The sequence below is a fragment of the Curtobacterium sp. UNCCL20 genome (assembly GCF_900101675.1).
Classification (GTDB): Bacteria; Actinomycetota; Actinomycetes; order Actinomycetales; family Microbacteriaceae; genus Curtobacterium.
In genome coordinates this window covers 57,289-170,754 of the sequence record NZ_FNKG01000001.1, presented here as the reverse complement: position 1 = coordinate 170,754, position 113,466 = coordinate 57,289, and the positions used below count along the sequence as shown (strand labels likewise).

At 70.9% G+C, this 113,466-nt stretch carries 108 protein-coding genes, 3 tRNA genes and 1 riboswitch (2 of these 112 cut by a window edge); of the genes, 62 read left to right on the top strand and 49 right to left on the bottom strand.

Translation table 11 applies throughout. The features are described 5' to 3' along the window. From BLT36_RS00830 to BLT36_RS00785, 10 genes are all read left to right on the top strand, one after another. Nucleotides 1-496: the end of an ROK family transcriptional regulator gene (locus tag BLT36_RS00830; RefSeq protein ID WP_092091095.1), read on the top strand. 854 nt of this gene lie to the left of the window's left edge; only the last 496 of its 1,350 coding nucleotides appear in the window; its start codon lies off the left edge, out of view; the stop codon is at nt 494-496. Between the two features lie 247 nt (nt 497-743). Further along, entirely contained in the window at nt 744-3,152 is a 2,409-nt protein-coding gene (locus tag BLT36_RS00825; RefSeq protein ID WP_092091093.1) for a lamin tail domain-containing protein, read from the top strand. Nucleotides 3,153-3,398: 246 nt separating this feature from the next. Next, nucleotides 3,399-4,259 (top strand): PhzF family phenazine biosynthesis protein, encoded by an 861-nt coding sequence (locus tag BLT36_RS00820; RefSeq protein ID WP_175529430.1) that lies wholly within the window; start codon nt 3,399-3,401, stop codon nt 4,257-4,259. A gap of 598 nt (nt 4,260-4,857) precedes the next feature. Further along, nucleotides 4,858-6,213 carry an extracellular solute-binding protein gene (locus BLT36_RS00815; RefSeq protein ID WP_092091091.1) on the top strand — a complete coding sequence of 452 codons (1,356 nt, stop codon included), beginning with the start codon at nt 4,858-4,860 and terminating at the stop codon, nt 6,211-6,213. A gap of 227 nt (nt 6,214-6,440) precedes the next feature. After that, nucleotides 6,441-7,304: a carbohydrate ABC transporter permease gene (locus BLT36_RS00810; RefSeq protein ID WP_254787479.1), complete on the top strand. Its 864-nt coding sequence runs from the start codon at nt 6,441-6,443 to the stop codon at nt 7,302-7,304. Then, on the top strand, nt 7,304-8,203 hold the full coding sequence (locus tag BLT36_RS00805; RefSeq protein WP_175529429.1) for a carbohydrate ABC transporter permease: 900 nt from the start codon (nt 7,304-7,306) through the stop codon (nt 8,201-8,203). Before BLT36_RS00810 ends, BLT36_RS00805 begins: the two co-directional genes overlap by 1 nt. Nucleotides 8,204-8,332: 129 nt before the next feature. Continuing rightward, the gene (locus BLT36_RS00800) at nt 8,333-11,440 is read left to right on the top strand and encodes an alpha-mannosidase (RefSeq protein WP_092091087.1); all 3,108 of its coding nucleotides are present in this window, start codon (nt 8,333-8,335) and stop codon (nt 11,438-11,440) included. 304 nt (nt 11,441-11,744) lie between these two features. Continuing rightward, nucleotides 11,745-12,710 carry a hypothetical protein gene (locus BLT36_RS00795; protein ID WP_139166303.1) on the top strand — a complete coding sequence of 322 codons (966 nt, stop codon included), beginning with the start codon at nt 11,745-11,747 and terminating at the stop codon, nt 12,708-12,710. 63 nt (nt 12,711-12,773) lie between these two features. Further along, nucleotides 12,774-13,514, top strand: coding sequence for a histidine phosphatase family protein (locus tag BLT36_RS00790; RefSeq protein ID WP_092091083.1), 741 nt, complete (start codon nt 12,774-12,776; stop codon nt 13,512-13,514). Then, a complete protein-coding gene (locus BLT36_RS00785) occupies nt 13,504-14,367 on the top strand; it encodes an NAD(P)H-hydrate dehydratase (RefSeq protein ID WP_092091081.1) in 864 nt (287 codons plus the stop codon). The genes BLT36_RS00790 and BLT36_RS00785 overlap by 11 nt, the downstream gene beginning before the upstream one ends. A 116-nt stretch (nt 14,368-14,483) precedes the next feature. On the opposite strand, the gene BLT36_RS00780 is transcribed toward BLT36_RS00785, so the two are convergent. Continuing rightward, nucleotides 14,484-14,921: a YdeI/OmpD-associated family protein gene (locus BLT36_RS00780; protein ID WP_092091080.1), complete on the bottom strand. Its 438-nt coding sequence runs from the start codon at nt 14,919-14,921 to the stop codon at nt 14,484-14,486. A gap of 299 nt (nt 14,922-15,220) precedes the next feature. Here BLT36_RS00780 and BLT36_RS00775 point away from each other — a divergent pair, with 299 nt between their 5' ends. Genes BLT36_RS00775 through BLT36_RS00760 form a run of 4 tightly spaced genes read left to right on the top strand, consistent with a single transcriptional unit; the run spans nt 15,221 to nt 19,399 of the window. Then, nucleotides 15,221-16,363 carry an ABC transporter substrate-binding protein gene (locus tag BLT36_RS00775; RefSeq protein WP_092091078.1) on the top strand — a complete coding sequence of 381 codons (1,143 nt, stop codon included), beginning with the start codon at nt 15,221-15,223 and terminating at the stop codon, nt 16,361-16,363. A 5-nt stretch (nt 16,364-16,368) separates the two neighbouring features. Then, nucleotides 16,369-17,397: an ABC transporter permease gene (locus BLT36_RS00770; protein ID WP_139166302.1), complete on the top strand. Its 1,029-nt coding sequence runs from the start codon at nt 16,369-16,371 to the stop codon at nt 17,395-17,397. After that, complete coding sequence (locus BLT36_RS00765) at nt 17,394-18,332, top strand: ABC transporter permease (protein ID WP_092091074.1); 939 nt, start codon at nt 17,394-17,396, stop codon at nt 18,330-18,332. Before BLT36_RS00770 ends, BLT36_RS00765 begins: the two co-directional genes overlap by 4 nt. Continuing rightward, complete coding sequence (locus BLT36_RS00760) at nt 18,329-19,399, top strand: ABC transporter ATP-binding protein (RefSeq protein WP_092091072.1); 1,071 nt, start codon at nt 18,329-18,331, stop codon at nt 19,397-19,399. Before BLT36_RS00765 ends, BLT36_RS00760 begins: the two co-directional genes overlap by 4 nt. A gap of 273 nt (nt 19,400-19,672) precedes the next feature. Here the strand turns inward: BLT36_RS00760 and BLT36_RS00755 are convergent, their stop codons facing one another. Beyond that, nucleotides 19,673-20,152: an NUDIX hydrolase gene (locus tag BLT36_RS00755; protein WP_092091070.1), complete on the bottom strand. Its 480-nt coding sequence runs from the start codon at nt 20,150-20,152 to the stop codon at nt 19,673-19,675. A gap of 60 nt (nt 20,153-20,212) precedes the next feature. On the opposite strand from BLT36_RS00755, the gene nagB reads away from it, so the two are divergent. Continuing rightward, nucleotides 20,213-20,998 (top strand): glucosamine-6-phosphate deaminase, encoded by a 786-nt coding sequence (nagB, locus tag BLT36_RS00750; protein WP_092091068.1) that lies wholly within the window; start codon nt 20,213-20,215, stop codon nt 20,996-20,998. A gap of 18 nt (nt 20,999-21,016) precedes the next feature. Here nagB and BLT36_RS00745 read toward each other — a convergent pair whose 3' ends face one another. Continuing rightward, entirely contained in the window at nt 21,017-22,204 is a 1,188-nt protein-coding gene (locus tag BLT36_RS00745; RefSeq protein WP_092091064.1) for a MalY/PatB family protein, read from the bottom strand. 218 nt (nt 22,205-22,422) lie between these two features. On the opposite strand from BLT36_RS00745, the gene BLT36_RS18880 reads away from it, so the two are divergent. Further along, nucleotides 22,423-23,271, top strand: a complete 849-nt coding sequence (locus BLT36_RS18880) for a DUF3761 domain-containing protein (RefSeq protein ID WP_217638253.1) — start codon at nt 22,423-22,425, stop codon at nt 23,269-23,271. 54 nt (nt 23,272-23,325) lie between these two features. Here BLT36_RS18880 and BLT36_RS00735 read toward each other — a convergent pair whose 3' ends face one another. From BLT36_RS00735 to BLT36_RS00700, 8 genes are all read right to left on the bottom strand, one after another. Next, a complete protein-coding gene (locus tag BLT36_RS00735) occupies nt 23,326-24,546 on the bottom strand; it encodes an MFS transporter (protein WP_092091062.1) in 1,221 nt (406 codons plus the stop codon). 79 nt (nt 24,547-24,625) lie between these two features. Beyond that, a complete protein-coding gene (locus BLT36_RS00730; protein ID WP_092091060.1) occupies nt 24,626-25,207 on the bottom strand; it encodes a hypothetical protein in 582 nt (193 codons plus the stop codon). Nucleotides 25,208-25,542: 335 nt separating this feature from the next. Beyond that, entirely contained in the window at nt 25,543-26,754 is a 1,212-nt protein-coding gene (gene nagA / locus BLT36_RS00725; protein WP_175529428.1) for an N-acetylglucosamine-6-phosphate deacetylase, read from the bottom strand. Further along, on the bottom strand, nt 26,751-27,158 hold the full coding sequence (locus BLT36_RS00720) for a YrdB family protein (protein ID WP_092091058.1): 408 nt from the start codon (nt 27,156-27,158) through the stop codon (nt 26,751-26,753). The genes nagA and BLT36_RS00720 overlap by 4 nt, the downstream gene beginning before the upstream one ends. An 8-nt stretch (nt 27,159-27,166) precedes the next feature. Continuing rightward, on the bottom strand, nt 27,167-28,036 hold the full coding sequence (purU, locus tag BLT36_RS00715; RefSeq protein ID WP_092091056.1) for a formyltetrahydrofolate deformylase: 870 nt from the start codon (nt 28,034-28,036) through the stop codon (nt 27,167-27,169). A 4-nt stretch (nt 28,037-28,040) separates the two neighbouring features. Continuing rightward, entirely contained in the window at nt 28,041-29,372 is a 1,332-nt protein-coding gene (locus BLT36_RS00710) for an MFS transporter (RefSeq protein WP_302847110.1), read from the bottom strand. Nucleotides 29,373-29,540: 168 nt separating this feature from the next. Then, nucleotides 29,541-29,966 carry a MarR family winged helix-turn-helix transcriptional regulator gene (locus BLT36_RS00705; protein ID WP_092091052.1) on the bottom strand — a complete coding sequence of 142 codons (426 nt, stop codon included), beginning with the start codon at nt 29,964-29,966 and terminating at the stop codon, nt 29,541-29,543. Nucleotides 29,967-30,069: 103 nt separating this feature from the next. Then, nucleotides 30,070-30,528, bottom strand: a complete 459-nt coding sequence (locus BLT36_RS00700) for a MarR family winged helix-turn-helix transcriptional regulator (RefSeq protein ID WP_175529427.1) — start codon at nt 30,526-30,528, stop codon at nt 30,070-30,072. A 55-nt stretch (nt 30,529-30,583) separates the two neighbouring features. Here BLT36_RS00700 and BLT36_RS00695 point away from each other — a divergent pair, with 55 nt between their 5' ends. Next, the gene (locus BLT36_RS00695) at nt 30,584-31,513 is read left to right on the top strand and encodes an NmrA family NAD(P)-binding protein (RefSeq protein WP_092091048.1); all 930 of its coding nucleotides are present in this window, start codon (nt 30,584-30,586) and stop codon (nt 31,511-31,513) included. Here the strand turns inward: BLT36_RS00695 and BLT36_RS00690 are convergent. Next, nucleotides 31,497-31,973 carry a DUF2017 family protein gene (locus tag BLT36_RS00690; RefSeq protein ID WP_092091046.1) on the bottom strand — a complete coding sequence of 159 codons (477 nt, stop codon included), beginning with the start codon at nt 31,971-31,973 and terminating at the stop codon, nt 31,497-31,499. The two genes, BLT36_RS00695 and BLT36_RS00690, sit on opposite strands and share 17 nt — an antisense overlap. Continuing rightward, nucleotides 31,970-32,257, bottom strand: coding sequence for an ATP-dependent Clp protease adapter ClpS (gene clpS, locus BLT36_RS00685; protein ID WP_092091044.1), 288 nt, complete (start codon nt 32,255-32,257; stop codon nt 31,970-31,972). The genes BLT36_RS00690 and clpS overlap by 4 nt, the downstream gene beginning before the upstream one ends. A 37-nt stretch (nt 32,258-32,294) precedes the next feature. Continuing rightward, nucleotides 32,295-32,380: riboswitch (ZMP/ZTP riboswitch) on the top strand. Nucleotides 32,381-32,460: 80 nt separating this feature from the next. Here clpS and glyA point away from each other — a divergent pair. Together glyA and BLT36_RS00675 are read left to right on the top strand one after the other, a co-directional pair. Beyond that, entirely contained in the window at nt 32,461-33,744 is a 1,284-nt protein-coding gene (gene glyA, locus BLT36_RS00680) for a serine hydroxymethyltransferase (RefSeq protein ID WP_302847109.1), read from the top strand. A 32-nt stretch (nt 33,745-33,776) separates the two neighbouring features. Further along, the gene (locus BLT36_RS00675) at nt 33,777-34,676 is read left to right on the top strand and encodes a tetrahydrofolate dehydrogenase/cyclohydrolase catalytic domain-containing protein (protein WP_092094181.1); all 900 of its coding nucleotides are present in this window, start codon (nt 33,777-33,779) and stop codon (nt 34,674-34,676) included. Between the two features lie 180 nt (nt 34,677-34,856). Here the strand turns inward: BLT36_RS00675 and galK are convergent, their stop codons facing one another. Next, nucleotides 34,857-35,996, bottom strand: a complete 1,140-nt coding sequence (gene galK / locus BLT36_RS00670) for a galactokinase (RefSeq protein WP_092091042.1) — start codon at nt 35,994-35,996, stop codon at nt 34,857-34,859. Next, nucleotides 35,993-37,090, bottom strand: coding sequence for a galactose-1-phosphate uridylyltransferase (gene galT / locus BLT36_RS00665; RefSeq protein WP_092091040.1), 1,098 nt, complete (start codon nt 37,088-37,090; stop codon nt 35,993-35,995). The genes galK and galT overlap by 4 nt, the downstream gene beginning before the upstream one ends. A gap of 64 nt (nt 37,091-37,154) precedes the next feature. Between galT and BLT36_RS00660 the strand changes: the two genes are divergently transcribed. Further along, nucleotides 37,155-38,009, top strand: coding sequence for a DeoR/GlpR family DNA-binding transcription regulator (locus BLT36_RS00660; protein WP_092091038.1), 855 nt, complete (start codon nt 37,155-37,157; stop codon nt 38,007-38,009). Next, nucleotides 38,006-38,941 carry an aldose 1-epimerase family protein gene (locus BLT36_RS00655; RefSeq protein WP_092091036.1) on the top strand — a complete coding sequence of 312 codons (936 nt, stop codon included), beginning with the start codon at nt 38,006-38,008 and terminating at the stop codon, nt 38,939-38,941. The genes BLT36_RS00660 and BLT36_RS00655 overlap by 4 nt, the downstream gene beginning before the upstream one ends. A 92-nt stretch (nt 38,942-39,033) precedes the next feature. Here the strand turns inward: BLT36_RS00655 and BLT36_RS00650 are convergent, their stop codons facing one another. The 4 genes from BLT36_RS00650 to BLT36_RS18205 form a co-directional block, all read right to left on the bottom strand. After that, nucleotides 39,034-39,354, bottom strand: a complete 321-nt coding sequence (locus BLT36_RS00650) for a hypothetical protein (protein ID WP_092091034.1) — start codon at nt 39,352-39,354, stop codon at nt 39,034-39,036. A 165-nt stretch (nt 39,355-39,519) separates the two neighbouring features. Then, a complete protein-coding gene (locus tag BLT36_RS00645; protein ID WP_139166301.1) occupies nt 39,520-40,335 on the bottom strand; it encodes an SGNH/GDSL hydrolase family protein in 816 nt (271 codons plus the stop codon). A 220-nt stretch (nt 40,336-40,555) separates the two neighbouring features. After that, a tRNA-Lys gene (locus BLT36_RS00640) sits at nt 40,556-40,628 on the bottom strand. Between the two features lie 54 nt (nt 40,629-40,682). Next, entirely contained in the window at nt 40,683-40,844 is a 162-nt protein-coding gene (locus tag BLT36_RS18205; protein WP_139166300.1) for a DUF2207 domain-containing protein, read from the bottom strand. A gap of 127 nt (nt 40,845-40,971) precedes the next feature. Here BLT36_RS18205 and BLT36_RS00635 point away from each other — a divergent pair, with 127 nt between their 5' ends. The 3 genes from BLT36_RS00635 to BLT36_RS00625 all read left to right on the top strand — a co-directional run bounded on the left by BLT36_RS00635 (nt 40,972) and on the right by BLT36_RS00625 (nt 43,618). After that, nucleotides 40,972-41,601 carry a DNA-directed RNA polymerase subunit beta gene (locus BLT36_RS00635; RefSeq protein ID WP_092091030.1) on the top strand — a complete coding sequence of 210 codons (630 nt, stop codon included), beginning with the start codon at nt 40,972-40,974 and terminating at the stop codon, nt 41,599-41,601. Nucleotides 41,602-42,146: 545 nt separating this feature from the next. Further along, nucleotides 42,147-42,746, top strand: a complete 600-nt coding sequence (gene sigK / locus BLT36_RS00630; protein WP_175529426.1) for an ECF RNA polymerase sigma factor SigK — start codon at nt 42,147-42,149, stop codon at nt 42,744-42,746. After that, entirely contained in the window at nt 42,743-43,618 is an 876-nt protein-coding gene (locus BLT36_RS00625; protein ID WP_092091028.1) for an anti-sigma factor, read from the top strand. Before sigK ends, BLT36_RS00625 begins: the two co-directional genes overlap by 4 nt. Nucleotides 43,619-43,843: 225 nt before the next feature. On the opposite strand, the gene pstB is transcribed toward BLT36_RS00625, so the two are convergent. From pstB to BLT36_RS00585, 8 genes are all read right to left on the bottom strand, one after another. Beyond that, nucleotides 43,844-44,623 carry a phosphate ABC transporter ATP-binding protein PstB gene (gene pstB, locus BLT36_RS00620; protein ID WP_092091026.1) on the bottom strand — a complete coding sequence of 260 codons (780 nt, stop codon included), beginning with the start codon at nt 44,621-44,623 and terminating at the stop codon, nt 43,844-43,846. A 34-nt stretch (nt 44,624-44,657) separates the two neighbouring features. After that, entirely contained in the window at nt 44,658-45,743 is a 1,086-nt protein-coding gene (gene pstA, locus BLT36_RS00615; protein WP_092091024.1) for a phosphate ABC transporter permease PstA, read from the bottom strand. Between the two features lie 13 nt (nt 45,744-45,756). Next, the gene (pstC, locus tag BLT36_RS00610) at nt 45,757-46,704 is read right to left on the bottom strand and encodes a phosphate ABC transporter permease subunit PstC (protein WP_092091022.1); all 948 of its coding nucleotides are present in this window, start codon (nt 46,702-46,704) and stop codon (nt 45,757-45,759) included. Between the two features lie 197 nt (nt 46,705-46,901). Then, nucleotides 46,902-48,014: a phosphate ABC transporter substrate-binding protein PstS gene (locus BLT36_RS00605; protein ID WP_092091020.1), complete on the bottom strand. Its 1,113-nt coding sequence runs from the start codon at nt 48,012-48,014 to the stop codon at nt 46,902-46,904. A gap of 336 nt (nt 48,015-48,350) precedes the next feature. After that, on the bottom strand, nt 48,351-49,298 hold the full coding sequence (locus BLT36_RS00600; RefSeq protein ID WP_092091018.1) for an NUDIX hydrolase: 948 nt from the start codon (nt 49,296-49,298) through the stop codon (nt 48,351-48,353). Beyond that, on the bottom strand, nt 49,295-51,460 hold the full coding sequence (locus BLT36_RS00595; protein ID WP_092091016.1) for an RNA degradosome polyphosphate kinase: 2,166 nt from the start codon (nt 51,458-51,460) through the stop codon (nt 49,295-49,297). The genes BLT36_RS00600 and BLT36_RS00595 overlap by 4 nt, the downstream gene beginning before the upstream one ends. 91 nt (nt 51,461-51,551) lie before the next feature. Continuing rightward, entirely contained in the window at nt 51,552-52,394 is an 843-nt protein-coding gene (gene mshD / locus BLT36_RS00590; RefSeq protein WP_092091014.1) for a mycothiol synthase, read from the bottom strand. An 8-nt stretch (nt 52,395-52,402) separates the two neighbouring features. After that, nucleotides 52,403-53,086: a winged helix-turn-helix domain-containing protein gene (locus BLT36_RS00585; protein ID WP_092091012.1), complete on the bottom strand. Its 684-nt coding sequence runs from the start codon at nt 53,084-53,086 to the stop codon at nt 52,403-52,405. 160 nt (nt 53,087-53,246) lie between these two features. On the opposite strand from BLT36_RS00585, the gene BLT36_RS00580 reads away from it, so the two are divergent. From BLT36_RS00580 to BLT36_RS00570, 3 genes are all read left to right on the top strand, one after another. Continuing rightward, complete coding sequence (locus BLT36_RS00580; protein ID WP_139166299.1) at nt 53,247-53,531, top strand: hypothetical protein; 285 nt, start codon at nt 53,247-53,249, stop codon at nt 53,529-53,531. Nucleotides 53,532-53,765: 234 nt separating this feature from the next. Then, the gene (locus tag BLT36_RS00575) at nt 53,766-54,368 is read left to right on the top strand and encodes a heme-binding beta-barrel domain-containing protein (RefSeq protein ID WP_092091008.1); all 603 of its coding nucleotides are present in this window, start codon (nt 53,766-53,768) and stop codon (nt 54,366-54,368) included. Then, the gene (locus BLT36_RS00570; RefSeq protein WP_092091006.1) at nt 54,368-55,453 is read left to right on the top strand and encodes a CAF17-like 4Fe-4S cluster assembly/insertion protein YgfZ; all 1,086 of its coding nucleotides are present in this window, start codon (nt 54,368-54,370) and stop codon (nt 55,451-55,453) included. Before BLT36_RS00575 ends, BLT36_RS00570 begins: the two co-directional genes overlap by 1 nt. Before the next feature lie 189 nt (nt 55,454-55,642). On the opposite strand, the gene BLT36_RS00565 is transcribed toward BLT36_RS00570, so the two are convergent. Next, a complete protein-coding gene (locus tag BLT36_RS00565) occupies nt 55,643-56,431 on the bottom strand; it encodes a class I SAM-dependent methyltransferase (RefSeq protein WP_092091004.1) in 789 nt (262 codons plus the stop codon). A 44-nt stretch (nt 56,432-56,475) separates the two neighbouring features. Here BLT36_RS00565 and BLT36_RS00560 point away from each other — a divergent pair, with 44 nt between their 5' ends. Beyond that, complete coding sequence (locus BLT36_RS00560) at nt 56,476-57,222, top strand: phosphoglyceromutase (RefSeq protein WP_092091002.1); 747 nt, start codon at nt 56,476-56,478, stop codon at nt 57,220-57,222. A gap of 204 nt (nt 57,223-57,426) precedes the next feature. On the opposite strand, the gene BLT36_RS00555 is transcribed toward BLT36_RS00560, so the two are convergent. Next, nucleotides 57,427-57,975, bottom strand: a complete 549-nt coding sequence (locus tag BLT36_RS00555) for a P-loop nucleotide/nucleoside kinase family protein (protein ID WP_092091000.1) — start codon at nt 57,973-57,975, stop codon at nt 57,427-57,429. A gap of 31 nt (nt 57,976-58,006) precedes the next feature. After that, on the bottom strand, nt 58,007-58,675 hold the full coding sequence (phoU, locus tag BLT36_RS00550; RefSeq protein WP_092090998.1) for a phosphate signaling complex protein PhoU: 669 nt from the start codon (nt 58,673-58,675) through the stop codon (nt 58,007-58,009). Between the two features lie 156 nt (nt 58,676-58,831). Here phoU and BLT36_RS00545 point away from each other — a divergent pair, with 156 nt between their 5' ends. Continuing rightward, entirely contained in the window at nt 58,832-59,998 is a 1,167-nt protein-coding gene (locus BLT36_RS00545) for a sensor histidine kinase (RefSeq protein ID WP_092090996.1), read from the top strand. After that, nucleotides 59,995-60,675: a response regulator transcription factor gene (locus BLT36_RS00540; RefSeq protein ID WP_092090994.1), complete on the top strand. Its 681-nt coding sequence runs from the start codon at nt 59,995-59,997 to the stop codon at nt 60,673-60,675. Before BLT36_RS00545 ends, BLT36_RS00540 begins: the two co-directional genes overlap by 4 nt. 121 nt (nt 60,676-60,796) lie before the next feature. Here the strand turns inward: BLT36_RS00540 and BLT36_RS18525 are convergent, their stop codons facing one another. Next, the gene (locus BLT36_RS18525) at nt 60,797-61,438 is read right to left on the bottom strand and encodes a hypothetical protein (protein ID WP_092090992.1); all 642 of its coding nucleotides are present in this window, start codon (nt 61,436-61,438) and stop codon (nt 60,797-60,799) included. A 162-nt stretch (nt 61,439-61,600) separates the two neighbouring features. Here BLT36_RS18525 and BLT36_RS00530 point away from each other — a divergent pair, with 162 nt between their 5' ends. The 4 genes from BLT36_RS00530 to rlmB are packed head-to-tail and all read left to right on the top strand — an operon-like array spanning nt 61,601 to nt 65,813. Then, the gene (locus tag BLT36_RS00530; protein WP_017888066.1) at nt 61,601-62,083 is read left to right on the top strand and encodes a CarD family transcriptional regulator; all 483 of its coding nucleotides are present in this window, start codon (nt 61,601-61,603) and stop codon (nt 62,081-62,083) included. Between the two features lie 44 nt (nt 62,084-62,127). After that, nucleotides 62,128-63,312 carry a 2-C-methyl-D-erythritol 4-phosphate cytidylyltransferase gene (gene ispD / locus BLT36_RS00525; RefSeq protein WP_092090990.1) on the top strand — a complete coding sequence of 395 codons (1,185 nt, stop codon included), beginning with the start codon at nt 62,128-62,130 and terminating at the stop codon, nt 63,310-63,312. A 52-nt stretch (nt 63,313-63,364) separates the two neighbouring features. Next, nucleotides 63,365-64,774 carry a cysteine--tRNA ligase gene (cysS, locus tag BLT36_RS00520; protein WP_092090988.1) on the top strand — a complete coding sequence of 470 codons (1,410 nt, stop codon included), beginning with the start codon at nt 63,365-63,367 and terminating at the stop codon, nt 64,772-64,774. 28 nt (nt 64,775-64,802) lie between these two features. After that, nucleotides 64,803-65,813, top strand: coding sequence for a 23S rRNA (guanosine(2251)-2'-O)-methyltransferase RlmB (gene rlmB / locus BLT36_RS00515; RefSeq protein WP_092090986.1), 1,011 nt, complete (start codon nt 64,803-64,805; stop codon nt 65,811-65,813). Between the two features lie 83 nt (nt 65,814-65,896). On the opposite strand, the gene BLT36_RS00510 is transcribed toward rlmB, so the two are convergent. Together BLT36_RS00510 and BLT36_RS00505 are read right to left on the bottom strand one after the other, a co-directional pair. Then, nucleotides 65,897-67,204, bottom strand: a complete 1,308-nt coding sequence (locus BLT36_RS00510) for a DUF4032 domain-containing protein (protein ID WP_092090984.1) — start codon at nt 67,202-67,204, stop codon at nt 65,897-65,899. 86 nt (nt 67,205-67,290) lie between these two features. Continuing rightward, on the bottom strand, nt 67,291-68,391 hold the full coding sequence (locus BLT36_RS00505; protein ID WP_092090982.1) for an ABC transporter ATP-binding protein: 1,101 nt from the start codon (nt 68,389-68,391) through the stop codon (nt 67,291-67,293). 242 nt (nt 68,392-68,633) lie between these two features. Here BLT36_RS00505 and BLT36_RS00500 point away from each other — a divergent pair, with 242 nt between their 5' ends. Further along, nucleotides 68,634-69,584 (top strand): DsbA family protein, encoded by a 951-nt coding sequence (locus BLT36_RS00500; RefSeq protein WP_092090980.1) that lies wholly within the window; start codon nt 68,634-68,636, stop codon nt 69,582-69,584. 33 nt (nt 69,585-69,617) lie between these two features. Here BLT36_RS00500 and BLT36_RS00495 read toward each other — a convergent pair whose 3' ends face one another. Beyond that, a complete protein-coding gene (locus BLT36_RS00495) occupies nt 69,618-70,511 on the bottom strand; it encodes a KPN_02809 family neutral zinc metallopeptidase (RefSeq protein WP_092090977.1) in 894 nt (297 codons plus the stop codon). A gap of 59 nt (nt 70,512-70,570) precedes the next feature. Here BLT36_RS00495 and BLT36_RS00490 point away from each other — a divergent pair, with 59 nt between their 5' ends. Beyond that, nucleotides 70,571-71,512: a 2-deoxy-5-keto-D-gluconate 6-phosphate aldolase domain-containing protein gene (locus BLT36_RS00490; protein WP_092090975.1), complete on the top strand. Its 942-nt coding sequence runs from the start codon at nt 70,571-70,573 to the stop codon at nt 71,510-71,512. Between the two features lies 1 nt (nt 71,513). On the opposite strand, the gene BLT36_RS00485 is transcribed toward BLT36_RS00490, so the two are convergent. Further along, on the bottom strand, nt 71,514-72,284 hold the full coding sequence (locus BLT36_RS00485; protein ID WP_092094177.1) for an NAD(P)H-hydrate epimerase: 771 nt from the start codon (nt 72,282-72,284) through the stop codon (nt 71,514-71,516). Between the two features lie 34 nt (nt 72,285-72,318). Here BLT36_RS00485 and BLT36_RS00480 point away from each other — a divergent pair, with 34 nt between their 5' ends. Together BLT36_RS00480 and BLT36_RS00475 are read left to right on the top strand one after the other, a co-directional pair. Further along, nucleotides 72,319-73,098 (top strand): alpha/beta fold hydrolase, encoded by a 780-nt coding sequence (locus BLT36_RS00480; RefSeq protein WP_092090973.1) that lies wholly within the window; start codon nt 72,319-72,321, stop codon nt 73,096-73,098. Nucleotides 73,099-73,172: 74 nt separating this feature from the next. Next, on the top strand, nt 73,173-74,204 hold the full coding sequence (locus tag BLT36_RS00475) for an aldo/keto reductase (protein ID WP_092090971.1): 1,032 nt from the start codon (nt 73,173-73,175) through the stop codon (nt 74,202-74,204). 190 nt (nt 74,205-74,394) lie between these two features. Here the strand turns inward: BLT36_RS00475 and BLT36_RS00470 are convergent. After that, nucleotides 74,395-74,470 (bottom strand) — tRNA-Thr (locus BLT36_RS00470). A 34-nt stretch (nt 74,471-74,504) separates the two neighbouring features. Beyond that, nucleotides 74,505-74,924 (bottom strand): peptide-methionine (R)-S-oxide reductase MsrB, encoded by a 420-nt coding sequence (gene msrB / locus BLT36_RS00465; protein ID WP_092090969.1) that lies wholly within the window; start codon nt 74,922-74,924, stop codon nt 74,505-74,507. A 67-nt stretch (nt 74,925-74,991) separates the two neighbouring features. Here msrB and BLT36_RS00460 point away from each other — a divergent pair, with 67 nt between their 5' ends. From BLT36_RS00460 to groL, 6 genes are all read left to right on the top strand, one after another. Then, nucleotides 74,992-75,465, top strand: a complete 474-nt coding sequence (locus BLT36_RS00460; RefSeq protein ID WP_092090967.1) for a GNAT family N-acetyltransferase — start codon at nt 74,992-74,994, stop codon at nt 75,463-75,465. Then, the gene (locus BLT36_RS00455; protein ID WP_092090965.1) at nt 75,465-76,460 is read left to right on the top strand and encodes a DUF2332 family protein; all 996 of its coding nucleotides are present in this window, start codon (nt 75,465-75,467) and stop codon (nt 76,458-76,460) included. Before BLT36_RS00460 ends, BLT36_RS00455 begins: the two co-directional genes overlap by 1 nt. Nucleotides 76,461-76,556: 96 nt before the next feature. After that, a complete protein-coding gene (locus BLT36_RS00450; RefSeq protein ID WP_254787261.1) occupies nt 76,557-76,883 on the top strand; it encodes a DUF3263 domain-containing protein in 327 nt (108 codons plus the stop codon). After that, nucleotides 76,880-77,473: a LytR C-terminal domain-containing protein gene (locus BLT36_RS00445; protein ID WP_092090961.1), complete on the top strand. Its 594-nt coding sequence runs from the start codon at nt 76,880-76,882 to the stop codon at nt 77,471-77,473. Before BLT36_RS00450 ends, BLT36_RS00445 begins: the two co-directional genes overlap by 4 nt. A 181-nt stretch (nt 77,474-77,654) precedes the next feature. Beyond that, entirely contained in the window at nt 77,655-77,858 is a 204-nt protein-coding gene (locus BLT36_RS00440; protein WP_022903461.1) for a cold-shock protein, read from the top strand. 220 nt (nt 77,859-78,078) lie between these two features. Beyond that, entirely contained in the window at nt 78,079-79,698 is a 1,620-nt protein-coding gene (gene groL, locus BLT36_RS00435; protein ID WP_092090960.1) for a chaperonin GroEL, read from the top strand. A 181-nt stretch (nt 79,699-79,879) separates the two neighbouring features. Here groL and BLT36_RS00430 read toward each other — a convergent pair whose 3' ends face one another. Then, the gene (locus BLT36_RS00430; protein ID WP_139166298.1) at nt 79,880-80,419 is read right to left on the bottom strand and encodes a PDDEXK family nuclease; all 540 of its coding nucleotides are present in this window, start codon (nt 80,417-80,419) and stop codon (nt 79,880-79,882) included. A 102-nt stretch (nt 80,420-80,521) separates the two neighbouring features. On the opposite strand from BLT36_RS00430, the gene BLT36_RS00425 reads away from it, so the two are divergent. Next, nucleotides 80,522-80,782, top strand: a complete 261-nt coding sequence (locus BLT36_RS00425; RefSeq protein WP_139166297.1) for a hypothetical protein — start codon at nt 80,522-80,524, stop codon at nt 80,780-80,782. A 272-nt stretch (nt 80,783-81,054) separates the two neighbouring features. Here BLT36_RS00425 and BLT36_RS00420 read toward each other — a convergent pair whose 3' ends face one another. The 5 genes from BLT36_RS00420 to BLT36_RS00400 form a co-directional block, all read right to left on the bottom strand. After that, nucleotides 81,055-82,776 (bottom strand): sensor histidine kinase, encoded by a 1,722-nt coding sequence (locus BLT36_RS00420; protein ID WP_092090954.1) that lies wholly within the window; start codon nt 82,774-82,776, stop codon nt 81,055-81,057. Nucleotides 82,777-82,902: 126 nt separating this feature from the next. Continuing rightward, a complete protein-coding gene (locus BLT36_RS00415) occupies nt 82,903-83,598 on the bottom strand; it encodes a response regulator transcription factor (RefSeq protein WP_017888045.1) in 696 nt (231 codons plus the stop codon). A gap of 51 nt (nt 83,599-83,649) precedes the next feature. Beyond that, complete coding sequence (locus BLT36_RS00410; RefSeq protein ID WP_092090952.1) at nt 83,650-85,347, bottom strand: DNA repair helicase XPB; 1,698 nt, start codon at nt 85,345-85,347, stop codon at nt 83,650-83,652. Between the two features lie 58 nt (nt 85,348-85,405). Then, entirely contained in the window at nt 85,406-87,166 is a 1,761-nt protein-coding gene (locus BLT36_RS00405; protein WP_092090950.1) for a helicase-associated domain-containing protein, read from the bottom strand. A gap of 28 nt (nt 87,167-87,194) precedes the next feature. After that, a complete protein-coding gene (locus BLT36_RS00400) occupies nt 87,195-87,494 on the bottom strand; it encodes a hypothetical protein (RefSeq protein WP_092090947.1) in 300 nt (99 codons plus the stop codon). Between the two features lie 56 nt (nt 87,495-87,550). Here BLT36_RS00400 and BLT36_RS00395 point away from each other — a divergent pair, with 56 nt between their 5' ends. Further along, on the top strand, nt 87,551-87,928 hold the full coding sequence (locus tag BLT36_RS00395; RefSeq protein ID WP_022906598.1) for a cold-shock protein: 378 nt from the start codon (nt 87,551-87,553) through the stop codon (nt 87,926-87,928). Nucleotide 87,929: 1 nt separating this feature from the next. Next, a complete protein-coding gene (locus BLT36_RS00390) occupies nt 87,930-88,703 on the top strand; it encodes a DUF3027 domain-containing protein (protein WP_092090945.1) in 774 nt (257 codons plus the stop codon). 69 nt (nt 88,704-88,772) lie between these two features. On the opposite strand, the gene serC is transcribed toward BLT36_RS00390, so the two are convergent. Beyond that, nucleotides 88,773-89,888 carry a phosphoserine transaminase gene (gene serC / locus BLT36_RS00385; RefSeq protein ID WP_092090944.1) on the bottom strand — a complete coding sequence of 372 codons (1,116 nt, stop codon included), beginning with the start codon at nt 89,886-89,888 and terminating at the stop codon, nt 88,773-88,775. A gap of 208 nt (nt 89,889-90,096) precedes the next feature. Here serC and BLT36_RS00380 point away from each other — a divergent pair, with 208 nt between their 5' ends. The 3 genes from BLT36_RS00380 (at nt 90,097) to BLT36_RS00370 (ending at nt 92,904) form a co-directional block, all read left to right on the top strand. Then, nucleotides 90,097-90,792, top strand: a complete 696-nt coding sequence (locus BLT36_RS00380; RefSeq protein ID WP_092090942.1) for an iron-dependent transcriptional repressor DtxR — start codon at nt 90,097-90,099, stop codon at nt 90,790-90,792. 284 nt (nt 90,793-91,076) lie between these two features. Next, a complete protein-coding gene (locus BLT36_RS19085; protein ID WP_092090941.1) occupies nt 91,077-92,042 on the top strand; it encodes a C40 family peptidase in 966 nt (321 codons plus the stop codon). A gap of 367 nt (nt 92,043-92,409) precedes the next feature. After that, complete coding sequence (locus BLT36_RS00370; protein ID WP_092090939.1) at nt 92,410-92,904, top strand: HNH endonuclease; 495 nt, start codon at nt 92,410-92,412, stop codon at nt 92,902-92,904. A 76-nt stretch (nt 92,905-92,980) separates the two neighbouring features. Here the strand turns inward: BLT36_RS00370 and BLT36_RS00365 are convergent, their stop codons facing one another. After that, a complete protein-coding gene (locus tag BLT36_RS00365) occupies nt 92,981-93,406 on the bottom strand; it encodes an arsenate reductase ArsC (protein ID WP_092090937.1) in 426 nt (141 codons plus the stop codon). Nucleotides 93,407-93,491: 85 nt separating this feature from the next. Here BLT36_RS00365 and BLT36_RS00360 point away from each other — a divergent pair, with 85 nt between their 5' ends. From BLT36_RS00360 to argG, 3 genes are all read left to right on the top strand, one after another. Further along, the gene (locus BLT36_RS00360) at nt 93,492-94,595 is read left to right on the top strand and encodes an epoxide hydrolase family protein (RefSeq protein ID WP_092090935.1); all 1,104 of its coding nucleotides are present in this window, start codon (nt 93,492-93,494) and stop codon (nt 94,593-94,595) included. A 13-nt stretch (nt 94,596-94,608) separates the two neighbouring features. Continuing rightward, a tRNA-Arg gene (locus BLT36_RS00355) sits at nt 94,609-94,680 on the top strand. 171 nt (nt 94,681-94,851) lie between these two features. Continuing rightward, on the top strand, nt 94,852-96,294 hold the full coding sequence (gene argG, locus BLT36_RS00350) for an argininosuccinate synthase (protein ID WP_092090934.1): 1,443 nt from the start codon (nt 94,852-94,854) through the stop codon (nt 96,292-96,294). 323 nt (nt 96,295-96,617) lie between these two features. Here the strand turns inward: argG and BLT36_RS00345 are convergent, their stop codons facing one another. The 3 genes from BLT36_RS00345 to BLT36_RS00335 form a co-directional block, all read right to left on the bottom strand. Further along, nucleotides 96,618-97,769: an AI-2E family transporter gene (locus BLT36_RS00345; protein ID WP_092090932.1), complete on the bottom strand. Its 1,152-nt coding sequence runs from the start codon at nt 97,767-97,769 to the stop codon at nt 96,618-96,620. Nucleotides 97,770-98,358: 589 nt separating this feature from the next. Then, complete coding sequence (locus BLT36_RS00340; protein WP_092090930.1) at nt 98,359-99,798, bottom strand: MATE family efflux transporter; 1,440 nt, start codon at nt 99,796-99,798, stop codon at nt 98,359-98,361. 160 nt (nt 99,799-99,958) lie between these two features. Further along, nucleotides 99,959-100,438, bottom strand: coding sequence for a MarR family winged helix-turn-helix transcriptional regulator (locus BLT36_RS00335; protein WP_254787260.1), 480 nt, complete (start codon nt 100,436-100,438; stop codon nt 99,959-99,961). Between the two features lie 415 nt (nt 100,439-100,853). Between BLT36_RS00335 and BLT36_RS00330 the strand changes: the two genes are divergently transcribed. From BLT36_RS00330 to BLT36_RS00315, 4 genes are all read left to right on the top strand, one after another. Beyond that, complete coding sequence (locus BLT36_RS00330; RefSeq protein WP_092090928.1) at nt 100,854-102,965, top strand: choice-of-anchor G family protein; 2,112 nt, start codon at nt 100,854-100,856, stop codon at nt 102,963-102,965. 207 nt (nt 102,966-103,172) lie between these two features. Continuing rightward, on the top strand, nt 103,173-103,340 hold the full coding sequence (locus BLT36_RS18520; protein ID WP_175529425.1) for a hypothetical protein: 168 nt from the start codon (nt 103,173-103,175) through the stop codon (nt 103,338-103,340). Nucleotides 103,341-103,379: 39 nt separating this feature from the next. After that, entirely contained in the window at nt 103,380-104,207 is an 828-nt protein-coding gene (nadE, locus tag BLT36_RS00320) for an ammonia-dependent NAD(+) synthetase (protein WP_092094173.1), read from the top strand. 160 nt (nt 104,208-104,367) lie between these two features. After that, on the top strand, nt 104,368-105,828 hold the full coding sequence (locus tag BLT36_RS00315; RefSeq protein WP_092090924.1) for a flotillin family protein: 1,461 nt from the start codon (nt 104,368-104,370) through the stop codon (nt 105,826-105,828). 34 nt (nt 105,829-105,862) lie between these two features. Here the strand turns inward: BLT36_RS00315 and BLT36_RS00310 are convergent, their stop codons facing one another. Beyond that, nucleotides 105,863-106,363 (bottom strand): hypothetical protein, encoded by a 501-nt coding sequence (locus tag BLT36_RS00310; RefSeq protein WP_092090922.1) that lies wholly within the window; start codon nt 106,361-106,363, stop codon nt 105,863-105,865. Nucleotides 106,364-106,605: 242 nt separating this feature from the next. Here BLT36_RS00310 and BLT36_RS00305 point away from each other — a divergent pair, with 242 nt between their 5' ends. The 5 genes from BLT36_RS00305 to BLT36_RS00285 all read left to right on the top strand — a co-directional run. Beyond that, on the top strand, nt 106,606-108,666 hold the full coding sequence (locus tag BLT36_RS00305; protein WP_092090920.1) for an MDR family MFS transporter: 2,061 nt from the start codon (nt 106,606-106,608) through the stop codon (nt 108,664-108,666). Nucleotides 108,667-108,768: 102 nt separating this feature from the next. Further along, nucleotides 108,769-109,353, top strand: coding sequence for a TetR/AcrR family transcriptional regulator (locus tag BLT36_RS00300; protein WP_092090918.1), 585 nt, complete (start codon nt 108,769-108,771; stop codon nt 109,351-109,353). Nucleotides 109,354-109,791: 438 nt separating this feature from the next. Further along, nucleotides 109,792-111,123 (top strand): enolase C-terminal domain-like protein, encoded by a 1,332-nt coding sequence (locus BLT36_RS00295; RefSeq protein ID WP_092090916.1) that lies wholly within the window; start codon nt 109,792-109,794, stop codon nt 111,121-111,123. A gap of 54 nt (nt 111,124-111,177) precedes the next feature. Continuing rightward, on the top strand, nt 111,178-112,413 hold the full coding sequence (locus BLT36_RS00290) for an ABC transporter substrate-binding protein (protein WP_254787258.1): 1,236 nt from the start codon (nt 111,178-111,180) through the stop codon (nt 112,411-112,413). A 108-nt stretch (nt 112,414-112,521) separates the two neighbouring features. Next, nucleotides 112,522-113,466, top strand: the 5' portion of a protein-coding gene (locus BLT36_RS00285; protein WP_092090912.1) for a carbohydrate ABC transporter permease. It continues 33 nt past the right edge of the window; 945 of the gene's 978 nt are visible here — the first part of the coding sequence; it begins with the start codon at nt 112,522-112,524; its stop codon lies off the right edge, out of view.

The window sequence follows — 113,466 nt, the reverse complement described above, 5'->3', positions numbered from 1 at the left end:
GGGGCTCGCCCTCGGCGCAGGCGCAGGCGCAGGTGCGGGCGCAAGCGCGGGCGCAGGTGCGGGCGCAAGCGCGGGCGCAGGCGCGGGCGCAGGTGCGGGCGCGGCCGGGGGCGTCGGCGACGTGCAGCCGGACGGCGTCGCAGCGGTGGACCGGGCGTGGGATGCACTCGGCGCGGCGATCGACGCCGGGGACCCGGTGGCGATCGGACTCGCGCAGGACGCCGGCACGGTGATGGGCAACGCGGCCGTCCTCATCGTGAACCTGCTCGACATGGACCGCGTGGTGTTCGGCGGGCCGTTCTGGTCGCGGGTCGCCAGTGCTGCACTCCCCGCGGCGCGGACGGCGATCGTCGACTCGCCGCTGCTCGTGCCGAAGCACCCGGTCGTCGTGACCGAGAGCGACCGGGGGGCCGACGTCGCAGCGGTGGGCGCAGCCTGCCTCGTGCTCGACGCCGCGCTGTCGCCGCGGGCGAGCGCCCTGCTCATCCGGCGCTGACGCGAGCGCGCGCCGCACCGGGCGCCGATCTGCGGCGCTGACGGGAGCGCGCGCCGCACCGGGCGCCAACCCGCGGTGCTGCCGCCTGCCGTGGCGGCGACCGCCATCGGGCAGCTACCCGCGTGACGGACCCGAGCCGTGCCTCCCGGCCGTCGTCCGGCGACACCCGTCGTTCACCCCGCCGCCACCGTCCGGACGCCCGGATGCTGAACAGTCGTGCAGGTCCCCCGAACGAGAGAGACCCTGCATGCACCCCCGTGCCCTGCGCCTCGGCGCCACCATCGCGGCCGGCCTCGTCGTCGCCGCCGGCGTCCTGACGACGACGCCCGCCTCCGCCGCCGTCGGCGATGACGACCCGACCGTCGGCGCGGCCGCCGCGAACGGCCTCGTCGTCAACGAGGTCGAGACGAACGGCGACGACCACGACTGGTTCGAACTCAAGAACACCTCGGGGGCGTCGATCGACCTCAGCGGGTACGCGGTGCTCGACAGCGACAGCACCCACGACCCGTACGTCCTGCCCCAGGGGTCCACGGTCGCCGCAGGCGGGTACTTCGTCGTGAACGAGCTGACCACCACGGCTCCGGGCTTCGACTTCGGGCTCGGCAGTGCCGACACCGTCCGCGTGTACGACCCCTCGGGCGCCCTCGTTCTCCGCTACGCCTGGACTGCCCACGCCGCCGTGACGTGGGGACGCTGCCCGGACGGCACCGGCGCGCTCGTCGACACCACCGCCTCGACGAAGGGCACGGCGAACGACTGCTCCTCGCCGGTCCGCATCAACGAGGTCGAGTCGCAGGACGGCGACCCGGGGGACTGGGTGGAGCTGACGAACACCGGCACGAGGACGGTCGACCTCGGCGGGTACGTGTTCCGCGACAGCGAGGACACCGCCGACCACGCGTACACGATCCCGGCCGGCACCACGCTCGCTGCCGGCGGTTTCACGGTGATCGACGAGGCCTCCTTCGGGTTCGGCCTCGGCAAGGCGGACTCGGCACGGCTCTTCGACGCACACGGGCAGCTCGTCGACTCGTACTCGTGGACGGCGCACGCCGCGACGACGTACGGCCGGAACCCGGACGGCACCGGGGCCTTCGCCGAGACCGCCTCGCCGACGAAGGGTGCCGCGAACCGGTTCGCCGGCGTCGTCACCGCCGAGGCCTGGCCCGGCGGACCGGACGAGACCGTGCTCGACGACGAGGACACGTTCACGGGCGACCTGAGCGGCATCGACTGGACGACGTCGCGGGCCTCGGCGGACGGCCAGCTGTGGGCCGTGCAGAACGGCGACGGGCTGCTCTACCGCATCGTGTCGGACGGGAAGGGCGGCTGGACGCCGTCGAACGCCGCGGGCGTCGACCTCCGCTACGCCGACGGCTCGGGTACGCCCGACGCCGAGGGGGTGACGGTCACCGCCGACGACCCCGGCGCCGTCTACGTCTCCACTGAGCGTGACAACGACGTCTCGAAGTCGAGCCGCCCTGCGGTCCTGCGCTACGCCACCACCGACGGGTCCGAGCGGACGCTGAACGCCACGGACGAGTGGAACCTCGCCGCGGACTTCCCGGGGCTCGGTGCGAACGCCGGCCTCGAGGGCATCACCTGGATCCCGGACTCCTGGCTCACCGCGCACGGCTTCACCGACGCGCACACGGGTGCCGCGTACTCGCCGTCGACCTACGCCGGGCACGGTGACGGCCTGTTCTTCGTCGGGGTCGAGGGGGCCGCGAGCGTGTACGCCTACGCCCTGATGGACGACGGCTCGTTCCAGCGGGTCGCCACCATCGCGACACCGTTCAGCGTCGTCGCGGACGTGCAGTTCGACCCGACGCTCGACGCGCTCTGGGTGGTCTGCGACGACGCGTGCTCCGGCCGCACCGCCCTGTTCGAGGTGACGAAGGGGTCGTTCACCGCTGCGACCGTGTACGAGGCGCCGTCGAAGGCCGACCGCACGCTCGCCAACGAGGGCTTCGCGATCTCCGGAGTCTGCGCGGACGGGGAGCGTGCCACCTTCTACGCCGACGACAACGACACGGACGGGTTCTCGCTCCGCACGGGGACGTACCCGTGCACGGACGACGGTGGGACCACGCCGACCCCGGGTGGCGGTGGGTCCACGCCGACTCCGACGCCGACGCCGGGTGGCGGTGGGACCACGCCGACGCCGGGTGGCGGTGGGACCACGCCGACCCCGACGCCGTCCGCGCCGGCACCGGTCGTCGACACGGCACCCGTCGCACCGTCGGAGTCCGCGCTGACGGACGCGAACCGCGGCAGCGTCTCGGCACCGGCGTCGGCTCGTCCGGGCGAGACGGTCACGATCACGGTGGGCACCGAGCACGCCGGCGAGCGGGTGGACGTGTGGATGTTCTCGACGCCGACCCTGCTGGGAACGGTCACGGTCGCTGCCGACGGCAGCGTGTCCGTGCGGATCCCGACGGACGCCCCGGCCGGTGAGCACCGCCTCGTGGTCACCGCCGCGGACGGCACGATCCTCGGCTGGACGACGATCACGATCGACCCGGTGACGGGAGCGCTCGCGTTCACGGGCGCGGACCTCAGCGCGGGCATCGCCGCGGCGCTGCTGCTGCTTGCGGCGGGCATCGGCGTGCTCGTGGTGCGGCGCCGTCGAGTGGGTCGCGTGGTCGAGTAGCCGGGCGCGGACTCGGGGCGACATCGTCGCTGTCGGACGACATCGACGATGTCGCAACGAGTCGTGTCGGAGCCGGCCACGGGCTCGGCGCCGCCGCCAGGTGACCAGCGGACGGCCTGGAGGCGCGGTGCCAGCCCGTCCCGCGCCTCCAGGCCGTCGGGCGGGCACCTCGCGGAGCCGGCCACGAGCGGGCCACGCGGCCGGGATCGGCCCGCGCGAGCGGGCACGCGGCCGCGTTACGGTCGGATGGTGAGCATCGAGATCCTCCGGTACACCGCCTTCGCCGCCGAGCCCGGGGGCGGGAACCCCGCGGGCATCGTGCTCGACGCAGCCTCGCTGAGCGCCGACGAGATGCTCGCGATCGCCCGGCGGGTCGCGTACCCCGAGACCGCGTTCGTCGTCGGGCGGACCCCCACCGGTCCGCACGTGCGCTACTTCTCGCCCGCGGCCGAGGTGCCCTTCTGCGGCCACGCCACGATCGCGACGGCCGTTGTCCTGGCGGAGCGCGAGGGACTCGGGCGCAGGGTCTTCACGACGGCTGCGGGCGACGTCGCACTCGAAGCGACGGCCGCGCCGGACGGCAGCGTCCAGGTCGCGATGACGAGTGTCGAACCGGACTCCCGGGCGATCGACCCGGGCTTCCGCGACCGGCTGTTCGCACTGCTCGGCATGGTCCCGGACGACATCGCCGAGGGGTTCCCGGTGCGGGAGTCCTTCGCGGGCAACTGGCACCCCGTGCTCGTCCTGCGCGACGAGGAACGCTTCCACCAGTTCCGCTTCGCGCCCGAGACCCTCGCCGAGCTCATGGTCGAGGCGGGGTGGACCGGCACCGTCACCGTGCTGCACCGGACCGGGGAGCTCGAGTACGAGGCACGCAACCTGTTCCCGGTGGGCCGCCTCACCGAGGACCCTGCCACCGGTTCGGCCGCTGCGTCGACCGGGGCGTACCTGCGCGAGGTCGGAGCGGTATCGCCCGGAGACCGCGTCGTCATCCGACAGGGGCGCCACGTCGGGCGGCCGAGCGTGCTGCTCGTCGACGTGCCGGCGTCCGGCGGGATCACGGTCACGGGCGGCGCGACGCCGATCGCGGGCTTGCCCGCCGTCTGAGCACGCACCGCACCGGGCTGCGCGGCGCCGCGGCGCGGCGGCCGCGCACCGTGCCGCGTTCGCCATGCCGTGCCGGGTTGATGGTCCGGTGCGGCGCCAGAAGCGCGCACGGGGTCGACAACCGCGCACGGGCTGACGACGTGCGCACCGTGCCGCGTTCGCCATGCCGGGCTGGGCTGCGCGGCGCAGCGGCCGCGCACGGTGCCGCGTTCGTCAGGCCGTGCCGGGTTGATGGTCCGGTGCGGCGCCAGAAGCGCGCACGGGGTCGACAACCGCGCACGGGCTGACGACCCGCGCACGGTGCTGCGTTGCGCGACGCGCGCACGGTGCGCACTGGAGGCTCGTGGCGGGCTGGCACCGTGCCTCCCGTCCGACGGCTCGTCGCCACCACCGCGCCCGCCACCACGGCCACCACCGCCACGACCACCGCCACCGCCACCGCCACGACCGCCACCACCGCGCCCGACGCGCCTGACCGGTTCACGAACTGTGACCAACCGTCACGAAGATCTTCTTGACAGCATTAAGTCCATACGCTGGACTAAGTGTGCGCGCGGGCGACGAAGCCCGCGGTCCTCACCCGTGCAAAGGAGCACCGATGAAACGCACCCGCATCATCGCCGGACTCGCAGCCGTGGCCGTCGCCGCGGTCGGTCTGGCTGGCTGCTCGAGCTCGGGGTCCGCCTCGAGCGACACGATCAAGATCGCGTACCAGAAGTTCGGTGCCTTCCAGCAACTCGACGCCCAGATGAAGGTCGTCAAGAAGGAGTACGAGAAGGAGAACCCGGGCAAGAAGGTCGAACTCGTGCCGATCCAGGCGCAGGAGAACGACTACTACACGAAGCTCGCGCTGATGAACAAGGCGCCGGCCACCGCCCCGGACGTCATGTACGAGGACACCTTCCTCATCAAGGCCGACGCGCAGGCCGGCTACCTCCTCCCGCTCGACAAGTACACGGCGAAGTGGAAGGACTGGAGCCAGTTCTACGACAACGCCAAGCAGGCCGGTGAAGGCGTCGACGGGAAGACCTACGGCATCCCGATGGGCACCGACACCCGGGCCCTCTGGTACAACAAGGACATCTTCAAGAAGGTCGGCCTGCCGGTCCCGTGGCAGCCGAAGACGTGGGACGACGTGCTCGCCGCCGCGAAGACCATCAAGGAGAAGGACCCGGGCGTCATCCCGTTCAACCTCTACTCGGGCAAGCCCCAGGGTGAGGCCTCCACGATGCAGGGCTTCGAGATGCTCCTGTACGGGGCGGACGGCTCCGGCAACACGCTCTACAAGGACAAGAAGTGGGTCACGGGTTCGAAGCAGTTCCAGGACTCGCTGCAGTTCGTGAAGGACGTCTACCAGGGTGGCCTCGGCCCGACACCGCAGCAGGCGCTCGACACGAACGTCGGCACGACGATCGCGCAGACCTGGCTCCCCAAGGGACAGCTCGCGATCGACCTCGATGGGTCGTGGCAGTCCGGCACGTGGCTGAAGTCCGGTACCGCCCCCTGGGCTGACTGGAACAAGGTCATGGGTCAGGCGCCGATGCCGACGCAGAACGGCCAGGACCCGGGCTACAACTCGATGTCCGGTGGCTGGACGCTCGCGGTCGGCAAGAACTCGAAGAACCCGCAGGCCGCGTTCGACTTCATCTCGACCTTCCTCAACCAGAAGGGGTCGCTGAAGTACGACATCGAGAACAGCCAGATCGCGGTCCGCAAGGACGTCGCCGAGGACCCCACGTACGACGCCTCGAACCCGACGTTCAAGTTCTTCTCCGGGCTGGTGGAACACACCAACTTCCGCCCCGCCACGAGTGACTACTCCCAGGTCTCGAACGCCATCCAGGTCGCGATGGAGTCCGTGATGACCGGGCAGCAGACCCCGAAACAGGCGGCAGCCGCCTACGACTCCTCCGTCACCGGAGTGGTCGGGAAGAAGAACACCGTCTCCGGTTGACGGAACCGGTGCCCTGACGGTCACGAGTGACCTGATGGTCACCACCTGACGGACGGGAGGCGCGGGTCGTCCTCGCCCCGCGCCTCCCGTCCGACTCCACCCACCTTCGGAACCCCCTCCGCACCCGGAAGGCATCCACCGTGTCCAGCACCCCCCTCGCGCCGACGCTGTCGGCGCCCGGTGCGCCCAAGCGCACCGACCCGCCGGTCCCGCGCAAGCGGAGGCCGCTGCGGAACGCGGGACGAGCGGTCCCGCTCCTCCCCGCCGTCGTCCTCCTCGTCATCTTCCTGCTCGGCCCCGTCATCTCGTCGTTCTACGGGTCGTTCACCAACTCCGCCCTCACCGGCGCCGGCGCCGCGAACCAGCAGTTCGTCGGCCTGAAGAACTACGTCGAGCTCTTCCAGGACCCGGACTTCCCGAAGTCCGTCATCCTGACGATCGTCTTCCTCATCGCATCCGCCGTGGTCGGCCAGAACGTCCTCGGACTCGGGCTCGCCCTCCTCATGCGGAGCGCGAACAAGGTGATGCGCAGCATCGTCGGCACGTTCGTCGTCGCCGCCTGGGTGCTGCCGGAGATCGTGGCGTCGTTCGCCGCGTACGCGTTCTTCAACGACAAGGGCACGCTCAACGAGATGCTCGCGTCGATCGGCATCAGCGGGCCGAACTGGCTCTACACGTACCCGATGCTCGCCGTCATCCTGGCGAACATCTGGCGCGGCACCGCCTTCTCGATGCTCGTGTACTCCGCCGCCGTGCAGGAGGTCCCCGAGGAGATCACCGAGTCGGCCGAGGTCGACGGCGCCCAGGGCTGGCAGCGGCTCGTCTACATCACGCTGCCGGTCATCCGCCGCTCGATCTCGACGAACCTCATGCTGACCACGCTGCAGACACTGTCGGTGTTCACGCTCATCTACGTGATGACGGCCGGCGGCCCGGGCACGAACTCGTCGACCCTGCCGATCCTGGCGTACCAGGAGGCGTTCAAGTTCTCGCAGCTCGGCTTCGGGACGGCGATCGCCACGATCCTGCTCATCGTCGGCGCCGTCTTCTCGATCATCTACATCAAGGCACTGAAGCCGGAGGTGGACTGATGGCACTCACTGCTGACCGTCCCGTGTCGAACGCCACCCGTTCGGTGACCGCACCCGGCGCCCTGCACATGACCTCCCCACGCGGGCGGACCATGCGGTGGGTGTCGAACATCGTGCTCGGCATCATCGCGCTGTGCTTCGCGGTGCCGCTGCTGTGGCTCGTGCTCGCCTCGGTCGACTCGGACGCATCGCTGTCCGTGAAGATGCCGAGCCACTTCACGCTCGACAACTTCACCAAGGTGCTCACGCCGGACCTGGCGTTCATCCCGCTCGCGAACAGCCTGCTCATCTCCGGCGGCACGGCGCTCGTCACCGTGGTCTTCGCCCTGCTGGCCGCCTACCCGCTGTCCCGCTACAAGATGCGCGTCAACAAGCCGTTCCTGTACGGGATCCTGTTCGGCACCGGCCTGCCGATCACCGCGATGATGGTGCCCGTCTACGCGCTGTTCGTGTCGCTCAACCTCATCGACAACGTGTGGGGCTGCATCTTCTTCCTCGCCGCGACGTCGCTGCCGATGGCGATCTGGATGGCGAAGAACTTCATGGACTCGGTCCCGATCTCCCTCGAGGAAGCGGCCTGGACCGACGGCGCCTCGATGATGACCACGCTGACGCGCATCGTCGTGCCGCTGATGCGCCCGGGCATCGCCGTGGTGTTCATCTTCGTGTTCATCCAGGCGTGGGGGAACTTCTTCGTCCCCTTCGTCCTGCTGCTCTCGCCCGACAAGGTGCCCGCCGCGGTGAGCATCTTCAACTTCTTCGGGCAGTACGGAGCGGTCGCGTACGGGCAGCTCGCCGCGTTCTCGATCCTCTACTCCGTGCCCGTCATCGCCCTCTACGTGATCGTGTCCCGCGGCCTCGGCGGCGGCAACGCCCTCGCCGGTGGCATCAAGGGCTGACGCCGGCCCGTCCTCCTCCGCACCCCGCGTCCTCCTCCGCACAACACCGGTGTTCGTGCGACGCGCACGCACATGACGCGGTTCGACCCGCGAACACCGGTGTCCCGCGAACCGAAAGGAACCACTTCCATGCACCACGACGAACCACTCGTCGAAGCCCGGATCGCCCGACTCGTCCGGGACCGGATCGACCCGGCGGTCCACCGCCGGAGCGCCCCGGTGACGATCGACGCTTGGCAGGTCCCCGACGAGCCCGTCCCGTTCGACGTCGCGAAGGGCGCCGACTACGAGCCGTTCGCGGTCGGCGGGTCCTGGGGTGGAAAGCCCTGGGGCACCACGTGGTTCCGCGTCCGTGGGACGGTGCCGGAGGACTTCGGGACCGCGCCGGGCACCACCGTCGAGCTGCGCGTCGACCTGGGCTTCACGAAGCGGCAGCCCGGGTTCCAGGCCGAGGGGCTCGCCTGGCGTGCGGACGGTTCGACGATCAAGGGCATCGAGCCGCGCAACGACACACTGCCGATCGAGGTCGGCCCCGGTGGCTCGTTCGAGGTCTGGGTCGAGGCCGCGGCCAACCCGGACATCGGGGGCGACCACTTCCAGGGCGCCACCCCGCTCGGGTCGAAGTCGACCGCGGGCTCGAAGCCGATCTACAAGCTGCGCGCGCTGGAGATCGTCGAGCGCGACGACACCGTCTGGGAGCTGCAGCAGGACTTCTGGGTGCTGCGCGGCCTGATGGCCGAACTGCCCACCGACGGCACCCGCGGTGCGGACATCCTCCGCGTGCTCGAACGCGCTGCCGACGCGGTCGACCCGGACGACGTCGCCGGCACCGCCGCGGCCGCGCGCGAGGTCCTCGCCCCGGTCCTCGCCGTCCCCGCCAGCGCTGCAGCCCACCGCGCGATCGCCGTCGGCCACGCCCACATCGACTCGGCGTGGCTCTGGCCCGTCCGGGAGACCATCCGGAAGTGCGCCCGCACGTTCTCGAACGTCCTCGACCTGATGGACCAGGACCCGGACTTCACCTTCGCGTGCTCGTCCGCGCAGCAGTACGCCTGGATCCGTGACGGCTACCCGTCGATCTGGGCACGCATCAAGGAGCGCGTCGCCGAGGGCCGCTGGATCCCCGTCGGCGGCATGTGGGTCGAGTCCGACACGAACCTGCCCGGCGGCGAGGCGCTCGCCCGCCAGTTCGTCGCCGGCAAGCGCCTCTTCCTCGAGGAGTTCGGCATCGACACCCCCGAGGCCTGGCTCCCCGACTCGTTCGGCTACTCGGGCGCCCTGCCCCAGATCGTCCGCGCCGCGGGCTCGAAGTGGTTCGTCACGCAGAAGCCCTCGTGGAACGAGACGAACGTCATCCCGCACACCTCTTTCCACTGGGAGGGCATCGACGGCTCCCGGGTCCTCACCCACTTGCCCCCGGCGGACACCTACAACTCGGACGTGTCGCCCGCCGACCTGCACCGCGGCGAACGGGGCAACAAGGAGCGCGGCGTCGCGAACACCTCGATGCTGCTCTACGGCTTCGGTGACGGCGGCGGCGGACCCACCCGTGAGATGGTCGCGGCCGCCCGACGCCAGCACGACCTCGACGGCTCGCCCCGGGTCGACCTCGGCACCCCCGCGCAGGTCTTCGAGGAGCTCGAGCAGGCACTCCCCACGCCCGCCGTGTGGTCCGGCGAGATGTACCTCGAGTTCCACCGCGGCACCTACACGTCCCAGATCCGCACAAAACAGGGCAACCGGCGCTCCGAGCACCTCCTCCGCGAAGCCGAGCTCTGGGCCGCCACCGCCGCCGTCCGGCTCGGCCTCGACTACCCGTACGAGGAGCTCGAGGAAGCCTGGCACACCGTCCTCCTGCAGCAGTTCCACGACATCCTGCCCGGCTCCTCGATCGCCTGGGTCTACGAGGTCGCCGAGGAGAACTACGCGAAGGTCGCCGAGGTGCTCGAAGGGCTCATCGGCAACGCGACGACCGCGCTCGCGAACGGTGGCGCTGCGGCGCTCGCCGGGGTCGGCGCGTCGTCGACGTCCCTCGCCGGCGGCAGCTCCGTGCTGGACGCCCCGTCGTCGGACGCACTCGGCGGCAGCGCCACGGTCGGCACCGTCGTCCGCTTCAACGCCTCCCCGGTCACCGCGGACGGCGTGAGCGGGCTGGGTGGTGCGCCCGTCGACGCGGCCCGACCCGTGCCTCCCGTCCGGAACGGCGACCACTTCGTGTTCGACACCGGCGTCGTCACCGCGACCGTCGACGCATCCGGCCACGTCGTGTCCCTCGTCGACCACGCGACCGGACGCGACGCCGTCGCGCCGGGAGCCGCCGCCGCCGAGTACACCGTGTTCCGCGACACCCCGAACCAGTGGGAGGCGTGGGACATCGACCGCGCGTACCAGCGCAGCGGCACCGTGCTGTCGGCGTCGTCCGTCGACGTGTCCGGTGACGAACTCGTCGTCGTGCGGCCCTTCGGCTCGTCGTCGATCACCACGCGCTACTCGGCCGTCGCCGGGCAGTCCGAGCTGACCATCGTCACCGAGGTCGACTGGCACGAGCACCAGAAGCTCCTGAAGCTCGCCTTCCCCCTCGACGTCCGAGCCGCATCGGCATCGAGCGAGATCCAGTTCGGGCACATCGACCGGCCGACCCACCAGAACACCTCGTGGGACATCGCCCGCTTCGAGACCAGCGCCCACCGCTGGGTGCACGTCGCCGAGCCGGGCTTCGGCGTCGCCGTCGCGAACGACTCCACGTACGGGCACGACATCACCCGGACCACCCGTGCCGACGGCGGGACGACGACGCTCGTGCGCGAGTCGCTCCTGCGGGCACCGACGTTCCCGGACCCGAACGCCGACCAGGGACACCACGTGTTCCGGACGGTGCTGCGCGTCGGCTCCTCGGTGCTGGACGCGGCGGACTCCGGGTACCGGCTGAACCTGCCGGTGCGCACGGTGGCCGGGTCGTCCACGGTCGAGCCGCTCGTCACGGTGTCGTCGCCGCAGGTGTTCGTCGAGGCGCTGAAGCTCGCCGAGGACCGCTCCGGGGACGTGGTCGTCCGGCTGTACGAAGCCTCCGGCGGTCGAGCGACCGACGTCGGCGTCGACTTCGGGTTCGACGTCGCCTCGGTCGAAGCGGTCGACCTGCTGGAGCGCCCGGTCGGGGACTCGTGGGAGGCGGGGGAGCCGGTCGTGCTCACCCTCCGGCCCTTCGAGATCGTGACACTGCGGGTGCGGCGGGCCTGAGGCAGCGGGCCCGCCGGGGAGACCGCGGCGCCGGACGGGACACGGGTGCGTTCCGTCCGGCGTCGTGCTTCGCGGGCGGGGGGGGGGCGCTGCCGTTTCGCGCGTAGGAGGCTGAATCGCGCGTAGGAAGTTGAATCGCGCGTAGGAAGCAGGTTCTTCCTGCTCACGACGCGCGATTGCGCCTTCTACTGCGCGTGCGATGGGCAGGATGCTTCGTCCTCCACAGGGGCTTCAGTCTGGAGGCCCGTCAACAGTCATCGTCGTTCGTCACTGCGAAGGGCGGCTGGTTCGGCACGCTGGCGACATGGAAACGCCTCTTGAGATCTACCGTGCGAGCCCGATGCGCGATGCTGGACGATCGGGCGCAGCGATGCGGCGGCGAGCCGCCGGCGACGGGCCCGACCGACTCGTCCGCGTCGGTCCGAACGCGTTCGTGCGCGGAGCCGACTGGGACGCAGCCGGTCCACGGCAGCAGTACGTCACGCGGGTGTTCGCGCGGCTCGGCCGACGCAGCACCTCGGCAGTCGGGTCGCACGTCTCCGCCGTCGCCGTCCACGGGCTTCCCTGGCTCGAAGCGTGGCCGGAAGACGTCCACCTCACCGTGCCGAAGTCGCAGTACCGCGCAGGTACCAGCTCGCTCGTCCTGCACACCCGACCCGTTGCGGCCGTCGAGGTGGTCCGGCACGGGGACGTTCGTTTCACTTCCCTCACCCGGACGGTCGCGGACATCGCGCTCGGCGGCGACGTCCGTTCGGCCGTCCTCGTGGCGGATGCGGCCGTCCGACGAGGAGTGACCAAACGCCAACTGGTGCAAGCGCTCGGCGGTTCCCTGCATCACCGGGGACGCGCCACCGCCTTGCGGGCGATCGAGTTCGCCGACGGGCGCGCTGGCTCCCCGGCTGAGTCGTTCGCACGGGTCGTGTTCCGTGAGTTGGGACTCCCGGCACCCTTCCTGCAACAGGCCTTCGCGGTCGAGGGGCACCGGTACGAAGTCGACTTCTGGTTTCCCGAGCAAGGCGTCGTCATCGAGGTCGACGGTCGGGCGAAGTACGAACAAGCGCGGTACCGGAACGGCCGCTCCGTCACCGATGTCGTCATCGATGAGAAGCGCCGCCACGAGCGCCTCCTCGCGGTCCCGGGTGTGCGGACGATCGTTCGTCTGGAATGGCGGGATCTCTGGGACCTCGATCGCCTGACCCGGCGTCTCCGGGCAGCAGGGCTCGCGTGTGCCGTGCGTCCGCTCCGGAGCGCGCGGGGTGTGGCGGCGTGACCGGCTGCGAAGTCGCGTTGCTCGCGGTGAGACGGCTCAGCACTCCCTGGATAGCGTGACGGCATGGCAGTGCAGGAGATCTGGCTCGTCCGCCACGGTGAATCGGTCGCGAACGTCGCCGCTGCCCGGGCCGAGGCTGCCGGAGCGGACCACATCGACGTCGACTTCCGGGACGCCGACGTCCCGCTCAGCCCGCTCGGCGTGGAGCAGTCACGGTCGCTCGGCCAGGAGCTCGCCGACCGGGGGCTCGACGACGTGCCCGTCACACTCTGGGTCTCGCCGTACTTGCGCGCGCAGCAGACCATCGCGGTCGCGCTCGACGCGGGCGGCCTCGCGGAGCCGCCGAAGCGCGTCGACGAACGGCTGCGGGACCGTGAACTCGGCGTCCTCGACCTCCTGACCCTGCACGGCGTCCGGAGCCGCTACCCCGACGAGGAACGCCGCCGGCAGTGGCTCGGCAAGTACTACCACCGGCCGGCGGGCGGGGAGTCCTGGGCCGACGTGATGCTCCGGCTCCGGTCGGTGCTCGTCGACGTCGACCGGCTCGACGGTCCGGAGCGGCTCCTCGTCGTCGCACACGACGCCGTCGTGATGCTGACGGTCGCCGTCTGTCTGGACCTCGACGAGCCTGCGCTGATGGAGTTCGCGCGGACCCACGCCGTCGCCAACGCGTCGCTCACCCGACTCCGTCGGAGCACGGCCGCGTCGCCGTGGGAGTTGGACGAGTTCTCCGCCGTCGGACACCTGGACGACGACGAGGTCACCGAACACACCGGCCGGAAGGACGACGAACATGTCCGATGAAGCGATCACCCCGAACTTCCTCCGCGACTGGCCGCTCCCCGAAGTCGGAGCCGGCAAGTACGGGCGCGGGCAGGTGCTCGTCGTCGGGGGCGCCGCTCGGACCCCCGGCGCGGCGATCCTCTCGGCGTTCGCCGCGCTGCGAGTCGGGGCCGGACGGCTGACCCTCGCGGTCGGCCGGAGCGTCGCGAACGAGGTCGCCGTCGCCGTCCCCGAGTCCGGGGTCGAGCCGCTCGACGAAGACCAGGACGGGCACGTCGCGCTCGGCGCGATCGAGGGGATCGCCGGGTCGGCCTCGACCGCGGACGCCGTGCTGGTCGGCCCAGGACTGGACGAGCCGGACGGCACGCGCGACCTCGTCGCCGGACTCGCCGACGTGGTCGGGGAGCAGACCATCGTGGTGCTCGACGCCTTCGCGCTCGGTGTCGCCGGTGACGTGCGCGATCGGCTCGAGCCGCTGCGCGGCCGCCTCGTCATGACCCCGAACAGCGGCGAAGCGGAGCGGTTGCTCGGCCGGGAGTGCGGCGATGACACGATGGCCGACGCGGTGGCCATCGCGCAGCGCTTCGGTGCCGTCGTCGCGCTCGGGGACGCCATCGCGACTCCGCGCGGGCGGGGCTGGTTGAAGGGCACCGGGTCGGGCGGACTCGGGACCAGCGGGAGCGGGGACGTGCTCTCGGGCGCGGTCACCGGGCTGCTGGCACGCGGGGCGGAACCGGCGCAGGCAGTGGCGTGGGCGTCGTACGTGCACGCCGCCGCCGGAGATCGACTGGCGGTGCAGGTCGGGCCGCTCGGGTACCTGGCGAGTGAGCTCGTGACGGAGATCCCCCGGGTGCTCGTCGAACTCGGGGCGTGACCGCCCGCAGTACCTGGTGGAAACGGGCGTACTGACCCGGAAGTCCCGACCGGGTACGCCCCAATCGACCCGGCACGCCCGGATCGGCCGGGCACCAGGGCAAGCGGCGGCGAGGGTCAGCCGCGCAGCGACTCCACGGCCTTCTCGATGCGCCGGGCCCGGGTCTCCGGCGCCTTCGCCTGCGACACCGGGTCCACGAGCGCCCGCTGCCGCGAGTTCGACAGCGTGTCGAACGCCGCCCGGACCCCCGCCTCCTGCAGTGCTGCGGACAGGTCCTCGGGGACGTCGACGGAGCGCGGCAGCGTGTCGACCTCGAGCGATACCTCGACGGAGTCCCCGGCGGCGACCCCGGCGGCCTCGCGGTTCTCGGCCGACAGCGGCACGAGGAACTGCTCGTTCATGACGCCGACGGTGGACCGGTAGGTGTGGCCACCGTTGACGGTGACGACCACGGCGGGCCGCTTCCCGGAGCCGAGCGCCTCGATGACGGACGGCGGGACGGGCAATCCGGTCGCCGTCTTCCGTGCTTGCAGGACCGTCGTCGTGAACTGCATCCGTGCCTCCAGGCCGATCCGGACGCGACCACGCGCCCACCGTGAGCAAGACAGCAAAACAGCGAAACAGCAGAACAGCAAGAGCAACCAGCGAAACAGCAGAACAGCAGAACAGCAGAACAGCGGAACAGCAAGAGCAACCAGCAAGAGCGAGCAAACCGTACAGCCGCACCCGCTGTTCCGCCAGCGTTCACCACCCGAGCAGATGCCGGAAACCGGCCGAGTCCACGATCATCCAGAACCCGGACCCCGGGCGGCACGACCCCCGCACGAACCCCCGCACCCGAAAGGCACACCCAGTGCAGCACAAGCGCACCCTGGCCGGCATCGCCCTCGCCGCCGCCGCGATCGTCACCCTCGCCGGATGCTCCGCCACGAGCTCGGCCAGCACGACCAAGGACGACACCGACTGGAAGACCGCCACCAGCGCCGAGTCCTCCGGCGGGATGGACGCCCTCGTGAAGGCCGCCAAGGCGGAGGGACAGCTCAACGTGATCGCGCTGCCGCCGTCGTGGGCCAACTACGGCAAGATCATCGACGGCTTCAAGAAGAAGTACGGCATCACGATCAACTCGGCGAACCCGAACGGCTCGAGCGCCGACGAGGTCGCTGCGGTGAAGTCGCAGAAGGGCCAGTCGACGGCTCCGGACGTGCTCGACCTCGGCAACGCGGTGCTGCAGCAGAACCTCGGCCTGCTGACGGACTACAAGGTCGCGAACTGGGACGACATCCCGACGGACCTCAAGGAGAAGGACGGTGCGTGGACCCGCGACTACACGGGCCTGATGTCCATCGGGTACGACTCCACGAAGGTGAAGGACGCCCCGAAGGACCTGAACGACCTGCTCGACTCCGAGTACAAGGGCAAGGTCTCCATCGCCGGTGACCCGACCCAGGCGAACCAGGCGGCGTCCGCGGTCTACCTCGCGGCGCTCGAGAACGGCGGCTCCGCGGACGACATCACCAAGGGCGTCGACTACTTCGGCAAGCTCAAGCAGGCCGGCAACTTCCAGAACGTGCTGCCCACGCAGGCCACGGTCGCCTCGGGTGAGACCCCGGTCGTGATCCAGTGGTCGTACAACAACCTCGCATGGGGCCCGGCTGCCGGCGCGTCCGGCAACAAGAACTGGAAGACCGTCGTCCCCGAGGGGCAGGCGCTCGGCTCGTACTACTCGCAGGCCATCAACAAGGACGCCCCGCACCCCGCGGCCGCTCGCCTGTGGCAGGAGTACATCGCCAGCCCGGAGGCGCAGAACCTCTACCTGCAGGCCGGCGCCTTCCCCGCCACCCTCTCCGCGATGGAGAAGTCGGGCAAGGTCGACCAGGACGCCCTCGACGCCGCCGGTGGCGCGCCGAAGGACTACGTCGAGCTGAGCGACGAGCAGGTCGCCGCGGCCGCCAAGGTCCTGTCGGCCAAGTGGTCCCAGACGATGGGCTCCTGAGCAGCATGACCACCGCATCGGCAGCCGGCGCCGCGGGCCCCGCGGCGCCGGCCCGGCCGGGAGCCCCGGCACCCGCGGGCACTGCCGCGGGCCCGGCCCGGCCGGGAGCCCCGGCCGCCGCCGCCACAAGCGCGGCCGCCGGGCAGACCGATGCCACCGCCCGCCGCGTCGCCGGACCCCGTGTCCGGCGCCGCGGCGGCCTCGCGTGGCTCGGCCTGACCCCGTTCGCGCTCTACGTCCTCCTCTTCCTCGCCGTTCCCGCGGTGATCGCGATCGGCAGCGGCTTCTTCGACGGCAGCGGCCGGTTCACGGTCGCGAACCTCGCCGCCTTCGCGGACCCGTCCGTCCTCCGCGCCTTCGGCGGCTCGTTCGGGCTGTCCGCGGTGTCCGCCGTGATCGGTGCCGTGATCGGCGCGGTCGTCTGCTGGGCACTGGCGGCGCTCCGGCCCGACGGCGTCGTCCGGTCGATGATCGACTCGGCCGCGAGCGTCCTCGCCCAGTTCGGCGGCGTCATGCTCGCCTTCGCGTTCATCGCGACGATCGGCGTGCAGGGCCTCGTCACGACGTGGCTCATCTCGGCGTTCCACGTCGACCTCAACGCGAACGGCGCCTTCCTGTACACGGTGCCCGGGCTCGTCATCCCCTACGTCTACTTCCAGGTGCCGCTGATGGTGCTCACGTTCATGCCTGCCCTCGAGGGCGTCAGGTCCCAGTGGGGCGAAGCCGCCGCCACCCTCGGCGCCTCGCGTCTGACCTACTGGCGTCGCATCGGCCTGCCGGTCCTCGCGCCGGCGTTCTGGGGATCGCTGCTGCTGTTGTTCGCGAACGGCTTCTCGTCGTTCGCGACCGCGGCGGCACTCATCTCGCAGGGCGGGATCGTGCCGCTCACGATCCGCACGCAGCTCACCAGCGAGACGATCATCGGCCTGCAGAACGTGGCCGGGGTGCTCGCCTTCGGCATGGTCGTCGTGATGGCGGTCGTGATGACCGGGTACTCGCTGCTGCAGCGTCGCGCTGCGAGGTGGCAGCGATGACCGCGGCGCAACCGATCGGCTCGGGTCCGGCACAGCGGCCCGGCTCGCGTCCGGCGCGACGGACGACAGGGCGGCCTGGAGGCGCGACCCGCGTCCCCCGCTTCGGCGCGGCCCCGTCGCGGGTCACCGCCGCGATCGTGCTGGTCGTCGTCGGCCTCGTGTTCGCCGTCCCCCTCGTCGCCCTCGCGCAGTTCACGTTCCGCCAGGGCACCGACGGCAGCCTGACGCTCTCGCACTACACGGCGATCGCGGACCCGGTGAACGCGGCGACGTACCAGCCGGTGTTCGACGGGCTCGGCGCCTCGCTCCTCATCGCGCTCATCACCGTGGGGATCGTGCTGCTCGTGCTGCTGCCGGCGCAGATCATCACCGCGCTCCGCTACCCGCGGCTCCGCCGGGTCCTCGAGTTCGTCTGCATCGTGCCGATCACGGTGCCCGTCGTGGTCCTGGTCGTGGGTTTCATCCCCGTGTACCAGGTGGTGGCGCAGGTCTTCGGCTCGGACGCGTGGACGCTGTCCTTCGCGATCGGCATCATCTCGCTGCCCTTCGCCTTCCGACCGATCGCAGCGGCCATCACCGCGATGGACATGACGGTGCTGTCCGAGGCGGCCCGTTCCCTCGGCGCCTCGTGGTGGACCGTGACGTGGCGGGTGCTCCTGCCGAATCTCCGCCGTGGCATCACCGCCGCGTGCTTCCTCACCATCACGGTGGTCCTCGGTGAGTACACCCTCGCCTCGTTCCTCTCCCGCACGACGTTCCAGACCGCGCTCCTGCTCGTGCAGGGGACCGATCCGTACGTCGCCGCGATCTTCTCGCTCGGCGCGCTCCTGTTCGGGTTCGTGCTGCTCGTCGTCATCGGCCGGATCGGGCAGCGCCGCACCGGCACGCGCCGTACCGGCCCCCGCCGCTCGCGCGGCCAGAAGGAGTCCGCATGACCGTCACCGCCCCCGCCGCCCCCGCGTCGCTGTCCACCACCGGTGCGACCGTCGAGCTCGAGGCCGTCGAGAAGCACTACGGCACCCACCGCGCCCTCGCCGGGCTGTCGCTCCGCATCGAGCCGGGCGAGTTCGTCTCGCTCCTCGGGCCGTCCGGCTGCGGGAAGACCACGGCGCTCCGAGCACTCGCCGGCCTCGAGGCCATCGACGCCGGCTCGATCCGCATCGACGGCACCGACGTCGCGCAGACCCCGGTGAACAAGCGGGACATCGGCATGGTGTTCCAGCAGTACTCGCTGTTCCCGCACATGACCGTGCGGCAGAACGTCGCGTTCGGGCTCGAGATGCGCCGGGTGCTGGCAGCGGCGCGTCGCCAGCAGGTCATCGACGCGCTCGACATGGTGCACCTCGCCGACTTCGCCGACCGGTACCCGCACCAGCTGTCCGGCGGCCAGCAGCAGCGCGTCGCCCTCGCCCGCGCGCTCGTCACGCGGCCCCGGGTGCTCCTGCTCGACGAACCGCTGTCCGCCCTGGACGCCAAGGTGCGGGTGTCCCTCCGCGACGAGATCCGCCGGATCCAGAGCGACCTCGGGATCACCACGGTCTTCGTCACCCACGACCAGGAGGAGGCCCTCGCCGTCTCGGACCGCATCGCGGTGATGAACGCCGGGGACATCGAGCAGATCGGCACGCCGGAGGAGCTCTACCGGCACCCGTCGTCGGCCTTCACCGCGGACTTCGTCGGGCAGTCGAACCGGCTGCGGGGTGACCTGCGCGGCGGCGACGTCTTCGTGTACGGCTTCCGGGTGCCGGCGCTCGCCGGCTCGGTCGCCGACGGGCCGGTGCTCGCCTACATCCGCCCGGAGGACGTCGCGTTCGCCGAGGACGGCGTCACCGGCACGGTCGTGGCCTCGAGCTTCCTCGGCTCGATCCGCCGCACGACGGTCCGGCTCGACGACGACACCGTCGTGATGGTCCAGCACGAGGTCGCGGACCGGCGCGCGGCCGGCGACGCCGTCGCGGTGCGCCTGCTCGGCGCGCCCGTCGCGGTCGCGCCGATCGCGTAGCGGGGCCCGCGCGGCTGCGCGCGCCCGCGCGGCTGGCCGCGGCGAGACTCGGCCAGAGCGACAGTTCTCGTGGCGCACGCCGCGAGAACTGTCGCTCACCCCGAGACTCGCTTCGCGGTCGGGCCGCGGTCCGGACCCGCACCGTGCCTCCAGGCAGCCGACGCGCGCTCCGGGCCGGCGGCCGAGTCTCGGGCTGAGCGACCGATCACGCGTTCGCGGCCGGGAGATCTGTCGCCCACACCGAGTCTCGGAGCCGCTGACCCGAGTCTCGGGTCAGCGCTGGAACCGCGTGGCCGGGTCGTCGGACAGGGCCGCGTCGATCCGTGCCCGCATGTTCGCCGGCATCTCCGGCAGCGCGTCGAGCGGCGCCCAGAAGGCCTCGGTGTTCTCGCCGTCGGCCGGGAAGGGGTCCCCGGACACGTACCGGCAGGCGAACACCAGGTCGAGGTACTGCGCCCGGTCGCCGTTCGTGTACGTCATCTCGGGCAGGACCTGCACCCACGCCAGGCGTTCGGCGACGGCGACGACGTCGGCCTCCTCGAGGACCTCGCGCTCGGCCGCCACCGCGGGCTCCTCGCCGGGATCGACGATGCCCGTCACCGGCGTGAACGCCGCGGTGTCCGCCCGTCGCACGACGAGGAGCTCGCGGTCCGCACCCTCGCCGCGCGTGACGACCGCGGTCACCCCGGTCAACCACAGCGGGTCGGTACCGATCTTCGAGCGGAGGGACAGGACGAAGTCAGGCGTGGGCATGCCGCCACGCTACCGACCGTGCCCCTGTCGAAGACTGGTCATGACCAGTAGGCTGAGGGTGTGGAGATCATCATCCTGCCCACGCCGGCTGAGGTCGGTCGCGTCGCCGCGGCCAAGATCGCTTCCGTCGTCGCGAAGAAGCCGTCCGCCGTCATCGGAGTCGCCACCGGGTCCAGCCCGCAGGGCATCTACACCGACCTGCAGCGTCGCGTCGACGCGGGGGAGATCTCGTTCGCCGAGGCCCGCGCGTTCGCCCTCGACGAGTACGTCGGGATCCCGCTGGAGCACGCCGAGTCCTACGCCAGCGTCATCGCCCGCGACGTCACCGCACCCCTCGGGTTCGACCCGTCCCGGGTGCGCGTGCCCGACGGGCGTGCCGGTGACCTCGAGTTCGCGGCGAAGGAGTACGATGCCGCGATCCGGGCTGCGGGCGGGGTCGACGTGCAGATCCTCGGCATCGGTGCCAACGGACACATCGGGTTCAACGAGCCGACGTCCTCGTTCGCGTCCCGGACCCGCATCAAGACCCTCGCCCCCTCGACGCGTGAGGCGAACGCCCGGTTCTTCGACTCCCTCGAGCAGGTGCCCACGCACTGCATGACGCAGGGCCTCGGCACCATCCTCGACGCCCGCGAACTCGTCCTCGTCGCGCAGGGCTCCGCGAAGGCCGACGCGATCGCCGCCGCGGTCGAGGGGCCGCTCAGCTCGTTCGTCCCCGGCAGCGCGCTGCAGCTGCACCAGCACGCCACCGTCGTCGTCGACGAGGAAGCCGCCGCCGGCCTCCAGCTCGCCGACTACTACCGCTACACCTACGCGAACAAGCCGGCCTGGCAGCTGTTCGAGTAGCAGTCCCGGACGGGCGACTCAGCCGTCTGTGCGCCGCTCGTACGCGGTCTGCAGGCGGCTGAGCCCTTCGTCGAGGGTGTCCGCCGAGCAGCCGAAGTTCAGCCGCGCGAAGCCGAGCCCCTGCCGCCCGAAGTCCGGCCCGCTGCCGAGCGCGACCTTCGCCTCGTCGACGAGCGGCCCCGCGGGGTCCTCGCCCCACGGCAGCGCGCGGAGGTCGAGCCACGCCAGGTACGACGCCTGCGGCTGCCGGTAGCCAGCGCCGGGCAGCACGTCGCCGAGCCGTTCGGCGAGCGTCCGCCGGTTCGCCGCCAGCTCGGTGAGGAGCGATGCCAGCCAGGGGCCGCCCTCGCTGAACGCCGCCACGCTCGCGGTGTAGCCGAGGATGCCGGTGCGCTCGACGACCTCGATGGGCATGCCGTCGAACCACGCCCGCGCCCGAGGCGACGCCCCGATCATCAGGGCGCACTTCGTGCCGGCGAGGTTCCAGGCCTTGCTCGCGCTCGTCAGGGCCACCCCGAGGGCGGCAGCCTCGGGGCAGGAGTCGAGGAACGGGGTGAACGTGGCGTCCGCGTGCACGAGCGGGGCGTGGATCTCGTCCGACACGACGACGGCGTCCCACTCGGCGGCAAGCCGTGCGAGTGCGGCGAGGGACTCCCGGTCGTGCACGAGTCCGAGGGGGTTGTGCGGGTTGCAGAGCAGCACCGTCCGGGCGCCGTCCGCGAAGGCCCGGGCGATGCCGTCGAGGTCCATCCGCCAGCCGGCCGTCGTGTCGAACGGGTCCGGGTCGCCGTCGGGTGCGAGCAGCGGCACCTCGGTCACCGATCCACCCGCCTCGGCCACGTACTCCCAGAACGGCGGGTACACCGGCGGCATGATGACGACCTGGTCACCCGGTTCGATGACCCGGCGGAGCGTCTCCACCGCGGCGACCGACACGTCCGTGGTCGTGCGGACGAGGTCGGGGTCGACGTGCCAGCCCCACCGGTCCTCGGCGAAGTCGACGAAGGCCTCGGGCAGGGCGCGGCCGTGGCCGACGTACCCGGTGTCCCCGTTGGTGACGGCGGTGACGAGGGCGTCGCGCACCGGCTCGGCGAGCATGCTGTCCATCTCGGCGACGAACATCGGCAGCACGTCCGGCGGGTAGGCCGTGTACTTCTCGCTGGTGCGGGTGCGGTACGCATCGAACATGGAGACCATGACGCTCATGGCCTCATCATCGCAGCCGAGTGTCAGCCGCAGAGCGCGGATCTCGTGAGCACCGGTCGGGTTCGGTGGCGGATTCCCGCGGCCCGGCCCCACCTCCCCCGCGAACAGGGGGTTGGGGACACCGAGAAGTACATCGCAGACTGACGCAGTTCTCGACCCGAAGGAGCACCGTGTCCGTCCAACCGCCGCAGCCGCCCAGTGTCCGACCGTGGCGGAAGGTGCCCGTCATCACGTGGATCGGCGTCGGGTTGACCGCGCTCCTCGCGTTCATCGGCCTCGCGTCGTCCGGCTTCTGGAGCGCGGTCATGCTGGCCGCTCTGGTCGTCCTGATCACCGCGGTGTACGGCGTGCTGTTCCGACGGACGACCTGGCTCCGGCTCCCGCGGAAGCGGCCCGCGGCGGCGATCGGTGCCGGCGTCGCGTTCGTCGTCCTGATCGGCTCGACCTCGGCGTTCGGGGCGACGCACCCGACGCCGTCGACGCCGGTCGTGGCCGCCGCGTCGCACGCACCGGCGAGCGCCGCGCCCGGCCGACCGCACGCGCTGGTCGCCGAACGCACGGCGACACCCGCGCCCACGACGACGCCCACGCCGACACCGACCCCGACACCGACCCCGACACCGACCCCGGTCGTCGTCACGAAGACGGTGACCGAGACGATCACGGTCCCGTTCTCGGCGCAGAGCGTCCAGGACGCGACGCTCGCGAAGGGTTCCTCGACGGTCACGACACCTGGAGTGGCCGGCGTCCGGACGAAGACCTGGCGGGTCACCACCACGGACGGCGTCGAGACCGGGCGCACACTCGTGAGCGACGCGGTCACGATGCCGCCGGTCGCCCAGGTGACCTCAGTCGGCACGTACGTCGCCCCACCGCCCGCTCCGGCGCAGCCCTCGTGCACGAACGGGACGTACGTGAACAGCGCGGGCAACACGGTCTGCCGGCCGGAGGTGTCGAGCTCCGCACCGAGCGGGGCCACCGCGAAGTGCGGCGACGGGACCTACAGCTTCAGTCAGTCCCGCAGCGGCACGTGCTCGCGGCACGGCGGGGTCGCCGCCTGGCTCTGAGAGCCCCTGCCGGGCGAGCCGGTCGGTGACGGTCGTCATCGACCGGCGCCAGCACTAGTGCGAGAGCTCGTCCTCGACGAAGGCTGGCCGCGCGAGGGTGGCCGCCGGGATCGCTGCCATCAATGCGATGCCGAGCAGGAAGAGCAGCGGGACCGTCCAACCGCCGCCGGAGTCGTGCAACACCCCGACCAGGAGCGGGCCGAGCGCACCGAGCGCGTACGCGGTGCCCTGCGCGAACCCACTCAGCCCCACGGTGCCGCCGTGGGTCCGCGTCCGGATGTTGATCAGCACGAGGCAGACGGGGAACAGGATCGACCCGATCCCGATGAGGACCGCCCACAGGACCGGGAGCGTGGCCGGCGCGAGGAGCAGGCCGAGGTACCCGAGGGCGAAGCCCGCGATGCCGGTGGCGATCAGCCAACCGACGTTGCGCGGCCGGCTGGCGAGGAGCGGTGCGAGGAGTGCGCCGGGAACGCTGACGAGGCCGGTGACGGCGAGCAGGACGCCCGCCTGGGTGGGCGTCGAGCCGGCGACGTCCTGCAGGATCTCGGGCAGCCACGCGAACGCCGCGTAGGTGCAGATCGTGCTCGTCGAGAAGAGCGCGGTGATCGACAGCGCCGTGCGTGAACGCCACGGACGAGTGCGCGCGCCAGACCGCGGCGTCTCGACGGCACCGGGCCCCGAGCGCCGCTGCCGACGCTGCTGCACCAGGACGACGAGCCAGGGGACGAGTGCCACGGCCGAGATGACCGGCCACAGCGCGAGCGACGATCGCCACCCGTACAGCGCGGCGACCGGCGCGGCGAGTGCGGCGGGCACGGCCGTGCTCACGCCGATGACGCACGCGTAGAGCGCGGTGATCAGCGGGACTCGGTCGGGAAAGTACCGCCGCACGACGGAGGGGAGCAACACGTTGCCGACGCCGGTCCCCGCGAACGCGACGGTGCTGCCGAGGAGCAGCACCGCGACCCCCGGTGCGACCGCGCGGACGAGCTGCCCGACGGTCATCAGGGCCAGCGCGAGGACGATCCCGCCGTCCAGGCCGAGGTGCCGGGCGACGCGTGGGGCGGTGAACCCGGATGCCGCGAAGAGGAGCGGCGGCAGGGTCCCGAGGAGGCCGACGTCCAGCGTCGAGACCGGGACGTCGACACGGATCGCACCCAGGATCGGGGACACCGCAGCCACCGCCTGGCGAAGCGTGAACGCGACGAGGACGATGCCGACGAGAGCCGCGGTGCGACCAGCCCAGAGGGGGAGGCGGCGACCGTCGAGCACTTCTCGAGTCTAGGTGCCCGACCAGCGCACCGGACCCGGGCCCGACCAGCGCACCGGACCCGAGCCCGACCAGCCCGGGTCAGCCGTGGACGTGGGCGAACGGGTGCAGGACGAACACCGCGGGGGGCATCGGTCCGTCCACCGTGGGCGTGAGCGTCAACCCGTCCATGGAGACCGTCCAGAGCACGCGGATGACGCGCCCCTCGGACTCGATCGTGAGGACTCGACCCCGCACGCTGAACGTCATCTCCTCGATGCTCGACGGGTCCGCTCCGTGCCCGCCGAGCATGGTGAGGCGCGGTCGGTGGAAGACGAGCATGCGCCATTCGGGTGCTTCGCTGAGACCGCTCCGGTTCCCCGGCGGAGTCGCGCGGCTGGACGGGGCGAAACCGAGGTCCTGCCGCGAGAGCTCCGTGCGCCAGGCGCCCTCGAGGACGCTCGCTCCGGGGTCACGCGGCTGCGCGGGGTGCTCCGGGGTGGGACGCGGTCCGGCGGATGGGGCCGGCGATGCGGCTGCCGTCGGTGGTCCGGCACGGGACGGCCCCGCTGACGGGGGCGTGTCCTCGGTCGGTGGAAGGGTGCAGGCGCTGGTCGCCGCGACCACGATGATGAGCAGTGCGGTCGTGTCGAGCACATGCGATGTCGCGAACGTGCGGTGCATGGCGGGTCCTTGGTGGAGCCGAGCGACCGACCCGGATCGCCGTGATCGGATCGGGTGGCGAGGACCGCGGCCGGCGTCGGCCTCTGCGGTCGCGGGTGGGTGCGCGAGCTCCGGACCACCCCGTCCGGGGCAGTGCTCCGGACGAACGACGACCCGTGCGGCGACGGCCGTCCTGGCGTCGGCGACGTCTCGCCGAGTGCTGCTGACGGTACGCCGGATCCGCCACGACCACCAGCGCCGGGGACGGGTCGAGCCGACGCGACGCGACGCGGTACGGCCGTGGCCGTGTGCGTTGGCCGTCCCGCGCGCCTGCGGTGTTCGTGGGTGCTGCGACGTCAGCGCAGCTCGCGCCCAGCACCCCAGACGCGCAGCACCTCGAGCGACGGCGACATCGCCACGAGGTCCGCGGCGAACCCCGGCGCGAGCCGTCCCAACCGGTCGCCGAGCCCCAGCGCCGCCGCCGGCACACTCGTCAGCGCGGCGACGGCCTCGGGCAGCGTCCGTCCGGCACGGGTGACGGCGTTCCGCAGTGCCACGTCCTGCGTCAGCGTCGACCCCGCGATGGTGTCGGTGCCGGCGACGTGGGCGACGCCGTCGGTCACGGTGACGTCCAGCGAACCGAGTCGGTAGGACCCGTCGGCCGCACCGGCTGCACCCATGGCGTCGGTGATCAGGGCGACGCGACCCGGGGCGGCACGGAACAGGGTGTCCGCCACGACGGGGTGCACGTGGACAGCGTCGAGGATGAGTTCGAGGGTCACGCGGTCGTCGGCGACGGCGGCGCCGATCGGCCCGGGCGCCCGGTGGTGCAGGCCCGGCATCGCGTTGAACGCGTGGGTGAGCAGCGTGGCGCCGGCGTCGAACGCTGCACGTGCCTGGTCGTGGGTGCCGACGGTGTGCCCGACGGCGACGGTGACCCCGGCGGCGACGAAACGGCGGACGGCGTCGAGGGCGCCGGGCAGCTCGGGCGCGATGGTGACCTGACGGATGACACCCTCGCCGGCGGCGAGCAGGGCGTCGACGTCGCCGGCCGTCGGCGCGAGCAGGAACGACTCGTTGTGGGCGCCCTTGTTGTGCGGGGAGAGGAACGGCCCCTCGAGGTGGGCGCCGAGCACGAGCGGGTCGGTCGCCATCACGGCGCGCACCCGGCCGAGCGACCCCGCGAGCGCCTCGACCGGGTTGGCGACGAGCGACAGCACCGAGCGGGTCGTGCCGTGCGTCCGGTGCACGGTGAGCGCCGCGGTGAACGACTCGTCCTCGTACGCCGCCGTCGCGCCGCCGTGCCCGTGCAGGTCGATGAACCCGGGCGTCAGGACGGCGTCCCCGAGGTCGACGACCTCGTCCGCCGCGGGGGCCTCGGGACCGGAGCCGACCGCGTGGATCGTGTCACCGACGACGAGGACCCAGCCGTCCGCCGTGGAACCGGCCGCGTCGACGACGCGCGCCGACCGGACCAGCGTGCTGCGTGCCTCCAGGCCGACAGCGCCGACAGCATCGACGCCGACGCCGACGCCGACGCCGACGCCGTCGGCACCGGCGCCGCTCATCGCGACTCCTTCCGGAACTGCACCACACCGGACAGCGCCGCGACCACGATGAAGACCAACCCGATCACCGGGTGCCCGATCGAAATCCAGCACGCACCGGCGGCGACCACGAGCGCGACCTCCACGATCGTCTTGCCCACCACGTCCGTCTCGATCGGCGACGCCGGCGAGCGGAAGAAGTACCAGACCACCGCCGCGAACACGGGTGCACCGATCATGAAGAGGATGCCCGGCATCGGGAACGGCCACGCGAAGTAGCCCCACGTCGCGAGCGACAGCAGGCCGAACGTGCAGACGAGGATGCGGAGCACACGCCAGCCGTCGAAGTCCCGCCGCGGTGTGCCGATCGCCGACGGGTCGGGGACCTCTCCCCAGTCGACGGGGGACTGCGGGGCGTTCGTCATGGTGCTGCCTACTTGAAGATGATCGTGCGGGCGCCGTCGAGGAGGACTCGGTCCTCCGCGATCCAGCGCACCGCCTGGGTGAGCGTGCGGGACTCCTCGTCCTGCCCGATCGAGACGAGCTCGGCGGGGTCCTTCGTGTGGTCCACACGCACGACGTTCTGCTCGATGATCGGCCCCTCGTCGAGGTCGCTCGTCACGAAGTGCGCGGTCGCACCGATGAGCTTCACGCCGCGGGCATGGGCCTGCCGGTACGGGTTCGCACCCTTGAAGCCGGGCAGGAACGAGTGGTGGATGTTGACGGCACGGCCCTCCAGCGCGGCGCAGAGGCCCGGCGACAGGATCTGCATGTACCGGGCGAGGACGACGAGTTCGATGTCGTGCTCGTCGACCGCCTCGAGGATGCGCTGTTCCATCTGCTGCTTCGACGCGGTGTCGGTGACGGGCCGGTGCTCGAACGGGACGGAGTAGAACGACGCCAGCTCGGACAGGTCCGCGTGGTTCGACAGGACGAGGGGGACCTCGATCGGCAGCTGCCCGCCACGCTGGCGGTAGAGCAGGTCGTTGAGGCAGTGCCCGGCCTTCGACACGAGCACGAGGGTGCGCAGTGGGCGGCCGACGACGTCGAGCTGCACGCGGGCGTCGTACCGTTCGGCGACCGGGGCGAGCGCTTCCTCGAACGCGGCGCGGTCGACGGGCGCCATGACCTGCAGGCGCATGAAGAACGTGTTCGTGTCGACGCTCGAGAACTGCTGCGACTCGGTGATGTTCCCGTTCGCCGCGACGACCGCTCCGGAGACGGCGTGGACGATGCCGGGCTGGTCGTCGCAGACCAGGGTGAGGGTCCAGTGCGTGGGGGCCTGGTGGGTCGGGTCGGTCACCGCATCAGGGTACCGGGGTCGGGCGGTCCGCCAACGCCCGGTCGGCGATCGTCAGCACGCTCAGCAGCACCGCGACCCCGATGATCACCCACGCCAGCACGTGCAGGTCCGGGGTCGTGGGCGCCTGCCCGAACACCCCGCCGATGAGCGACGACGCGGCGATCGCGCCGATGTAGACACTCGTCCGGGACAGCCCGGCGGCCGTGCCGATGTACGACGACGGCACCACCCGGTAGAGGGCGGCCTGGTTCGACACCGACGCCAGCGCCTGCGGCACCCCGAACAGCGCGGGCGCGAGCACGAGCAGGAACACCGGTGACCCGCTGTGGAGCAGCAGCAGGAGCGCACCGCCGACGATCGGCACGACGGCTGCGATGACGAGCGGTCCGCGCACGGCGGTCTTCCGCGCGATGAGGAACGACGCGACACCGGCGACGATCGCCGCGGGCAGCTGCAGGTACCCGGCGACGTCGCTCGAGTACCCCGCGACGTCCTGCACCCACTGCGAGAAGCCGTAGGTCATCGTGTACGCCAGCAGGTACACGAGGAACAGCCGCACGTAGGTCCGCGACAGCGCCCCGTTCCGCGCGAGCATCCGGACGTCGACGAACGGTCGGACGGCGCGGAGCTCCCACAGCACGAGCGCGACGAGCAGCACGATCGCGACGGCGAGCAGCCACCAGAGCCCGGCGGACAGGTCGAGCAGGAACACCAGCAGCGCCGAGACCGTGCCGGTCATGAGGAGCATGCCGAACGGGTCGAGTGCGGTGAGGACCGGCAGGTCCTCGTCGGTGCGGGGACGGAGCCGGTCGGAGGGCAGCCACAGCACCGAGACGACGATGCCGAACACCGCGAGCGGCACGTTGACGAGGAAGATCGCGTGCCAGCCGAACGCCGCGATGAGCGCGCCGCCGAGCGGCGGGCCGGCGGCAGCGGAGACGAGCGAGGTGATGGACAGTGCACCGAGCACGAGCGACGGTGTCGGCTTGCCGATGCGCGCCGAGTGCTGCCGGAGGGTGGTCAGCGCGGCCGGGTAGGCCGACGAGGTCCCGATGCCGATGAGCACGCGGGCGAACACCGCTCCGCCGAAGCCGGTCAGGAACTCGGGCACGACGCCGGCGACGCCGACGATGACGAGCCCGGTGAGGAACACCTTCTTCGGGCCGAACCGGTCCGCGAGCTTCCCCATCGTCGGCTGCGCGATCGCACTCGCCAGGTACAGCGCCGCGACGAGCCAGATCGCCTGCGCCGCCCCGATCCCGAGGTCGCGGGAGATCGGTGCGAGCGCGACCGACACCATGGTGGTGTTGATCGGGTTGAGGAGCGGCCCGACCAGGACGGGGATGAGGAGCTTCGGCCCGAAGCCGCTGCCCTGCGGGCCGGTGGCGACGGGTGTGGAGGCGGTTGCGGTGGACGTGGTGGTCTGCCTTCGCGACGTGGTCGGGACGTGACGGGCCTGGAGGCGCGGCCTGCGTCCACGACGCAGGTCCCGCCTCCGGGGCGGTCACCGCTCGACGAGGGTTCCGAGGATGGTGAGGGACCGGGCGACGGTGGCGCGGTCGTCGGGGTCGAGCGCCGCGAGGCGTTCGGCGAGGAGGCGGGTGCGGGAGCGGTGCGAGTTCTCGCGGGCGGTGCGTCCGGCGTCGGTGGCCTCCACGATCGTGCGTCGGCCGTCGGTGGGGTCCTGCGAGCGGACGACGAGCCCGAGGTCCTCGAGCGCCTGGACGGTCGCGCCCATCGACTGCGGTCGGACCCCTTCGGCGCGGGCGAGTTCCGCCGTGGTGGTGGCGCCGTCGCGGACGAGCCGCCCGAGGACCGCCGACTGCGAGGCCGTGACGACGTCGACCTTGCCGACGAGCGTGGTGCGGCGGAGGCGTCCGTAGAGCGTCAGCAGGTCGCCGGCGAGGGCGGACGGATCCGGTGATTCCATACCGCCACGGTACTACTTCGACAGTCCGACTTGCAAGGCAACCTGTTGAATCGGCGGGCTGGCGACGGGGAGGTGGCCCGCTCCTCCAGGCACCTGCGCCGGATCAGGGGACGGCGTCTGCGGGCCCGGTCGTCTCGGCCAGCACCGGACGGAGCGCTGTGACCACGGCGCTCGCCGCCTCGTCGCTGCCGAACCACCGGTTGCTCGCGAGCACCCGCGGGTACGCCTCGGCGAGGAGTGCCCGGCCGGCCGGCGTCAGGGCGACCCGCGAGAGCCGGCCGCGTCCCCGCTCGGCTCCGCGGTCGAGGAGGCCGCGCTCGTGCAGCCCGGCGACGAGTGCCGTCATGCTCTGTGGACGGACGCCGACGAGGCGCGCCAGCTCTGCCTGACTCAGCGCATCGGCGGCCGCGAGCTGGATGAGGACGCCGAACTCGACGGGGGAGAGGTCGAGGGGATCGAGCTCCGCGGCCAGGCCCCGCGCGAGCTCGCGCGCCGCCCGGATGACGGTCCAGGCGGCGATCGCGTCGACGTCGTCGCGCGTTGCTGGGAAGTCCTGGGGCACGGGGTCAGCGTACGGCGTAGGGTTTGGTATCAGTTAGCTGATACGAGGAGATCCCATGGGTGCAACCACCAGCGGTGTCGTCGCCGTCACCGGAGCGACCGGCGACGTCGGCGGGAAGACGGTCGAGATGCTCCACGATGCGGGCGCCCACGTCCGAGCGGTCGTCCGGCGACCCGAGCAGGTCGCGGCGTTCGAGGCCCGCGGGATCGAGGCCCGGCTCGCCGACCTGGGCGACGAGGTCGCCATGACGACCGCACTCGACGGCGTGGACCAGCTGTTCCTCGTCACCGCCGCGACCCGGCAGCAGCGTCAGCACGGATCGACGGGGGTCCGTGCTGCGGCGGCTGCGGGCGTCCGCGCGATCGTCCACCTGTCCGGAGGAGACGCCGCCGAGCAGTCACCGATGCCGTGGGCGAAGGCGATCTGGGAAGTGGACCGCGACGTCCGGGCGAGCGGCCTCCAGTGGACGATCCTGCACCCGTCGGGCTTCATGACGAACCTGGTGTCGTCGGCGCCGGCACTCGCCCACGGGGTGTTCCCGCAGACGATGGGCCGCGGGGGCATCGGGTGGATCGACACCGCCGACATCGCCCGCGTCGCGACGACGGTCCTGCTGGCCGGCGAACACGTCGGTGCGGAACCCGTGCTGACCGGGCCGGAGCTCCTCGACGGCCGGGGCGTCGCCCGCGCGCTCTCAGTCGGGGTCGGGCGCCGGATCCGGTACCTGCACCTGCCGAGCCGCGTCTTCCGTGCCGTCCTCCGGGCGAACGGGGTGCCGTCGTGGCAGGCGGAGGGGCTCCGGCAGCAGTTCGGTTGTGTCGCGCGTCGCGGGCTCGACGGCGTGGACGTCATGACGGACGAGGTCGAGCGGATCACCGGGACCGCCCCCACGTCGATGTCGGAATGGGCCCGGGCGAACCGGTCGGCGCTCGTCGGTGCCGACCAGCCCGCGTCGGCGCGTCAGCCCGTCAGCGGGCAGCTGTGAGCGTCTCGACCAGGTGTTCCTGCACGTACCCGAGCCAGTCGTAGACGTCCCGCAGGCCGACGCCCGCGTCCGAGCCGTACGACCGCTCCTCGCTCGCGGCGTCGACGATGCCGAGCCGGTCCGCGATGGTCAGCCGCAGGTCCGTCAGGCAGCGGAGCCAGGCCTGCTCGTCCTCGGGAGTGAACGCCCCGTCCTGCGCCCCGGTCAACCAGCCGTGGACCCTCGACGCGTTCGTGGACTTCTGCGCGACAAGGTCCGACTCGGTCCAGCGCCGGAACTCCGCGCTCGCGTCGGCGTCGCCCGGGTACGCGTCCGGGAACATCCGGGCCGCGACCGGGTCCGACGACAGGTCACCGGCGAGGACCTGCTGCAGCTGCTCGGTGAGCGAGGTGAGGACGGAGCGCTCGCCGGAGGACATGCCGAGGTGGACGCCGTCGGCGCGGCGGACGAACGGGATCACGGAGTCGGGGCCTTGTCGACGGAGGCCTGCAGACCGTACCCGTGCATCGCCTCGACGTGGGCCTCCATGGCCTCACGCGGGCCGGTCGCCACGATCGCCCTGCCCTCGTCGTTCACCTGCCGCATCAACCGCTCCGCCTTGGGACGGGAGAAACCGAAGTACTGCTGGAAGACGTAGGTGACGTAGGACATGAGGTTCACCGGGTCGTCCCAGACGACCGCGACCCACGGGGAGTCCGGCCGCACACTCGTGCGCTCGTCCACGTCAGGCGACAGCAGGGTCATGCAACCAGGGTGACACGAACCGGCTCGCTCGGTACGATCGGGGGGTCGCGACTGGCGTTGGATGGGTCACCATCGGGGAGCGACACCTGACACGGTGCGCGGCCGTACGCCTGGGCCACGACCACCCGTCCACCCCGTCGTGCGCGTGCGTCCGACGGAGTCGCGCTGCGAGGCGCGGCCAGACAACGAGGAGACCCGTGTCCATCACCGATCTGACGCCTGCCACCACGCAGTCCACGTTCAACGCCCCGCTCAGCGAGGTCGACCCCGAGATCGCGAAGGTGCTGCAGCAGGAGCTCGGCCGCCAGCGCGACTTCCTCGAGATGATCGCCTCCGAGAACTTCGTCCCGCGCGCCGTGCTCGAGTCCCAGGGCTCCGTCCTGACGAACAAGTACGCCGAGGGCTACCCGGGCAAGCGCTACTACGGCGGCTGCGAGTACGTCGACGTCGCCGAGTCCCTCGCCATCGAGCGCGCCAAGAAGCTGTTCGGCGCCGAGTACGCGAACGTCCAGCCGCACTCCGGCGCCACAGCGAACGCTGCCGTCCTGCACGCCATCGCGTCCGCCGGCGACACCATCCTCGGCCTCGAACTCTCGCACGGTGGGCACCTCACCCACGGCATGAAGCTCAACTTCTCCGGCCGCATCTACAACGCCGTGTCCTACGGCGTCGACCCCGAGACCTTCGAGGTCGACTACGACGACATCCGCGCCAAGGCCATCGAGCACCAGCCGAAGGTCCTCATCGCCGGCTGGTCCGCCTACCCCCGTCAGCTCGACTTCGCGAAGTTCCGCGAGATCGCCGACGAGGTCGGTGCGAAGCTCTGGGTCGACATGGCGCACTTCGCCGGCCTCGTGGCCGCGGGCCTGCACCCGTCGCCCGTCCCGCACGCGCACGTCGTCTCCTCGACGGTCCACAAGACCCTCGCCGGCCCGCGCTCCGGCCTGATCCTGTCGAACGACGAGACGCTGTTCAAGAAGCTCAACTCGGCCGTGTTCCCGGGGCAGCAGGGCGGCCCGCTCATGCACGTGATCGCCGCCAAGGCCACCGCGTTCCTGCTCGCCGGCACGCCGGAGTTCAAGGACCGCCAGGAGCGCACCATCCGCGGTGCCCAGGCGCTCGCCACCCGCCTGACCGCCGACGACGCGAAGGCCGCCGGCATCGACGTCCTGACCGGCGGCACCGACGTGCACCTGGTGCTCGTCGACCTGCGCACGTCCGAGGTCGACGGCAAGCAGGCCGAAGACCTGCTGCACGAGGTCGGCATCACCGTGAACCGCAACTCCGTGCCGTTCGACCCGCGCCCGCCGATGGTCACCTCGGGTGTCCGCATCGGCACCTCGGCGCTCGCCACGCGTGGCTTCGGCGACGCCGAGTTCACCGAGGTCGCCGACATCATCGCGCTGACGCTCATGCCCAACCCGGACATCGAAGCGCTCTCGGCACGGGTCAAGGCCCTGACCGACGCGTTCCCGCTCTACGCGTGAGCGGCGCCGTGGCTGCACCGCTGCCGCGCGCGCTGTGGGCCGGGGAGGGCTCTGCCGTCCGCATCGACGGCACCGCCCTCGCCGCCCGCACGCTCGACGACCTGAAGCTCCGCATCGACCGCCTGCACGACCACGGGTTCCGCCCGGGCCTCGGCACGATCATGGTCGGCTCCAACCCCGGATCGGTGTCGTACGTCGCCGGCAAGCACAAGGACTCGGCGCAGATCGGGCTCGACTCGGTCCGCATCGACCTGCCGTCCTCCGCGAGTGCCGCCGACATCCGGGCGGCGATCCTGCAGATGAACGACGACCCCCGGGTCACCGCGTTCATCGTGCAGCTCCCGCTGCCGCAGGGCATCGACCCGATCCCGATGCTCGAGCTGATGAACCCGGCGAAGGACGCCGACGGCCTGCACCCCACCAACCTCGGTGAGCTCGTGCTCGCCGTCCCGGGCGGAGCCGGCACGATCGACGCTCCGCTGCCGTGCACCCCGCGCGGCATCGTCGCCATGCTCGAGGCGTACGAGATCCCGATCCGCGGCGCGCACGTCACGATCATCGGGCAGGGCCTGACGGTCGGCCGGCCGCTCGGACTGCTGCTCACCCGACTCGAGGCCACGGCGACGCTCACGCACTCGCTCACGGCCGACGTCGCGGCCGAGTGCCGGCGTGCGGACATCATCGTCGCTGCCGCGGGGGTCGCCGGGCTCGTCAAGCCGGACTGGGTGCAGCCCGGTGCCGCCGTGATCGACGTGGGCATCACCCGCGTGGTGAACGAGGAGACCGGGAAGGCTCGTCTCCGCGGCGACGTCGACCCCGCGGTCGCGTCCGTCGCCGGGTTCCTGTCGCCGGTGCCCGGTGGCGTCGGGCCGATGACCCGCGCGATGCTCATGAAGAACGTGGTCGAGGCTGCCGAGCGTCACCTGCACTAGCGCGGGTGCTCGGGCGGTGCCGCCTCGGCGCTGCCTCGGTGCCGCCTCGGTGCCGCCTCGGTGCCGAGTCTCGCGCTGAGCGACACATCACGGGCATTCGGCCGCGTGAACTGTCGCTCAGCGCGAGACTCGCCCCGCCGTGCGCCGGGCGCGGGCCGCCGTACGCCGGGCGCGGGCCGCTCAGTCGCGCCGGGCGCCCTGCGCAGCGTGCACGGTGAAGACGTTCGGCTCGCGGTACCCGGCGTCGGCGAAGGCGGCGGTGACGGCCGTCGTGATCGCATCACGGGCCTCCCGGTCGACCAACGCGATCGCCGCACCACCGAACCCGCCACCGGTCATCCGCGATCCGACCGCACCGTGCGCCATCGCGGTCTCGACCGCGAGGTCGAGCTCCGGCACGGAGATCTCGAAGTCGTCGCGCATCGACTCGTGCGAGGCGACGAGCAGCGAGCCGATCGCCCGCGGCCCCTGCTCGCGGAGCGTGCGGACCGTGTCGAGGACCCGCTGGTCCTCGGTCACGACGTGGCGGACGCGGCGGAACGTCTCGTCGTCGAGGAGCTCCTGCGCGCGCGGGAGGTCGTCGACCGACAGGTCGCGCAGTGCCTCGACGCCGAGGACCTCGGCACCCTTCTCGCACGATGCCCGGCGTGCGGCGTACCCGCCCGTGGCGTGGGCGTGCTCGACCCGGGTGTCGATGACGAGGACCTCGAGGTCGTTCGCCTGGAGAGCGAGATCGACGACCGCGGTGTCGAGCGTGCGGCAGTCGAGGAACACCACGGCGTCCTGCTCTCCGAGGAGCGACGCCGACTGGTCCATGATCCCGGTGGGGGCCCCGACGGCGTGGTTCTCGGAGTACTGGCCGACCCGTGCGAGGGCCTTGCGGTCGAGTCCGAGCTCCCACAGGTCGTTGAAGGCGAGGGCGACACCGCACTCGATCGCGGCGCTCGACGACAGACCGGCGCCGACCGGCACGTCCGAGTCGATGAAGACGTCGAACCCGGTCTTGTCGGAGAGGTCCGCGCCGGCGTGCTCGCGGAGCGCCCAGGCGATGCCGAAGACGTACGCAGACCAGCCGTCCATCGCGTCGGGCGAGAGCTCGTCGAGCGACAGCGACACCGGGCCGCCGGACTCGTCGAACGCAGACGCGACACGGATGACGCGGTCGTCCCGCTGCGCGATCGTGGCGGTGGTGCGCCGGTCGATCGCGAAAGGCAGCACGTACCCGTCGTTGTAGTCGGTGTGCTCGCCGATCAGGTTGACGCGGCCGGGCGCGGAGTACCGCACCGTCGGCTCGTACCCGTAGACCTGCTGGAACGTCATGCGCGCTCGATCCCTCCTCGGATGAACTCGGCCGCCTTCTCGGGCACGAGGTCCCCGATCCAGGCGCCCATGGCGGCTTCACTGCCGGCCAGGAACTTCAGCTTGTCGGCCGCCCGGCGGGGCGACGTGATCTGCAGCATGAGCCGCACGGTGTCGCGGGCGGTGTGCACCGGTGCCTGGTGCCACGCGGCGATGTACGGCGTCGGGTCGCCGTAGAGCGCATCGAGCCCGCGGGTGAGCCGGAGGTGCATGAACGCGAGCTCGTCCTTCTCGGCGTCGGTCAGCCCGGCGAAGTCGGGCACGTGCCGGTGCGGCAACATGTGGATCTCGATGGGCCAGCGCGCGGCGAACGGCACGAAGGCGGTGAAGTGCTCGCCCGCGAGGACGACCCGCTCGGACGCCCGCTCGTTCGCGAGGTGCTGCTCGAACAGGTCCGGTCCGAACCGCTCGATCGAGGCGAGCAGCCGCTGGGTGCGCGGGGTGACGTACGGGTAGGCGTAGATCTGGCCGTGCGGGTGGCGCAGCGTGACGCCGATCGCCTCGCCGCGGTTCTCGAACGGGAAGACCTGCTGGATGCCGGGCATCTCGGACAGGGCCGCGGTGCGGTCCGCCCACGCCTCGACCACGGTGCGCGCCCGCGACTCGGTGATCGACGCGAACGAGCCGGCGGTCTCGGGGGAGAAGCAGACCACCTCGCACCGGCCGACGGAGCGGAGCTGGCGGTTCAGGCCGACGTCGCTCAGCGAGTCGAGGGACTCGGGTGCGTCGTCCGCCTCGAGCAGCGGGCCGAACGACGGCGAGCGGTTCTCGAACACGGCGACGTCGTAGCGGCTCGGGATCTCGGAGGGGTTCGCGGCGGACTGCGGCGCCAGCGGGTCCTGGTCGGCCGGCGGCAGGAACACGCGGTTCTGCCGCGACGCCGCGATCGACACCCACTCGCCCGTCAGGACGTCCTGCCGCATGCGCGCCGTCTCCGGCCGCGGGTCGAGCACGCGCTCGTCGATGCTGCGCTCTGCGGGCAGCGTCGAGTCGGCGTCGTCGAAGTAGATGAGGTCGCGGCCGTCCGCGAGCTTCGTCACGCGCTTGGTGATCACCGCACCACCCTACCCGCCATCCGAAGGATTGCGAAAGACATCGGAAGCAAGCGAAACTGAGCACATGACGGACGACGACCTCTCCTTCCTCGCCGGCGCGCTCCCTGCGCCGCTGCGCCAGGACCGCATCGTCTCCATCGTCGAGGGCGCGCCCGGCATGGTCCGGACGGCCGCCCTGGCAGCGGCCCTCGGTACCAGCGAGGTGACCGTCCGACAGGACCTCGCCTCCCTCGACCTGGAGGCGCGGATCCGGCGGGTGCACGGCGGTGCGGTCCGCCTCGGGGCCGGTTCCGGCGAACGACCGTTCGAGGAGACCGCCGTCGAGCACCAGGTCGCGAAGGCGGCGATCGGTCGCGCAGCAGCCGCGCTCGTGCGCTCCGGCCAGTGCGTCGTGCTCGACGTCGGGACGACGCCCGCCGCCGTCGCCGAGGCGCTGGTGGCCCGCACCGAGCTGGTCGACGTCACCGTCGTGACGAACTCCCTCACCACCGCGCTCGCTCTCGAGCGGTCCGTCCCCCGCTTCACGGTCATCGTCACCGGCGGCACGCTCCGCCCCCTGCAGCACTCGCTCGTCGCGCCGTTCAACGGTGCCCTGCTCCCGATGATCGCCGCCGACGTCGTGTTCCTCGGCGGCACCGGGGTCGACGTGGCGCACGGTCTGACGAACGTCAACCTGCCCGAGACCGAGGCGAAGCGCATGCTCGCGGCGTCGGCCCGGCGTACGGTCGTGGTCGCGGACGGGTCGAAGTTCGGCCGGGCCCACATCGGGGTCGTCCGTGCGCTCGAGGACATCGACGTCGTCGTCACCGCCGAGACCACGGTGGACGCCGTCGCACCGATCCGGGCGGCCGGCGTCCGGGTCATCGTGGCCGACGACGAACCGTCGGCCGACACAGCTGGAAGGAACGAGACCGCATGACCGCAGCAGCACCGACCGGGGGCCAGTACCACCTCCGTCACGCCGGACCCGACGGGGTCGTCGAGGCGGTCGTCACCGAGGTCGCCGCAGGCATCCGCGAGCTCCGGGTAGCCGGGTTCGACCTGACCGAGCCGTTCCCGGTGTCCGAGCAGCCGCCCGGGGCGAACGGCATCGTGCTCGCGCCGTGGCCGAACCGCGTCAAGGGCGGCGTCTGGCAGCTCGACGGGAAGGCGCAGCAGCTCGACGTGTCGGAGCCGAAGTTCGGGAACGCCTCACACGGGCTGCTCCGGTTCGCGCCGTACCGCGTGGTGTCCCAGACCGAGTCCGGTGTCGTGCAGGAAGCGACGATCCACCCGCAGCACGGCTGGCCGTTCACGCTCGAGACCCGGGTGCACCACGAGCTCGTCGACGACGGCATCCGGGTGACGCACGAGGTCGTCAACCGGTCCGGAGTCCGGGCGCCGTTCGCGATCGGGGCGCACCCGTACCTCCGCGCCGGGGACACCCCCGCCGAGGACCTCGTCGTCACCCTCGCCGCCGACACCGCCTTCACCGTCGACGAGCAGAAGGTGCCGAACGGCTCGGTGCCGGTGGACGGCACGGAGTACGACCTGCGGCAGGGCCGTCGTGCGGGGGACTCGGACCTCGACACCGCCTACCGCGACATCACGCCCGATGCCGACGGGGTCCGCCGGACGACGATGCACGGCCCGGAGGGTGACGGCGTCGAGCTCTGGCAGGACGAGTCGTTCCCCTACGTGCAGGTCTTCACCTCACGCGAGTTCCCCCGCGGCGACGGGAAGGGCCTCGCCGTGGCCGTCGAACCCATGACGGCGCCCGCGAACGCCCTCAACTCCGGCGAGGGCCTGCGCTGGCTCGAGCCCGACGAGTCGTGGACCGGCACCTGGGGCATCCGCCGCGTCTGGTCCTGACCCCTCGTGCACGACGACGGCCCCGCCGGAGTCCGGCGGGGCCGTCGTCGTGCGGGAGCGCGTGACGCTGGAGCGCGTCAGCGCGCGCTTCGTCAGGCGCGGCGCATGCGGAGTGCCTCGACCGCGAGGGACTCGGTGCCGTAGCGGCCGACCTCGTGCGCCCAGGCCGGGTCGTCGCCGCGCAGGGCGATGAAGTCCTTGCGCTGGCGGCAGACGTAGCCGAGCACCGCGGTGGCGGTGGCGACCTCGATGAAGTCCTTGCGGATGTGGCGGGTCGTGACCTGGGCGTTGCGGCGGAGCGTGTCGAGCAGGAGCTCGTTGCTCATCGTCGTGTTGGTCGCTGCTGCGAGCTCGACGATGCGGCGCGCGTCACCGGTGGTGCTGGTCGGCGTGGCTTCGATGGGCTCGATCACGGTGTACCCCGTTCGTTCTGTGGTGGTGCTGTGCTGCAGGATCCGTCGATCGGATCCGGAAACGACACTATCGGCGTCAGGCCAACAGTCTGCTGAACGCGGACTGAGCTGTGGACTGGAAATGCCAAGAGCAGGCTGAGGGGGACTTGTACCCCGGTCAGGAGATCAGACGCACTGCTCGTGCTCGGCCGGCGTGGCGAGGCCGACGAGCGCCTCGTCGATCCTCGCCGCGAGGTACCGGTACCCGGCGTCGTTGAGGTGTTGCCCGTCGACCGCGGCGTAGCTCGCACTGTTCATCTTCGTGAACCACTGCCCGGCGAGCGCATCGACGAACGGCACCCCCGCTGCCTTCGCTCCCGCCTCGACCGCGGACGAGATCCCCGCAGTGCTCGTCGCACGGGGCTGCGGAGCCGAGGGGCCGACCGCCACGATGACGGCGCCCGGCCACTGCCGCTTCGCCGTGCGCAGGGTCCGCTCGACCCGGCGTTCGAGGGTCTCCGCGCTGACGAGCCAGTCGTTCTGGCTGCCCTGCACGATCACGAGCTCCGGGTCGAGGGACGCGCTCCGTTCGATGCGGGACAGGTAGTTCCAGCGGGCGGAGTTCGTCACACCCGTGTTGACGTAGCCGGTGCCCGGGACGCCGTCGACGGTGGCGTCCCAGTCGCGATCGGCCACGAGGTCCTGCGCCCATCCGTGCCGACCGTCGTACGAACCGCGGCCCGTCGTGTACGAGTCACCGACGATGAGGACGTCCGAGCCGCGGGCGATGGCCGACGCGGCGTGCGTGGCGGAGACGTCCGAGGCGTCCGGCACCGACTGGCACGCATCGGAGACCGCGGGCAGCATGACGAGGCACCCGGCGACGCCGAGGCTCATCGCGCCGAGGGCGACCCCGGGGAGCAGGCGTCGCCTCCGGCGTCGTCGTCTGAGCGGCTGCGAACGAGGACCGTCCGGCCATCCGCCGTCGGTTCGTCGGGCCACGGCCGGGATTCTACGCGGCGCAGTCCGGGGGGCAGGTGACCGTCCACCGAGTGTCCCTGAATGAGATGGGCAGCAAGCGGAACGACAGGGCAGGAAGGTGTGGGCCCCGTGGAGCTCGAACCCACGACCCTCGGATGAAAAGCCGCGGTTCGGGAAGGTGTGGGCCCCGTGGGGCTCGAACCCACGACCCTCGGATGAAAAGCCGCGGTTCGGGAAGGTGTGGGCCCCGTGGGGCTCGAACCCACGACCCTCGGATTAAAAGTCCGGTGCTCTACCAACTGAGCTAGAGGCCCTCACCCGCAAGGCTAGCGGGTGAGGGCCTCCAGTTCGGAACCGTTGTCGTGCGGTCAGCTACGACGCCCGGTGAGGCTGCGCAGGAGCCAGGCGATCACCGCGATGATGAGCAGGACGATCCCGACCCAGAGCAGGAACTTCAGGCTCGCGGCGAAACCGCCGACGAACAGCAGGATGACCGCGATCACGGCCAGGATGATGAGCAGGGCGTTCATGGAGTGTCCTCTTCTTCACGTCCGGGAGGAGTGCCTCCCTGGCGGAGCACGGTACGCGGATCTGGCCGGTTGCGTTCTCGGCGAACGGGGGACAAGGGCTGTCGCCGGTCGCGCCTACACTGTCGCGGTGCCTCGCGATCACCACCGTCCCGTCCACTTCACCGACCAGGAGTTCGCCGCGATCCAGGGTGGCGAAGACCCTGCCGTGGTGAACCGTGTCGCGCACGAGACCGCGAACGCGCTGTTGCACCGTGTCCGCCAGGACCCCGATCCCGAGGTCGTCGAGCGGCTGGTCACCTACACGGACGTGCACGGCATCGACGCGATCGCCGAGCTGTGGGCCCGCGTCGGCGCGCACACGCTGCCCGGTGCCCTGTGGCGGATCTACCTGGTGCGGACGGTCATCCGGCAGAACCCGACCGAGGTCGCGTACCTCTTCGAGCGGGGCACCGAGCTGATCGGCACGATCGACCAGGCCGTGGCGGGTGCCGAGGAGCCGACGGGGCCGGCGGAGATCCTGACGCTCGCGGATCGGATCCTGCACGGCCTGTACACGGGCGACCTCGCGGTGGCGCTCGACCGCGGTGCGGCGTTCTGCCGGCTGACCGCGGCGGGCGCGACGGCGGTGGCGGACGATTCCGACCTGACGGCGGGCGAGCGTGCCAGCGAGCTGACGAAGCGTGCGCTCCGCCTGTCGGAGCTGGCGGCCGACCTGACCGAGGCCGCTGCGCTCTGGCGCCGCGACAGCCTGGACTGAGCGACGGGCGGGGCGGACCCGCACCGCGCCTCCAGGCAGAAAGACCGCCCAGCGGGCGGACAAGCCAGACAGCGAAGCCAGCGGGCGGACAAGCCAGCAGACGGACCGCCCAGCGGGCAGAGGAAAACCGGGCCGCAGAAGCGCCTCTCGGCGCGAGGCCGCTCGAAGCGGCGAATTTTGGAGCCCGGGGCTTGCTGCGGCCCGGCGAGATCGATTCTACGAGACGCGGCCTGTACGCACGACCCTGTTCACTCTCGGTGGACAGAACCACCGTCGGGCGTGCCATGGACTCCCGCGCGACGGGGACAGTCCGGCGTCCGGGTGAGAACTGCTCCAATCCGACCGGGCGAGGGCGCCGAATCATCACCGTGGCAGGCATCACCGCCAGCCACACAGTGAGGTCCCGCGTGACCCGGTCCGCTCCCTGGCGGTCAATTCCCTGCGGGTCAGCGGGACCTCGCCCAGTTCCGACGCACACCACCCGAATGTGTGCGTCGGAACCGGAACTCACAGGCGGAACGCAACCGGGAGGAGGGAAACCTGCAATGCTTGCCCTCGTGGAACGCGACACCGAGAGCTGGAGCTCGACCGAGCCGGCTCAGGCGTCCCCGGACGACCTCCTCTCCCGGGTGGCGACCGGCGACCAGGCGGCCTTCTCCGATCTGTACGACGTGTTGTCCGGCCGGGTCCTCGGTCTCGTGACGCGGCTCCTCCGGGACCGCGCACAGTCGGAAGAGGTCACCCAAGAGGTCTTCCTCGAGGTCTGGCAGCAAGCGACACGCTTCGACCGGAAGCGGGGGACCGCGGCCAGCTGGATCCTCACCATGGCGCACCGTCGAGCGGTCGACCGGGTGCGGGCCTCGCAGGCCTCCCACGACCGTGACACCAAGATCGGCATCCGCGACTTCGAGTCCGGTTTCGACCAGGTCTCCGAATCCGTCGAGATCCGCATCGAACACGAACGGGTCAGCCGGGCGCTCGGGAAACTCACCGAGTTCCAACGGCAGGCCGTGCAACTCGCCTACTACGGCGGCTACTCGCACAGCGAGATGGCCGCACACCTCGGTGTCCCCATCGGCACCGTCAAGACCCGTCTCCGTGACGGGATGATCCGACTCCGCGACGAGATGGGGGTGACATCATGACCGAGCACCACGAAGACCCTGCCCTGCTCACCGGGGCGCACGCCCTCGACTCCCTGTCGGACGACGAGCGAGCGCTGCTCGAGTCGACCATGTCGGCCTCGCCGGAGCTGCGGGCCGAGACGGACTCGCTGCGCGAGACCGCGCTGCAGCTCGCCTACGCCGTCACGCCGGTCGAGCCGCCCGCGTCGCTCAAGGCGTCGCTGATGGCTCAGATCGCTTCGATGCCGCAGGCGGCGCCGCTCGCCGACTCGTCGGCTCCTGCTTCCGCTCCCGTTGCTCCGGTCTCCGAGCCGGTCGCCGACGACGGCCTGGAGGCACGCCCCACCGCCGACCCGTCCGTCATCACCCGACGTGGCCGGGCCGAGACCGCTGCGCGTCGACGCTGGTTCCAGCGTCCGGCAGCAGCCCTCTCCGCCGCAGCCGCGGTCGCGGTGGTGTTCCTCGGCGTCGGTCTCGGTGTCGGCACGTCCTTCGCTCCGTCGAACGGCCCCGCCCCGGGGACGACGCAGGCGAGCGGCGGGCTCGAGCAGATCTACGCCGCGTCGGACTTCAAGCGGAGCACCGCGAAGGTCTCCGGCGGTGGCACGGCCACGGTCGTGTGGTCCGACGACCTCGGCAAGTCCGCGGTCATCCTCGACGGTGTCTCGAAGGCGCCGGCGGGCAAGACCTACCAGCTCTGGTACATCGGTTCCGAGGGCGAGGGCGGCAAGATCACCGCTGCCGGCCTGCTGGACGGAACCTCGGACGGCGTGCACTCGGCGGTCCTCTCCGGCAAGCGGTCGCACAACGTGACGATCGGTATGACGGTGGAACCCGAGGGCGGTTCGAAGCAGCCGACCACGACACCGATCATGGCGGTCACCACGGCCTGACGCCGGACGTACTCCTCTCCCCGCTCGCGTGGCTCCTGCCGCGGGCGGGGAGTCGTGTGTGCGGGGCGTGCGCCCGGCGCGACCACCCGCCCGCCGGTGCTGCGGTGCGGAGGTGCGCCGCGCCTCCAGGCCGCAGCGTCGACCGGGAACGACGAAGCCGACGTCGTGTGACGTCGGCTTCGTCGTTCGGGGTCCGCCGCAGCGGTACCCGAGGTCAGCGCGAACTCAACCGAAGCGGCCGGAGACGTAGTCCTCGGTGGCCTGGACGGACGGGTTCGAGAAGATCGTGGCGGTGTCGTCGTACTCGATGAGCTTGCCGGGGTGACCGGTGCCCGCGATGTTGAAGAACGCCGTCTTGTCGCTCACCCGCGAAGCCTGCTGCATGTTGTGGGTCACGATGACGATCGTGTACTCCTTCTTGAGCTCCTCGATGAGGTCCTCGATCGCGAGGGTCGAGATCGGGTCGAGCGCGGAGCACGGCTCGTCCATCAGGAGCACGTCGGGCTGCACGGCGATCGCGCGGGCGATGCAGAGACGCTGCTGCTGGCCGCCGGACAGACCCATGCCGGGCTTGTCGAGGCGGTCCTTGACCTCGTTCCAGAGGTTCGCACCCTGCAGCGACCGCTCGACGACGTCGTCCGCCTCGGAGCGGGAGAGCCGCTTGTTGTTGAGCTTCACGCCGGCCAGCACGTTGTCCTTGATGGACATCGTGGGGAACGGGTTGGGGCGCTGGAACACCATGCCGACCTGCCGGCGGACGAGCACCGGGTCGACCCCGGGGCCGTAGAGGTCGTCGCCGTCGACCTTGACCGAACCCTCGACGTACGCGCCGGGGATGACCTCGTGCATGCGGTTCAGGGTGCGGAGGAAGGTGGACTTCCCGCAGCCCGAGGGACCGATGAACGCGGTGACGGTGCGGGGCTCGATCGTGATGTCGACGCCCTCGACGGCCTTGAACTTCGAGTAGTAGACGTTGAGGCCGTCGACCTCGATGCGCTTGGACACGTGGTTCCTTCTGGTGGGTGGTCGATCCCGCGGGTCAGCGCGAGAGCTTGGGGGCGAAGAGACGGGTGATGAACCGGGCGAGCAGGTTCAGCAGCATCACGATGATGATGAGGAGGAGCGCTGCTGTCCAGGCCCGGTCGACGAACGGCACCGGGTTGGCGCCCTGCTGCGAGTACTGCGTGTACGCGAACACCGGCAGCGTCATCATCGGGTCCTTGAACAGGTCGTAGTTCATGCTCGCGGTGAACCCGGCCGTGACCAGGAGCGGTGCGGTCTCGCCGATGACGCGGGCGATGGAGAGCATGACGCCGGTGGTGATGCCGGCGAGCGCCGTGGGGAGGACGACCTTCAGGATGGTGAGGTACTTCGGGACGCCGAGCGCGTACGAGGCCTCGCGGAGCTCCATCGGGACGATCTTCAGGACCTCCTCGGTGGAGCGCACCACGATCGGGATCATCAGCACGCTCAGGGCGACCGAGCCGACCAGGCCGAAGCGGGCGCCCGGGCCGAGGAACAGCGCGAACAGCGAGTAGGCGAAGAGGCCGGCGACGATCGAGGGGATGCCCGTCATGACGTCGACGAAGAACGTGATGCCCTTGGCGAGCACGCCCGTGCCGTACTCGACGAGGTAGATCGAGGTGAGCAGGCCGATCGGCACCGAGATGAGTGCCGCGAACAGCGTGATCTCGAGCGTCCCGATCAGGGCGTGGACCGCGCCGCCGCCCTCGGAGATGACGCCGCGCATCGAGTACGAGAAGAACTCCACGTCGAAGCGGGCGAGCCCGTCGGCGAGGACCGTCCAGAGGAGCGACACCAGGGGGAGGACCGCGATGACGAACGCCGTGATGACGAGCGAGGTGATGAGGCGGTCGACCGCCTGCCGGCCGCCCTCGACGATGCGGGAGACGATGACGATGAGGACGTCGAACAGGACCGTGCCGAGGAACAGCGCCGCGACGACGTTGAAGTCCTTGACGGCGCCGCCCGCGTTGAGCAGGGCGAAGACGAGGACCAGGGCGACCCAGGAGCCGACGAGCAGCAGCCACGGCACCGACTTGTGGAGCTTGCCGTTGGCGTAGACGTTGCCGGCCATGCCGGTCTGACGGAGAGCGAGGGACATCGGGTGTGACCTCTCAGGAGACCCGCTTGCGCACGATGTAGCGCGCCAGCATGTTGATGACCAGGGTGATGACGAAGAGGATCAGACCCGAGGCGATGAGTGCGTTGAGGGCCGTGCCGGACGCCTCGGCGAACTGCAGGGCGATGTTCGCCGCGATCGTCGAGGGGTTCAGCGAGGTGAGCATCTGGAAGGTGACGTTCGTCGACACCGACAGCACCAGGGCGATCGCCATCGTCTCGCCGAGCGCACGCCCCAGGCCGAGCATGATCGCGGACACGATGCCGGACTTCGCGAACGGCAGGACCGACAGGCGGATCATCTCCCAGCGGGTCGCACCGAGGGCCAGGGCGGCCTCCTCGTTGAGGCGCGGGGCCTGCAGGAAGATCTCACGCATGACCGCGGTCATGATCGGGATCGCCATCACCGCGAGGACGATCGACGCCGTCAGGATCGTGCGGCCGGTGCCGGACACCTGCCCGGAGAAGAGCGGGAACCAGCCGAGGTACTCGTTGAGGAACCCGTAGAACGGCTTCACGAACGGCGCCAGCACCACGATGCCCCAGAGGCCGTAGACGACCGACGGCACCGCGGCCAGCAGGTCGATGACGTAGCCGAGGACCGGGGCGATGCGGCGCGGTGCGTAGTGGGAGATGAAGAGCGCGATCCCGAGCGAGAGCGGCACGGCGATCACGAGCGCGATGAGCGCGGACCAGACGGTGCCGAAGACGAGGGGGCCGACGTAGTCCCAGAAGTTGGCGGCCTGGTTCGGCAGCTCGCCGACCTTGGCGCTGAACGCGGGGATGCTCTGCCAGACCAGGAAGGCGGCGACGAGCACGAGCACGAAGAGGATGAGGCCGCCGGCGATGACCGAGGCGGCGGAGAACACGCGGTCGCCGACGCGGACGACGGCCTTCGGCTTCGGGGTGACGGTGGCCCCTGGCTGGGCCGGTGCGGTCGTCATGGGACTCCTGTCGGAGGAACGCCGGGGGAGGCGACGGGTTGGGGTGGTTCGGGGTGGTTCGGATGTTCGGGTGTTCTGGTGTTCGGGTGTTCGCGTGTTCGGGTGTTCTGGGGGTTCTGCGTGTTCGGGGTGTGACGCCCGAGTGCCCGGACGCCGGTCGTGTGGGTGGGGACCGGCGTCCGGGCGCTCAGAGGGTGTTACTTGATGGAGGCGACGGCCTTGGCGGCCTTCTCGGCGAGCTCCGTCGAGAGGGCGGCCGACTTGGCCTCCTTCGCGGCGGCGTCCTGCGCGTCCTTCGAGACGACGTAGTCGAGGTAGCCCTTCACGAGCTTGCCCTTGTCGGCGTCCTTGTACTCCTGGCACGCGATGGCGTAGGAGACGAGCACCAGCGGCCATGCACCGTCAGCGGTGTCCTTGCGGTCGATGCTGATCGCGAGGTCGTTGTCCTCGCGGCCGGAGGCGACGTCGGAGTCCGACACGACCTTGGCAGCGCCCTCGGCGGAGATCTCGGTGGCCTTGTCGCCGACCATGAGCTTCGCCTTGTCGAGGTCACCGGCGCCGGAGTCGTCGATGTAGGTGATCGCGTTCGAGGCGCTGGCCATGGCCGAGGCCACGCCCGAGGTGCCCTTGGCGCTGTCGCCGACCTGGTACGGGAAGGTCTGGCTCGGGGCCTCGGTCCACACGTCCGACGCGTTCGCCGAGACGTACTCGGAGAAGTTCTGCGTGGTGCCCGAGTCGTCGGAGCGGTGCACGACCGTGATGTTCGCGTCCGGCAGCTTCGCGTCCTTGTTGAGCGACGCGATCTGCGAGTCGTTCCACTTGGTGATCTTGCCCGAGAAGATGCCCGCGATCGTCTTCGCGTCGAGGGTCAGGTCCTTGACGCCGTCGACCTTGTAGGCGATGGCGATCGGGGAGATGTAGACCGGGATGTCGATGGCCTTCGAGTCCGCGGCGCACAGCGCGAAGGTGCTCTTGAGCTCCTCGTCGGAGAGGGCGGCATCGGAGCCGGCGAAGTCCGCCGCACCCGAGATGAAGTTCTTGCGGCCGGCGCCCGAACCGTCGGGCGAGTAGTTGACCGTGACGCCGGAGGCGACGCTCTGGATGCCGGCGGCCCAGGTGGCCTCGGCGGTCTGCTGTGCGGAAGAACCCGAACCGGTGAGGGTGCCGGAGAGCTTCGAGTAGTCGGTGCCGGAGCTGGAGGAAGAGGAGGGTGCGGTGCTGCCCGCGTCCTCGTTCGCCGCGCACGAGGAGAGCACGACCGCGCCGGCGATCGCGATTGCCGCGACCGTGCCGATTCGCTTGATGTTCACAGGGGTCCCTTCGGGAATGTCAGTGCAGGTGGGACCGCTGCTGGTCCCGTGGGTCGGTGCCGACCCGGGAGCGACTGTAGGGACGCGAGGTGACGGGACTCACCCGCGCCGGTGAACGGCAGGTGAACGAGGGGTTGTGTCGGACGGGGCGCCGTGCGCGGGTCCCCGGACGGGTGCAGGATCGGGAACGTCGCGCCTGCTGGGGGAGCATGCAGACGCATGCGTCGATCCCGGGCCTGGAGGCGCGGATCACCGAGCGTCGTCCGCTCGCGGGGCGAAGTGGTCGCGCTGGCGCGCTGCCGCTCTCTCGTGCGGCTGGCTGGTCTCGTGCGCCCGTTACGCCGAGACGGCGTTGCGGTGGGTCTCGACGGCGACGAGCTTGCCGTCGGCGATGTGCATGACGGCGAAGTCCCCGACCGACAGCATCGCGGCACGACGGAGGTCGAACCGGCCGCTGTCGTCGGCCGTCGCGGTGGCGATCCGGGCGATGATGTCCGGCAGCACCGGGCCGTGCGAGCACAGGACCGTCGACTTCGCCTTCTCGAGGCGCTTCTGCACGACGCCCTTCACGTTCGCAGCACCGCGGTCGTGGGCGTCCTGGCTGATGTCCGGCGTGCTCGAGACGCCGAGCTTCGTCCGTGCCGACAGGGGCTCGACGGTCGCGAGGCACCGCGCCGCCGTACTGCTGAGGATCTTCTTCGGGCCGAACGCGGCGACCGGGGACGAGACGGCCCTGGCCTGCGTGCGGCCGACGGGCAGCAGCGGGCGTGTGGCGTCGGGGCCGTCCCACTCGGAGCCGGGGACCGTCTTGCCGTGCCGGAGCGCGATGAGCGCGAACGTCCGGTGCTCCCCGGCGGCGACGCGTTCGGCGAACCGGTCGAGGATGGCGACGTCGCGCTCGTACGTCAGCCGGCGGCGGGCGTCGTCGAGGGAGACCCACTCGACCGAGGCGACCTCGTCGTTCGGCGTGAACGTGCCGGCGCGCTCGAACTCCTTCGAGGAGACCCGGGCCGCCCAGTAGTGCACGACCTTGTCGCGACCGCTCGGCAGCACGTACTCGGCGGTGCCGAGGGGAGCGCCGAGGTGCACGCGGTACCCGGTCTCCTCGTCGATCTCACGCACGGCGGTCGTCGGGACGCTCTCGCCCGGGTCGGCCTTGCCCTTCGGGAACGAGACGTCCTTGTGGTGGTCGCGGTGGACGAGCAGGACGAGCGGCACGCCGTCCTGTTCGCGCCAGACGACGGCACCCGCTGCGATGACCGGACCGGAGGAGCCGCCGCTCACCGAGTGGAGCGCTTCCGCGCCGAGATCTTCCGCATGAGGACATTCTGCACGTCGTCGAGCGGGCGGCCATCCGCATCGGTCGAATGACGCGTCCACTCGCCGTCGGACTCGAGGTGCCACGAGCTCGTCGTGTCCGCCATCGCGAGGTCGAACATCTCCTGTACCTCGTTCACGTGCGCGGGGTCGGAGAGTCGCACGAGGGCCTCGACGCGTCGGTCGAGGTTGCGGTGCATCATGTCGGCCGAGCCGATGAACACGGCGGGGTCACCCTCGTTGTGGAAGGCGAACGCCCGGGAGTGCTCGAGGTACCGGCCCACGACGCTCCGCACGCGGATGGTGTCGCTGACGCCTTCCATCCCCGGCTTCAGCGAGCAGATGCCGCGCACCCAGACGTCGATCGGGACGCCGGCCTGGCTCGCCAGGTACAGCGCGTCGATGATCTGCTCGTCGACCATCGAGTTGACCTTGATCCGGATGCCCGAGGGCTTGCCGGCGCGGGCGTTGTCGGCCTCGGTCTGGATCCGCTTGAGCAGACCCTTCCGGAGGTGCAGCGGCGCGACGAGGAGGCGCTTGAACTTCTTCTCGATCGCGTAGCCCGACAACTCGTTGAACAGACGCGTGAGGTCCTTGCCCACCGTGTCGTCCGACGTGAAGAGGCCCATGTCCTCGTAGATGCGCGAGGTCTTCGGGTTGTAGTTGCCCGTGCCGATGTGGCTGTAGTGCCGGAGGGTGCCGCCCTCCTGCCGGATGACGAGCACCAGCTTGGAGTGCGTCTTCAGCCCGACCAGGCCGTAGACCACGTGCACGCCGGCCTTCTCGAGCTTCCGTGCCCACGTGATGTTGTTCTGCTCGTCGAAGCGCGCCTTGATCTCGACGAGGGCGAGGACCTGCTTGCCCGCGGCCGCGGCGTCGATGAGCGCCTCGACGATGGGGCTGTCGCCCGAGGTGCGGTACAGGGTCTGCTTGATGGCGAGCACGTTCGGGTCCGCTGCGGCCTGCTCGAGGAACGCCTGGACACTCGTCGCGAAGGACTCGTACGGGTGGTGGACGAGCACGTCCTTCGAGCCGATCGCCCGGAAGAGGTCGGGCTTCGTGTTCGGTTCGCCCGGCTGGAACTGCACCGGCGTCGTCGGCACGTGCTTCGGGTAGTGCAGATCCGGGCGGGCGATCTTCGCGATCTCGAACAGGCCGCCGAGGTCGAGCGGCGACGGCAGGCGGAACACCTCTTGCTCGGTGATGTCGAGCTCGCGCACCAGCAGGTCGAGCGTCACCGGGTCCATGTCCTCGGTGATCTCGAGACGGATGGGCGGCCCGAACCGACGGCGGAGCAGCTCGCGCTCGAGGGCCTGGATGAGGTTCTCGGCCTCGTCCTCCTCGATCTCGACGTCCTCGTTGCGGGTGACCCGGAACACGTGGTGCTCGAGCACCTCCATCCCCGGGAACAGGTCCGAGAGGTGGTTCGCGATGAGGTCCTCGAGCGGGATGAACCGCAGGCGCCCGGAGTTGTCGTCCGGCAGCTTGATGAACCGCGAGAAGTTCTGCGGCACCTTGAGCCGAGCGAACTCCTGCCGCTGCGACTTCGGGTTCCGCACCCGCACCGCGAGGTTCACCGACAGACCGGAGATGTAGGGGAACGGGTGCGCCGGGTCCACCGCCAGGGGCATCAGGACCGGGAAGATCTGCTCGTTGAAGTACTCACGCATCCGGAGCCGGTCGGCCTCGTCGAGGTCGGACCAGTGCTCGATGTGGATGCCGGCGGCGTCGAGGTCCGGCTTGAGCGAGCCGATGAACGCCTGCGCGTGGCGGTCCTGCAGCTCGTGCGCCTTCTTCGCGATGTCCCGCAGCACGTCGGACGGTGCGCGGCCGACGTTGGTCGGGACGGCGATGCCGGTGTCGATGCGGCGCTTCAGCCCGGCGACCCGGACCATGAAGAACTCGTCGAGGTTGGACGCGAAGATCGCCAGGAAGTTCGCGCGTTCGAGCAACGGCTGCGTCCGGTCCTCGCCCAGCTCGAGCACCCGCTGGTTGAAGCGGAGCCAGCTGAGCTCGCGGTCGAAGTAGCGGTCGGTGGGCAGCGATTCGTGCTCGATCTCGACGACCTCGTCGAAGTCGTCGAGGTCCGGTGCGACGGAGTCGCCGTCGAGCTGCGGTTCGGTGTCCATGCCCACATCCTGCCACCCGGTCCCTGCGGCCGGAGGTCCCGGGGTGGACGCTGTGGAAACCCGCGGTGAACGGCGGCCCTGTGGAGGACCGTCAGGCAGTCGTCGTCGTGGAGCCCGGCGCGGCGTACTGCACGTCGATCGCGTGCTGCGTGAACCCCGACCGACGGTAGAGCGCCAGCGCGGGCTCGTTGTCGCCCTCCACGTAGAGCGCCGCCGCCGCGAGTCTACGACCGGTCAGCCGGGCCGTCCCCGCACGCATGAGCACCCCGCCGAGCCGCTGCCCCTGCAGGTCCGGACGCACGGCCACGGCGTAGAACTCGCCGACGTCGCCCTCGACCTTGAGCCAGCACGAGCCGGCCAGACGGCCCGCGGCGTCGCGGAGCAGGAGCAGGTCGTCGCCGGAGAACCAGTCGTCGGCCTCGCGGGCGCGGAGGTCGTCGAGCGTCATCCGGCCCTGTTCGGGGTGGTGCGCGAACGCGGCGGCGTTGAGCGCGAGCCAGTCGGCTTCGTCGCCGGGGTCGCCGGCGCGGAAGGAGGACAGCGTGTAGCCGTCCGGCAGGTCGAGTGCAGGGGGAGCGGCTGCGATGGGGGCACGGAGCTGCAGCAGCGTGCGGACGGCGGTCCAGCCGAACTGCGTCGCGAGCGCCCGCGCAGCGGGGTGGTCCCCGTGCGCCCACGCGAGTGTCGGTGTGGGAGTGACCACGGGGGCGGCCCCGCCGTCCAGCCCGAGCACCCGCGTGACGAGGGCGGTCCCGAGGCCCTGGCCCCGCGCCTCCAGGGCGACCACCAGTTCCAGCTCGGCGTCGCGGACCACGGCGACCCCGCGCTCGTCGCCGACGACCGTCGCGCGGCCGGCGCGCACGTCGACCAGGGTCTGGTCGGAGAACGGGCGGGGTTCCCCGCGGACGGTGAAGCGCTCGAGCGCGACGGCCACGACCGTGCCTACTGGGCGGTGAGGCGGTCGGCCTCGTCGTCGTAGACGTTGAAGCGGTACCCGACGTTGCGGACGGTGCCGATGAGCGACTCGAGGTCGCCGAGCTTGGCCCGGAGCCGCCGGACGTGCACGTCGACCGTCCGGGTGCCGCCGAAGTAGTCGTAGCCCCAGACCTCGCTGAGCAGCTGCTCGCGGGTGAAGACGCGCGACGGGTGGGTCGCGAAGAAGCGGAGGAGCTCGAACTCCTTGAAGGTGAGGTCGAGCGGCCGGCCGCGGACCTTCGCCGAGTAGCTCGCCTCGTCGATGACGACACCGGACGCCTGGATCTTCGACCCGGTCTGGTTCTTCGACGCGCGACCGGCACTGAGCCGGATGCGGGCGTCGACCTCGGCGGGGCCCGCGGTCTCGAGCACGACGTCGTCGACGTTCCACTCGCTGTTCACCGCGGTGAGGCCGCCCTCGGTGACGACCAGGATGATCGGGGTGGTCGAGCCGCTCGTCGCGAGGATCTTGCACAGGGCCTTCGCACTGGCGAGGTCGGTGCGGGCGTCCACGAACATGAGGTCGCTCTGCGGCGCGTTGACCAGCTGGGCGGCCTCGGCGGGCACGTGGCGGATCCGGTGGCTCAGCAGACCGAGACTCGGCAGGACGTCGCCGGGCGCGGCTGAGGTGAGTACCAGGAGCTGGGCCACAGGACCTCCAGGGCGTGGGGGAGTCGTGCACACATCCTAGTGATGCTCGGGAAGTCCCCCGCCGACCGGACGGTCGGGAGTGCGGTGAACGGCATGCCCGAGGCGGCGTGCTCGGCGCGCGCCGGGACGGGCCGGACGCGCTCCTGTCATGATGGGGCGCGTGACCGAGCCCGTTCCGCCCACCGACCAGCGTCGTCTCAAGCTGACCTCCGTGCTGCCGGTCTGGGTGCTGGCGGTCGTCGGCGCCGTGCTCGTCCTGACCCTGACGGACAAGGACTCGTTCGCGTGGCTCCTGCTCGTCTTCGTGCTGTGCGTGCTCGTCAGCTTCGTGCTGCAGCTCATCACCGCGACGAAGGACGGACTGGTCGAGCGGATCAGCATCGCGTCGTCGGGGTCGTTCGTCGTGGTGCTGGTGACGGCAGTGCTGCTGCTGACGCTGCGCTGACGCGCAGCGCTGACGCGCCGCAGTGCTGCGGCGCTGCGCTCACGCGCCGCAGTGCTGCGGCGCTGCGCTGACGCGCCGCCCGCGGGCTGGCGTGGTCAGGCGCGCCGCGTAGACTCGCGGCATGGATTCGCTGCTTGCGCTCGAGCTCTTCTACGTCGGCCTTCTCGGCCTGGCGTCGCTCGCGATCGCGTTCGTCTCGGTGACCGTCGTCGTGAAGCTGTTCAAGGGTCAGCGTTGATCGAACTGCCCGAGGGCCTCGCCCCCGAACTCGTCCCGCTGTCCTGGCTCGTCGGTGTCTGGGAGGGCACGGGCGTGGTGGAGTACCCCGTCGGTGACGAGGACGAACCGCGCAAGTACGAGTTCGGCCAGCGTGTGAGCTTCAGCCACGACGGGCTGCCCTACCTCAACTACTCCTCCACCACGTGGCTGCTCGACGACGAGCACACGCCCCTGGCGGCCGAGATGGGCTACTGGCGGATCGACCGTCCGTCCGAGCCCGGGGACCGCGGTCCGGCGATGCTCCTCGGCGAGGGGCCGACCCCGTTCAGTACGGTCGAGAGCGTCGAGGCGCTCCGGAACACCACCGACGGCTTCGACGTCGAGGCGGCGATCATCCACCCGACGGGCGTCAACGAGCTCTACGTCGGCCGTGTCCGCAAGGGTCGCATCGACCTCGCGACGGACGCCGTGATGCGCTCGCCGAACGCGAAGGACTACTCCGCGGCGACCCGCCTGTACGGCCTGGTCGAGGGGAAGCTGTTCTGGGCGTGGGACATCGCCGCGCTCGGCAAGGAACTCACCTCGCACGCCTCGGGGCAGCTCGCGAAGGTCGACTGATGAGCGCGTTCGCCGCTCGTGACGGGTTCGTGGCGACCGACTCCGGTCCGGCCGCCCACTTCGGCAACCCCCTCGGCGAGCAGCGCCTGCTCGCCCGTGGCCGTGCTGTCGTCGAGCTCGGCCTGGGCGTCGTGACCGTCTCCGGTCCGGACCGGCTGTCGTGGCTCAACTCGATCACGTCGCAGCTGCTCCTCGGCCTCGAGCCGGGCGTCTCCACCGAGACCCTGGTTCTCGACCAGTCCGGCCGGGTCGAGCACGCCGCCCGCGTCGTCGACGACGGTTCGGTGGCGTGGCTGCTGACCGAGCCGGCCGACGCCGCGCCACTGGCAGTGTGGCTGTCGTCGATGCGGTTCATGCTCCGGGTCGAGGTGGCCGACCGCTCGGCAGAGCTCGCGACGATCGGCTGGTTCGGTGCGTCCGCCCCGTTCGCTGCGGTCGACCTGCCGGACACGCCACTCGCCGAGTGGGTCGACCCGTGGGCGTCCGTCACGCCCGGTGGATGGGGCTACGCGAGCCTGGAGGCGCATCCCGGCTCCGACTGGACCCTCCGGATCGCGGTGGTCACGCCCGGCACCGCGACCGCGATCGCCGCGTCGGACGAACCCGCCGCGGGGCTCCTCGCGTACGAGGCACTGCGGATCGCCGCCTGGCGTCCCGCGCTGTCCGACGTGGACGAGCGCACCATCCCGCACGAGCTCGACTGGCTCCGTTCCGCCGTGCACCTGTCGAAGGGGTGCTACCGCGGGCAGGAGACCGTCGCGAAGGTGCACAACCTCGGGCACCCGCCGCGCCGCCTGGTGATGCTGCACCTCGACGGCTCGGACGCCGTCCTGCCCGCGCCGGGGACCCCGGTCGTGCTCGACGACAAGGAGGTGGGGCGACTCGCTGCCTCGGCGGTGCACCACGAGCTCGGGCCGATCGGCCTCGCGATCGTGAAGCGCTCCCTCGACCCGGCGGCGACGCTGACGCTCACCGCCGACGACGTGGTCGTGACGGCCACGCAGGAGACCATCGTCCCGCCCGAGGCCGGCGCCACCGCCAACGTGCCGCGGCTGCCGCGGCTCGGAGCGGTCCGCCGCTCGTAGGCTTCGCCCCCCGCTGCCTGCTGCCTGCCGCCCGCTGCCCGCTGCCCGCGGTCTTTCCCCGCTGAACACCGGTGTTCGTCGGTCGCACCCCGACATGTCGGTGTTCGGCGGACAGGCACCGGTGTTCAGCGGACAGGCTCCGGACAGGCACCGGTGTTCAGCGGACAGGCTCCGGACAGGCACCGGTGTTCAGCGACTGGGGTACTCCGCCGGAGCGACCGTGGCCCACGGCACGCTGAGCTCGCCGAGCCGCCAGCGGGACGTGCCGTGCAGCACCGGCCACCCCCGGTCGCGCATCCCCTGCACCGCGCCGAGCCACCGCTGCCGTGGCCCGTACGTGCCGAGCGGTGCCGAAACCGCCCACGCCAGGTCGAGGTCCCGCAGGAACGCGTGCACCCGTTCACCGGGCACGTTCCGGTGGATGAGCGCCTTCGGCAGCCGTTCGGCCACGATCGAGGGCACGTCGAGTCCGGCGAGCCGGAGCGACACCGTGAAGGTCTGCGGCGCGACGTCGTCGAGCGTCACCCACGAGGCCACGCGCCCCACCTCGTTGCACGTCCCCTCGACGAGCGCACCGCCCGGTTGCAGCCGGTCCTGCATGACCCGCCACGCGCCGACGACCTCGGACTCGTCGTACTGGCGCAGCACGTTGAAGGCGCGGATCACTGCCGGCCGACGGTTCCCGGGGGTCGGTGTCTCGAAGCCGCCGAGCCGGAAGGTCACCCCGTCGCGGGTGCCGGCGTTCGCGAGCGCCACCCGTGCGGGTTCGATCTCGATCCCGGTGACCTCGACGTCGGGACGGACCCGGGCCAGCCGGTCCCGGAGCTCGAGCGTCGTCGTCGGACTCGCCCCGTAGCCGACGTCGGCGACGAGCGGGTCGGAGGTCCGCCGGAGGGCGGGCAGCGCGGCGATCCACCGGTCGACGCGACGGAGCCGGTTGTACCCGGTGGTCCCGCGCGTCACGTTCCCGATGGGCATGCCACCAGGGTACGGGCCGCGCACCGCTCGGTAGGATCGGTGGCATGACCTCCACGCTCGTCCTGCTCCGTCACGGCAACAGTGACTGGAACCAGAAGAACCTGTTCACCGGTTGGGTCGACGTCCGGCTCAGCGAGCTGGGCGAGAAGGAGGCGAAGCGCGCCGGCGAGCTGATCGCCGACTCCGGCATCGTCCCCGACGTCCTGTACACCTCGCTCCTCACCCGTGCCATCCAGACGGCGGACATCGCCCTGCTCGAGGCCGACCTCGCCTGGCTGCCGGTCAAGCGCGACTGGCGTCTCAACGAGCGCCACTACGGCGATCTGCAGGGCAAGGACAAGGCGCAGACGCTCGAGCAGTACGGCGAGCAGCAGTTCATGGAGTGGCGCCGGTCGTTCGACGTCCCGCCGCCCCCCATCGCCGACGACGCCGAGTGGTCGCAGTACGGTGACCGCCGCTACGCCGACCTCGGCGACGCCCTGCCCCGCACCGAGTCGCTGAAGCTCGTGATCGACCGCCTGCTGCCCTACTGGGAGTCGGAGATCACGAAGGACCTCGCCGCCGGCAAGACCGTGCTGGTGACGGCCCACGGCAACTCGCTGCGTGCGCTCGTGAAGCACCTCGACGGCATCTCCGACGACGACATCGCGGCCCTCAACATCCCGACGGGCATCCCGCTGGTGTACGAGCTCGACGACGAGTTCCGTCCGACGAAGCCCTCGTACTACCTCGACCCCGAGGCCGCTGCTGCGGGTGCCGCCGCGGTCGCCGCGCAGGGCGCCAAGAAGTAACAGCGCACGCAGGAACGCCCCGCCTGGTCACCAGGCGGGGCGTTCGTGCGTGTGCGGGGCGTCGTGCGCTGTGCGGGGCTTCGCGAAAGCGACAGTCTGCCGCGAACGTCCCGCCGACTCCTGTCGCTCTGCCGGGAGGAACGGATCACCGCTCCGACCAAGCGTCGCTTCCGCAGCATGGTCGGATCCTCGGGCCGCGGCTGGTCAGACGAAGTGCGAGGCGATCTCCTGCACGAGGGCGCCGACGTCGTACGCCTTCGTGGTGTCCACCCGGACGACCGGGACGCCGGGCAGCCCGACCGGCTGCGCGGATGCCCCGTGCTCGTCCCAGAACGCGACGATCTCGGCGTACTCGCCGTGGACGGCGTGCCGCGGCGGCACGGTGTCGGGCTCGTACCGGTCCCGCAGCCGGTCCTCGGCGGTGGCCCGGTCGACGTCGCACCACACCTCGACGGCGCGGGGCGACCCGGCGGAGGCGAGCCCTGCCTCCAGGAAGGAACGGTCACGCGCCGGGAGCCAGACGGCGTCGAGGACGACCCCGTTCTCGACGGCCCGTGCCATCGACCACATCGTCTCCATCGCGATGGCGCCGAGCTGCCGCGACGCGATCATCGGGCCGGCGATGTCCGCGAGGGGCTCCTTGATCCGGTCCTTCGACAGGAACGGACAGCCGAGCACCTCGGCGAGGGCGGCACCGATCGTGCTCTTGCCGGAACCGGGCATGCCGTTGACGATGATCGCGACCTGGGCCATGCCACGATCCTCCCAGACGGGAGGGCCCCGGTCAGACGCCGGCGGTCGCGGTCGAGGCGCCCGTCCAGTCGCCGGTCGCCAGGTACTCGACCTTCTTCGCGATCGACACCGCGTGGTCGGCGAAGCGCTCGTGGTAGCGGGAGGCCAGGGTGGCGTCGACCGTGTCGATCGGCCCGCCCTTCCAGGCCTCGCCGAGCACGAAGTCGAAGACGCTGGCGTGCAGCTCGTCGACGGCGTCGTCCTCGTCGCGGATCTCGGCCGACAGGGCGATGTCCTCGGTGGCGAGCAGGCGCGTGAGCTTCTGCGCCATCGCGACGTCGTGCTTGCCCATCTCCTTGAAGGTGCTGCGGAGGCCCTTCGGCACGACCTTCTCGGGGAAACGCTGGCGGGCGAGCTGCGCGATGTGCTCGGCCATGTCGCCCATCCGCTCGAGGGACGAGCTCACCCGCAGGGCGGTGACGACGACGCGCAGGTCGCGGGCGACCGGGGCCTGGCGGGCCAGGATGTCGATCGCGATCTCGTCGAGGCTGTTGGCCGCGCGGTCGATCTTCGCGTCGTCGGCGATGACCTCCTCGGCGAGGGCGACGTCGGAGTCGCTGAAGGCCTGGGTGGCACGGGTGATGGCGGACTCGACGAGCCCGGCGATCTCGGTCAGTCGCTCCTGGACGTCCTGGAGTTCCTGCTGGAAGACTTCGCGCATGGGGGAGTACCTCTCTCTGCGTACCGGTCGAGTGTCGTCAGCTCAGGTGAACGAACGGTGACGTCGGGCTGAACGCTTCGCGTTCCGGACCCGGAAGCGCCCGGAACCGGGGTGAACGGGGCCCGAACCCCGTGTGACCATCCCTACACTGGCGGCATGGACAACGCGTGGCTCGTGCCACTGTCGATGCTCCTCGGCGGGGTCTTCGGCGCGGGCGTCGTGGTGCTGATCATCACCGCCGAGCGCACGGCCCGTGCAGCGGACGTCGCGGAACGCACCCTGCCGGACGGCGTCGCCGCGGTGATCTCGACGATGCACAACCCGGCCGTGGTGGTCGACCCGTCGAACACGGTCGTCGCCGCGTCGCCGCAGGCACTGACGGTGGGACTCGTGGTGCGGCGGAAGCTCGTGCACCAGGAGCTCGCCGACCTGGTCGACCGGGTGCGCAAGAGCGGTGAGATGGGGTCGGAGGACCTCGAGCTCCCGCGTGGCCGACGGGGCGAGCTCATCGGCTACCTGAGCTTCCGGGCCGCGCAGCTCGGGAACCGGTACGTGCTCGTGACGGCGGACGACCTCACCGAGAGCCGCCGGATCGACGAGGTCCGGCGTGACTTCGTCGCGAACATCTCGCACGAGCTGAAGACCCCGATCGGCGCGATCGGCCTGCTCTCCGAGACCCTCGTCGCCGCTGCGGACGAACCGCAGCACGTCCGGAAGTTCGCCGCGCAGCTCGTCACCGAGTCCGAACGGCTCGCGGCCCTGACGAAGGACATCATCGAGCTCTCGCGGCTGCAGTCCGTCGACGCGCTGGAGAACAGCGAGGAGACCTCGATCGACCGCATCGTGCAGGCCGCGGCCGACGCGAACGAGATCGTGGCGCGCGCCCGGGACATCGAGCTGGTGCGGGCGAAGAAGTCGAAGCTGCGGGTCATGGGCGACCCGGGGCTCCTGCAGATCGCGGTGTCGAACCTCATCGCGAACGCGGTCAAGTACTCCCCGGACCACACGCGCGTCGGCATCGGCGTCCGGTCCGCGAAGGGCTTCGTGGAGATCGCCGTCACCGACCAGGGCGTCGGCATCCCCGAGGCCGACCTCGACCGGGTGTTCGAGCGGTTCTACCGCGTCGACCCCGCGCGCTCCCGAGCCACCGGTGGTACCGGCCTCGGACTCGCGATCGTCAAGCACGTCGTCGGCAACCACGGCGGCGACGTCCGCGTCTGGTCTCAGCCCGGCAAGGGTTCGACCTTCACCATCCGTCTCCCCGAGGCGGACACCGAACTGACCACAGCACTCGAAGAGCAACTGGAAGAGCAGCAATCGTGACCAAGATCCTCATCGTCGACGACGAGCCGGCCCTGAGCGAGCCCCTGGAGTTCCTGCTGCAGCGTGAGGGGTACGAGACCTCCGTCGCTGCGGACGGCGTGACCGCGCTGTCGAAGTTCGACGCGGAGAACCCCGACCTGGTGCTGCTCGACCTCATGCTGCCGGGTCTCTCCGGTACCGAGGTGTGCCGGCAGATCCGCACCCGCTCGAACATCCCGATCATCATGCTGACGGCGAAGGACTCCGAGGTGGACATCGTCGTCGGGCTGGAGCTCGGTGCCGACGACTACGTGACGAAGCCGTACTCGACGCGGGAGCTCCTCGCTCGCATCCGTGCCGTGCTCCGTCGCCGCACCGAGGACGACCCGGCGGAGAGCGGCATCCTGCAGGTTGGCGGGATCCGGATGGACGTCGAGCGGCACACGGTGCAGGTGGACGGCTCCGAGACGCCGATGCCGCTCAAGGAGTTCGAGCTGCTCGAGCTGCTGCTCCGGAACGCCGGTCGTGTGCTCACCCGTGGGCAGCTCATCGACCGGGTCTGGGGGTCGGACTACTTCGGGGACACGAAGACCCTCGACGTGCACATCAAGCGCATCCGGTCGAAGATCGAGCGCGTCCCGAGCGCCCCGGAGATCCTGGTCACGGTGCGCGGACTCGGCTACCGCATCGAGGGCTGAGCCCGCACGCACCGCACGCAGCGCCCGTCACGCGGGTGCGGCAGTGGTCGCAACCGACTGGAGGCCCGGTGCCGGTCCGTGGGACCGGCACCGGGCCTCCCGGCGGTTGCGTCTGTTCCGACTAGCCGTTCGTGCCGGCGTCGCCGCTGGACGAGTCGGTCGCCGAGTCGCCGGGCTGCGTCCCCGGGGCGGTCGCGTCGCCGGTCGGCTGCGTGCCGCTGTTCGACGGCGAGGTCGAGGTGCTCGTCGGGGTGGGCGTCGGCGCGAGGGTCTGGTACTCCTCCTGCGCGCTGGTGAGCACCGGCACGCTGGCGGAAACGCCCTCGGCGCCGGAGTACGAGAAGTAGACCTTGACGAGCGAGCCCGGCTTGGCGTCCGCGCTGTCGAAGACGACCTCGTTGCCGGTGCCGGCCTTCGTGCCCTGCGTCTGGGTGCCCTGGTCCTCGGTGCCGCCGGTCGGCTGCGTGTCGGAGGCCATCGCGAGGTCGACGTGGGTGTTCGCCGGGACGTCGACGGTCTGGGTGTCGCCCCCGACCTCGATCGAGAGGGTGATGTCGCCCTTCTCGGCGGTGTTGACGAGGGTGCCGATGAAGCGGGCGCCGTCGCCGTCGTCCGAGATGAGCAGCGCGTTGCGGACGGCGATCTTGCCCGTCGTCACGTCCACGCCGTCGGTGATCTGCTTGATCTCCGTGGTCTGGGCGGGCGACATGAACTCGCACCCGGTGGCGCCGAGCGCGATGGTTGCCGCAACGGCGACGGACACGAGTACCCGAGCTCGCAAGAGATTCCTCCGGAAGATCACGATGTGGACCGGACGGTCCGAACTCCACCATCCTAGCGAGGACCTGGGAGCCGCCGTGGTTAGGTATCCCTTACCCCAATTCTGCTTGTGGTAAACTGGGTGTCTCGGAACGGAGCCTGATACATGCAATTCGAGGTCGGCGAGACCGTGGTCTACCCCCATCACGGGGCGGCAACCATCTCTGAAGTGAAGACGCGCGTCATCAAGGGTGAGGAAAAGGTCTACCTGAAGTTGCGGGTCACCCAGGGTGACCTGACGATCGAGGTACCGGCGGACAACGTCGACCTGGTCGGAGTCCGCGACGTGATCGGCAAGGAAGGCCTCGACAAGGTGTTCGAGGTCCTGCGGGCCCCGTTCACCGAGGAGCCCACCAACTGGTCCCGTCGGTACAAGGCGAACCTCGAGAAGCTCGCTTCCGGCGACGTCATCAAGGTGTCAGAGGTCGTCCGCGACCTCTGGCGGCGCGACCAGGACCGCGGCCTGTCCGCGGGCGAGAAGCGGATGCTGGCCAAGGCGCGGCAGATCCTCATCTCCGAGCTGGCGCTGGCTGAGAAGACCGACGAGGACAAGGCATCGACCGTCCTCGACGAAGTCCTCGCGTCCTGAGCACACTGCACGCCACGACCACGACCGCACGGTTCCCCGAAGGGGTGGACCGGGCGGTCGTCGTCGTTGCGGCGGGTTCCGGCACGCGGCTCGGCATCGGCACGGCGAAGGCGTTCGTGCCGGTCGCCGGATCGCTCATGCTGGCGCGTGCACTGGAGCCGCTCTTCACGCTGCCGTCCCCGACGCTCGTCGTCGTGGTCGCGCCGGCGTCGCTCCTCGACGAGTGTCGTGACGTGGTCGCGTCGGTCGCGGGGGCGGCGGTCGAGTACACGGCGGTCGTCCCCGGAGGAACGGATCGCCACGGCTCGGTCGAGGCCGGCCTGGCCGTGCTGCCGCACTCCGTCACCTCGGTGCTGGTGCACGACGCAGCCCGCTGTCTGACACCGGCGGCCCAGTTCACGCGGGTGTTCGATGCGGTCTCCGCCAGCACAGCGGCGGGCAGCCCGGTCGGCTTCGTCCCCGCGCTCCCCGTGACGGACACCGTGAAGCGGGTCGACGGTGACGTCGTCGTCGAGACCGTCGAGCGGTCCGCGCTCGTCGGTGTGCAGACGCCGCAGGGCTTCCCGCTCGCGGCACTCCGGCGGGCGTACGCCGTGGCCGAGCGTGCCGAGACCGACGACGCCGGGGTGTTCCAGGCAGCGGGCGGCATGGTGCGCTTCGTCCCCGGCGACGCCGACGCGTTCAAGATCACCACGCCGTGGGACCTCGGTCGTGCCGAGTCGATCGTGCGGTCCCGGGCTGCCGGTCCGGCTGGTGCGGTCAGCCCGAGGGTCGGGCTCGGCGTGGACGTCCACGCGTTCGACGACGCATCGCCCTGCCGGGTGGGGCTGCTCGACTTCCCCGGCGAGCCCGGGCTCTCCGGCCACAGCGACGGTGACGCGGTGGCCCACGCCGTGTGCGACGCGCTGCTCTCCGCCGGTGGGCTCGGCGACATCGGCGGACGGTTCGGCACGTCCGACCCCGCCTACGCCGGTGCATCCGGTGACGTCTTCATCCGCGGTGCCGTGTCGGCCCTGGCCGGTGCGGGTCTGACGGTCACGTCGGTGACGGTGCAGGTCATCGCGAACCGTCCGCGTATCGGCACCCGGCGCAGCGAGATGCAGGACGCCCTCGCAGCGGTCGTCGGGGCGCCCGTCGCGGTGTCCGGCACGACGACGGACGGGCTCGGGTTCACCGGGCGGGGCGAGGGGCTCGCGGCGATCGCGACGGCGATCGTGCGGTCGGTCTGACGCGCTGACCGCCCTCCGGAAACGGGGGTCGCTCGCCGATTAGGCTGGGCGCGTGACCGTTCGCCTGTACGACTCCCGCGCCGCAGCCGTCGTCGACCTCGTCCCGCTGGTCGACGGTCACGTGAGCATGTACGTGTGCGGTCCCACCGTGCAGTCCTCGCCGCACATCGGGCACCTCCGCTCCGCGCTGGTCTACGACATCTGGCGCCGCTGGCTGACGTACCGCGGCCTCCGCGTGACCCTGGTGCGGAACGTCACCGACATCGACGACAAGGTGCTCGACCTGGCATCGGGCACCGACGAGGAGTGGTTCGCCCGGGCGTACCGCGTCGAGCTCGAGTTCACCGCCGCGTACAACGCCCTCGGCATCCTGCCCCCGACGTACGAGCCCCGCGCCACCGCGAGCGTGCCGCAGATGCACGACATCATCGCCCGGCTCATCGAGCGCGGCCACGCCTACGCCGCAGCCGACGGGTCCGGCGACGTGTACTTCGACACGGGCAGCTGGGAGTCCTACGGCGCCCTCACGCGCCAGCGCCGCGAGGACATGGTCGAGGCCGCCGACGCCGATCCCCGTGGCAAGCGCGACCCCCGTGACTTCGCGCTCTGGAAGGGTGCGAAGCCCGGCGAGCCCCCGACCGCCAACTGGGACTCGCCCTGGGGGCCCGGACGCCCGGGCTGGCACATCGAGTGCTCGGCGATGTCCCGCCGGTACCTCGGGCCGGCGTTCGACATCCACGGCGGTGGGCTCGACCTCCGGTTCCCGCACCACGAGAACGAACTCGCGCAGTCGACCGCGGCCGGCGACCCGTTCGCGTCGTACTGGCTGCACAACGGGCTCGTGTCCGTCGACGGACAGAAGATGTCGAAGTCGCTCGGCAACTCGATCTTCGCCGCGGACTTCCTCGCAGCGGCTCGTCCCGCGGTCGTCCGGTACTTCCTCGGCGCAGCCCACTACCGCTCCTCGATCGACCACCACGACGGTTCCCTGGCCGAGGCCGAGGCGGCGTACGACCGCATCGAGGGCTTCCTGTCGCGGGCGGCGAAACGACTCGAAGGGGTTCGCCTGGCCGACGCTCCGGGGGTCCCCGACGCCTTCGCCGCGGCGATGGACGACGACCTCGCGGTGCCCCAGGCGCTCGCCGTGCTGCACGAGACGGTCCGCACCGGCAACGCCGCGCTCGACCAGGACGATGCGGAAGCGCTCGGAACCGCGTACCATCAGGTGGCCGCGATGGTCGAGGTGCTCGGCATCGATCCGCGAGCAGCGCACTGGTCGGGTGGCGGCCACGACGCATCGGCCGCACCACTCGCAGCCCTCGTCGAACGCCTCGTGCAGGAGCGCGCCGACGCCAGGGCCGCACGCGACTTCGCTACGGCAGACCGCGTGCGCGACGATCTCGCATCCGCGGGCATCACCATCGAAGACACCGCAGCTGGTACACGCTGGAGCATCGCCTGACAACGGCAGTGCCGGACAGGAGAGAGCAATGAAGAACGTCTCGGGGAGCAAGAAGGGCCGGCCCGGCGCCGTCCGCTCCGGCCGCAAGGGGAACAAGCAGGTCGGCTCCGGCGGCCAGGGCGCGCAGGCGCTCGAGGGGCGCAAGCCCACGCCGAAGGCCGAGGACCGGCCGTACCACCCCGCCGGCAAGCGCAAGGCGGCCAAGGAGCGCTTCGAGGCGGCCCGGGGGCGTCACGGTGCGTCGAACTCGCCGCAGCAGCGGACCGGCCGTCCGCCGACACGGAAGTCCGACGACCACGAGCTCGTCACCGGTCGCAACTCGGTGCTCGAGGCGCTGCGCACGAAGACCCCGTCGACGACGCTGTACATCGCCGCCCGCATCGAGGTCGACGACCGCGTGAAGGAGATCCTCGCGCTCGCCAACCACCGTGGCGTCGCGATCATGGAGATCATGCGTCCGGAGCTCGACCGCATCACGGGCCACGACAGTGTGCACCAGGGTGTCGCGCTGAAGGTGCCGGCGTACGAGTACGCCGTCGCCGAGGACGTCGTGGAGCGCGCCTTCGCGAAGGACGAGGTCCCGCTCATGGTGGCCCTCGACGGCATCACCGACCCGCGCAACCTCGGTGCGATCATCCGCTCGACCGCGGCCTTCGGTGGTCACGGCGTCATCGTGCCGCAGCGCCGCTCCGTCGGTGTGACGGCCAGCGCGTGGAAGACCTCGGCCGGTGCCGCTGCCCGGACGCCCGTCGCGATGGCGCCGAACCTCACGCAGACGCTGAAGTCCCTCAAGTCCATGGGCCTGTTCGTCCTCGGGCTCGACGGTGACGGCGACGTGGAGCTCGACGCCCTCGAACTCGCCGACCGTCCGATCGTGATCGTCGTCGGATCCGAGGGCAAGGGCCTGTCGCGCCTCGTCACCGAGACCTGCGACGCCATCGTGTCGATCCCGATCTCGAGCGCGACCGAGTCCCTCAACGCGGGCATCGCGGCGAGCGTCACCCTCTGGGAGGTCGCCCGGCGCCGTCGCGCCGAGTAGTCCGGCACTCCACGGAACAGCGATGGTCGCCTCCCGGTCGGGGAGGCGACCATCGCTGTTCGGCGGGCACGGGTGCGCCGGCGTCAGACCGTGGCGCGCCAGTCCTCGACGTCGTCGGGGGAGGCCGGCTCGGCGTCGTCGACGACCGGGATCGGCAGCGTCATCGACGACGTCGGCGGGTTGATCAGCAGTCGCTCGTCACGGCGGTGCCGCAGCACGTCGTTGATGTACGCGGTCGTGGCCTCGGGCAGGGACACCGAGCGCTCCTCTTGCTGGGACATGAACCAGCGGTGCTCGAGCAGCTCGTGGAACACCTCGGCCGGTTCGAGTCGCCCGCGGAGGTCGCGCGGGATCGACCGGATGACCGGCTCGAACACCCGCGAGACCCACTCGTGCGCGACCATCTCCTCGTCGAGGAGGTCGCGGCCGTTGCGTGCCCGGTACGAGTCGAGGTCGTTGAGCAGCCGACGGGCCTGGTTCTCGCCGGCGTCGAGGCCGGTGAGGCGCAGCAGCCGTCGCTGGTGGTGTCCGGCGTCCACGACCTTCGGCTGGATGCGCACCTGCGAGCCGCCCTCGGTGGTGTGGATCGAGAGCTCCTCGATGTCGAAGCCCAGGGCGTTGAGTCGTTCGACGCGGTCGTTGATGCGCCAGCGCTCCCGGATGTCGAACTGCTCGGTACCGGTGAGCTCCTTCCAGAGCGTCCGGTACTGCGCGACGATCCGGTTCGAGACGTCCACCGGGTCGGCGTTCTCGTCGAGGCGGCCGCCGGCTTCGAGGTCGAGCAGTTCGCCGGCGATGTTCACCCGCGCGACCTCGAGGTCGTTCTCCCGCTGCCCGTTCGACAGGCCGCCCGGGTAGAGCTTGCCGGTCTCGGCGTCGACCAGGTAGGCGGCGAACGAGCCGGCGTCGCGACGGAAGAGCGTGTTCGAGAGCGAGACGTCGCCCCAGTAGAAGCCGATCACGTGCAGGCGGACGAGCAGCAGCGCCAGGGCGTCGACGAGCCGCGTGGCGGTGTCCGGACGCAGCGTCTGCGAGTACAGCGCGCGGTACGGCAGCGAGAACCGCAGGTGCCGGGTGACGAGCACGGGGTGGAGCGGCTCCCCGTCGGCGCTCACCCGGTTCGTGATGACCGCGACCGGGTCGACGCACGGCACGTCCATGCGCTGCAGGGTGCGGAGCATCTCGTACTCGGAGCGTGCGACCTCTTCGCCGGTCTCCTTCACGGCGGCCACGTACCCGCTCAGGTGCACGAAGCGGACGAGGTGCCGCGAGATGCCCTTCGGCAGGGCGACGATCGTGTCGTCGGGCCAGTCCGCGAGGGGCACGTCCCACGGCAGGTCGAGGAGTCCGGGGTCGACGGTGGCTGCGGTGATGGACATCGAGTCGGACACGGTGGGTTCCTCTGGTACCGGGGTGAGAACGGACGGGAGGCGCGGTGCCAGCTGGCACCGCGCCTCCTGTGAGTGACCTTCCAGCGTTACGCGCTGACGACGGCCTTGTCGTCGAGCCGCTCGCCCGACTCGGTGTCGAAGGCGTGCACGTGGCCCGACTTCGGCGTCACGACGATGGTGTCGCCGATCGACGGGTGCGAACGGCCGTCGACGCGGGCGACGATGTCGACGCGCGAGCCCTTGACGTCAGCGTGACCGTAGAGGTAGCCGTCGGCGCCGAGCTCCTCGACCACGTCGACCGTGACCGGCAGACCCTCGCCCGACGACGACACGACGACGTCCTCGGGGCGGATGCCGACGGTGATCTGGGCGGAACGTGCGTTGGAGAGCGTGTCGCGGTCGATCGCGTGGTTCAGCGTGCCGAACTTGATCCCGCCCTCGACGACGTCGGCCGGCAGGAGGTTCATCGCCGGCGAGCCGATGAAGCCCGCGACGAAGACGTTGTTCGGCTTCTCGTAGAGGTCGCGCGGGGTGCCGACCTGCTGCAGGATGCCGTCCTTGAGCACCGCGATGCGGTCACCCATGGTCAGGGCCTCGGTCTGGTCGTGCGTGACGTAGACCGTGGTGACGCCGAGACGACGCTGCAGCGAGGCGATCTGAGTGCGGGTCTGGACGCGGAGCTTGGCGTCGAGGTTCGACAGCGGCTCGTCCATGAGGAACACCTGCGGCTGACGGACGATCGCACGGCCCATCGCGACGCGCTGACGCTGACCACCGGAGAGGGCCTTCGGCTTGCGGCCGAGGTAGTCCTCGAGGTCGAGGAGCTTCGCGGCTTCCTGCACGCGGGTGGCGCGCTCGTCCTTGCCGACACCGGCGATCTTGAGCGCGAAGCCCATGTTCTCGGCGACGGTCATGTGCGGGTACAGCGCGTAGTTCTGGAACACCATCGCGATGTCGCGGTCCTTCGGCGGGACGTCGGTGACGTCGCGGTCACCGATGCGGATCGCGCCGGAGTTGACCTCTTCGAGGCCGGCGAGCATGCGCAGCGAGGTGGACTTGCCACAACCCGAGGGGCCGACGAGGACGAGGAACTCGCCGTCGGCGACGTCCAGGTCGAGGGAGTCGACCGCGGGACGGGTGCCTCCGGGGTAGAGACGGGTTGCCTTGTCATAGGTGACTGACGCCATGAGCGTTCGGTCCTTCCTTCACCGGCAGGTACGTGCCGGACGATCCGAGTGAAGCGGTTGCCCGTGGGGGCCCCGGATGGTCGTCGTCGACCATCGAGGTCAATACAACACGATCCGACCCGGGTGCGCCAGTGTTCTCGTCTGGTTGGGTGGTTCCAGGAAGCCCCCACTACAATCGGCGGGTCCGTCCGCGGAGCGGGGGTGCGCGGTGCGGACGACGACCAACGTGAGGACGACGACGCATGACCAACCGCCCCGAGGGTGACGCCCGCGCCGCGCGGAACCAACGCCGCGAAGCCGCACGAGCACGGGCCCAGCGCGCCCGTGCCCAGCAGAAGCGCCGGCAGCGCGGAGTCCGTCTGGGCCTGCAGATCGGCCTGGGCGTGGTGCTCCTCGCGGCGGCGACGATCGTCACGCTCGTGCTCGTCGACTCGGTGAAGCCCGCCGGCCCGGGCCCGGACAACATGGCGCAGGGCGGCATCACGATCGGGCAGGACCTCAAGGCGGTGACCGCGACGGGGTCCCCGGCGCCGAGCGCGACCGACGGCTCCGGCGCCGTGCGCATCACGATGTACATCGACTACCTCTGCCCGACGTGCGGCCAGTTCGAGGACGCCAACGGCGCGTACATCGAGAGCCTCGTCGACTCGGGTGCCGCCACGGTCGACATCCACCCGATCGCGATCCTGTCGAACCGCTCGCAGGGGACGAAGTACTCGCTCCGTGCGGCGAACGCCGCCGCCTGCGTCGCGGACAAGTCCCCGGACCAGTTCTTCGCGGTGAACAAGGCGCTGTTCGCGAAGCAGCCGGAGGAGAACACCGCCGGGCTCACCGACGCTCAGCTCACGAAGCTCGTGACCGGCGTCGACGGCCTGCGGGAGCGTTCCGCCATCACGAACTGCATCCAGGACCAGACGTTCGCGAAGTGGGTCGACGAGCGGACCAGCGCGGTGACGGACGGTGACATCCCGGGATCGTCGCTCAAGGAGTTCCCGGGGACGCCGATCGTCCTCGTGAACGGGCAGCACCACCAGCTCACCTCGCCGATCACCAACGACGACTTCCGGACGTTCGTGGTGACGGCCGCGGGGTCGACCGACGCCACCCCGACGCCGACACCGACATCGACGCCGACCCCGACGCCCAGCGCGACGACCACGCCGAGCCCCACACCGTCGGCCACCGCGAGCTGACACCTGCTCCGCCGCGGCAGGCGGTGCCGACGGCTACAGCGATGAGCCGGGGACGCTGAAGGTGTCGCAGGACGTCGCGCCCTGCTGGTAGCCCCGGATGAACCAGTTCTGGCGCTGCTCGCTCGTGCCGTGGGTGAACGAGTCGGGGTCGACCCGGCCGCTCGAGCGTTCCTGGATGCTGTCGTCGCCGACGGCGCTCGCGGCGGACAGTGCGTCGTCGATCTGCGTCCGGGTGATCGGCTCGAAGAAGGTCTCGCCGTTCGCGTCCTTCGTGTTCGCCGCGTCGCCCACCCAGGCCCCGGCGTAGCAGTCGGCCTGCAGCTCGACGCGGACACTGCCCGACGATGCACCGGTGCCGGAACGGTCCGTGGCGGCGAACGCCCCCTGGAGCTGCTGGACGTGGTGGCCCCACTCGTGGGCGACGACGTACATCTGCGCGAGCGGGCCGCCGGAGGAGCCGTACCGCGACTGCAGGTCGTCGTAGAACGCGGTGTCCAGGAAGATCGAGCGGTCCGGCGGGCAGTAGAACGGGCCGGTCGACGCCGAGGCCTGGCCGCAGCCGGTGTCGGTCGAACCGGTGAACAGCACGAACCCCGGCGTCGTGTACGAGATCCCGAGCTGCCGGGACTCCGACGCCCAGTACGCGTCGAGCGACTCGGCCGCGCCCTCCATCCGGCAGTCGATCTTCAGGTTGGCGTCGCGGCCCGTCCGGCACTCGCTCGCCGCGTCGACGGTGTCGCCCTCCTGCTGGATCTGGGTGGTGCCACCGCCGCCACCGACGAGACCACCGAGGTCGACACCGGTGAACTGCGCGATGAGGAACACCACGATCGCGCCGATGCCCACCGCGCCACCGCCGATCGCCGCCGTCCGGCCACGCCGCGTGACCTTCCCGCCCTTGAGCTCGGAGTCGTCGTTGAACGTCATGCTCCCGAATGTACGGACCAGCCGAGGGTCGTGCACCAGACCGCGAGTAGACAGGCGTCATGCCGAACCTCGACGAAGCCCACCCCCTGTTCCTGTTCGCGATGGACCAGCGGTCGTCGCTCCTCGAGCACACCTACGACGAGCCCGGTGGTGAGCCCGCCGACGAGGCCGAGGCGGAGCGGGTCCGCGCCGGCAAGCAGCTCGTGTACCGGGGCGTGCTCACGGCGCTCGCCGCGGGTGCGTCCCGGGACCGCACCGGCGTCCTGGTCGACGAGCGGTACGGCGCCGACGTCGCGCGGCTGGCGAAGGAGGCCGGCCTGCAGCTCGCGATGCCGGTCGAACGCTCGGGCCGGGAGTGGTTCGAGCTCGAGTACGGGGACGACTGGCTCGCACACGTCGACGCGTTCGACCCCGACTGGGTGAAGGTGCTCGTCCGGGACAACCCCGCGTTCGACGCCGCTCGCCGGGAGCAGCAGGCGTCCGAGCTCGCGGCGGTGTCGTCCGCCCTGCACGACGCCGGGCGCCCCTTCCTGGTCGAGCTGCTCGTGCCGGGCACCGACGACCAGGAGGCGTCGGTGGAGGACTACGACCGCGACCTCCGCCCGGACCTCGTCGTCCAGGTGCTCGAGTACCTGCAGGACCACGGTGTCGAGGCCGACGTGTGGAAGCTCGAGGGGCTCGACACCCGTGCCGATGCCGAACGGGTCGTCGCCACCGCGCGCCGGGGTGGCCGCGACACCGTGCAGTGCATCGTGCTCGGTCGGGACGCCCCCGAGGAGCAGCTCGACCACTGGCTGCGCACCGCGGCACCCGTGGACGGCTTCGTCGGGTTCGCGATCGGCCGGAGCAACTGGGAGGAACCGCTCGAGGACGTCGTCCGCGAGCACCTCGACACCGAGGCGGCCGAGCAGCTCATCGCCGCGAACTACCGGCACTTCGTCGACACGTGGCTCGAAGCCCGCGGTGACGTCGAGCACGGAGTGGACGCCGGCGCGTTCTGAGTCAGGTCCGGATCAGCGGCTCCATCGACGCGAGCTCCGCGCCGATCCCGACGTCGACCAGCTCGATCCGTCCGGCCAGCGTCGCCGCCGGCCCGGTCAGCAGGCCCGCCTTCACCCCGCCGAACGTGACGGTGACGTCGGCGTGCAGGACGTGGTCGTCGGCGACCCCGCCGGTGTCCACGTCGATCCCGCTCGGCACGTCGACCGCGACGACGAACGGGGCCCGCTGGTCGCGCGCGAGTTCACTGATCGCGTCCACCACCTCGCGCGCAGGGGACCGGAGCCCGGACGGTCCGCGCACCCCGATGCCGAGGATCCCGTCGAGGACGATGTCCGCGTCGAGCGCCGCCTCGGTCGTGACCGCCGCCAGGCGGTCGCCGACCCGCGGCGCTGCCGCCCGCAGGATGTCCGCGGCTCCGGCGGACACGTCCGGTCCGGACGTGTCGGACGGGCCCTCCAGGAGGCGCGCACCGGCGTCCAGCGCCGCTGCCAGGCCCGCCTCGTGCACACGTGAGCCGACGCGCAGGACCGCCACGTGCCTCCCGGCTGCCGCGAGGCGAGCACCTGCGAACAGGGCGTCCCCACCGTTGTCGCCGCTCCCCGCGAGGACGAGGACCGACCCCGGGCCGTCGTCCGGCCGGACGGCCGGGTCGTCGAGGAGGTCACCGACGATCCGGGCGAGCCCGTCGGCCGCCCGCTGCATGAGGGGTTCCCCCGCGTCGAGGTGCGGCCGCTCCGCCGCCCGGATCTGATCGCCGCCGTAGCCGTCCATGGCGACCACAGTGCCCGGATACCCTTGAGAGGTCATGTCACTCGTCCCCGAAGCGCCCCGACCCCGTGCCGTGATGTCCCCGGACGGCCTGCAGATCGCCACCTACGACTTCGGCGACCCCGAGGCGCCGGCCGTCGTCGCGGTGCACGGCTTCGCCTCCGGGGCCGTCCTGAACTGGCACGCCTCCGGCTGGACCCGCGACCTCGTCCGCGCCGGCTACCGCGTCGTCGCGCTCGACCAGCGCGGACACGGCGCCAGCGCGAAGCCGCACGACCCGTCCGCGTACTCGATGGAACTGCTCGTCGCCGACGTCACGACGGTCATCGACACGTACCTGCTCGACGACGTCGCGTACCTCGGGTACTCGCTCGGTGCCCGGGTCGGGTGGCACGCCGCCGAGCAGCTGCCCGCCCGCATCACTCGCGCCGTCTTCGGTGGCATCCCGGACGCCGACCCGATGCGCCGCGTGCGGGTGGACCAGGCGAAGGCCTTCCTCGCCGACGGCACCCCCGTCGAGGACCGCGTGACGAACGGGTACCTGACGATGGCATCGGGCATCGAGGGGAACGACCTCGCCGCCCTCGTGGCGATGGTCGAGGGGATGCGGGACAGCATCGAACCGACCCCGGCGAACGCACCGTCACAGCCGATCCTGATGGCCGCGGGCAGCGAGGACGGCATCCGCGACAGTGCGGTGCGGCTGGCGGAGGCGGCACCGGACGCGTCGTTCTTCGAGATCCCCGGGCGGAACCACTTCAACGCGCCGACCTCGCGCGCCTTCCGCGGGGCCGCGATCGCGTTCCTGCGGGCCTGACGCCTGTCCGCCCCGCGCTGAGGGGTACTCGCAGGTCCTCGTTGTCCCCGGGCCCCACGCGTACCGTCCCCGCCATGGACTACAGACTCCTCGGCAACAGCGGGACATCGGTGTCGACGCTGACCCTCGGCACCATGACGTTCGGCAGCGAAGCCGACGAACCCACCTCCCACGCCATGATCGACGCCTTCGTGGCGGCCGGCGGCACCCTGGTCGACACGGCCGACGTGTACTCCGGCAACGAGTCCGAGCGGATCATCGGCCGCTGGCTCGCGGCACACCCCACCGAGGCGGCGCAGGTCGTCCTCGCGACCAAGGGGCGCTTCCCGCAGGGCGACGGCCCGAACGACCTCGGGCTGTCCAGGCGGCACCTGCGCGTGGCACTCGACGCCTCGCTCGAGCGGCTCGGCGTCGACCACATCGACCTGTACCAGATGCACGCGTGGGACGCCCTGACGCCGATCGAGGAGACGCTGCGCTTCCTCGACGACGCGGTGTCCGCCGGCAAGATCGGCTCGTACGGCTTCTCGAACTACCTCGGCCACCAGATCACGAAGGCCGTGTACGAGGCCCGCGCGCACCACTTCGCACCCCCGGTCACGCTGCAGCCGCAGTACAACCTGCTCGTGCGCGACATCGAGCACGAGGTCGTCCCCGCCTGCCTCGACGCCGGGATCGGCCTGCTGCCCTGGTCGCCGCTCGCCGGCGGCTGGCTCACCGGGAAGTACCAGCGCGACGAGGCGCCCACGGGCACCACCCGCCTCGGGGAGAACCCGCAGCGCGGCATGGAGGCGTGGGAGGCCCGCAACGGCGACGAGCGCACCTGGGCCGTCCTCGACGCGGTGTCCGCGATCGCCGACGCCCACGGTGCGTCCCGCTCCCAGGTCGCGCTCGCGTGGCTCCTCGCACGTCCCGCCGTGACGAGCGTCATCCTCGGCGCCCGGACCGTCGAGCAGCTCGAGGACAACCTCGGCGCCGCAGACCTCGTCCTCGACCCGGCCGAGCTCGACACCCTCACCGAGGTCAGCGCTCCGCGGGTCGACGACTACCCGTACGGCACCGCCGGGGTCGCGCAGCGCGAGCGGAAGATCGCCGGCGGACGCTGACCGGACGGGGGCTGTCCGGGTTCTGCGGGTTTCCGCGAGGTTGGACAGGGGTGTGGACACCGCGAAGGGTGAGGTGTCACCATCACTGCACGACCGGCTGGTTACCGCGTCGAGCGCTCGGAACGCCCCCTGATCCGCGTTCCACGCGCCGGAAGCCCCGGGCGACGACGTCGCCCGGGGCTTCCGCATGTGGGGCCAGCAGCGGGACTTGAACCCGCAACCCCCGTATTACAAGTACGGTGCGCTACCAATTGCGCCATGCTGGCTCGCCCGCTCATCCTACCGACGAGCGGGCGGTGTTCACGCGTCCTGCTCGGCGCTCGACTTCTCCGAGAAGTTCAGCGAGATCGAGTTCATGCAGTACCGGTCACCCGTGGGGGTGCCGAACCCGTCCGGGAAGACGTGCCCGAGGTGCGAGCCGCAGTTCGCGCAGCGGACCTCGGTGCGGGCCATGCCGAGGGAGTTGTCCTCGAGCAGCTGCACCGCGTCCGGGTTCACCGACTCGTAGAACGACGGCCAGCCGCAGCCGGAGTCGAACTTCGTGCCGCTCTTGAACAGCTCCGCACCGCACGCCGCACACGTGTAGACGCCGGCGCGTTCCTCATCGAGGAGTTCGCCGGTCCAGGGACGCTCGGTCCCCGCCTGGCGGAGGACGGCGTACTGGTCCGGGGAGAGCTCCTCGCGCCACTGGGCGTCGGACTTGTCGACGTTGTATGCCATTGTTTCCTCCTGCTTCCGGCCGGGCTCTTCACGGGGCATTCCCGACCACTCCACTAAACTCGCCACGATGTCCGAACATTCCGTGCACCGTGCTCGCTGGGATCGTCTGACGACGGACGAACTGTACGGCATCGTCGTCCTGCGGAACCGCGTGTTCGCACTCGAGCAGCGCGTCGAGGACGAGGACTTCGACGGCCGTGACCGCGAGCCGGACACCGAGCACTGGTGGTTCGGCACGGACACCGAAGCGGTTGGGTACCTGCGACTGATCCGGGCGCGCACGGGCGAACCGCACCCGGTGGACGCGGCGCCGCCGGCGTGGGTGATCGGTCGCGTCGCCACCGATCCGGCGCACCGGGGACGCGGGATCGCGAGCCGGCTGGTCGCCGCGGTGCTCGAGACCCACGGGCACGAAGCGTTCGTCCTGCACGCCCAGGAGTACGTCGCGGCACTGTACGAGGGGCACGGTTTCGTGCGGTTCGGCGAACCGTACGTCGAGGCCGGCATCCGCCACGTGGGCATGCACCGAGCCGGTCGCTGATGGACACCCGCGCCCGGTACGCCGCCTACGCCGACCGGATCGCGCCGGTGTCGCCGTCGTACGCCGCGTGGGCGCGGTCGCTCGACGACGGACTGGTCGCCCTGCTCGACGAGGTCCCGGAGCAGCAGCGGCAACCCGAGCTCCTGTTCGCGGTCGCGCGGCGGCTGGGTGCGGATCCGTCGGACCCCGGTGCGCTCCGCGCAGTCGGCCTGGAGGCGCGCCCCGCCCTGGTCGCGGCCCTCGCCTCCGCCACGGTGCAGGCCAACGACCCGCGGCGGCTCGGCCCCGTCGTCCCGCTGTTCCAGGCGCTCGCCGCGCGGGTGCGGCGGCCGCTCGGCCTGGTGGACGCGGGTGCAGCGGCGGGGCTCTGTTCGATCCCGGACCGGGTGACGCTCGACCACCGCACCGGGGACCGCGTCGTTCGGGTCCACACCGCGGGTGCTCTGCCTGCCCTGCACCTCACCACGGACGTCACCGGCGTGCCGCTCCCGGCCGACGGGCACCCGGTCCGCATCGGAGCGCGGATCGCCCTCGACCCGCACCCGATCGACCTGGCCGAGCCGCACGCGTTCGACCGGCTGGTCGAGGCCGTCCCGCCCGAGGCGACGGACCGGACCGCCCTGATGCGCGAGGCGGCGCGCGCGACGCTCGCCGTGCCTCCAGTCCGGATCGTCGGCACGCTGCCCGGGGACCTCGACCGCGCACTGGACGCCCTGCCGGACGGCGTGGAACCCGTGGTCCTCACCACCGGCACCCTCGTCTACGTGCCGGGCGCCGACCGGCAGCGATTCGTCGACCGCGTCCGCGAGCGCGGGGTGCACTGGATCGCGCTCGAACGCACCGGCATCCTCACCGGTGTCGCGGCGACCCTGCCGGCCGGTGTCGACGCCGGGGACCCCGACGCCTTCGCGACCGCCTCGCTGGACGGGGTGGCGATGGCGCTGTCCGACCCCTTCGGTGTGCGGGTCCGGTGGCTGCGCGACCCGAACCTGTGATCGGTGTTCGCGACAGTCCAGCCGCGTGCCAGGGTCCGGATGACCTCCACCCCTACGATGTGCGAGACCCGTTACCTCCCCGTGATCGGAACCGCTGTGACCACGACCCCCGCCGAGCGCGACGCTGACCAGCTCAGCGAGCTCGCCCGACACGTGCTCGCCTTCGAGCACGAGCGGGCACGGCAGGACCGTACGCGGCACGACCGGACGAAGGAAGCGGAGATCCGGGTCGAGTTCGAGATGTCACCGGCGCGCTACTACCAGGTGCTCAACCGCGTGATCGACTCACCCGCGGCGCTCGCGTACGACCCGCAGCTGGTCGCCCGGCTGCAGCGGCTCCGACACGCGCGCACCAGCGCCCGGGCCACGCGCAGCTTCGTCGCGCCCGGTGCGGCACCCGAAGGACGTGAAGAGGAACGATGAGCACGAGATTCCCCCGAGACCGGTTCGACGACGTCGCCGACGGCCCGCGGGTCGGCGCGCACCGCGGTGCCCAGCGCCGCGGCCGCGGCTGGATCGCGTTCGCCTGGGCGGCGCTCACCACCGGTGTGCTCGTCGGCCTGGGGGTCCTCGTCCTCGCGCTCGTGAACGGCAGCTACTCGTTCGACGGGTCGACCTCGCCGTCCTCCTCCGCCTCGGCATCCGCGTCGGCATCGTCACCGGCAGGGTCGTCCGCGTCGGCGTCGCCGTCCACCCCGGCATCCCAGGCGCCGGCCGCCGGCACCCCGGCCGACCAGGGTGCGACGACGGTGGTCGTCTTGAACGGCACCAGCACCACCGGCCTCGCCGCGAAGGGCAGTGCCGCACTGACCGCCGCGGGGTGGAAGGTGACCTCGACGGGAGACGCCGGCACCACGGGCACCACGTCCACGATCGTCTACTACCAGCAGGCGGCGCAGGCGACCGTCGCGCGGGGCATCGCGAAGTCCCTCGGGGTCACCGCGGTGCAGCAGTCCGCCGCCTTCCCGAACGCCGACATCAGTGTCGTGCTCGGTGCCGACTACACCGGCTGACGCATTCGCCCGCGCTTTCCGGAGCGCATTTGTGACAGGCGTGTTTCCGGCACGTTGATTCTTGACGGGATCATCGTGAAACAACGTCACAGCCCTTGCCCTGTCGGCATTGTTCGACAAGAGTCGTGCCCAGACGGCGACTGCGCCGTCGGAACAGCACCACCGCAGGGAGCAAGAGATCATGGCCAACGGAACCGTGAAGTGGTTCAACGCCGAGAAGGGCTTCGGCTTCATCACCGTCGATGGAGGGGGCCAGGACGTGTTCGTGCACTACTCGGCAATCGACATGTCGGGGTACAAGGTCCTCGAGGAGGGGCAGGCAGTCACGTTCGACGTCGGCACCGGGTCGAAGGGCCCGCAGGCCGAGTCGGTCCGTCCCGCCTGAGCCGGCAGAACCACCTCGCGAACGCGTCGTCCCGTCCGGGGCGGCGCGTTCGTCGTGCGGTGACCGTCTCCGTGCCGTGGGTTGTCCTGGGAACTCGTCCCGTGCCTCCCGTCTGTGTTGCACTCGACCCCTCCGAGTGCCAGAATCGGCGTTGGCACTCGCTCACGCTGAGTGCCAGCACGACCCCCATGACGACGTCCGGGAGGGACGAGAAACTCACATGGCAAAGATCATTGCTTTCGACGAAGAGGCCCGCCGTGGCCTCGAGCGCGGCCTGAACATCCTGGCTGACGCCGTGAAGGTGACGCTCGGCCCGCGCGGCCGCAACGTCGTCCTCGAGAAGAAGTGGGGCGCCCCCACGATCACGAACGACGGTGTCTCCATCGCCAAGGAGATCGAGCTCGACGACCCGTACGAGAAGATCGGTGCGGAGCTCGTCAAGGAGGTCGCCAAGAAGACGGACGACGTCGCCGGTGACGGTACGACCACCGCGACCGTCCTCGCCCAGGCACTCGTCCGCGAGGGCCTCCGCAACGTCGCCGCCGGTGCCGACCCCGTGTCGCTCAAGCGCGGCATCGAGAAGGCCGTCGCCGCCGTCTCCGACCAGCTCCTCGCCAACGCGAAGGACATCGAGACCAAGGACCAGATCGCCGCGACCGCGTCGATCTCGGCCGCTGACCCGACCATCGGCGCGCTCATCGCCGAGGCAATCGACAAGGTCGGCAAGGAAGGTGTCGTCACCGTCGAGGAGTCGAACACCTTCGGCACCGAGCTCGAGCTCACCGAGGGCATGCGCTTCGACAAGGGCTACCTGTCGCAGTACTTCGTCACCGACCCCGAGCGTCAGGAAGCCGTCTTCGAGGACGCGTACATCCTGATCGTCAACTCGAAGATCTCGAACATCAAGGACCTCCTGCCGGTCGTCGACAAGGTGATCCAGGCCGGCAAGCAGCTCCTCATCATCGCCGAGGACGTCGACGGCGAGGCCCTGGCCACGCTCGTCGTGAACAAGATCCGCGGCATCTTCAAGTCCGTCGCCGTCAAGGCCCCGGGCTTCGGCGACCGCCGCAAGGCCATGCTGCAGGACATCGCGATCCTCACCGGCGGCCAGGTCATCTCGGAAGAGGTCGGCCTCAAGCTCGAGAACGCCACGCTCGACCTGCTCGGCAAGGCACGCAAGGTCGTCATCACCAAGGACGAGACCACGATCGTCGAGGGTGCCGGCGACAGCGAGCAGATCGCGGGCCGCGTCCGTCAGATCCGCTCCGAGATCGAGGCGACCGACTCCGACTACGACCGCGAGAAGCTCCAGGAGCGCCTCGCGAAGCTCGCCGGTGGCGTCGCCGTCATCAAGGCGGGTGCCGCGACCGAGGTCGAGCTCAAGGAGCGCAAGCACCGCATCGAGGACGCCGTCCGCAACGCGAAGGCCGCCGTCGAAGAGGGCATCGTCGCCGGTGGTGGCGTCGCCCTCATCCAGGCGTCCATCGTGCTCGACACCCTCGAGCTCGAGGGCGACGAGGCGACCGGTGCGAACATCGTCCGCGTCGCCATCGACGCGCCGCTCAAGCAGATCGCGCTGAACGCCGGTCTCGAGCCGGGTGTCGTCGCCGCCAAGGTCCGCGAGCTCGAGTCGGGCTGGGGCCTCAACGCCGCGTCCGGTGAGTACGTCGACCTGATCGCCGCGGGCATCATCGACCCGGCCAAGGTCACGCGCTCGGCGCTGCAGAACGCTGCGTCGATCGCCGGTCTGTTCCTCACGACCGAGGCCGTCGTCGCCGACAAGCCCGAGAAGTCGCAGGCCATGCCGGCCGGCGACCCGACGGGTGGCATGGACTTCTAAGTCCGACGCACACGAAGGGGCCCCGCACGCTGCGCGTGCGGGGCCCCTTCGCGCGCGCGCGGGGCGCGCGTCGCCGCGGCGGCGCGTCCGGGCGGCGAGCTGGCGGCGAGCGGGCGCCCCCATCCGGTGAGATCGCAGTTCGGCGGCGTCAGGCACCTCGCAGCGCCGCCGAACTGCGATCTCACCGGGGAGCCGTACTCCCGTCGTGCCTCTGGAGAGCGTTCTCGAACGCCCGGCGGAGCTGCTCGAGGAAGCTCGCCGTTCGTCGGACGTCCACCGCGGTCGTCCGGATGACGATCCACCCCTCGACCGTGAAGTCGTTGCCCCTGGCCCGGTCTCGCTCGAATGCACTGCGGTCGGTCCGGTGGTGGTCGCCGTCGTACTCGAGCGCGATGCGGAGTTCGGGCCAGGCCATGTCGACGCGGCCGATGAAGCGTCCGTCGGCGGCGTGCACGTTCACGGTTAGCTGCGGTTCGGGGAACCCGGCATCGGTCACCACCAGTCGCATGATGGTCTCCCTCCGAGACTCGGCCCCCACTCGGATCCGATCGAGGGCGGAGCGTGCACTCGTGATGCCGCGATCTCCTCGGCGGATCGTCCCGGCGAGCTGTTCGCGAGTCGTCAGCCGACCGACGCCGATCATGTGGTCTCCGAGGACGACCATGTCTCGCTCGGTGAGCACGGTCCGGCACTCGTACCAGGTGGCGGCGGGGCTGCTCACCGCTGTCCCGAGGACCGAAGTGACGCTGGCACGGTCGACAGCGACGCGGTGGCCGACCATCCCGGTCCTGCGCTCGACGGGTCCCTTCCCGACCGTTGAGACGTGGACGTGGACGAGGGCGTCGGGTTCGCCGACCGATCGGGGGAGCGGACACGACCAGAGGGCGGCCGCCGTCACATGACTCAGGTGTTGGTCTCCTCGGAGCAGGAGGCCGATGGCGATCAACCGACGGATGGGTTCGTCGTGCAGCGCTGGGAGACGGACACCTCGAGCAGGGACGACGAGATCGCGGCGGAGGAGCCGGTCCTTCCGAACGCCGGCACGCAGGGCATCCTGGACTCGGAACGGCGTGTTCGCGAATGAGCTCGGGAGGGGCTGCGGCTGTCGTGGCATGCGGTCAAGCGTGGAGCCGGATCGACAGCGAGCGGAGGCGCGCTCGACGACTGTGGACAACAGAGGAAGCGGGTCTCTTGTGGAGGAACGCTTCGCGGTGGCCCCCGCCCGTAGCGTCCGTGGCGAGATCGCAGTTCGACGGGCGAGTACCGCGACGAAGCGGCACGAAGTGCGATCTCGGCAACGCGCGGGGCGCGGCGGCGCGCGGCGGCGCGGCGGCGCGGGGCAGGGCGGCGCGAGGGTCAGAGAGTGGCGGGGGTGGTGGGGGCGGCGTAGTCGCGGGGGAGCAGGGGGAGCCACACGCGGAAGGTGGCGCCGCCGCCCTCGGTGTCGAAGACCTCGACGGTGCCGTTGTGGGCCGCGACGATGCCCGACACGATGGCGAGTCCCAGCCCCGAGCCACCGGTGTCACGGGCGCGGGAGGTGTCCGCACGCCAGAAACGCTGGAAGATCTTGTCGCGGAGCTGCGGCGGGATGCCCTCACCGTGGTCGATGACGTCGAGGTGCGCCATGCCGCGCTCGTCGTCCACGCCGATGCCGATCTCGATCGGGTCGTCGTGCTCGGTGAACCGCATGGCGTTGCCCATCAGATTCGTCACGATCTGTCGGATCTTGTTCTCCTCCGCGAGGACGATCGGAGGCCGCTTCGGCAGCACGACCGTGGGCAGCGGGGTTGTCTCGTCGGTCGGCGTCAGCGTGCCGTCGACACTCATCGCTCGGGTGCGCCGGGCTCGGAGTCGCGCGATCGTCTGCCGCGAGAACGCGATCGGCCCGGTCGTGTTGGCGGAGGACGGGGACGCCGGCGCGATCTCACCCGTCTCGGAGCCCGACGAGATCGACGAAGCCGAGGACGGCGGACGGACGGCCTGCGGCACGGTCTCACCGGTCACCGAGTCCTCGACGAGCACCTGGATCTCGCGGTCGGGGTTCGACGCCATCGTGTCGAGTGCGGAGTCGCGGGCGATCGCCACGAGGTCCACCGGCCCGAGCTCGAGCGGCTTCGATTCGTCGATGCGGGCGAGCTGCAGGAGGTCCTGCACGAGGAGGCCCATGCGCTGGGCTTCCTTCTCGATGCGCTCCATCGCCTGGGCGACGTCCTCTTCCTTGCGGAGCGCACCCATCCGGTAGAGCTCGGCGTAGCCGCGCAGCGAGACGAGGGGCGTGCGGAGTTCGTGCGAGGCGTCGCCGACGAACCGGCGCATCTGGTCGATCGTGCGCTGGCGGTCCTCGAACGCGGTGTCGATCCGCTCGAGCATCGAGTTGAGGGAACGGTTCAGGCGACCGACCTCGGTGTTCGGGGTGTCGGCTTCGAGGCGCTGGTTGAAGTCGCCCGCGGCGAACCGAGCGGCGGTGTCCTCGACGTCGCGCAGTGGATCGAACGTCGCGGTGACGAGGAGCCGGGTGAGCATGGCCCCGAGCAGGATCACCGAGATGCCGAAGCCGAGGAAGATGACGGTGAAGCGGGCGATGGTCTGGTCGGTGTCCGCGCTGGAGACGGCGACGAGCACGTAGCCGGTCTCGGTCGTGCCGCTGGTCTGGTCCTGCAGCGACGCGGGGATGACCTGGGCACGCCACTCGTGGTTGTGCTGGCTGTCGTACAGCGAGAACCGCACGCCGCTCTGGGCCGCGGCGGCGAAGTCGAGCTGGCGGATGTCCGGCCGGCTCGACGCCTTCGTCTGGCAGATCCGGTTGCTGTCGGAGTTGTACGCGGCGACGTACGCGCTCTGGGAGAGCACGACGGAGAGCTTGCAGTACTGCTCGCCGTCGCTGATGTTCTGGCCCTCGAGCTGCTCGGTCGTGTTCTTCACGCTGTTGTCGAGCTGCGACATGAGGTAGGTCGAGAGCACGGTCATCGTGCCGAGCCCCGCGACGAGCAGGCCGAGCGCCACCAACAGGACCGTGATCCCGGTGATCTTGGTGCGCAGGGAGATCCCGTCCCACCAGCGGCTCATTCTCGTGTGCATGCTGCCCCAACGATAGACAGCGGCCGCCCGGTGAAACCGGACGACCGCCGTGAAGAACGACCCAAGTGGGCCAGCGCCTTGACGGGCCAGCCCCCTGACGAGCCAGTGCCCAGACGGGCCTCGCCCCTAGGAGGCCTTCGACGCCTTCAGCATGTAGCCGAAGCCGCGCTTGGTCTGGATGATCGGCTCGGCCGAGTACTGGTCGAGCTTGCGACGCAGGTACGAGATGTAGGACTCGACGATGCCCGCGTCGCCGTTGAAGTCGTACTCCCACACGTGGTCGAGGATCTGCGCCTTCGACAGCACGCGGTTCGGGTTGAGCATGAGGTACCGCAGCAGCTTGAACTCGGTCGGGGAGAGCTCGATCTGCGCATCGCCGATGGTGACCTCGTGCGTGTCCTGGTCCATCGTGAGCTCGCCGGCGCGGATGATCGCGTCCTCTTCGTCGTTCATGGTGCGACGGAGGATGGCCTTGATGCGCGCGACGATCTCGTCGAGCGAGAAGGGCTTCGTGACGTAGTCGTCGCCGCCGACGGTGAGGCCGGTGATCTTGTCCTCGGTGTCGTCCTTGGCGGTGAGGAACAGGATCGGCGAGGTGTAGCCCGAGGAGCGGAGGCGCTTGGTGACGCCGAAGCCGTTCATGTCGGGGAGCATCACGTCGAGGATGATGAGGTCCGGCTCTTCTTCCAGCACGGCGGAGATCGCCTGCGCACCGTTGCCCACTGCGCGCACGGCGAAGCCGGCGAAGCGCAGCGAGGTCGTCAGGAGGTCGCGGATGTTCGGCTCGTCGTCGACGATCAGGATCTTGGGGCCATCGCTCATGGTCCTATCTTCTGACCGTTCCCTAGTGGTTTCCTGAGAGCGGTGCGTGCGTCAGCCCACGGGAGTCTGGATCTGGTCGGCGTCGAGGATCGTGTAGGAGTACCCCTGCTCGGCCAGGAACCGCTGCCGGTTCTGTGCGAAGTCCTGATCGACGGTGTCCCGCGTGACGAGCGTGTAGAACGACGCCGGCAGTCCGTCCTTGTTCGGGCGGAGCAGGCGTCCGAGGCGCTGCGCCTCTTCCTGACGGGACCCGAAGGAACCGGACACCTGGATCGCCACGGTCGCGTCGGGGAGGTCGACCGAGAAGTTCGCGACCTTGGACACCACGAGGACGTCGATCGACCCGTCGCGGAAGGCCTGGTAGAGCCGTTCGCGCTCGTCGACGGGCGTCGAGCCGGTGATCTCCGCGGCGTCGAGGGACTCGGCTAGGTCGTCGAGCTGGTCGATGTACTGCCCGATCACGAGGATCTGCTCACCGCGGTGCTTCTCGATGAGTTCACGGACGACCGGGGTCTTCGCCGGTGAGGTCGCCGCGAGCCGGTAGCGCTCGTCGTCGCTCGACGCCGCGTACTCGAGCCGGTCCTGGTGCGGCAGGTCGATCCGGACCTCGTAGCAGGCCGCCGGGGAGATGTAGCCCTGCGCCTCGATCTCCTTCCACGGGGCGTCGTAGCGCTTCGGGCCGATCAGGGAGAACACGTCGCCCTCGCGCCCGTCCTCGCGCACGAGGGTCGCGGTCAGACCCAGGCGCCGTCGGGCCTGGAGGTCGGCGGTCAGCTTGAAGACCGGCGCCGGGAGCAGGTGCACCTCGTCGTAGACGATGAGGCCCCAGTCGAGGGCGTCGAGCAGCGACAGGTGCGTGTACTCGCCCTTCCGGCGGGCGGTGAGGATCTGGTACGTCGCGATCGTGATCGGCCGGATCTCCTTGACGCTGCCGGAGTACTCGCCGATCTCGTCCTCGGTGAGGGTCGTGCGGCGGAGCAGCTCCGACCGCCACTGCCGGGCGGAGACGGTGTTCGTGACGAGGATGAGCGTGGTGGCCTTGACGGTCGCCATCGCCCCGGCACCGACGAGGGTCTTGCCGGCACCACAGGGCAGCACGACGACGCCCGACCCCTGCGCGAAGAAGGTGTCCACCGCCTGCTCCTGGTACGGCCGCAGATGCCACTCGTGCGTGTCGAGGTCGATCGGGTGCGGCTGCCCGGGCGTGTACCCGGCGAGGTCTTCCGCCGGCCAGCCGAGCTTCACGAGCTCCTGCTTGATCTGCCCGCGCGCCCACGGCAGCAGTTCGACCTCTTCCGGAGAGCGCATGTTGCCGAGCAGCGGCTTGATCCGCTTCGACCGGATGACCTCGGCGAGGACCGTGGGTTCGGACGCGGTGAGGAGGAGGACCGGCTGGCGCTCGAGTTCCTCGGTGGGGGAGTTCGCGATCACCGGCGCGTCGGGCCGTTCCTCACGCCGGATGACGAGCCGTCCGTACCGGGCCACGGTGTCGCGGATGTCGACCGTCACGCTCTGCGGCACGGGGAACTTCGCGAAGTGCTCGAGCGTGTGGATCATGCTCTCGGCGTCGTGCCCGGCGGCCCGCGCGTTCCAGAGCCCGAGCCGCGTGATCCGGTACGTGTGCACGTGTTCCGGTGCGCGTTCGAGTTCCGCGAACACCGCGAGGTCGTGGCGCGCGTCCTCGGCGTCGGGGTGTGCCACTTCGAGCAGCACGGTGCGGTCGCTCTGCACGATCAGCGGTCCGTTCATGACGGATGAGCTTATGCCGCGAGCCTGCGAACCGGTGCGGTCCGGTCTGCCTGTGGAATCACGCGTCGCTCTCCACAGCCACCACCAGGGAGAGCGGCAGGGTGCGCTCGACGTCGGCTGCTGTGTCGCGCCCGCGGACCCGTCCGGCCGCGATCGAGGTCGGCACGATGGAGAACGGCCGCTCAGTGCCGTCCGGCATCCGCACGGTCAGCCGGATCGGGGTGCGTCCGCGGACGGCGAGGTCGATCTGCCGCCCGAGCCACTCCTGCTCGGGCTCGGTGTCGCCGCGCTCGGTGGTGACCCGGAGCCGTTCCACGAGTGCGTGCGCCGACTGCTCTGGGTTGCGCCCGCCACCGCGTCGACGGCCTGGAGGCGCGGATCCCGTCGCGGGGCGCGCTGCGGCCGTCAGGACGGCCGGGTAGCGCTGGTCCTCCAGCGCCCGGTGCACGACGTGCGGGGGGTACCGGGTCACCAGGGTCGTCAGGTCGCTGCGCTCCCACGCCAGCTGCCGGAGCTCGGCGTCCACCCCGACGAGGTCGAGCTGGTCTGCGGTGCCGTGCACGCGGGAGCCGGTGCCGTCGGGTCCGAGGTCGACGACGATGCCGCCGTCGCGCGAGGCGACCTGGTCGACCAGGTAGGCGAGGGGCTGTGGGATCCCGGTCGCCGACAGCCGTTCGAGCAGCCCGAGGACGTCCTCGCGGGTGTGTCCGTCGCGGAGGGCTCGGCGGAGCGAGTCCTCGGAGATGCGGTACCGAGCGGCGAGCCCGGGCGCCTCGAGGACGGCGACGCTCCGGAGCGCTGCGTCGTCGGCCGGTGCTAGCGGGCCCGGGGCGATCACCGTGAGGTCGTGCTGCAGGTAGACGCCGTCCACGGTGTGCGGGAGGTCCGCGGCGGCGAGCGTGGCGTCCCCGTCGAGCAGGGCCCGGCCGGTGCTCGTGACGATGCCGTCGACGGTGACGCCGAGTGCCGCGGCGGTGCCGGCGACGTCGAGCAGCACGGCGTCGAGCCAGCGGGCACCGGCCGGGTAGGCCCAGCGACCGACGGCGACCAGGTCGCGCAGGTCGTCGCCGGCGGCGCGGAGGACGTCGCGCACGGCGGGGTCGAGCGTGCCCGACCACGACGACACCAGCGTCGACCAGCGGTCGGGCCAGCTCGCCACGAGCCAGGCGTCACCGGCGGGCGTGGTCTTCCACGTGCCGTCGTCCGGGTCGGTGAACCCGATGCGCTCGAGGAGCGCCAGCCGATCGGGCACGACCGGTGCGTCGGACCCGGCGCGCTCGGCCAGCGTCTTCGCCAGCGGGGTCCCGATGCCGCCCTTGACGAGCTCGCGCACCCCGCCCTCGGCCACGGCGCGGAGGAGCTCGGCCAGCACGGTCATCGTGGCGAAGGCCTGCTCCGAGCCGATCGTCCGGACGCGCTCCTCGTCGACCACCTGTGGGGCGGCGCCGGCGGGGCGGGCGTCAGCCGTGCCTCCAGGCAGACCGGCGAGGTCAGGGTGCGCGGCGAGGCGGGCCGTCACCGCGTCGTCGACCCCACCGTCGTCGTCCGCCAGGCCGAGCGCGACCGCCGGGGCGAGCGCGTCGGCGTCGCCCGAGCCGTCGCGCAACGCGAGGAGCGTGGCACGGGGGAGGTGCTCGATCGCGGCGTCCACCGCGTCGTCGGTGCGGAGCGCTTCTGCGAGGTCGAAGAAGTCCGACACGCGCAACGGGCCGGCATCGGCGAAGACCGCCGTCGGCAGCCGTCGGGCCACGACCAGCCGTTCGAGGGCGTCGTCCGGCATCGCCCGGAGCCGGGCGGCGAGGTCAGCGGTGGTCGTCATCGTCCGCCGCGATCGATCGACGCGGGCCTCAGTGCGTCGCCCGGTTCGCCCGCGCCCTGCGCGTCCAGGTGATGCCGAGCAGCGTGAAGACGAGCACCATGCCGATCGGGAAGCCGATGAGCGGGATCGCCATGATGACGGGCCACGGCATCGCCGACTGCGCGCTCGGGACGGTGAGCCACATGACGATCATCGCCGCCATGCAGAGGAACGCGGCGATGAAGATCCCGCCGACCATGAACGCGAGAGCGCGTTCGGTACGATTGAACGTCACCGGGGGTTCCGCGGAATCCTGCGTGTTCCCGGTGGGACGGGTCGGCTTGGCCATCGACCCAGGATATCCGACGCACCACGGCCGATCCACGATCACGAGGAGACCGACGAATGCCCACCGGCAAGGTCAAGTTCTACGACGACCAGAAGGGGTTCGGGTTTATCACCGGCGACGACGGCGAACCCGTCTTCCTGCACGCGTCCTCGCTGCCCGACGGCGTCACGTCGGTGAAGGCCGGATCGCGCCTCGAGTACGGCGTGGTCCAGGGGAAGAAGGGGTCGCAGGCGCTGTCCGTGCGGCTGCTCGACCCGCAGCCGTCCCTCGCGAAGATGTCCCGGCGATCGGCTGACGACATGGCTGTGATCGTCGAGGACCTCGTGAAGGAGCTCGACCGGATCAGCGGGGACTTCCGGCACGGCCGGTACCCGAAGAACGGCACCCGTATCGCCGCGATCCTGCGGCACGTCGCTGACCAGTTGGACGCGTGAGATGACCGAGACCGACCCTTCCCCCACCACGGACCTCACCGCGCTCGCGCGGAAGGCCCTCCTCGAGGTCACCCCCGAGTCCACCGTCGGTGGCGCCGCGGGCACCGTCGACGAGGGCGACGGCGTCGTCTCCGTGCTCTTCGCCAACCGCATGCCGGGGTACCCCGGATGGCGCTGGACCGTGTCGATCGCGCACGTCGAGGGCGATGACCCCACCGTGCTCGAGGTCGAACTCATGCCGGGCGACGGCTCGCTGCTCGCGCCGGAGTGGGTGCCGTGGTCCGAGCGGCTCGCCGAGTACCGCGCCGGGCAAGACACCGAGGGTGCCCACGACGAGGACGAGGACGAGGACGCCGACGAGGACGCCGACGAGTCGGACGACGACGAGGACGCCGACTACGACGACTCGGACGACGACGACGAGGACGACGACGACGAGTCGGATGACGACGAGGACGACGACGACGAGTCGGATGACGACGAGTCGGACGACGACGAGGACGATGACGACGACTTCGACACCGACGAGGACGACCTCGACGAGTCGGACGACGACGACATCGACGGCGTGGACGTCGATCAGCTCGACGACGACGCTGCCGAGGACGAAGGCGACAGCGACAGCGACAGCGACGAGGACGAGGCCGAGTCCCCCCAGCCGTCCCGCGGTGCCCGCCGCCGCGCCCGCCGGGTGTCCCCGGTCGACCCGCACGACGACCTCGAGGTCGACCGGCTCGACGCGGGCGAGGTCGACCCGGACCACCACCGCCCCTGACGCCGGGGGAACGCAGGACGGCCGCAGTCCCACGGGTGATCGTGGGGCTGCGGCCGTCCTCGTCCGGGGTTAGCGCAGGGCGTCCACCGTGAAGTCGATCGCCTGCACGAGCTTCGCGACGTCGTCGGGGTCGATCGCGGTGAAGGTCGCGATGCGGAGCTGGTTGCGCCCGAGCTTCCGGTAGGGCTCCGTGTCGACGATGCCGTTCTGGCGCAGGGTGGCGGCGACGGCCTTCGCATCGATCGAGTCGTCGAGGTCGATCGTGGCGACGACCTGCGACCGGTGCTCCGGCACGGTGACGAACGGCGTCGCGTAGTCGACCGACTCGGCCCAGTCGTACAGCGTGGACGACGAGGTCTTCGTGCGGGTGTCGGCCCACGACAGTCCGCCGGACTGGTTGATCCACTGGACCTGGTCGTCGAGCAGGATCAGCGTCGCGAGCGCCGGGGTGTTCAGCGTCTGGTTCAGGCGCGAGTTGTCGACGGCGTTCTTGAGCGACAGGAACTCGGGGATGTAGCGCCCGCTCGCGGCGATGCGCTCGACGCGTTCGAGGGCGGCGGGGGAGAACAGCGCGAGCCAGAGGCCGCCGTCCGAGGCGAAGTTCTTCTGCGGCGCGAAGTAGTAGACGTCGGTGGCGCTGACGTCGAACGCGGCGCCGCCGGCGGCGCTGGTGGCGTCGACGACGGTCAGGGCGCCGTCGTCACCCGCGGCGCGGACGACCGGGGCCATGACGCCGGTCGACGTCTCGTTGTGCGGGTAGGCGTAGACGTCGACGCCCTCGACCGGCTCGAGTGCGGCGAGCGAGCCGCCGGGAGCCTCGAGCACGTGCGGGGCCTCGAGCCACGGTGCGGCGACGGCCTTGGCGAACTTGGAGCCGAACTCGCCGAAGGAGAGGTTCTCGGCCCTGCGCTCGACGAGTCCGAACGCGGCGGCGTCCCAGAACGCGGTGGAGCCACCGTTGCCGAGGACGACCTCGTAGCCCTCGGGGAGGTCGAACAGGTCGGCGAGTCCGGCGCGGACACTGCCGACGAGGTCCTTGACGGGCTTCTGGCGGTGGGAGGTCCCGAGGATCGTCGCCCCGCGGGTCACGAGGGACTCGAGCTGCGCGCCACGGATCTTGGACGGGCCGCAGCCGAATCGGCCGTCGGTCGGGAGGAGTTCGGCGGGGATGACGATGTCTGCCATGCACCGATCCTAACGAGCGGTATCCCAGCGCTCGTGACCGTGCACCGGCCGGACGGGGCGGACCGGCACCGTGCCTCCGGGCCCGTCGCTCGTTCGCCTGCAGCGCATGCGCGGCCGGACTTCCTTGCACCGCGCAAGTGTTGGTCGTTCCATGTCCCCTCGAACAAGTAGGGTGGGGCGCGCTTGGCCAAGACATGAGAGGCGGACCGTGACCGATCTCGTCGACACCACGGAGATGTACCTTCGCACCATCCTCGATCTCGAGGAGGAGGCGATCGTGCCCCTGCGCGCCCGCATCTCGGAGCGTCTCGGCCACTCCGGTCCCACGGTCTCCCAGACCATCGCCCGCATGGAGCGCGACGGCCTCGTCGTCGTGTCCGGCGACCGTCACCTCGAACTCACGACGGAGGGCCGCTCCCGGGCGACCCACGTGATGCGCAAGCACCGGCTCGCCGAACGCCTGCTGTCCGACGTGATCGGGCTCGACTGGGCGTTCGTCCACGACGAGGCATGCCGCTGGGAGCACGTCATGAGCGAGCAGGTCGAGGTGCGACTGCTCGAGATGCTCGGCAACCCGACGGAGTCGCCGTACGGCAACCCGATCCCGGGCCTCGCCGAGATCGGCGGTCCCACGGCTGCCGGGTTCCTCGACGGCGTGCAGAACATCGTCGCCGCGACCGAGGGCACCGACGCCGTCGCGACCGGGGTCATCCGCCGCCTGGGCGAGCCCGTCCAGTTCGAGCCGGAGCTCCTGCACCAGCTGCGGACGGCCGGCGTGATGCCGGGCCGCCTCGCGAGCGTGCAGCGCGCCGGGGCCTACGTGGCCGTCCGCGTGGACGGCGAGGACGCGGGCATCGAGCTGCCTGGCGAGGTCGCACAGCACGTGTACATCGAGCGTTCCTGATCCCGACCCTCCGCCGCTCCCCCTGAAACTGGGGGAACGGCATTTCTCCCGGTCTGATCAGGGCTTCTTTACCGAACCGTTACAAAGCGGCGTTTTCATCTCGACAAGGTAACGGCCGCCACGTACACTCGACGAGTCCGCCGGCCACCCACGAGGCCCAGGACCCGTGACAGGACGTCTCGAACCCGTCTCCTGTCTCGATCGGAAACGATGACGAACGGATGGGGTTGCGCGGCCCGCGGTCACCCACGCGGACGTGATGACGAGACGCCGGAGACACCCCTTTGACGCAGACCGGTTCCGCCGCGGACGCCCAGACGCCCGTGCACCCGACGAACACCGAGAACGCCACCGATGCCCCGCTCTCGCGCCGCGCTGCTCGCGCGAACGAGACCAGCACGGCACGGGTCGCACGCCCCGTCACCCCCGTGCGTGACGCGCCGCTCCCCGGGGGGCGCCGTGCCGCGCAGGCCGCGCGCACCGCAGCGACCGCCAAGGCGAGCTCGTCGGCCCGCAAGCGCCGTTTCCTCGCGCCGGTCGTCCTGACCGTGGCCGCGGGCATGTTCGGCACCGTCGCGGTCGCCCCGGCCTTCGCCGCGCAGCAGTCCACCACCACGGACGCCGCGAACGCACAGCGTCAGATCCGCACCACCGAGGCCCAGAACTTCTCCGTGTCCGACGCGGTCGCCCTCGCCGGCACCAGCCGAGACGGCTACGGCGCGACCGCGCAGTCCACGCTCGACGCCGAAGCCGCCCAGAAGGCCGCTGCCGAGGCCGCGAAGCAGTCGGCCGCCCGGGCCGCCGCCACGCAGGCCGCCCGCGCGAAGACCGCCTCGCAGTACGCCTCGTACACCGGCCCGACCGCCTCGGACTACGTCGCCTCGTCGACCGCCGCGAACACCCCGTTCTCGCTGCCGGCCGTGGTCGCCACCGCCAAGCAGTACATCGGCACCCCGTACGTCTTCGGCGGCGCGGACCCGTCCGGCTTCGACTGCTCGGGCTACGTCATGTTCGTGTACGCCCAGTACGGCATCAACCTCGCGCACTCGGTGCCGCTGCAGGACCAGGCCGGCACCACGATCCCCACGTCCGAGGCCCAGCCCGGTGACGTCGTCATCTTCAACAACGAAGCGCACGACGGCTTCTACATGGGCAACGGCATGATCATGGACGCCCCGAAGCCCGGTGGCGCCGTGTCGATCCGTCCGATCTGGACCAGCGACTACCACATCGTCCGCTTCGGCATCTGACGACTGAACGCGGTCGACGGCTCCGCGTCGATCCCGTGAACATCGCCGAAACCGGCCCGTGCACTCTCGTGCCGGGCCGGTTTCTGACGTACCCTGGCGCTGCACCGGTCCGATCCGGTCCGTACAGGGAGACCTCATGTCATCGTTCCGCACGACCCGCACCATGGGTCGGCGCGCGCACGTCGACATATGGTCGACCACCGCCTGCGTGCACGAGCACGCCCCAGCATGACGAGAGCACTGCCCATCAGGGTGGTGCTCTTCGTGGTTCCGGGGTCGTGACGCGAGCGACGGTCACCTGCGCGAGCCCTCGGTCCGACGCACCCGCACCGCCTGGAAGCCGTCCAGGCACGTCGGAAGGGAACCCATGCGCACTCTCGTCCTCAACGCCGGTTACGAGCCCCTCGCGGTGATCTCGTTCCGTCGGGCCCTCGTGCTCGTCATGAACCAGAAGGCCGCCATCGTCGCCGCTGACGTCGAACACCCGGTCACGGGCTCGACGTCCACCTACGACCGTCCGTCCGTCATCATCCTCACCCGGTACGTGCGCATCCCGCACTCGAGACTCGTGCCGGTGTCACGGCGCGGGGTCCTCCGCCGGGACGCCAACCGGTGCGCGTACTGCGACCGGCACGCCACGACCATCGACCACGTGCACCCGAAGTCGCGCGGGGGCGAGGACTCGTGGGAGAACCTCGTCGCCTGCTGCCTGGCGTGCAACAACGCCAAGGGTGACCGCACCCCGCAGGAGATGGGGTGGCGGCTCCGCTTCCGCCCGAAGGCACCGCACGGTGCGTCCTGGGTGGTGCGCGGCATCGAGCGTCCGCAGTCGGAGTGGGACGAGTACCTGGTGGCCGCGTAGCGGCAGGAGCGGCTGTCGCCGCATCGGCCTGGAGGCGCGTGGCGGGCCCGCCACGCGCCTCCAGGCCGTCAGCTGGTCACGCCGGGACGGTGGCGGACCCGTCCGGGATGAGCTCCGTCAGGAGCGCCTGGACCCGGCGCCCGATCTCGTCGCGGATGGGACGGACCTCGTCGATGCCGCGACCGGCAGGATCGGTGAGGTCCCAGTCCTCGTAGCGTTTGCCGGGGAAGACCGGGCAGGCGTCGCCACAGCCCATGGTGATCACGGCGTCGGATTCCCGGACCGCGTCGGTGGTGAGGACCTTCGGCTGGTTGCCGGCGATGTCGATGCCGACCTCCGCCATCGCCTGGATCGCGACCGGGTTGATCTGGTCCTTCGGCTCCGAGCCGGCGGAGCGCACCTCGACGCGGTCGCCACCGAGTGCCTGGGTGTACCCGGCGGCCATCTGGGACCGCCCGGCGTTGTGGACGCAGACGAACAGGATGGTGGGCTTGTCGGACATCGGGGGCTCCTCGGGTCGGTCGACTCCAGCATCGCACCGATCGGGTTCGCGTGACTTCGTCGGCGGTCGGTCGTAGCGTCGGGCCATGGCCGACACCCCCTTCATCGACGACGCCACGATCGCCGACCTGCGTGCGCGACTGGGCGCCACCCGCTGGCCGGACGCGCCCGCCGGCACCGGGTGGTCGCTCGGGGTCGACGTCGACGAGCTGCGCCCCCTCGTCGAGTACTGGGCCGACGGCTTCGACTTCGAGGCGCACCGGGCCGTGCTGGCTGCCCTGCCGTCACGGCGCGTGGTCGTCGACGGCGTCCGGATCCACGTGCTGCACGCCCGCAGCGGGCAGCCGGGCGCGCTCCCGGTCCTGCTCGCGCACGGCTGGCCCGACTCCGGCTGGCGGTACCGCAAGGTCCTCCCGATGCTCGTCGAGTCCGGCTTCGACGTGATCGTGCCGGACATGCCCGGGTACGGCTTCTCCGATGCGCCGCCGCAGGTGCTCGACGCCCGGCAGGTCGCCGGCATGTGGGCCACGCTCATGACCGAGCTCGGGTACGACCGGTTCGCGGTGTCCGGCGGGGACATCGGGACGCACGTCGTCCGCTACCTCGCGCTCGACCACCCGGAACGCGTCGTCGCAGTGCACCGGATCGACGGCGGACTCGCGTGGCCCGGGCTCGACGCGTCCACGCTGTCCCCGGCCGAACGGGAGTTCGTCGCCGCCACCGACCGGTGGCGCACCGACGAAGGCGCCTACGCGATGCTGCACCGGACCAAGCCGCAGACCGTCGCGGTGGCGCTGAACGACTCCCCGGCGGGACTCGCGGCGTGGATCGTCGAGAAGCTCCGGTCGTGGAGCGACTGCGACGGTGACCTCTGGTCGGTGTACACGCGGGACGAGGTGCTGTCGCTCCTCACCGAGTACTGGGCGACGGAGACGATCGGCTCGTCCATGCGGATGTACCACGCGAACGCGGCGGTCCCGGCCGCGCAGATGGCCCGCCGGGTCGAGGTGCCCTCCGGGTTCTCGATCTTCCCCGGCGACCTGGTGCGGGCACCGAAGGAGTGGCTCGAGCGCACCACGAACCTCGTGTACCACCACGAACTCGACCGCGGCGGGCACTTTGCGGCGTTCGAGCAGCCGACGGTGTTCGCCGACGAGGTCCGGACCTTCCTGGAACCGTTCCGACGCTAGAGTGGACGGGCCAGCCTCTGTAGCTCAACGGAAGAGCAGTTCCGTCCTAAGGAAACGGTTGGGGGTTCGAGTCCCTCCAGGGGCACACCACCAGGTCGATCGGGTTCGAGTCCCTGCAGCGCCCTCCAGGGGCACCTCAGTCGGTCGATGGGGTTCGAGTCCCTGCAGTGCCCTCCAGGGGCACTTCGCCGGGGAGTTCTCCACAACCGTCGCGCTGGACGGTAGCGAAGCCCGGACTCCCCGTACGATTGTCTCCGTGTCCAAGGTCCTGAGCAGTCTCCCCGTCGGCGAACGAGTCGGCATCGCGTTCTCAGGAGGCCTCGACACCTCCTGCGCCGTTGCCTGGATGCGCGAGAAGGGAGCGGTGCCCTGCACGTACACGGCCGACATCGGCCAGTACGACGAGCCGGACATCGACGCCGTCCCGAGCCGTGCCCACGAGTACGGCGCGGAGATCGCCCGGCTCGTCGACGCGAAGAGCGCCCTGGTCGAAGAGGGCCTCGTCGCCCTGCAGACCGGCGCCTTCCACATCCGCTCCGGCGGCAAGACGTACTTCAACACGACGCCCCTCGGTCGTGCGGTGACGGGCACGATGCTCGTCCGCGCGATGAAGGAGGACGGCGTCGACATCTGGGGCGACGGCTCCACCTACAAGGGCAACGACATCGAGCGGTTCTACCGCTACGGCCTGATGGCGAACCCGCGCCTCCGCGTCTACAAGCCGTGGCTCGACTCCGAGTTCGTCGCGGAGCTCGGCGGCCGCAAGGAGATGAGCGAGTGGCTCGTCGCCCGGGGCTTCCCGTACCGCGACTCCACCGAGAAGGCGTACTCGACGGACGCGAACATCTGGGGCGCCACGCACGAGGCGAAGAGCCTCGAGGAACTCTCGAGCGGCTTGGACATCGTCGAGCCGATCATGGGCGTCGCCGCCTGGCGTGACGACGTCGAGGTCGCCACCGAGGTGGTGTCGGTCCGCTTCGAGGCCGGTCGCCCGGTCGCGATCAACGGGGTCGAGTACACCGACGCCGTCGCCCTGGTCTACGAGGCGAACGCCATCGGTGGCCGCCACGGGCTCGGGGCGTCGGACCAGATCGAGAACCGCATCATCGAGGCGAAGAGCCGCGGCATCTACGAGGCGCCGGGCATGGCGCTGCTGCACATCGCCTACGAGCGCCTCCTCAACGCGATCCACAACGAGGACACGGTCGCGTCCTACCACAACGAGGGTCGCCGTCTCGGCCGCCTCATGTACGAGGGTCGGTGGCTCGACCCGCAGTCGCTCATGCTCCGCGAGTCGCTGCAGCGCTGGGTCGCCTCGGCGGTCACCGGCGAGGTCACGCTGCGCCTCCGCCGCGGCGACGACTACACGATCCTCGACACCACGGGGCCGGCGCTGTCGTACCACCCGGACAAGCTGTCGATGGAGCGGGTCGGCGACGCCGCGTTCGGCCCCGACGACCGCATCGGGCAGCTGACGATGCGGAACCTCGACATCGCGGACTCCCGTGCTCGGCTCGAGCAGTACGCGGCGGCCGGTCTCATCGGCGGGGCGACCGGCGACCTGGTCGGCCAGCTCGAGTCGGGCGAGTCCGAGGAGATCCTCGGCGGCGCCGTGGTCACCTCCGACGCCGACGACGCGCTCGGTCGCGCGACCGACGCGGCGTCAGAGGGCGCCGCGTTCGACTCCGGCACCGACTGACGTCTGCACGACGAAGGGGGCCTCCGCGATGTGCGGATGCCCCCTTCGTGCGTTCGGCACCGTCACGGCGTTGGCGCCGGCACCGGCACCGCACCCGGGTGCCCGCGCGCCCCCATGCGCGTGCATCTTGCGACGTCGCACGCGGTGATCGACTCGCGCAATGTCGCGTCATGCGCCTCCATCCGATGCGCGTGCATCTTGCGACAATGCGCGGGGTGATCGACGGGTGCTTTGACGCAGAGCTGGTGCCGATGCGACCGAGCCGGGCCAACCGGGCCGCCGGGCCGCCGGGGCCGCTGGTGCCGACGCGAGGTCCAGAGCGGTCAGCGCGCCTCCGCGGTCTCCACACGCTTCTGGCGCCACGCACGCGCCGGCTTGTCCGGGCCGTCCCAGACCTGGATCGCGCCCCACGCGGCGGCGAGGAGCGGCACCGAGATGATCGCGCCGGTGATGCCGGCGAGCACGGTGCCGGCGGTCAGGCCGATCAGGATGACGAGACCGTGCAGCTTGAGCGTTTTGCCCATCAGGACCGGCTGGAGCAGGTTGCCCTCGAGCTGGTTGACGAGCACCACGATGCCGACGACGATCAGCGCCTGGACGGGGCCGAGGGCGACGAGTGCGACCAGCGCGGCGAGGATGCCGGCGGCGGTCGCACCGACGATGGGGATGAACGCCGTGATGAACACGACCACGGCGAGGGGGAGTGCGAGCGGGACGCCGACGATCGCGATGCCGACCCCGATGCCGATCGCATCCACCGCCGCCACCGTTGCGGTCCCGCGCACGTAGCCGCCGAGGGTCTGGACGACCCGGTTCCCGACGCGGCGGGCACGCTGGTACCGCTCACCGGTGAACGGTCGGAGCAGGAACTCCCAGATCCGCGGGCCGTCCTTCAGGAAGAAGAACAGCACCACGATCATCAGGACGAGGCCGGTGAGGAAGTTCGCGGTCGCCGAGGCGCCGGCGAGGGCTCCGGAGCCGAACTGCGAGCTGGTCAGGAAGTCCTGGATGCTCTTCACGACGTCGTCGACCTGCGAGTCGGAGATCGAGATCGGCAGCGTCTTGGCGAAGTCCTGCAGCTGGCCGAAGCCGCGGATCGCCGACTTCTGCAGGTCCGGCCACTGCGAGATCACGGCGACGACGATGAGCCACGCGACGAGGCCGAGCACGATGAGCACGCCGATGAGGACGGCGAGGGTCGCGAGGACCGACGGCACCCGGTGGCGGCGGAGCCACGAGACGACGGGGTGCATGGCCGACGCGATGATGAGCGCGAGCAGCACGGGGATCGTGACGACGCTCAGCGTCGCCGCGGCGTAGACGATGGCACTCGCGATGACGAGCACGACGATGAGCTGGAGGCACCGTGTCGCCACGCTGCCGAACGAGTCGGACCACTTCCGGGCCACCTCGGACGTGGCGGTCGGGGCGGCCGGCGTGGGCGGGGTGCTGCGGGTGTTGCCGAACAGGGGCATCTTGCTCCTCGGTGGTGCGGGCAGTGACCGCCCACCGTACCGGGGCCATCGCGCTCCGGCCCGAGCTGTGGGGGACGTGCTCGAGGGCCGGAGCGTCGATGTGCTCGCAGTGAGTCCCGGCGAGGGGAGCGCCGGTCGGGTGTGACTCGCTGACGATGTCACTGTAGCCGGTCCGCACAAGTGAGGACAGACAGACCGGTCTCCCCAGTTCGGGGGTGCGGATTCCGGAGACTCTTCGTGGGTTCGTCCACGCCGGCGTTAGGTTGAGCAGACCGGGCCGACACAGGGTCCCGTGGTCTTGATGCTCCTCGCGGTCGCGGGGTCTGGCGCAACGGGACGGCCCGGTCGAATCCGGGGTGCGCATCACCCCGACGAAGGGCTGGTCTCCGTGACCGCCACCATCCGCACGTACACGCCCACCGTCGACCTCTTCGAGAGCTCCACCCGCACGCCCGCGCCGCACCCGGCCGGATCCCTGCTGGAGCTCGTCCTCTCCTAGCCGTCTCGCGCACCAGCGCGACCGTCCGGACGACTGGAGGCGCGGTGCCGGCTGGCACCACGCCTCCAGTCCGTCACCGGGTTCCCGAGATCAGGCGGCCGCCTCCACCAGCGCCGCGTCCGCCCGCTCGGGCGTGCCGCCCGCGAGGCCGCGTGCGATCCGGCCGCGCGACGCGAGCCACAGCGCGAGTGCCGCCGCGAACACGAGCACCTCGGTGACCGTCAGGGCCCAGATGATCCCGGCGAGTCCGAACCACACGTTGCCGACGATGACGATCGGGATGAACAGGACACCCTGGGCCATCGAGAGCACCATCGCGGGCAGCACCTTCCCGGTGGCCTGGAACAGCGAGGTGAGGAGCCCGGTGAACCCGTTCACGATCGTCGCGACGAGCTGCGCGGTGAGGATCGTCAGGCCGATCGCGAGCACCGCGTGGTCGCCGGAGAAGACGGTGAAGACCTGCTCGCGGAAGACGAACACGGTGCCCGAGAACACCAGGACGATGGTGCCGACGGTGAGCGCTGCCCCGCGGAGTGCTGCGCGGAGCCGCTCGGCGTCACCCTTGCCGAACGCGTAGGCGAGCAGCGGCAGGACCCCGATCGTCACGCCCATCACCAGGAACTCGGGCACCTGGGCGATGCGGACGGCGACACCCATGGCGGCGAGCGGGTCGTCGCCGTAGGCCGCCGCGAGGTTGTTGAGCACGAGCGTCGTGACGATGAGGAACGATGCCTGCAGGAGCTCGCTCGCGCCGATGCCGAACACGCCCCTGAGGATGTCCGGGCGGAGCGTGAACCACTTCGGCGCGAAGCTGACGTTCTCGCTGTGCCGCTGGAGCCAGGCGAGCCAGTAGCCGATCGCGACGAGGTTGCCGAGGCCGATCGCGAGGGCGGCACCCGCCACGCCCCAGTGCAGCACCAGGATGAAGAGGACGTCGAACACCAGGTTGCCGATCGTCGACAGGACGAGACCGACCATCGCCTGTCGTGCCGCACCCTCGGACCGGACGATCTGCTCGAGGGCGAACGACGCGGCGAGGACCGGCACGAACGCGAGCACCACGGCGACGTAGGCGCTCGTGGCCGGGACGGCTGCGGCGTCCGCGCCGAGCACGGCGACGAGCGGCCGCAGGAAGACCAGGCCGATGACGGCGAGGACCGCGCCGGTGACGACCGCTCCCCACAGCGCGAACGACGCGACGCGCTTGATGTCCTCCGCCCTGGCCGGATCGTGCTCGGAGGCGCCGAGCATCCGCGACATGAGCGCGCTGCCCCCGACGCCGAAGACACCGCCGACGGCCATGACGAGGCCGAGCAGCGGGGTGCCGAAGGTGATCGCGGCGAGCAGTGACGTGTCGTTCTGGGAGCCGATGAAGCCGGCGTTGATGACGTTGTAGACGGCGCTGACGACCATCGCCGCGGCCATCGGCACGCAGAGGTGCACGAGGGCTCGGGCGATCGGCGCGGCGGACAGGTACCAGCGGTTCTTCGCCGTGGCGGTGTCGAGGGCGGGTGCTTCGGTGGTGCTCATGGCTGCCTCCTTCTGGGCAGGGCTGCGCTGCCCCGGGGTGCAGGGCAGAGCTGCGCTGCCCGGTTCGCGGGCAGCGCGGTGCGCGCGATCGGCGGGTGTCATCGCGTGGTCGGATGGCGCCCCCGGCCTGGAGGCGCGTGGTGCGCCGGGTGGGCGGGCGCTAGCGCGTGGGCGGCGGCAGTTCGGCCGTCACCTTCTGCAGGAGGGCCTGCAGTGTCGCCCGCTCGCCTGGGTCGAGCGGCGCGAGCAGTTCGTCGTCGAGGGCGATCATGGCGTCCTCGAACCCGGCGATCAGGGCGACCCCGGCGTCGGTGGCGTGCACGCGTTTGGTCCGGGCGTTGCCGGGCTCGGCGCGACGTTCGACGAGCCCGCGACGCTCGAGCCCCTGCAGGAGGCTCGAGACGCTGGCCGCACTGGTTCGGGTGATGTCGGCGATGTCCCGCTGGATCGCCCCGGGCGACCGCTGCAGGTACCCCAGCACGAAGGCCTGTTCCTGGGAGAGGTCACGTTCGCGGACCCACTCCTCGGCCGCCTTGCGCTGTGCCCACCCGATCCAGCGCATCTGCTGGAGGGGCGAGTCCATCCGGGGAGCCTGCTGCATCCGGGGGTCCTGCTGCGTCCGGGGGTCCTGCTGCGTCATGATCAGAACGCTAACCGTTCGAGGGCTAACTGTCAACGGTCAAACTGAATCGGCGTCGTGCCCCCGAATGGGGGTATCGCCAGGGCGCGGGACCCTTCTTGTAGTTTGTACAGCAAGCGCGGTCTCACCAACGGCGCATCCTCAGCTCGACGGCGTCGCCGAGCTCACCCGGGGGGATCAGGACATGGCAGCAGGACGAACGATGCGCGCACGATCGATGCGCCCGTCCGTGGACACTGCCCGTCCCGCTCCCCGCCGCTCCGGGGGTGATCACCCCGGATAGCCGCGCCCGCGCGCAGCACGTCGCGCACACGTGACTCCGGGCCGCCCCACCAGCGCGCCCGTCGGATCTCCCGCCCCACCAGCGGGGGATGGATCAGCAGGCGGACGACCTCCGCCTGGAGGAAGAGGCACCATGCCACGCACTGCAACACGCTTCGCGCTCCGCGCGGGCGCCACGGCCACCGTCGCGGCCGTGATCATCGGGGGAGCAGCGCTCCCCGCACACGCGGCCGCAACGGACGCGACCCAGGCCGAAGGCCGCCTGCTGTCCGGGAGCGGCTCCGTCGACCTCGACAGCGTCGCGGCGCTCGCCGGGTCCTTCGGCGCGACCGCTCCGGGCGGCACGGCCGACGGGCAGTCCGACCCGCTCGACCTCACGCTCCTGAACAGCATCGGGGTCGCCGTCCCCGGAGGCATCCAGCTGCTCGGCCAGAACGGCCTCGTGAACGTCGGCGTCGCCGGCCAGGTCGCGAGCACGGACACCGCCTCGGCGGTCGCGGCCGCCGGTGCCGTGGGCGCGGACGGCGCGATCCAGGTCGGACCGGGCACCCCCGGCACCGGCGCGACCGTGAACCTCACCCCGCTGCTCGGCGGACTCGACGTCGACGGTGTCGTGAGCGAGCTCTCGGTCGGTCTCGGCGCCCTGTCCGCCCGCGCCGAGGCGACGCGGACGTTCGACGGCGCCGACGTCACCACCGACTACCAGGTCGCCGGCGCACAGGTCCGCCTCGTGAGCCCGGCCGTCCAGCAGCTCGTGACCTCCCTGGACACGACGCTCGGCACCACCGACGACACCCTGAACGCGGCGATCGGCGAGGACGGTCTCACCACGGACCTCACCGCGTCGCTGCTCGGGCCGGTGACCGACGCCGTGAACACCCTCGGACTCGGTGTCCTGACGCTCGACGACACCACCGCGCAGCTGACCGCCGACGTCGACCTGCAGGGTGCCCTCGCCACCGTGACCCAGCAGCCGCTCACCGACGGCCCCGTGACGATCGACCTGGCCTCCGGCGCGGTCACGATCGACCTCGCACAGCTCTACACGTTGAACGACCTGCCGGCGAACACCACACTGCTCGACGACGCGACGATCAACGCGCAGATCACCGGCGCGATCTCGGACATCCTGACCGACCAGCTGCCGGCCCTCCTCACCACCACGCTCACCAACGCCCTCGACGTCGCCGACGTGCAGCTCGTCGTGGACACCGGTGTCGACCTGCTCGGCGCGGACGTCGCGGGGCTGACCCTGACGGTCGACACCACCGTCGGAGACCTGCTCGGCACCGGTGACGGCGCCACGCTCACCGTCGCCGGCGACGGGATCCTCGGCCCGGTGCTCGGCACGCTCGACCCGCTCCTGCAGCCGCTGCTCGGATCGACCGTCGTCCCGGCGCTGACCGGCATCCTCGGCGACGTGCTCGGCGGCGACTTCGTGGCGACCACCGTCCAGACGCTGCTCACCACGATCACGTCGACCGTCACGGCGCTCGACCCGCTGCTCGACGTCGTGAACCAGGTCGTCTCGGTCACGATCAACTCGCAGACCGCTCCCGCGTTCACCGAGCCCACCGCCGACGACACCGGGGCCACCACGGTTAGGGCCGTCCGCCTGCAGCTCGTGCCGGCAGCGGACCTGGCGACCGTCGACCTCGCGACGGCGACCGTGCAGGCGGACCCGTTCGCCGGCATCGCCATCACCTCGCCCGAGGACGGCACCGACTACACGGTCGGGTCTGACGACGACACCACCTCGGTGCCCGTCACGGGGACCGCGGAGCCCGGGGCCGACGTCGACGTCACGCTCGACGGTGACGACGAGGGCACGCAGGCGACCGTCGCCGACCAGGACGGCACGTGGACGGTCACGTTCCCCGAGGTCGCCGTCGGTGACCACGAGGCCGAGGCGGTCGAGACGATCGGCACCCTCGTGAGCGACCCCGACGCGGTTACCTTCGCCGTCGCGGCGGCCCCGGTCGACCCGACGGACCCGGGCGAGCCGGGTGAGCCGGGCACGCCCGGGACGCCCGGGAACCCCGGCGGTGCAGGCGGTCCCGGTGGCGCAGGCGGCCCGGGCGGCGCAGGCGGCGTCGGCGGCGGTGCCGGTGGGATCGGCAACGGAGCGGGTACCGGGAGCCTCGCCTTCACCGGCGCCGAGGTCCTGCCGCTGATGCTCCTCGCGGGGCTGCTCCTCGCAGCCGGAGGCGGCACGCTCGTCGCCCGGCGCATGCGGCGAGCCTGACCCGGACGGGCGCCGGCGGACGCCGGTGCCCGTCTCCCGGGACCGCGGCGCGTTCGGGTCGCCGCGGTTCCGCCGGTCGGACCGCGGCGCGTTCGGGTCGCCGCGGTCCCGCCGGTGGGGTGGCGGTGGGACCGCCACCGCACCGGCACCCACCGTGCCGTCGGCCGGCCTCCGACCGACTGCTTCCCCCGCGACGTGAGGACCCCCGTGCACGACCACGACACCCACCCGCTGGACCGCCACAGCGGGCCCCCGCACGTCGAACGCTTCGTGCTGACCCGGGCGCAGGAGACCATCGGCGTGGTCTGCACCTGCGCGATCGGGGTCGACCACGACAACACCATCCGTCCGGTCGGCGTGGATCGCCTGCACTGAACCCTGTGCACGCGGCCGGTGCAGCGGGATACTGGGGTGGTGCGTGAACTCCAAGCCGCCATCGCAGCGGACCTCAACGTCCAGCCGACCATCGACCCCGAGCAGGAGATCGCTCGCCGTGTCGGGTTCCTCCGTGACTACCTGCTCACCTCGGGCGCCAAGGGGTTCCTCCTCGCGATCAGCGGCGGCCAGGACTCCACGCTCGCCGGTCGGCTGACACAGCTCGCGGTCGAGTCTCTCCGTGCCGAGGGGCACCCCGCCGAGTTCACCACCGTCCGGATGCCCTACCGGGTGCAGGCGGACGAGGACGACGCCCAGCTCGCGCTGCAGTTCATCGCGGCCGACCCGGGCATCACCGTGAACATCGAGCACGGCGTCGACGGCGTCGTGCAGGACACCGCGGCCTCCGGCGTCGACCTGAGTGACTTCGTGAAGGGCAACGTGAAGGCCCGGATGCGCATGGTGGCGCAGTACGCGGTCGCCGGGCAGCGCGGGCTCCTCGTCGTCGGCACCGACCACGCGGCCGAGGCCGTCACCGGGTTCTTCACGAAGTACGGCGACGGCGGTGTCGACATCACGCCGCTCACCGGCCTGACCAAGAGCCAGGGGCGGCAACTCCTCGAGCACCTCGGCGCACCGGCACGCCTCTACGAGAAGGCCCCCACGGCGGACCTCCTCGACGAGACCCCCGGTCAGACCGACGAGGCGAACCTCGGGCTCTCCTACGCCGAGATCGACGCGTACCTGCAGGGCCACGACGTCCCGCTCGAGGTGGCCGAGGCGATCGAGGCTCGCTACCGCGCGACGGAGCACAAGCGTCAGGTGCCCGCGACGCCGTTCGACGAGTGGTGGCGCGCAGGCGCGTAGGCGCGCGGGCGCTGACGCGACCACCGACGGGAGGCGCGGTGCGGGTGATCCCGCACCGCGCCTCCCGTCTGTCCGTGCCGTCTCCTAGGATGGATCGCATCGGAACACCAGATACGGAATCCAGGTCGCGACGGAACGCGACCGGTCCGGAGGGGGAGTCATGGAAGTCCTGTTCGCGCTCGGAGCCGTCCCGCTGATCGTCGTGGGGATCATCGTCCTCGCGGTCATCGCGCTGATCTACGCGAAGGTCGTGTACCGCAACGCCGGTGCCGACGAAGCACTCATCATCACGGGCAAGCGCTCGCGGAAGGTGAAGAACGCCGACGGCACCGAGACCGTCGAGTCCGGCATCAAGGTCGTGCTCGGCGCGGGCGTGCTCGTCCGGCCGTTCTTCGAGAAGGTCGCGAAGCTCTCGCTGAGCTCCCGTGCGATCGACATCAACGTGAACGCGCAGGACTCCCGTGGCGTCACGATCGACGTCGAGGCCGTCGCGCTCGTCAAGGTGGGCGAGGCCGACGCGTCCATCCGGGCGGCAGCGCAGCGGTTCCTCGGTCAAGAGAAGAAGATCGACGACTTCGCGCGCGAGGTCCTGTCCGGCTCGCTCCGTGCCTCCATCGGCGCGACCGACGTCTCGACGATCATCCGGAACCGCGACCAGCTCACCGTCGCGGTCCTCACCGTCGCGCAGGACGCCCTGCACAGCCAGGGGCTCGACGTCGACTCGTTCGAGATCAAGGGCATCTCGGACCGCAACGAGTACATCAGCGACCTCGGTCGTGCGGAGCGCGCCCGAGTCCGGCTCGAGGCCGAGAACGCCGAGGCGCAGGCCGACCGTGAAGCGCGAGAAGCGCGCGCCACCGCCGACCAGGCCATCGCCGAGGCGGAGAACACGCTCGCCATCCGTCGCGCCGCGCTGCAGCTCGACGCCGACCGTGCTTCCGCCGAGGCCGCGGCCGCCGGGCCGCTCGCCCAAGCCCGTGCCTCGCAGGGCGTCGTCGAGCAGGAGCAGATCACCGCACAGAAGCGCGCCGAGCTCCGCCGGGCCGAGCTCGAGTCCGAGGTCTCCGCCGTCGCCGAGGCCCAGGCGCGCAAGACCCGCGTCGAGGCCGAGGCTGCCGCGGCCGCACAGGTCGAGACCGCCCGCGCCCAGGCCGAAGCCCGTCGGATCTCCGCTGAGGCGATCGCCGCCGAGGCCAAGGCCGAGTCCGACGCACGCAAGCTCGCGGCCGACGCGTCACGTGCCGAGGGTGAAGCGGCCGCCGATGCGATCCGCGCGAAGGGTCAGGCCGAGGCCGACGCCACGAAGGCCCAGGCGGACGCGCTCGCCCAGCACTCCGAGGCCGTCCTCCGCGTCAAGGCGATCGAGACGCTGCCGAGCATCGCCCGCGAACTCGCCGCCCCGATGAGCAACATCGACAAGCTCACGGTGGTGTCCTCGGACGGTGCCGGTTCCCTTGCGAAGAGTGTCGTCAGCCAGTTCAGCGAGGTCGACGCACTGCTCGGCACCACCGCCGGGTTCACGCTGAGCGACATCGTGAAGAGCACGACCACGGGTCAGGCCGCCGCGCGGGCCGTCGTGCGCGAGCAGGCGCAGGACCACGAGACGGTGACCGCCGACTAGTCGACGGGCGCTCCTGCGTCGGGCGCGGTGGGGATCAGTCCCCGTCGCGCCCGTCGTCGTCTCGGCGGTCGCGCTGCTGACCGCCGGCGTCCTCGCGCTGACCGCCGGCGTCCTCGCGCTCGCCGCCGTGGTGCCGGGCCTCGCCATGGTGCCGGGCCTCGCCGTGCTGCCGGGGCTCGCCGTGCTGCCGGGCGGCGTCGTCGCGTTGCTCGGCGAGGCGCTGCTGCCAGACGACGCTGCGTGCGGCGCCCTCGAGGATGTCGTCGACGCTCCGCCCGGCCTGCGCGGCGAGCGCCCCGCTGAGTCCGGCGGTCAGCGTGCCCCCGGCGGACGCCAGGCGTTCGACGACCTCCTCCTGTCGCGGGGTCAGCGGCTCGTCGATGAGTTCGTCGATGGTGTCGCGGATGTTCTGTTCGCTCGCGTCCAGGGCAGCCTCGTCGCCCGAGTGCAGCGCTGCCGCCTCGCCGACGACGACGAGTCCGAGGCGTGCTGCGTCGTCTTCCGGACGGGGGCTGCTGCGGTGCTCGTCAGTCATGCGGAGGACCGTACGCCCCCGGGGGTCGCGCTTCCTGGATCGTGGGGTACCGCGCAGGTCAGCGCGATCCTGTGAAGGTGTTCACCAATCGTGCACAGTGAGCAAACTTGCATTGGCGGCAAACGTGCTCGTGGTGTAAAGTTGCAGCGTCTGCAAGGTTGACCCGCCGCTCTCGGCCCGCCTCACGCTCCGGCGTCCCCTGCACTCCGCCACGACCACACACGCACCCCTGAAGGACCCACATGTCTACTGCCACCGCACCCGTCGAGGTGCAGCGCGGACGACAGGGCTCACCGGCCAGCGCGCCGGGGAGGCCGATCATGTCGCACCGCCAGATCCTCCTCGTCATCTACGGCCTGATGGCCGGCATGTTCCTGTCGTCCCTCGACCAGACGATCGTCGGCACGGCGATCCGCACGATCGGTGACGACCTGCACGGCCTCGACCAGCAGGCCTGGGTCACCACGGCCTACCTCATCGCGTCGACGATCACCACGCCGATCTACGGCAAGCTGTCCGACGTCTTCGGGCGCCGGCCGCTCTACATCTTCGGCATCGCGGTGTTCATCCTCGGGTCGCTGCTCTCGACGATGTCGACGTCGATGATCATGCTCGCCGCGTTCCGTGCCTTCCAGGGCATCGGTGCGGGTGCGCTGATGTCGCTGCCGCTGGCGATCATGGGCGACATCCTCGCCCCGCGCGAGCGCGCCAAGTACCAGGGGTACTTCCTCGCCGTGTTCGGCATCTCCTCCGTGATCGGCCCGCTCATCGGTGGCCTCTTCGCCGGTGCGACGAGCATCCTCGGGGTCACCGGCTGGCGCTGGGTCTTCCTGATCAACGTGCCGATCGGCGTGGCCGCGCTCCTCATGGTCATCGCGTTCCTGCACCTGCCGAAGTTCGGTGACGCCAAGGCCAAGCCGCGCATCGACTGGTGGGGTGCCACCTCGGTCATCGTGACCCTCGTCCCGCTGCTCCTGGTCGCCGAGCAGGGCCGCACGTGGGGCTGGGGCTCCGCCGCCGCGATCGCCTGCTACGTGATCGGCGCGCTCGGTCTCGTCGCCTTCCTCGTCATCGAGACGCTGATGCGGGACGACGCGATCATCCCGCTGAAGCTGTTCCGCTCGGGCACGTTCTCGATGGCCACGATCCTCGGGTTCCTGGTGGGCTTCGCGATGTTCGGCGCGATGCTGACCATCCCGCTCTACCTGCAGATCGTGACCGGTCTGACCCCGACGGAGTCCGGCTTCGCGACCCTGCCGATGATCGGCGGGCTCATGATCGCCTCGATCGCCTCCGGTCAGATCGTCGCCCGTACCGGCCGCTACCGGATCTTCCCGGTCATCGGCACGGCGCTGGTCTCGGTCGGCTACGTCGTCCTGACGTTCATGACGATCGACAAGCCGCTCTGGTTCCTGATGATCGGCATGTTCCTCATCGGCCTCGGCCTCGGGCAGCTCATGCAGAGCATCACCCTGGCGTCGCAGAACTCGGTCCAGCCGCGGGACATGGGCGTCGCGACCAGCTCGGCGACGTTCTTCCGCCAGATCGGTGGAACGCTCGGCACCGCGGTGCTGCTGTCGATCCTGTTCTCGATCATGCCGGCGAACATCCTGCACGCGACGGCGGACAAGTCGAACCTGACGTCGGCGCTCGACGCCGCGCTGGACCCGACGGTTGCGTCGGCCAAGGCGAACCAGGGCGTCATGGACCAGATCTGGAACCCGATCGTCACCCCGATCAAGCAGCAGGTGCAGTCCGGCCTCGACGCCGCGACCGCCAAGGTCACCCAGGGCACCGCCGGCGCTCCGGAGGCCGTGCAGCAGCAGGCCCTCGCAGCGGCTGCCGACCAGGCGCACGCCAGCGTGCAGGACGGCAAGCTCGTCGTGAACTGGTCGAACGACGCCCAGCGCACGTACTGGGTGAACGACCTCGCCCCGGAGCTGTCGAAGCAGATCGACAAGAACTCGAGCAGCAACAGCGGCTCGAGCGCCGAGACGAGCGACACGTCCTACCTCAACGGTGCGGACAAGGCCCTCACCCGGCCGTTCATGTCCGGCTTCAACGCCTCGGCCGTCACGGTCTACTGGGTCGGATTCGCCGTGATCCTGCTGGCGTTCATCCTCAGCTGGTTCTTCAAGGCGCCGCCGCTCCGCAAGAGCTCGGCCCTGCAGGAACAGGCCGACCAGGAGAACACGGCGGACGACCTCGAGGTGCAGGCGGTCAAGGCCGCGGACACCATGGGCTCGCCCACCGCGCCGGTCACCGGTTCGATCCCCGTCCAGCGGGTCGGTTCGGACCGCTAGCCCGTCCGGGGCCTCCCGCCACTCGGCGGGAGGCCCCGTGCCACAGCACGAGCGGCTCGAGCGCCCCGTGCGACAGCACCCGTTCCACACCAGGAGCAGCACGTGAGCACCACCGAAGCACCCGTCGCGGGCGACTGCGGCCTGCGGGAGCGCAAGAAGCAGCAGACGCGCCACGCGATCCACCAGGCAGCGATCGACCTCGTGACCGATCGCGGACTCGCGGGTGTCACGGTCGAGGAGATCTGTGCTGCCGCCGGGGTCTCGCCCCGGACGTTCTTCAACTACTTCCCGTCGAAGGGCAACGCCGCACTCGGATTGCCCGCGACGACGATCCCGGACGCGGCTCGGGTGGCCTTCCTCGCCGCCCCGGGTCCCCTGGTCTCGGACCTCTGCGACCTCGTCGCGCAGACCGTCACCCTGCCGGAGGACCGCCGCCGCATGAAGACGCTCGTGCAGGCACGGCCGGAGATGGTGCCGACGATGCTGCAGTGGATGGCGGACGCACGGCTCGCCGTGTACGAGGTCGCCGCCGAGCGCACCGACGCGGACTCGGCACGGACCGCGGTGACCCTCGTGATGGCCGCCGTGATCGAGGCTGCGCACCGCTTCACCGTCGGTTCGCGTGACGAGCTCGCGGACCGCCTCCGCGCGGTCGTCGCCGACATGGCCCGGCTGGCCGCCGGCTGACGGAACGAGTCTCGTGCTGAGCGACAGTCCTCGCGGCGTGCAGCGCGTGATCCGTCGCTGAGCCCGAGTCTCGCGCGGCTTCGCGCGAGCGCAACGCGACCATGGCCTGGAGGCGCGGTGCCGGTCCGACCCGCACCGCGCCTCCAGGCCGTTGGTGCGTTCCGACCCATGACGCGCGCAATCGGATGACGAATCGCGCGTAGGAGGCCGGAACTCCCGCCCTCCTACGCGCGATTCCGCACCCCACGCGCGAAACGGCACCCCACGCGCGGAACGGCATCACCCCACGCGCCCCTTTCTGCGGGATTGGCGGAAGTCATCGGACGACTCGGCGCGCTCTGCGGCTGAATCACCACGAGAATCGCTCTTGACACGAGAGACATCGGATGTTTCGATTGCCTCGTTCGGTCGACGGAGACCGGACGGGCAGGAGACACGATGAGCCGCATCACCGGTCTGCGCGTGCGCGACATCCGGTTCCCGACCTCGCGGGAGCACGACGGGTCCGACGCGATGAACCCGGCGCCCGACTACTCGGCCGCCTACGTCGAGATCGCCACGGACGCCCTCGACGGACTCGTCGGCACCGGCTTCGTCTTCACCATCGGCCGCGGCAACGAGGTGCAGGAAGCCGCGATCGCCGCGCTCCACGACCACGTCGTGGGCGCCGACGCCGAAGCGCTGCTCGCCGACATGGGCGCCACCTGGCGAGCGCTCGTCCACGACTCGCAGCTCCGCTGGCTCGGCCCGGAGAAGGGCGTCATGCACATGGCCATCGGTGCCGTGGTGAACGCGCTCTGGGACCTCCGCGCGAAGCGAGCCGGTCAGCCGCTCTGGGCGCTGCTGGCGGACCTCAGCCCCGAGGAGCTCGTCGACCTGGTGGACTTCCGGTACCTCACCGACGCGATCACCCCGGCCGAGGCGCTCGACCTGCTCCGCGCCGCCGAACCCCACCGCGCCGAGCGTCGTGCACGCCTCGAGCGTGAGGGCTACCCCGCGTACACGACCACGCCGGGCTGGCTCGGCTACGACGACGAGAAGCTCGCCCGGCTCTGCCGCGAGGCCGTCGACGAGGGTTTCACCCAGATCAAGCTGAAGGTCGGCGGCGACGTCGACGAGGACGTCCGCCGGATGGGCATCGCCCGCGCGGTGGTGGGGCCGGACATCCGGATCGCCATCGACGCGAACCAGCGCTGGGACGTCGACGAGGCCGTGACCTGGATCGACCGGCTCCGGCCCTTCGACATCGCGTGGGTCGAGGAGCCGACGAGCCCGGACGACGTCCTCGCGCACGCCGAGATCGCCCGCCGCATCGCGCCGATCCCGGTCGCGACGGGGGAGCACATGGCGAACCGGGTCATCGCGAAGCAGCTCATCCAGGCGCAGGCGATGTCGGTGCTGCAGATCGACGCCACCCGGGTCGCCGGCGTGAACGAGAACCTGGCGATCCTCCTCCTCGCCGCGAAGCACGGCGTCCGGGTCTGCCCGCACGCCGGCGGGGTCGGGCTCTGCGAAGCCGTCCAGCACCTCTCGATGTTCGACGCCGTGGCGCTCTCCGGAGCGCTCGACGACCGGATGATCGAGTTCGTCGACCACCTGCACGAGCACTTCGTGACCCCGGTCGACGTCCACGACGGCCGCTACTGGCCGCCGACCGCCCCCGGAGCCGGCACCGAGATGCTCGCCGACTCCCTCGACGTCCACGAGTTCCCGGACGGCCCGGCCTGGGCCGCCGAGACGGTCCCCGGCGACGCGGTCCGCGTCGCCTGACCAGCCACGACACCACACCCGATCCCCGATCACCACGACGAAGTGGAGACACCGATGCGACGACGTATCACCGCCGGGCTCGCAGCAGCAGCTACTGCAGCCCTCGTGCTCACGGGCTGTTCCGCCGGGAGCAGCGCCAGCGACGGCCAGTCCAAGGACGCCCTCACCTGGGCCATGTGGATCGGCGGCAAGGAGGACAAGGCCGCCTGGCAGCAGGTCGCCGACACCGTCGACAGCAAGGAGGGCGTCAAGGTCACGATCCAGGGCTCCCCCTTCAACGACTACTGGACGAAGCTCCGGACGCAGCTCTCCACGGGCACCGCGCCGTGCATCGTCAGCATCCAGTCGCTCCGCGCCGCGAACTACACGGACGTCCTGGTGCCGATCGACGACATGGCGAAGCAGGCCGGCCTCGACCTCACCGAGTACGACCAGACGGCGCTGACCGGCATGAAGGTGGACGGGAAGCTGTACGGCCTGCCCTACGACACCGGCCCCATGCTCGTCTTCTACAACAAGGACCTGCTGAAGAAGGCCGGTGTCGAGGACCCGAAGCCGGGCTGGACGACGGACGAGTTCGAGGCAGCGGCGGCGAAGCTCAAGGCCGCGGGCACCACCGCCTACGGCACGAGCATCGCGGACATCCCGCTCGAGTCGCAGATCCTCGGCTACAACGGCGGCCGGGTCATCAGCGAGGACGGGAAGCTCGACGCGACGAACGCGAAGTTCGCGGACGGCCTCGACTGGCTGGCCGGCCTGGTGAAGAAGGGCTACGCCACGCAGGCGTCGTCGGACTCCTCGGCGGACGGCAACGCGTTCGTGAGCGGTGACGTCGCGATGTACAGCGACGGGCCGTGGTCGCTCATCAGCCAGAAGGCGAAGGTGAAGTTCGACCTCGGCGTCACGACGGTGCCGTCCGGCACGTCGGGAGCCTCGTCCTACGCAGCCGGTTCCGGCTTCGGGGTCTCGAAGCAGTGCAAGTACCCGGAGCAGGCGTTCAAGGCCATCGAGACGATGACGAGCGAAGACGTCCTGACCTCGCTCGCGAAGCAGGGTCGCGCCTTCCCGGCACGGACCGCGGCGCAGCAGACCTGGTACGACAACGCTGGCATCGACGGTGCCGAGGACACGCTCAAGGCGGCGCTCGACAAGGCCACGCCACTGCCGGGCAACAAGAAGAGCGACCAGCTGAACCAGCTGTTCACGCAGTACGCCCTGCAGGCGGTCAACGGGCAGACGAGCGCGAAGGACACGATGTCCTCGATCGCGAGTCAGCTCGGCTCGGACTGACCAGCGTCACCAGATGACGGCCTGGAGGCGCGGGTCGACCCCGCCCCGCGCCTCCAGGCCCGCCACCACCCCTGATCAGGACCGCGCGAACGACGAGGAGGTCGTCGCATGACCACCATCCAGGACCCACCGGCCGAGGCAGCCGTCCCCGCCGTCGCGACCGCGGTCGCGAGCGGCACGGCGACGCCCCGCCCCAGGGGCGGCGACGCCGCCGGCGTCGTCGGCCGGCGCTCGTGGTGGGGTGCTGCGTTCGCGGCACCGCACTCGATCGGGCTCGTCGTCTTCACGGCGTTCCCGATCATCGCGTCGCTCGTCGTCAGCTTCATGCACTGGCCGATGCTCGGCGAGCGGACCGCTGCCGGCTTCGACAACTACGCGAAGCTGTTCTCCGACCCGATCTTCCGCACCGTCACGCTCAACACCGTCGTGTTCGTGGTGCTGTACGTGCCGCTCAACCTCGTCGTGTCGCTCGGCCTCGCCGCCTGGCTGACGCCGAAGATCCGGCACCGGCACGTCTTCCGGGTGCTGTTCTTCATCCCGACGGTGACGCCCATCGTGGCGAACGTCGTGGTCTGGCGGATGCTCTACCAGCCCGGCGGCGCCATCGACGCGACCCTGCAGTCCACCGTGGGTGTGCACGCGCCGAACTTCCTCGCCGACGACAACTGGGCGATGCTCGCCGTCGTCGCGATGAGCGTCTGGCAGGGCTTCGGCTACAACATGCTGATCTTCTCGGCAGCGCTCGACTCGGTGCCGGAGAACCAGCTGGAGGCCGCCCAGCTCGACGGGGCGAACGCGTGGCAGCTGTTCTGGCGGATCAAGTTCCCGCTCATCTCGCCGTCGATCTTCTTCGCCACGATGATGACCCTCATCACCTCGTTCCAGGTGTTCGTCCAACCCTTCGTGCTGACGAAGGGCGGACCGGGCACCGCGACCGAGACGCTCGTGCAGTACATCTACAACACGGGCTTCCAGACGCAGCAGCTCGGACTCGCCTCGGCGGGCGCCTGGGTGCTGTTCGTCATCATCCTCGGGATCACGGCCGTCCAGTTC

Bases quoted from the DNA above. Each gene is read 5' to 3' on its own strand.
- BLT36_RS00555 (WP_092091000.1), bottom strand. From the start codon at position 57,975: ATGGCCCAGGTCGCGATCATCGTCAACGGCATGCCCGGTTCCGGCAAG.
- BLT36_RS00800 (WP_092091087.1), top strand. From the start codon at position 8,333: ATGCACCACGACGAACCACTCGTCGAAGCCCGGATCGCCCGACTCGTC.
- BLT36_RS00760 (WP_092091072.1), top strand. From the start codon at position 18,329: ATGACCGTCACCGCCCCCGCCGCCCCCGCGTCGCTGTCCACCACCGGT.
- BLT36_RS00625 (WP_092091028.1), top strand. From the start codon at position 42,743: ATGACCGAGCACCACGAAGACCCTGCCCTGCTCACCGGGGCGCACGCC.
- BLT36_RS00400 (WP_092090947.1), bottom strand. From the start codon at position 87,494: ATGGCCAAGCCGACCCGTCCCACCGGGAACACGCAGGATTCCGCGGAA.
- BLT36_RS00310 (WP_092090922.1), bottom strand. From the start codon at position 106,363: ATGACTGACGAGCACCGCAGCAGCCCCCGTCCGGAAGACGACGCAGCA.
- BLT36_RS00305 (WP_092090920.1), top strand. From the start codon at position 106,606: ATGTCTACTGCCACCGCACCCGTCGAGGTGCAGCGCGGACGACAGGGC.
- BLT36_RS00360 (WP_092090935.1), top strand. From the start codon at position 93,492: ATGGCCGACACCCCCTTCATCGACGACGCCACGATCGCCGACCTGCGT.
- BLT36_RS00500 (WP_092090980.1), top strand. From the start codon at position 68,634: ATGACCAACCGCCCCGAGGGTGACGCCCGCGCCGCGCGGAACCAACGC.
- BLT36_RS00415 (WP_017888045.1), bottom strand. From the start codon at position 83,598: ATGAGCGATGGCCCCAAGATCCTGATCGTCGACGACGAGCCGAACATC.
- BLT36_RS00480 (WP_092090973.1), top strand. From the start codon at position 72,319: ATGTCACTCGTCCCCGAAGCGCCCCGACCCCGTGCCGTGATGTCCCCG.
- BLT36_RS00495 (WP_092090977.1), bottom strand. From the start codon at position 70,511: ATGACGTTCAACGACGACTCCGAGCTCAAGGGCGGGAAGGTCACGCGG.
- BLT36_RS00370 (WP_092090939.1), top strand. From the start codon at position 92,410: ATGCGCACTCTCGTCCTCAACGCCGGTTACGAGCCCCTCGCGGTGATC.
- BLT36_RS00405 (WP_092090950.1), bottom strand. From the start codon at position 87,166: ATGACGACCACCGCTGACCTCGCCGCCCGGCTCCGGGCGATGCCGGAC.
- BLT36_RS00475 (WP_092090971.1), top strand. From the start codon at position 73,173: ATGGACTACAGACTCCTCGGCAACAGCGGGACATCGGTGTCGACGCTG.
- BLT36_RS00570 (WP_092091006.1), top strand. From the start codon at position 54,368: ATGAGCGCGTTCGCCGCTCGTGACGGGTTCGTGGCGACCGACTCCGGT.
- BLT36_RS00505 (WP_092090982.1), bottom strand. From the start codon at position 68,391: ATGGCGTCAGTCACCTATGACAAGGCAACCCGTCTCTACCCCGGAGGC.
- BLT36_RS00335 (WP_254787260.1), bottom strand. From the start codon at position 100,438: ATGACGCAGCAGGACCCCCGGACGCAGCAGGACCCCCGGATGCAGCAG.
- BLT36_RS00340 (WP_092090930.1), bottom strand. From the start codon at position 99,798: ATGAGCACCACCGAAGCACCCGCCCTCGACACCGCCACGGCGAAGAAC.
- groL (WP_092090960.1), top strand. From the start codon at position 78,079: ATGGCAAAGATCATTGCTTTCGACGAAGAGGCCCGCCGTGGCCTCGAG.
- BLT36_RS00365 (WP_092090937.1), bottom strand. From the start codon at position 93,406: ATGTCCGACAAGCCCACCATCCTGTTCGTCTGCGTCCACAACGCCGGG.
- BLT36_RS00560 (WP_092091002.1), top strand. From the start codon at position 56,476: ATGACCTCCACGCTCGTCCTGCTCCGTCACGGCAACAGTGACTGGAAC.
- BLT36_RS00390 (WP_092090945.1), top strand. From the start codon at position 87,930: ATGACCGAGACCGACCCTTCCCCCACCACGGACCTCACCGCGCTCGCG.
- BLT36_RS00545 (WP_092090996.1), top strand. From the start codon at position 58,832: ATGGACAACGCGTGGCTCGTGCCACTGTCGATGCTCCTCGGCGGGGTC.
- BLT36_RS00420 (WP_092090954.1), bottom strand. From the start codon at position 82,776: ATGCACACGAGAATGAGCCGCTGGTGGGACGGGATCTCCCTGCGCACC.
- BLT36_RS00530 (WP_017888066.1), top strand. From the start codon at position 61,601: ATGCAATTCGAGGTCGGCGAGACCGTGGTCTACCCCCATCACGGGGCG.
- pstA (WP_092091024.1), bottom strand. From the start codon at position 45,743: ATGTCCCTCGCTCTCCGTCAGACCGGCATGGCCGGCAACGTCTACGCC.
- BLT36_RS00815 (WP_092091091.1), top strand. From the start codon at position 4,858: ATGAAACGCACCCGCATCATCGCCGGACTCGCAGCCGTGGCCGTCGCC.
- BLT36_RS00695 (WP_092091048.1), top strand. From the start codon at position 30,584: ATGGGTGCAACCACCAGCGGTGTCGTCGCCGTCACCGGAGCGACCGGC.
- BLT36_RS18205 (WP_139166300.1), bottom strand. From the start codon at position 40,844: ATGAACGCCCTGCTCATCATCCTGGCCGTGATCGCGGTCATCCTGCTG.
- galK (WP_092091042.1), bottom strand. From the start codon at position 35,996: ATGACGTTCCAGCAGGTCTACGGGTACGAGCCGACGGTGCGGTACTCC.
- BLT36_RS00485 (WP_092094177.1), bottom strand. From the start codon at position 72,284: ATGGACGGCTACGGCGGCGATCAGATCCGGGCGGCGGAGCGGCCGCAC.
- BLT36_RS00595 (WP_092091016.1), bottom strand. From the start codon at position 51,460: ATGGACACCGAACCGCAGCTCGACGGCGACTCCGTCGCACCGGACCTC.
- BLT36_RS00345 (WP_092090932.1), bottom strand. From the start codon at position 97,769: ATGCCCCTGTTCGGCAACACCCGCAGCACCCCGCCCACGCCGGCCGCC.
- BLT36_RS00825 (WP_092091093.1), top strand. From the start codon at position 744: ATGCACCCCCGTGCCCTGCGCCTCGGCGCCACCATCGCGGCCGGCCTC.
- BLT36_RS00655 (WP_092091036.1), top strand. From the start codon at position 38,006: ATGACCGCAGCAGCACCGACCGGGGGCCAGTACCACCTCCGTCACGCC.
- BLT36_RS00820 (WP_175529430.1), top strand. From the start codon at position 3,399: ATGGTGAGCATCGAGATCCTCCGGTACACCGCCTTCGCCGCCGAGCCC.
- BLT36_RS00790 (WP_092091083.1), top strand. From the start codon at position 12,774: ATGGCAGTGCAGGAGATCTGGCTCGTCCGCCACGGTGAATCGGTCGCG.
- BLT36_RS00805 (WP_175529429.1), top strand. From the start codon at position 7,304: ATGGCACTCACTGCTGACCGTCCCGTGTCGAACGCCACCCGTTCGGTG.
- BLT36_RS00765 (WP_092091074.1), top strand. From the start codon at position 17,394: ATGACCGCGGCGCAACCGATCGGCTCGGGTCCGGCACAGCGGCCCGGC.
- BLT36_RS00565 (WP_092091004.1), bottom strand. From the start codon at position 56,431: ATGCCCATCGGGAACGTGACGCGCGGGACCACCGGGTACAACCGGCTC.
- BLT36_RS00290 (WP_254787258.1), top strand. From the start codon at position 111,178: ATGCGACGACGTATCACCGCCGGGCTCGCAGCAGCAGCTACTGCAGCC.
- phoU (WP_092090998.1), bottom strand. From the start codon at position 58,675: ATGCGCGAAGTCTTCCAGCAGGAACTCCAGGACGTCCAGGAGCGACTG.
- BLT36_RS00410 (WP_092090952.1), bottom strand. From the start codon at position 85,347: ATGAACGGACCGCTGATCGTGCAGAGCGACCGCACCGTGCTGCTCGAA.
- rlmB (WP_092090986.1), top strand. From the start codon at position 64,803: ATGAAGAACGTCTCGGGGAGCAAGAAGGGCCGGCCCGGCGCCGTCCGC.
- sigK (WP_175529426.1), top strand. From the start codon at position 42,147: ATGCTTGCCCTCGTGGAACGCGACACCGAGAGCTGGAGCTCGACCGAG.
- BLT36_RS00720 (WP_092091058.1), bottom strand. From the start codon at position 27,158: ATGACGAACGCCCCGCAGTCCCCCGTCGACTGGGGAGAGGTCCCCGAC.
- BLT36_RS00660 (WP_092091038.1), top strand. From the start codon at position 37,155: ATGACGGACGACGACCTCTCCTTCCTCGCCGGCGCGCTCCCTGCGCCG.
- BLT36_RS00460 (WP_092090967.1), top strand. From the start codon at position 74,992: ATGTCCGAACATTCCGTGCACCGTGCTCGCTGGGATCGTCTGACGACG.
- BLT36_RS00785 (WP_092091081.1), top strand. From the start codon at position 13,504: ATGTCCGATGAAGCGATCACCCCGAACTTCCTCCGCGACTGGCCGCTC.
- BLT36_RS00295 (WP_092090916.1), top strand. From the start codon at position 109,792: ATGAGCCGCATCACCGGTCTGCGCGTGCGCGACATCCGGTTCCCGACC.
- BLT36_RS00795 (WP_139166303.1), top strand. From the start codon at position 11,745: ATGGAAACGCCTCTTGAGATCTACCGTGCGAGCCCGATGCGCGATGCT.
- BLT36_RS00445 (WP_092090961.1), top strand. From the start codon at position 76,880: ATGAGCACGAGATTCCCCCGAGACCGGTTCGACGACGTCGCCGACGGC.
- serC (WP_092090944.1), bottom strand. From the start codon at position 89,888: ATGGCAGACATCGTCATCCCCGCCGAACTCCTCCCGACCGACGGCCGA.
- BLT36_RS00455 (WP_092090965.1), top strand. From the start codon at position 75,465: ATGGACACCCGCGCCCGGTACGCCGCCTACGCCGACCGGATCGCGCCG.
- msrB (WP_092090969.1), bottom strand. From the start codon at position 74,924: ATGGCATACAACGTCGACAAGTCCGACGCCCAGTGGCGCGAGGAGCTC.
- BLT36_RS00705 (WP_092091052.1), bottom strand. From the start codon at position 29,966: ATGGAATCACCGGATCCGTCCGCCCTCGCCGGCGACCTGCTGACGCTC.
- pstC (WP_092091022.1), bottom strand. From the start codon at position 46,704: ATGACGACCGCACCGGCCCAGCCAGGGGCCACCGTCACCCCGAAGCCG.
- nagA (WP_175529428.1), bottom strand. From the start codon at position 26,754: ATGAGCGGCGCCGGTGCCGACGGCGTCGGCGTCGGCGTCGGCGTCGGC.
- BLT36_RS00755 (WP_092091070.1), bottom strand. From the start codon at position 20,152: ATGCCCACGCCTGACTTCGTCCTGTCCCTCCGCTCGAAGATCGGTACC.
- BLT36_RS00330 (WP_092090928.1), top strand. From the start codon at position 100,854: ATGCCACGCACTGCAACACGCTTCGCGCTCCGCGCGGGCGCCACGGCC.
- BLT36_RS00780 (WP_092091080.1), bottom strand. From the start codon at position 14,921: ATGCAGTTCACGACGACGGTCCTGCAAGCACGGAAGACGGCGACCGGA.
- clpS (WP_092091044.1), bottom strand. From the start codon at position 32,257: ATGACCCTGCTGTCGCCTGACGTGGACGAGCGCACGAGTGTGCGGCCG.
- BLT36_RS00770 (WP_139166302.1), top strand. From the start codon at position 16,369: ATGACCACCGCATCGGCAGCCGGCGCCGCGGGCCCCGCGGCGCCGGCC.
- BLT36_RS00395 (WP_022906598.1), top strand. From the start codon at position 87,551: ATGCCCACCGGCAAGGTCAAGTTCTACGACGACCAGAAGGGGTTCGGG.
- BLT36_RS00745 (WP_092091064.1), bottom strand. From the start codon at position 22,204: ATGAGCGTCATGGTCTCCATGTTCGATGCGTACCGCACCCGCACCAGC.
- BLT36_RS00440 (WP_022903461.1), top strand. From the start codon at position 77,655: ATGGCCAACGGAACCGTGAAGTGGTTCAACGCCGAGAAGGGCTTCGGC.
- BLT36_RS00490 (WP_092090975.1), top strand. From the start codon at position 70,571: ATGCCGAACCTCGACGAAGCCCACCCCCTGTTCCTGTTCGCGATGGAC.
- BLT36_RS00730 (WP_092091060.1), bottom strand. From the start codon at position 25,207: ATGCACCGCACGTTCGCGACATCGCATGTGCTCGACACGACCGCACTG.
- BLT36_RS00315 (WP_092090924.1), top strand. From the start codon at position 104,368: ATGGAAGTCCTGTTCGCGCTCGGAGCCGTCCCGCTGATCGTCGTGGGG.